Here is a 115,343-nt window from a genome sequence, read left to right as displayed (position 1 = left end):
GCGCTTGCCTAACCACTGTTCGGCAAATGCACGAATTTCTTCTTTGGTTTTTACCAGTTTCACGCCACCCGCTTTACCACGGCCCCCGGCATGAACCTGACACTTGACGACCCACGGACCGCCGCCGATTTTTGATGCTGCTTCTTCTGCTTCACGGGGTGTGGAGCAGGCGTAGCCTGCCGGTGCAGGTAATCCATACCGCGTGAAAAGTTGTTTTGCCTGATACTCGTGTAAATTCATGATGTTCTATCCATTATTTTGTCTGATGAGAGCGGACTCTCTTATTGTTGTTGCCTGGATAGCACCGGTTTCCCGGCGCAGGGACACAGATTCACTAATGCGAGTTCAGCCGGGCGGGTTTTAGCGCGATGCCGCCCGGATGAGTTAAAGCTCAAAAATAAAGAACACTACACGTCAAGCAGCAAACGGGTCGGGTCTTCTAACATTTCTTTAATCGTCACGAGGAACCCGACTGATTCACGCCCGTCAACCAGGCGATGATCATAAGAAAGAGCCAGATACATCATCGGCAGGATAACTACCTGACCATCGACGGCCATCGGGCGATCTTTAATTGCATGCATACCCAGAATCGCACTCTGCGGCGGGTTGATGATCGGCGTTGACATCAGTGAACCAAACACACCACCATTGGTGATGGTAAAGTTACCGCCGGTCAGATCTTCCACTGTCAGCTTGCCGTTCTGACCTTTAACAGCCAGTTCTTTGATGCGTTTTTCAATCTCAGCCATGCTCAGCGCATCAGCATCACGCAATACCGGTGTAACCAGCCCGCGCGGTGTGGAGACGGCAATACTGATATCGAAATAGTTGTGATACACAACATCAGTGCCATCAATAGACGCGTTCACTTCCGGATAACGTTTCAGCGCTTCAACCACGGCTTTCACATAGAACGACATAAAGCCCAGGCGCACACCATGGCGTTTTTCAAACGATTCGCCATACTGTTTGCGCAGATCCATCACCGGCTTCATGTTGAGTTCGTTAAAGGTAGTCAGCATCGCAGTACTGTTTTTCGCTTCCAGCAGACGCTCCGCCACACGCTTACGCAGACGCGTCATCGGTACGCGTTTTTCACTGCGGTGTGACAATGCCGCCTGAGAAACAGACTCAACAGCCGCGCTATCAACGCCTTTCGGCTGTTGTGCCAGATGTTTTTCCACATCTTCGCGGGTCAGACGACCGCCGACACCACTGCCGGCAATATCTGCGGCATTCATGCCATGCTCTGCAATCAGACGGCGGACAGCCGGACTTAATGCATCATTTGATTCTTCATCCAGCCCGGCATTCTGGCGCTGCGCCGGTGTGGACTGTACTTTTTCTTTTATTTCAGCCGGTAAGCCGGTGCTGTCGCCCAGACGGATACGCCCCAGCAACTGTTTAGACAGCACTGTCGCACCCTCTTCTTCCAGCACTGCTTCCAGAATACCGGCGTCAGAGGCAGGCACTTCCAGCACCACTTTGTCTGTTTCTATTTCCACCAGCACTTCATCACGTTCAACACGGTCACCCGGTTTTTTGTGCCACGTCGCAACCGTGGCATCGGCGACAGACTCGGGGAGCTCGGGAACCAGAATTTCTATGCTACTCATTTCTTATCCTTAGTTGATTCAACGTTCAGTGCATCATTCACCAGCTCTTGTTGTTGTTGCTGGTGAACAGACGTATAGCCCACAGCCGGAGATGCCGAGGCCGGACGACCCGCGTAGCGCAGTGCTGCACCTGCCGGGACCGCCTCACGGAAATTATGCTGGCAGCAGTACCAGGCGCCCTGATTCAGCGGCTCTTCCTGGCACCAGATGAAATCCTTCACATGCGCAAACGGCGCGAGAATCTCATGAATATCGTCATGCGGGAACGGATAGAGCTGCTCGATACGGATCAGGGCAACATCTGTCTGATTATTTTTGCGGCGCTGCTCTAATAAATCGTAATACACTTTACCGGAGCACAGCACCACACGCTTAACATCCGCAGGATTGAGCTTATCGACTTCATTAATAACCGCTTCGAAACGACCTTCGGCTAACTCTTCCAGGGAAGAAACTGCCAGCGGATGACGTAACAGTGATTTCGGTGACATAACAATCAGCGGACGGCGCATACCGCGCAATGCCTGACGGCGGAGCATGTGATAAACCTGCGCCGGTGTTGACGGAATGCACACCTGCATATTCTGCTCGGCACAAAGTTGCAGATAGCGTTCCAGGCGGGCACTGGAGTGCTCCGGTCCCTGACCTTCGTAGCCGTGCGGCAGTAACATCACCAGCCCGCACATTCTGCCCCACTTCTGTTCGCCGGAGCTGATGAACTGGTCAATAACCACCTGCGCCACGTTGGCAAAGTCACCGAACTGGGCTTCCCAGATAGTCAGACCGCGCGGATCTGTTGTTGCATAACCATATTCAAAGGCCAGAACCGCTTCTTCAGACAGAACCGAGTCCCAGACATTAAAGCGCCCCTGAGCATTATGAACATTCATTAACGGCACATAACAAGAGCCGTTGGCCTGATTATGGATAACAGCATGACGATGGAAGAATGTTCCGCGCCCGGCATCTTCACCGGACAGACGGACAGGAACGCCTTCATCTGCCAGTGTGGCATACGCCAGGGTTTCAGCGCCGCCCCAGTCAAATAATTTTTTACCTTCCGCCATGTCTGCGCGGTCAGTATAAATTTTCTCAACACGCGGGTGCATCTGCACTTCTTCCGGCACGGCACTGATACGGCGGGCCAGATCCTGCAAACGTTTCAGTTCGACTTTATTGGCGTAATCGTCATTCCAGTCATGATTAAGGTACGGCTCCCACGTCAGAGACGCTTTGCCGATTTCCCGCCACTCTTCCACCACACAGTCTCCGCGATCCATAGCATCACGGTACATATTGACCATTTCAGTCACATCACCGGCGGTCACAATGCCTTCTTCAATCAGTCTGTCGCCATAGATTTTACGCGGCGTCGGGTGCTGTTTGATTTTCTGGTACATCATCGGCTGGGTTGCACTCGGCTCATCCGCTTCGTTGTGCCCGTGACGGCGGTAACAGACCAGGTCAATCATGACATCGCGGTTAAAGGTGTTACGGAAATCCAGCGCCAGGCGGGTAACAAATGCCACTGATTCCGGGTCATCCGCGTTCACATGGAAAATCGGCGACTGCACCATTTTCATTACATCAGTACAGTATTCGGTGGAACGGGTATCTTTCGGGTTCGAGGTAGTGAAACCAATCTGGTTATTGATAACAATACGAACTGTCCCGCCGACTTCATAGCCCCGTGCCTGTGACATATTCAGGGTTTCCTGAACAACCCCCTGACCAGACACCGCAGAGTCACCGTGAATGGTGATCGGCAATACCATCCTGCTCAGACTTTGCGGCAGGCGATCACGGCGGGCACGGACAGAACCGATAACCACCGGGCTGACAATTTCAAGGTGAGACGGGTTAAATGCCAGCGCCAGATGAACCTGCGCGCCTTCTGTGGCGAAATCAGAGGAGAAACCCTGATGATATTTCACGTCACCGGTGCCCAGATGGTCCTTGTGCTTTCCGGCAAATTCATCAAACAGGTCTGCCGGTTTTTTACCGAACAGGTTAATCAACACGTTCAGGCGACCACGGTGCGCCATTCCCAGAACGACTTCACGGGTATCCTGTTTACCGGCATGACGGATAAGATCTTTAAGCATCGGAATGAGGGAATCGCCTCCTTCCAGAGAGAAACGTTTTGCCCCCGGGAATTTAGCCCCGAGATAACGCTCCATCCCTTCGGCGGCAGTCAAATCTGCCAGGAAACGCCGTTTTTCATCCGCACTGAACTGTTTGCTGACAACCACGGATTCCAGGCGCTGCTGGAGCCAGCGTTTCTCTTCGGTATTCGTGATATGCATGTATTCGACGCCGACAGCGCCGCAATAAATACGTTTTAATTCGTCGTACAGCTCACTCAGCTTCATGGTTTCACGACCAACAGCGAATGAACCGATATTAAAGGTTTCGTCAAAATCAGCTTTGGTCAGATTGTGGAATGCAGGGTCCAGATCCGGAACAGGCTCCTGTTTCCACAGACCGAGCGGATCAAGATCCGCATTCTGATGACCACGGAAACGGAATGCGTTAATAAGCTGGAGAACTTTAACTTGCTTGGAATCCATCGCCGGATCGCTGACGGAGGTATGATAGCGGGTTGAATCTTTCGCCAGACGACGGAAATAGTCGCGGGTTTGCGAATGAGGTTGTTCTGTAACATCCGCTTTCGGCAGTGAATCGAAAATTACCCGCCAACTTTCATCGACGGAGGACGGATCTTTCAGATAGTCTTCATAGATATCTTCTATGTAAGCCTGGTTTTCTCCAGCCAGAAAGCTGGAATCCAGCCAGTCCTTCAGTACGCCGTTCTGCATTGTGATCCCTTTAAGCTTAGAGCTTTATCCCCTTTATCTTCCGGGCTGCAATGTACCGGCTGCGCTGCATGTCCGGAAAACATACCAAAATATGTTCTGCGGATTGTCTCGTCTGCCGCCTGCCTGCACCCTGAATGACGTTGGGTATAGTTTTCGCCGTGATAACTAATACCGCGATATAGTGCGGTGCGTAATGGATTCCCGGGTCGTGCTTGTGCATCTTCTGTTCTGAGTATCCCTGAGGAACCTTTAGCAACGGCTGACCGTTGCTGAAAATCCCTGTGATGTCTATTACCATACTTACATTTGAATCAAAAAACTCACATCTTAATCACAATTAGCTACATTTTTTCCCGCATCTAACACTTACTGCGATAGATTATACCTATTGTTACACGCTGGTAAAAGATGCCTGCCGGCAGGCATCTTATTATTATCAACCAGTTATACCCTTATTCATTCAAACTACAGGTTCGTTGGCGACATTCAGCCAGCCTGCATCCTGAATGACGTTGGATATAGACAAAACAAAATTATGCACTGCGTTTAAGTAACATTGATTTAATATGCCCGATTGCTTTTGTCGGATTCAGCCCTTTCGGACAAACACTGACGCAGTTCATGATGCCGTGACAGCGGAAAACACTGAAAGCATCACTGATATCATCGAGACGTGATTCTGTCTCAGTATCACGGCTGTCGATCAGAAAACGGTACGCGGCTAATAAACCGGCAGGACCGACAAATTTATCCGGATTCCACCAGAACGACGGGCAGGATGTTGAGCAGCAGGCACACAGAATGCATTCATACAGACCATCCAGCTTTTCACGCTGCACCGGTGACTGTAAGTGCTCACGCGCAGGCGGATTTTTGCTGTCATTAATCAGATACGGGCGAATTTTTTCATATTGTGCATAAAACTGCCCCATATCCACCACAAGGTCACGCACAACCGGCAGACCCGGCAGCGGGCGGATCACCACCTTTTTACCGCCTTTCATCAGTACCGACAGCGGCGTGATACAGGCCAGACCGTTTTTGCCGTTCATGTTGATCCCGTCAGAACCACACACACCTTCACGGCAGGAACGGCGGAATGACAAAGTCGGATCCTGTTCTTTCAGCTGGATTAACGCATCCAGCACCATCATGTCGCGACCTTCTTCCACATCCAACTGATAACTCTGCATGTGAGGTGCGTTATCAACATCCGGGTTATAGCGATAAACTGAAAATTCAACATTCATAGTATTCTCTCCGCAATTGCCTTATCACCACACATCAGTAGGTCCGAATTTTCGGCGGGAACGGATCACGCAACTTAGGTTGCATATTCACCGCACGGCGTGTCATGGTTTCGGATTGCGGCAGATACAGGGAATGACACAGCCAGTTCGCATCATCGCGATCCGGATAGTCAAAACGGCTGTGCGCACCACGGCTTTCAGTACGGAAATTCGCTGCGACTGCTGTGGAATAGGCGGTTTCCATCAGGTTATCCAGCTCCAGGCACTCAATACGCTGGGTATTGAATTCAGAGGACGTATCATCCAGACGCGCATATTGCAGACGCTCTTTGATGGTTTTCAGCTCTTCCAGCCCTTTCGCCATAGCATCCCCTTCACGGAATACCGAGAAATTATTCTGCATACAAGCTTGCAGTGCTTTGCGGATCTCAACCGGATCTTCACCTGCGCGGGTATTGTTCCAGCGGTTCATGCGGGTCAGCGCTTCTTCCACGTCTGATTGCGCAGCATCACGCATCGCGCCCTGCTCCAGAATCGATTCTTTCAGATGCAGACCGGCAGAACGACCAAACACCACGAGGTCAAGCAGTGAGTTTCCGCCGAGGCGGTTCGCACCGTGAACCGAAACACAGGCAATTTCACCGACAGCAAACAGACCCGGAACCAGTACATCCTCACCCTGTTCATTGACTGTCAGTACCTGACCGGTAACCCTGGTCGGGATACCGCCCATCATATAATGACAGGTAGGAATGACCGGGATCGGCTCTTTCACCGGATCAACATGCGCAAATGTCCGTGACAGCTCCAGAATACCCGGCAGGCGGGATTCCAGGACGTCTTTACCCAGATGGTCGAGTTTCAGTTTGGCGTGCGGACCCCACGGACCATCACAACCGCGACCTTCACGAATTTCGATCATAATGGAACGGGCTACCACATCACGCCCGGCAAGGTCTTTGGCATTCGGCGCATAGCGCTCCATAAAGCGTTCACCGTCTTTATTGAGCAGATACCCGCCCTCACCACGGCACCCTTCTGTGACCAGCACCCCGGCACCGGCAATCCCGGTCGGGTGGAACTGCCACATTTCCATATCCTGCAACGGCACTCCGGCGCGGACTGCCATGCCGACACCATCACCGGTATTGATATGGGCGTTGGTGGTGGACTGATAAATACGCCCTGCACCGCCGGTCGCCAGAATCGTCGCTTTCGCTTTGAAATAAACAACTTCGCCGGTTTCGATACAAATAGCGGTCGTGCCCATAATGGCGCCATCCTGGTTTTTCACCAGATCAAGGGCGTACCATTCGGAAAAAATAGTGGTGTTATTTTTCAGGTTCTGCTGATAAAGCGTGTGCAGCAGTGCATGACCGGTACGGTCAGCGGCAGCAGCGGTACGCGCCGCCTGTTCACCGCCGAAATCACGTGATTGTCCGCCGAACGGACGCTGATAAATCGTGCCGTCATCCAGACGGGAGAACGGCAGACCCATGTGCTCAAGTTCCAGAACCGCTTCCGGTCCGGTTTTACACATATATTCGATAGCGTCCTGGTCACCGATATAATCCGACCCTTTTACTGTGTCATACATATGCCATTCCCAGTTATCGGGATGGGTATTTCCCAGCGCAACGGTGATACCGCCCTGGGCTGATACCGTATGAGAACGGGTCGGGAAGACTTTGGATAACAAGGCACAAGACAGGCCGGACTGCGAAATCTGGAGGGCTGCGCGCATGCCTGCGCCGCCTGCGCCGATAACAACGGCATCAAACTCTCTGACAGGTAAGCTCATTTATACACCCCACACAATGATTGAACCGTAAATGACATAGGATAATAGTGCAATAATAACAATGAATTGCAGTATTAATCGCAGGCTCACGCACTTAACGTAATCCGTCAGTACCTGCCATAACCCGACCCACGCGTGGGCAAGAATGGCAATCAGTGTCAGGGTAGTGAAAACCTGAGTGAATGAAGAGGCAAAGAAGCCACGCCAGACGTCATAAGTAATATCTGAGGTAAACGCGACAAAACCGATGATGTAGAATACATAAAGCGTAATCACAATGGCGCTGGCACGCAGAATTAACCAATCCTGAATACCGCTGCGACCCAGTGTGGTTGCGCTGTTTTTTGAATTTGTCACCATACCAGAACCCCCGCCAACACAGCTAAAATCACAGCCAGAACCATGGAAATCTTCGCAGATGAAATACCGGCAGCCAGTGTTTCATCAACAAAACCAAAATCCATTAACATGTGACGAATGCCCCCACAGATGTGGTAAGCCAGTGCGGTGAGAATGCCCCAGAGGATAAACTTCGCGAAAAAACCACTCATAAGGTCAGCGGCTTCCCGGAACCCTTCCGGTGATGACAGCGACAGCCCTAACAGCCACAGCAGAATCGCTACAGCAATGAAAGTGATGACGCCGGAGGCACGGTGTAAGATTGAAGCGATTGCAGTAATCGGAAAATGGATCGTCTGCAAGTCTAAATTGACAGGTCGTTGTTTTTTCACAATTTTGCCCACACAGCTTTTTATTATTTTTCCTTCCTCCGGACCGGGGCGGAAATCAGACAGCGCAGGGAAAGTACGAAAAACACTTAAGTAAAATACACATCCGTAATGTTTTACAAAAGTAATCATTCAGTTACGCTGGGTGCTCCTGCTTCGGGGTATTCCGGAGACCTTGGGGCAGTATATTGGCTTCACAATATGATTACAATTCCCATACAAAATGTTTGGTCAGATTTAGCCAGAACAGTGAATAAGATCACGGTTCACACAATAAAAACGTCCATTCTTATTACTTGTGACATTTTGACAACAATCGACTTACATCTTGTGGTTAAATGTGAATATTAAAACGACGGTTACCGGCAAGAAAGACTTCCCGTAAGTGCAAACTTATGCAAAAGTGTTATCTGCAAAAATAACCCGGCATCTTGTCACACAACATTATTTTTATCGCAGCACAATACTTAATTAACAATCTGATAACTAACAGTACGCCGTGCCGGATAACGTAACACCAGGTACGGTATCCTCAGGACAGAGGCTGCTGTAATTATCGAAATGATTGTATGCCCAACGCCATTCAGGATGCAGGCTGAGCGTAGTCAATGAACCTGCAGGTTGAATGAATAAGGGTATAAAACAAATAATAAATGCGCTAAGGAGACCTACATGTCTAATATAAAGGCGGAGCTGACAATTAACGGTATCAAGGTAACTGATCTCGATGTCCTGACTCCTACCCTCGGTCAGTCTGTGATCGACGTCAGGGCGCTGGGCAACCAGGGTTACTATACCTTTGATCCCGGCTTCACCTCCACCGCGTCGTGTGAATCAAAAATTACATATATCGATGGTGATGAAGGTATCCTGTTACACCGCGGCTTCCCGATTGAAGAGCTGGCGATGAAATCTGATTACCTGGAAGTGTGCTATATCCTGCTGTATGGCGAAGCACCTGACCAGAAAGAGTATGACGTATTTAAAGAGACGGTAAAACGTCACACCATGATCCACGAGCAAATAACCCGCTTATTCAACGGGTTCCGCCGTGACTCTCACCCGATGGCCGTTCTGTGTGGTGTTACCGGGGCGCTGGCGGCGTTCTATCATGACTCTCTGGATGTAAACAACCCGCGTCACCGCGAAATTGCCGCTTACCGTCTGCTCTCCAAAATGCCGACTGTTGCTGCAATGTGCTATAAATATTCAACCGGACAGCCGTTTGTTTATCCTAAGAATAATCTCTCCTACGCCGGTAATTTCCTGCGCATGATGTTTGCCACACCTTGTGAAGAGTATGTGGTCAATCCTGTGCTGGAACGCGCAATGGACAGAATTCTTATTCTGCATGCGGATCATGAACAAAATGCATCCACTTCAACAGTACGGACTGCCGGTTCTTCCGGTGCCAACCCGTTTGCCTGTATCGCTGCCGGTATCGCATCCCTCTGGGGACCTGCACACGGCGGGGCAAACGAAGCCTGCCTGCGTATGCTGGAAGAGATCCAGACAGTGGAGCACATTCCTGCCTTTATTGAGCGTGCGAAAGATAAAAATGACTCTTTCCGCCTGATGGGCTTTGGTCACCGCGTGTATAAAAATCATGACCCGCGTGCCAAAGTGATGCGTGAAACCTGCCATGAAGTCCTCAATGAGCTGGGGCTGAATGACAGCCTGCTGGAAGTGGCGATGGAGCTTGAGCGTATCGCACTGAATGACCCGTACTTTATTGAGAAAAAACTCTACCCTAATGTGGATTTCTATTCAGGTATCATTCTGAAAGCACTGGGTATTCCGTCAAATATGTTTACGGTGATTTTTGCTATCGGACGCACCATCGGCTGGATAGCCCACTGGAGCGAGATGCACGACGACGGTATCAAGATCGCCCGTCCGCGTCAGCTCTATACCGGCTACACTGAGCGTCCGTTTGAGACTAAAGTTAACAACCGTTAATAATAGTAACAAGACAAAAATACCCGGTAATAAAACCCTCTCAGGAGGGTTTTTTATTCATAATTATCTTATTTTTATTCATTTTCCCATATAATCCCCGGGCGTTTTCCCTGTCATTCCCCTGAAGAATGACACAAACGCACTGTCACTGGTAAAACCCAGCTCCTGAGCGATATAGCTGTAACGGTACTTTTTAGCCAACAGTTCAACAGATTTAATCAATCTCCACTGCTGACGCCACTGCTGATAACTCAGCCCGGTTTCGCGCCGGAAAATCCGTGTAATGGTTTTGTCACCCGCACCACAGCGACCCGCCAGTTCATTCAGTGGCGGCGGCAATGTGTGTGTATCCAGACCACTCAGCCGCCGATCAGTTGGTAATGGCAGCCTCATCGGCTCCCGTCCGGCAATTGCCAGTTCATCAAGAAACACAGCAAGTAAATGAAGTAAACGCGGCTGCGTCCAGTCACTGTCAAACGGTAGTTGTGCAAACAAGAACAGAATTTCCCGCAACAACGGCGAAATATCCATAATTTCACAGGTCGCCGGTAACTGCGCGCTGAGCTGTGCATCCGGATAGAGGGATCGGTAACCCACTGCTTCAAACATCTGCACCCGGTGCGGCATTGCCGGCGGGATCCACGCAATTCGCGTCGGCGGCAGTACAGACAAGGTATCCGTCAGCGTTATCCTGATAGCGCCCCGCTCCGTAAACAAAAACTGTCCCCGCTGATGCTGATGAAAACCGGAGTCATGCTGTGCCGCCATTTCAGCGGCGATCCCGACAAGCGGTGCTGTATGCAGATCGGCATTAAACGGGTCATGTTGTTTCAGCCACGCCATATTGTCCCTTTTGATAAACAAACTGTCCTTATTATTATAATAAGACATTTATCCTTTTGCTAATCTCTGCGTCGTTCATTTCAGTGACAACAAAAGGAAACCAAAATGACAATACAAAAACCGGCATTAGCCTTGATGGTTGCGCTGATGATGTTCCCGCAGATAGCGGAAACAATTTACAGCCCGGCACTGACGGATATTGCACAGGGCTTCAGCATCAGCGCGGCGCAGGCGGGACAAACATTGTCGCTGTATTTCTTTGCCTTTGCCGCCGGTGTGGTCACCTGGGGACGTTTATGTGATATCGCCGGACGCAGACGTACCATGCTGAGCGGATTAGTGCTCTACGCGGCAGCCTCTGCCGGGGCGGTCTTCACACAGGAGTTCAGTATATTGCTGATACTGCGGATGCTGTCCGCATTCGGGGCGGCGGTCGGTTCTGTCGGCACACAAACCATTATGCGCGATAGTTACCGGGGTGATGAACTGGCAAGCGTATTTTCCGTTATGGGAATTGCGCTGGCCATCAGCCCGGCGCTGGGCATGTTCAGCGGTGCGGTACTCACCGGTTTTGCAGGTTATCAGGGCGTATTTTCCGGGCTGGCGGTACTGGCGGTCATCCTGCTGGTATGGACAGTCGTTGCATTACCGGAAACCCGCCCGGCTCATATTACGCAGATTTCGCTGCCGGAAACGGCTGTCCGGATGTTGAAGGACCGGTTTATTCTGCGCAATGTATTATTAATCGCTTTCCTGAATATCAGTTTGTTCAGCTATTATCAGTTAGCCCCGTTCTGTTTCAGCAAACTGGGGTTCACACAGCAGGAATTCGGCTACAGCGGATTACTCATGGCGGCAGGTGTGGCTGTCGGTTCTGCCACTAACCGGATATTGCTCAAGCGCGGATGGCACAGTCATTCACTGATCCGCCTGGCGTCCGTCATTGGTATTATCAGTGCAGCCGGAGTCTGGTCGCTGCAAAATACTATCCTGTTTGTTCTGCCGGTGACGGGTATTGTTACCGCTTACGGGATTGCTGTCCCGAATATCCTGGCAAATGTATTACAGGATTACCGGGATCGTGCAGGCACCGCCGGTGCATTGCTGGGGCTGATGTATTATCTGCTGATTGGCGCAGGTCTGGCACTTTCCGGGTTCATCCAGCACCTCGGATGGACGCTATTTCTTTGTGCTGCAGGGACACTACTTTTTGCGCCACGCAAGGTTGTTCAGGTAACGCAGGCCGGGTAATACACAACAAAAAGCCGATCATCAGATCGGCTTAATATTACTGGCTTAATATTACTGACTGAATATTGTTGACTGAATAATTACGCCGGATTCGGAATATCCACAAATATCACATCCAGCCCTTTTTCATTTTTCAGCCACTCACCCAGTGCGCGGATACCACCGCGTTCGGTGGCATGATGTCCTGCGGCAAAGAAATGCAGCCCCATTTCACGGGCAATATGAATGGTTTGTTCTGAGACTTCACCGGTCACAAAACCATCCACACCCGCATCGGCCGCCATCTGAATAAAACTCTGACCACCGCCGGTACACCATGCCAGTGTTTTTATCTGTGCTGGGGCATTATCCCCGCAATGCAAAATGTCACGGCCTAACCCCTGCTGTAAGCGCTGTGCCAGCTCTTCTCCGGTCACAGGTACGGAAAATTTACCGCAGGGAACTAATTGATCCAACTGTCCTGTTACCGTTACACCCATCAAATCAGCCAGTTGCGCGTTATTACCAAGCTCAGGGTGTCCGTCCAGCGGCAGATGGTAACCGTATAAATTGATATCATTACACAGCAGTGTTTTGATCCGGCGCTGCTTCATGCCGCGGATAGCAACAGGTTCATTTTTCCAGAAATAGCCGTGATGCACCAGAACAGTATCGGCATTCAGCAAAACCGCTTCATCCAGCAATGCCTGGCATGCCGTCACACCGGTAACAATGCGTTTTACTGTTTTCCGCCCTTCAACCTGTAACCCGTTCGGGGCATAATCCTGATACTCATGTACCGCAAGTTTTTCATTGATAATCTGTTCTAATTCAAGATGATTCATGCTTTTTATCCTATTCTGGCGAATAGGTTTACCATACCTGTCAAAGAAAATAATAGCAATTTACAGATAAAAAAAACGCCCCGCGATAATATCGCCGGGCGCCTCTTTACTGCCGCCGGTTAACCTGCCGGTATCAGTGCTGTTGTCCGCTGTTCAGAGTCATTTCTGAACGGGCCAGCCAGACAGGCTTATTGCTCGTCTTGGACCACACACGATACAGATAACTCCAGAAGCGGGCGCGATCCCGGTAAAACAACATAAACGGGAACGCCAGGATACCTAAAGTGACTACACCGGTACGGCGCAAGAGAACCTTATGCAACGGATATGTTTGATATGTTGACATTGAGTCCCCCCTTTTTACGGATTATCGCGAAATGCGCTAATCCTGAATGTGATCAACTGTATGACCTGCTGTTATAATAACCTGTTTGCTGAAACTTTACCACTCATCTGACCACTTGCAAGGGGGGTGATACGCACAAAATGCCCCTTTTTTGTAATCGTGTTGCGTAATTGTTATTTATTTATCATTTTATCAGCATTTCATTCTAAAAAAAATCAAGCCCTGCTTACCAGCCCATGAATTACAGACGAAATAATTGATAATGAATTATTAATAATACGAATCATTTATACCTAACGTCATTCAGGATGCAGGATGCAGGAATGTGGCAAGGGTATATAGCCACCAGTTCTCTGCCAAATTATATTGTTTTGCAGACATAAAAAAAACGCGGAGGGGTATTCCCGGCTCCGCGTTTTTCAACGTGAACAGCAATCAGTCAGCTATCACCTGATTTACTATCTCAATCGCTTCTTTTTCAATCTGAGCCAGATGTTCCGGTCCGCGAAAACTTTCACAATAGATTTTATAGGCATCTTCTGTGCCGGACGGACGGGCGGCAAACCAGCCCTGCTCACTCATAACCTTCAGACCACCGATAGACGCGCCATTGCCGGGTGCGGTTGTCAGACGGGCGGTGATCGGGTCCCCGGCAAGGGTATCTGCTTTTACCATCTCAGGTGACAATTTTGATAAACGTGACTTTTCATCATAACTGGCAGCGGCCTGAATACGGCTGTAACACGGTGAACCAAATTTTTCTGCCAGCTCATCATAATGCTGCTGCGGGTTTTTACCGGTCACAGCGGTCAGCTCTGCGGCTAACAGACAAAGAATAATACCGTCTTTATCTGTTGACCATGGCGTGCCGTCAAAGCGCAGGAAAGACGCACCGGCGCTTTCTTCACCGCCAAATCCCAGCGTGCCGTTATATAAACCGTCAACAAACCATTTGAACCCGACCGGAACTTCGATCAGCCCGCGCTGCAAATCCGCGACAACGCGGTCTATCATGGCGCTGGACACCAGGGTTTTCCCGACATTAACTGAGGCAGGCCAGTCCGGACGGTGCTGAAACAGGTAATTGATAGCGACTGCCAGATAATGATTCGGATTCATCAGCCCCTTGGGCGTAACAATACCGTGGCGGTCATAATCCGGGTCATTGGCGAACGCCAGTGAAAATCTGTCCCGCATACTGAGCAGCCCGTCCATCGCCCACCTGGATGAACAATCCATGCGGATCACCCCGTCATGATCCAGCGGCATAAAACGGAAAGTCTGATCAACCTGATCATTAACCAGCTCAATATCAAGATCATAAAAATCACGGATGCGCTTCCAGTACTCAATACCGGCGCCACCCAGCGGGTCAACACCAATTTTAAGCTTCGCGTTACGGATAGCATCCATGTTGACCACATCACTGAGAGAGCAGACATACGGGTCAATCAGATTAACAGCACTGACCAGCGGACTGCACAGCGCATCACTGACCGGCATTTGTTTTATCTGATCAAAATGCCCTGCCAGCAGATAATTAGCGCGTTTTTCAATCACTGAGGTGAGATCAGTATCAGCAGGACCACCGGTTGGCGGATTATATTTGATACCACCGTCTTCAGGCGGGTTGTGCGACGGGGTGATAACAATACCGTCGGCTTTATCCGCATGTGTACGGTTGTAAGTCAGGATCGCATGAGAGACAGCCGGGGTCGGAGTAAAACCATTGTTTTCCTGAATGATTACGCGGACACCATTTGCAGCCAGTACGGATAATACTGTCAGGAAAGCCGGTTCAGATAAGGCGTGAGTGTCTTTGCCCACATAACACGGACCACAAACACCCTGCTGCTGACGAATTTCGGCAATAGCCTGTGTCACCGCCAGGATGTGCGCTTCATTAAAGCTGCAGCGTCCGGCACTGCCACGGTGCCCCGAAGTACCAAACTTCACCTGCTGGGCAGTGATTGCCGCATCAGGTGTAAGGGTATAATACTGAGATGTAAGCTGCGCCACATTGATTAAATCAGATTGTTGCGCAGGCTGACCAGCCCGCGGATGCGTGTGAGCCACTGTGTCATTTCTCCCTGATTATGCCGTTACCGGCCGGTACTCATGCTTTTTACAAAAACAGACAGGCAAAATACCCCTTACAGGGTATTGCAGACTTTCTCTACCGTATTTACCGGGAAACCCATTCCCTGCATAATCTGCTCGATCATACTCTGTTTTCGTTGTGTATTTGTGTTGGTGATAACCCAGAAAGGGGTACCCGGAATATGCCGGGGTTTGCTGGTTTTACCACTGGCCAGCAGTGTGTGTTCATCACCGGCAAAGTAAACGCGGGTGCGGCCATGCAGTTCATCCGTGCTTTTCTGAAAACTCAGCGGATCAATACTGTACAGCGCGGAGAGCACCAGCATAAAGCGATCGATTGTTTTCTTTTTTTCCGCGTAGCTGTCAGATAACAGCAATTCACGCACCGCACGGACAGGGTCCAAAGGGGCCGTTTTCACCGGACGGGATGCGGCAGCCGGCGTCTTATTGTCTGTGCCGCTGACTGGTGCGCTGCTGACATCCGGTGCCTGCGGCCCTAAATTCAGCATACGGCGTAAAATCACCGATGCACTTTCACCAATGTGCTGTGTATGGCCTGCAATATAACGATAAAGCTCTTCATCTACGTCGATTGTTTTCATTTCTACCCGGTTCTTTTATTCGTTAACGCGAAACGCTTCATTATAAGATAGAAAACGGCAAAACAAAACAAGTAAAATTTCAATAACTTAAACTAAAAACATCCGGTTATGTTCCTCATCCTCATTTAAAAAATAAATCAGTAAGTTATCGTTTTCAGACGCTGTTTTTCCTACAGATACATCTTCGCAACATCTTGGTTTCCCCGCGCAGTCATGTCATCATAGCGGATATGTTTTGCTCTGCGGATCGGCTGTTATTATGAAATTACCTGCATTACTGCACTATGAAGTATTCACGCCTGAAATATCACAATCTGCCACTCCTGTTATTCTTATCCACGGGTTATTCGGTGATCTGCATAATCTGGGCGTGCTCGGGCGCGGGTTGCGCACCACACACACCGTCGTGCAGATTGATGTCCGTAACCACGGCGATTCGCCGCGTGCGAACACGATGAGTTATGCCGAAATGGCGCAGGATGTGCTTGATCTCATCACCGCACTGGCATTTGAAAAAGTCATTGTTATCGGACATTCCATGGGCGGAAAAATAGCGATGGCGCTGGCGGCACTGGCACCGGAAACGGTGAAAGCCCTTGTGGTGATTGATATAGCGCCGGTAGCTTACGGCGTGCGCCGTCATGATGAAATCATCGCTGCACTCGAAGATGTGACCGACGCGGGTGTCACAACGCGTCAGGCTGCCACATCTGTAATGGAACAGCGCATCAGAGAAGACGGGGTGATCCCGTTTCTGCTCAAATCCTTCCACCAGGGAGAATGGAAATTCAACCTGCCGGTCATAAAAGCACAGTATGAATCTATAATCGGATGGGAGCCGCTGCCCGCACTGAACGTTCCGCTGCTGCTTATCCCGGGCGGAAAATCATCCTATGTGAAACCTGAGTACCGCGAAGCTATTATGCAGCAGTTTCCGCAGGCAACCGCGCATGTGATCGCCGGATGCGGACATTGGGTTCACGCCGAAAAACCGGATGCTGTCCTGCGTGCTATCGGTCGGTTTCTGGAAAAAATCTGACAGCAAAAACAAAAATTCAGTGGCGGAAACTCACCAACAGATTTTCCGCGTCATTTTCCTGCCACCAGGAAACCAGCAGCTTTACATGGTATTTCACTTCATGGCCCGGTAAATCAAAACAGAGATCCAGTAAAAAACAGCCGGATAAGATAAAGACCGTATACTGCAACGGCCAGCTGATAATTCCCAAAAGCCGTAATACCCGGTTCTGAAGCACGGCTCTCCTGCGTTGAATACTCTGTGATTCGTGCTGTCCGGTGATGCGTTCCATGCGCGTTTCCCTGCGGTTCGCCTGTTGAAAATACATACTAAGCAAAGACCGACGACAAAAACACTCCGTTATCCTGAGCAATAAGCTCCTTTTTTCCTAATATATTCATCGGGATAATCACCACGGCAGACTCATTGATTCCATTATTCATGTCTGCGCGATAGTTTATCCCTGCAAGCCCCTTATGGCGGGATGTTAAGCAATCTGCCTGAAATCACAGAGAACAATGTGCTAAGCGGTAGCGATATACAGGACGCCGGTGTATCATTGCGCGTTTATCATCGTTATCCGCCTTTTCGTAGTAAAATTATGGCCAAAGAACAAACAGATCGTACCACCCCGGATTTGTTCGCAGATGAGCGCCGGCCCGGGCGACCGAAAACAAACCCGCTCTCCCGCGATGAGCAGTTGCGTATTAACAAACGCAATCAGTTACGGCGTGATAAGGTCAACGGATTGCGCCGCGTTGAACTCAAACTGAGTGCTGATATCGTGGATGCCTTAAATGAGCGGGCGTATGAGGAAAATGTAACCCGGGGTGAGCTGATTGAACAAATTCTGCTCGAACACCTTCAGAGTTTAAATCTGTGTACTAAGTTGTGAGACGACACACGGTTGTGAGACGACACACCACACAAATTTGACAGACTTCAAATACTGTTTTAGTCAGAATGGTATTTACAAAGATGAAATAGTTATAATTTCTGCTTGTTGTCGCTGCGGCGTCCTTTTGCAGGCACAGAGATTTTCGATTAAGAGGCTAGTTATGGCAATCACAGGTATATTTTTCGGTAGTGACACCGGGAACACAGAAAATATCGCTAAAATGATCCAGAAATCACTCGGTGATGGTGTTGCCGACGTCCGCGATGTTGCCAAGTGCAGCAAAGAGGACATCGAAGGCTATGATTTCTTACTGCTCGGTATCCCGACATGGTATTACGGTGAAGCACAGTGTGACTGGGATGATTTTTTTCCGACACTGGAAGAAATTGATTTTGAAGGAAAAATAGTGGGTATTTTCGGCTGTGGTGACCAGGAGGATTATGCTGAATACTTCTGTGACGCTATGGGGACTATCCGCGACATCATTGAACCGCGCGGTGCCGTGATTGTTGGTCACTGGCCGACTGAAGGCTATCATTTTGAAGAGTCGAAAGGTCTGGCAGATGACACGCATTTTATCGGATTGGCTATTGATGAAGATCGCCAGCCTGAACTGACCAACGAACGCGTTGCAAAGTGGGTTGAACAAATCCGTGAAGAGATGAGCCTCAACGAGATCCTCGCAATTTAAGTATTTCCCTTAAATTGCGAATGATAATCCGGCTTATTTATGTAATGATATTACAATCCGATCCGGTATCGGTCAGGCGAATCGCACCTGACACTACACGATAGCCGGACATTGTGTTCAGCCGTTGAGCGCATTCACTGTGCATACGCTCACCTGCGACAATATAGGACTAAATCCGCATGACAGATAACAATAAAGCATTGAAAAATGCAGGACTGAAAGTCACACTTCCCCGCCTGAAAATTCTGGAAGTGTTGCAGGATCCGACGTGCCACCACGTCAGTGCGGAAGATCTCTATAAAAAACTGATTGATATCGGTGAAGAGATTGGACTGGCAACAGTTTACCGCGTACTCAATCAGTTTGATGATGCAGGTATTGTCACCCGCCACAATTTTGAAGGCGGAAAGTCTGTTTTCGAACTGACGCAGCAACATCACCATGACCATCTGATCTGCCTGGATTGCGGAAAAGTCATTGAGTTCAGTGATGAATCAATTGAGTCACGTCAGAAAGATATCGCGCAGCGCCACGGTATCAAACTCACCAACCACAGCCTGTACCTGTATGGTCACTGTGCAGATGGTGACTGCCGTTCAGATGATGGTATACATAACGAGAAATAATTTTTCGTTTTATACCCTTATTCATTCAAACTGCAGGTTCGTTGGCTGCATCCTGAATGACGTTGGGTATACAATATGTATTTCAGACATAAATAAGCCGTTCAGATGAACGGCTTTTTCTATAGTTGAATAATTACAATACGTTACCGGTATTATTTATTCTCAATTTTCGCCCAGGTATCACGCAAACCGACTGTGCGGTTAAACACAGGGCGGTCTTCTGATGATAACTTAACATCTGCACAGAAATACCCTTCGCGCTCAAACTGATACGGCTTCGCGCTGTCAGCGCCTTTCAGTGACGGTTCAACAAAACCCTGACGAATAACTAATGATTCCGGATTCAGAACAGACAGGAAATCATCCTGCGCGCCCGGATTCGCCACACTGAACAGACGATCATACAAACGAATCTCAGCCGGTACAGCATGTTTCACACTGACCCAGTGGATAACACCGCGTACTTTGCGCCCGTCAGCCGGGTCTTTATTCAGTGTTTCCGGATCGTAAGTACAGAAAATCGTGGTGATATTGCCTTCGCTGTCTTTTTCCACGCGCTCTGCTTTGATAATAAACGCATTACGCAGACGGACTTCTTTATTCAGCACCAGGCGTTTGTACTGTTTGTTTGCTTCTTCACGAAAATCAGCACGATCGATCCAGATTTCACGGCTGAACGGCACTTCACGCGTGCCCATATCCGGGTTATTCGGATGATTAGGCATGGTTAACACAACATCACCTTCCGCCATGTTTTCAATCACCAGTTTCACCGGATCAATCACTGCCATCGCGCGTGGTGCGCTGTCATTCAGGTCATCACGGATACAGGATTCCAGTGCGGCCATTTCGACATTGTTATCCTGCTTGGTGACACCGATACGGCGGCAGAATTCACGGATAGACGCGGCGGTATAACCACGGCGGCGCAGACCGGAAATAGTCAGCATGCGCGGGTCATCCCACCCATCAACAAATTTCTCTGTCACCAGCTGGTTCAGTTTACGTTTTGACATCACCGTGTATTCGAGATTCAGACGGGAAAACTCGTACTGACGCGGATGACAGGCAATCGTAATGTTATCCAGCACCCAGTCATACAGACGGCGGTTGTCCTGGAATTCCAGCGTACAAAGTGAATGCGTGATCCCTTCCAGTGCATCAGAAATACAATGGGTGAAATCATACATCGGGTAAATACACCATTTATCACCGGTCTGGTGATGTGTGGCAAATTTAATACGGTAAATAACCGGGTCGCGCATCACGATAAAGGAGGATGCCATATCAATTTTGGCACGCAGACACGCTTTCCCTTCTTCAAAGCCGCCATCACGCATTTTTTCAAACAGCGCAAGGTTCTCTTCCGGAGTACGGTCACGGTAAGGGCTGTTTTTACCCGGCTCTTTCAGTGAGCCACGGTATTCGCGGATTTGCTCTGCACTTAATTCACAAACGAATGCCAGACCTTTATTAATTAACTCAACGGCATAACCATACAGCGAGTCAAAATAATCAGAGGAATAACAAACTTTTCCGCTCCACTGAAAACCGAGCCATTTGACATCATTTTCAATAGAATTGACGTATTCGACGTCTTCTTTTGCCGGGTTGGTGTCATCAAAACGCAGATTGCATTGCCCCTGATAATCTTTCGCAATGCCGAAATTCAGGCAGATAGATTTTGCGTGACCAATATGCAGGTAACCATTCGGCTCAGGCGGGAAACGCGTGTGAACCGTAGTGTGTTTTCCGGTAGCCAGGTCTTCGTCAATAATCTGGCGGATAAAATTTGTCGGGCGGGCATCAGCCTCGTTCATTGTTATAATTCCTCAATGCAATATGCGCAGTAATAACTTGTTATCATCTAATATGCCGCGCTCATATACAACCACTTGATCACGTAAATATCAGCAGAACGGACACCATCGTGCAAAAAACGAATAAAAAAACGGGAAGCCGAAGCCTCCCGTTATTATCATAACTGCAATCACTTATTTCATGACATGATACAGCACAGATTCATTCGCTTTAACCACACCTTTCGCCACTATCTCTACCTTATCGTAATCATCGATATTACTGATGATTACCGGGCTTATCATAGATTTGGCATGTTCATTCAGATACACCAGATCCAGTTTCAGCACCGGGTCGCCGACTGCAACCTGTGCGCCTTCTTCAACCAGGCGGGTAAAGCCGTTACCTTTCAGCATCACCGTATCAACACCGATGTGGACAATAATTTCGGCACCCTCATCTGTTTCCAGACAAAATGCATGGTTAGTATCGAAAATTTTCACTACCGTACCGGCAGCCGGTGCCAGAACAAGCTCACTTTCCGGTTTGATCGCCAGACCATCGCCGACCACACGCCCTGAAAATGCTTCATCCGGTACATCGGATAAGTCCACCACTTCACCATCAAATGGTGCCACCAGGCTCAGAACAATTTTTCCGTTCCCTTTTGCAGACGCTTTACTTTCTGCCTGTGCAGCAGCAGTGACCTGAGCCGCAGGAACCGGACCGTCTTTGAGCACATCACGCATCGCACTGGCGATAAGTTCTGCGCGTGTGCCGACAATTACCTGCACACTCTCTTTATTCAGACGGATAACCCCTGACGCACCAATCTGCTTCGCATACGTATCACTCACCAGCGCAGAGTCTTTTACATTCAGGCGCAGACGGGTGATACAGGCGTCAATGCCGGTCAGGTTATCTGAACCGCCGATTGCCGCAATGTACTGACGCGCTTCGCTGTGAATGGATTTTTTCTCGTCTTTGGCAGTCTTGGATGTACTGACATTCTCACTGTAACCATCAATGGTATCGTTTGTGGCCATCGCCGCTTCACGCCCCGGGGTTAACAGATTGAATTTTTTGATAACAAAACGGAAGACAACATAATAAAGCGCGAAGAAAACCAGCCCCTGCGCAATCAGCATGTACCAGTTGGTTGCCAGCGGATTGCGTGAAGAGAGCGCCATATCCACCAGCCCGGCGCTGAAGCCGAAACCGGAAATCCACTGCATTGATGCCGCAATGAACAGCGAAATACCTGTCAGGAATGCGTGGATGACATACAGCACCGGTGCCACAAACATAAAGGAGAATTCAATCGGCTCGGTAATACCTGTAAAGAATGCCGCAAATGCCCCCGCCAGCATGATACCGGCAACTTTTGCTTTATTCTCCGGTTTGGCGCAGTGATAAATCGCCAGCGCAGCGCCCGGAATACCAAACATCATGATCGGGAAGAACCCTGCCTGATAACGCCCGGTTATCCCTGCAATCGCGCTACCAGAATCAATCGATTGCTGACCGCCCAGGAAGTTCGGGATATCGTTAATATCTGCCACGTTGAACCAGAATACTGAGTTCAGCGCGTGATGCAGACCAACAGGAATTAACAGACGGTTAAAGAAGCCGTAAATCCCCGCGCCCCATGCGCCCAGGTCTTTAATGCTCTTACCGAATGATACCAGCGCATCATAAATAAGCGGCCAGACATACATCAGAATCGCAGAGACGAGGATCATCACGAAAGAGGCCAGAATCGGCACCAGGCGACGTCCGCTGAAGAAGGAAAGCGCCATCGGCAGCTCAACACTGCTGTAACGGTTATACAGTTCAGCAGAAATAACACCGACCAGGATACCGACAAACTGATTATTGATTTTACCGAATGCTGCAGGCACCTGTTCAACCGGGATCCCCTGAATCATACCGACTGTTGCGGTAGAACACAGCGTTGTCACCACCATAAAGCTGACAAAACCGGTCAGTGCAGCCGCACCGTCTTTGTCTTTTGACATACCATAAGCGATACCGATAGCGAACAGCATCGACATATTATCGATGATAGCCGCACCGGACTTGATCAGGAAAGCGGCGACAACATTATCCGCACCCCAGCCTGTCGGATCGATCCAGTACCCGACCCCCATCAGAATTGCCGCAGCCGGCAGTGTCGCAACCGGCACCATCAGTGCACGGCCAATCCGCTGCAAATAGCTTAATATACCCACTCACTCCCCCTTGCTGCCCTCACGGACAGCTTTTTGTTTTACAGCATTATTATCGCGGCCAATTATGATTAGTCCGCATTTATTTTATTACAGCTTATTTTACTGCTAACTATACGTACCAGTCTAAAAAGTTTATTTTGCATCGCAAATTAAATAGCTATGTTTTGTGATTTCAGTCACCAATATTCGTTATCGTATGGCTAAAATGCTGGCGATCACTCAAATCTTATTTTAAGATAAAAAATATCTTTTTATCCGGCAGTCTCAGTCCCCGTGACTAATAAATCACGGATATTCATGCTATAGATAAAGCAGGAATTATCTTCCTGAGACAACAGATACCTGAATCCGATGAATCGGTCTACCCAACGTCATTCAAGATGAAGCCAACGAACCTGCAGTTTGAATGAATAAGGGTATAAATCTAATAAGGCAGAACTGATATGCGTTTAATCCCTCTTGCCCGCGCGCAGGATGTCGGTCAGTGGTCAGCACAATATATTGCTGACAAAATTAATGCGTTTAAACCTACCGCTGAGCGCCCGTTTGTTCTGGGTCTGCCGACAGGTGGCACGCCACTCGCGACTTATAAGGCACTGATTGTACTGCACCAAACCGGTGTTGTCAGTTTCCGGCACGTCGTGACATTTAATATGGATGAATACATTGGTCTGCCGGAAGCACATCCGCAGAGCTATCACTCATTTATGCATGAAAATTTCTTTAATCATATTGATATCCAAGCAGAAAACATCAACCTGCTCAATGGTAACGCACCGGATACCGACGCCGAATGTGCCCGCTATGAAGATAAAATAAAAGCATACGGCGGCGTGCAGCTCTTTATGGGCGGCGTGGGTAATGACGGACATATTGCGTTTAATGAACCGGGCTCTTCACTCGCCTCACGCACCCGTGTCAAAACACTGACACCGGAAACCCGTATCGCGAACTCCCGTTTCTTTGATAATGATATCAATAAAGTACCGAAATACGCACTCACCGTGGGTGTCGGCACACTGATGGATGCAAAAGAACTGCTGATCCTCGCCACCGGGCACAATAAAGCCATGGCGGTGCAGCAGGCGGTGGAGGGCTCCGTCAATCACATGTGGACTATCACCTGCGTGCAGATCCACCCGAAAGCCATCGTAGTGTGCGATGAGCCGGCCACGCTGGAACTCAAAGTGAAAACGCTGAAATATTTCTGCCATCTTGAGTCTGACATTATTACGCAATTTTCTGAATAACTGATGCTGACTGCCCTTCGCGGGCAGTTTTCACGGAGGTCTTATGTACGCGTTAACCAATGCTGTTATTTACACCGGTCATGATCGTCTGGAAAACCACGCGGTTATTATCGACGGAGAGTTAATCCACCGGGTGTGTCCGGAAAATGAACTACCGGCAGATATTGAGAAAAAAGATCTGGGCGGCGCTATCCTCTCCCCGGGCTTTATCGATTTACAGGTTAACGGCTGCGGCGGCGTACAATTTAATGATAACGAAGCGGATATCAGCGTCCGTACGCTTGAAATTATGCAAAAAGCTAATGAGCGTACCGGCTGTACCAGTTTCCTGCCGACGCTGATAACAAGCCCGGACGCGCTGATGAAACTGAGCATCAGCACCATGCGAGAATACCTTAAAACCTATAAAAATCAGGCACTCGGACTGCATCTCGAAGGGCCTTACATTAATCCGGTGAAAAAAGGCACTCATAACCCGGCCTACATCCGCAAGCCGGATGCCGCCATGATTGATTTTCTGTGTGAAAACGCCGATGTCATCACCAAACTCACCCTGGCACCTGAAATGGCAGACCCTGCGGTTATCCGCAAATTAACAGATGCCGGGATTGTTGTCTCATCCGGGCACTCTAATGCGACCTATGAAGAGGCCCGCGCCGGGTTTGAAAACGGTATTACATTGTCTACTCACCTGTTCAATGCCATGCCGTATATTTCCGGTCGCCAGCCGGGATTGATTGGTGCTATTTATGATACCAGCGAAATATACGCCGGAATTATAGCAGACGGACTGCATGTTTCCTGGCCAAATATCCGCAACAGCAAGGCACTCAAGGGCGACAAGCTGATATTAGTCACTGATGCAACCGCTCCGGCGGGCCTTGATCCGCAAACCAGCGGTCTGGATCATTTTATATTTGCAGGCAAAACGATATATTATCGTGATGGTTTATGTGTTGACGAAAACGGCACATTAAGTGGTTCCTCATTAACCATGATCCGCGCAGTACAAAACTGTGTTCAGCACGTCGGTATCCCGCTGGATGAAACACTGCGCATGGCCACGCTCTATCCGGCACGGGCAATCGGTGTTGAGGACAGACTGGGAAGCATAAAAGCCGGCAATATTGCCAATCTGACCGCCTTTACCGCTGATTTTTCCATCTGCATGACAGTGGTTAACGGGAAAGAGGTCACAATATCGTGAGTAAAATACGTCGATGGGTAACGGAAATCCGCAGATAGGAAATATTGATTTAGTCAAGCAGCTCAACGGGGCGGTGGTGTATCGCCTGATAGACCAGCTCGGCCCCATTTCACGTATTCAGATTGCCGAGCACAGCCTGCTGGCACCGGCAAGTGTCACAAAAATCACCCGTCAGCTCCTGGAGCGCGGCCTGATAAAAGAGGTGGATCAACAAGCATCCACCGGCGGACGCCGCGCGATCTCTATTATTTCAGAGCACCGCGCGTTTCAGACTATCGGTGTGCGTCTCGGGCGCTTTGATGCCACTATTGCGCTTTATGATCTGAGCGGACGGGCAATTGCTGAGCACAATACAGCACTGAACGTTATTTCTCAGGATGATGCCCAGGCGCAGCTCATCACGCTTATCGATACGTTTATTCAGACCCACCAGCGGCGTATCCGCGAACTTATTGCGATTGCGGTTATCATGCCCGGGCTTGTCGATCCTGAACGCGGCATAGTCCGCTATATGCCGCATATTACTGTTGATGAATGGCCTCTGACAGATAATCTGCATCAGCATTTTCAGTTGCCCTGCTATGCAGGTCACGATATCCGCAGCCTGGCACTGGCAGAACACTACTCCGGCGCGACACAGGACTGCGCTGACTCCCTGCTTGTACGCATTCACCGTGGCACCGGCGCGGGGATCATTATCAATCATCAGATCCTGCTGAACCGGCGCGGAAGTTTAGGTGAAATCGGTCATATTCAGATTGATCCGCTGGGCGAGCGCTGCCACTGCGGCAATTTCGGCTGTCTGGAAACAGTGGCATCCAATGCGGCAATCGAAAACCGGGTCCGTCATCAACTGGCACAGGGCTTTAAAAGTGAACTGACACCGGAAACCTGTACCATTGACGCTATCTGCCACGCCGCAAACCGCAACGACCCGCTGGCAACCGAAGTGATTAAACAGGTGGGGAATTCGCTGGGAAAAGCCATTGCCATCATGATTAACCTGTTTAACCCGCAAAAAGTGGTGATTGCCGGGGAAATCACAGCGGCAAGTACGGTTTTACTACCGGCATTGCAAAGCTGCATCAACACCCAGGTGCTGAAAAATTTCCGTGAGGATCTGCCGGTGGTGATTTCACAATTACCGTCTAATTCAGCAATCGGAGCATTTGCCCTGATAAAACGGGCGATGTTATACGGCGAATTGCTTCAGCATATTCTGGAAAATAAACCACCGGAAGCCGGGTGAATACAAGGTGCGTCAGCCACAAAGAAATGCGTCAACTCCGTGATTTTATCCTGTTTTTTGTTCTCTTTATCTGCAAAGTGATTATTATGCAGGCAAACAAACGGATTCTGTCAAAATATCTGCAAAAAGAAGTTGACGCTTTTGCCTGTAATCAGCATAATGCGCCCCGCAACGCCGATGAAGGTTACGCGAAAAAGATGGCTATGTAGCTCAGTTGGTTAGAGCACAACACTCATAATGTTGGGGTCACAGGTTCGAATCCCGTCATAGCCACCATCTTTTTGCGGGAGTGGCGAAATTGGTAGACGCACCAGATTTAGGTTCTGGCGCCGCAAGGTGTGCGAGTTCAAGTCTCGCCTTCCGCACCATTCTCGTGACATTTGTTGTTCGTTGTTGTTTATTGTATTTCAGGTGGGGTATCGCCAAGCGGTAAGGCACTAGGTTTTGATCCTAGCATGCCCAGGTTCGAATCCTGGTACCCCAGCCATTTAATCTGAAAAACGATGTCAGAAGTAAGAAGTACGGGATGGCTATGTAGCTCAGTTGGTTAGAGCACAACACTCATAATGTTGGGGTCACAGGTTCGAATCCCGTCATAGCCACCATCTTTTGGGGTATCGCCAAGCGGTAAGGCACTGGATTCTGATTCCAGCATTCCCAGGTTCGAATCCTGGTACCCCAGCCAAATTCTGAAAGCCCGTCTATGACGGGCTTTTTGCTTTTCTGAATCCTGACATTGTGTTTTGTCTGTTTCTGAATGTACAACGCGCGACAGCAGGCAAAACAAACGAAAAGCATGTGCGCCATGGATGGCGCACCTGAGCGCACAGGGACGTGTTTACAGCGACTTTTCGTTTTTGCCTGCTGTCAGGCGATCCCGGGAGCAAAAGAAAGCCTCCGGTCCTGCCTGCATCCGGTACTCAAACCCCCAGCGCATACTTCAGTGCCAGCTTTTTCAGCGGCGTAGCGCGTTGCGCCACTGTCAGTGCCAGATTACGCAACGGCTGCAATCCCGGCAGCGTATTACTGAACGCCAGATAGAATGCATCCATCCCCGCCTGCATCAGCAGGTTATCCGGACGGCGACGATGCTCATAGCGTTTCAGCACCTCAGTGCTGCTCCAGTCCTCACAACACGCCCGCGCATTAATTAATACATCCAGCAACGCATCCACATCCCGGTATCCGAGGTTCACCCCCTGCCCGGCAAGCGGATTAATGGTATGTGCCGCATCACCAATCAGTGCAACACCATCCTGAACATAATGCGCGGCATGGTGGCGCACCAGCGGAAACGAACCGGCAGCCAGAGGTGTAACCTCCCCCAGACGTGCAGGGAATACCGTGCGGATCTCATCCTGCAACTGTGCCATCGGCAACTTACTGAGCTGGCGGATGCGGGCAGGTGAGTCATACCAGACCAGTGACGCATATGAATCAAACAGTGGCAGAAATGCGCGCGGACCCGACGGGAAAAACTGCTGCCAGGTGAGATCCTGTTGCGCCCTGTGAGTATCGACTGAAATCAGCATACAGGACTGACGGTACTGCCAGCCACAGCTGCCGATACCGGTCAGTGTTCTGACCTGCGAGCGCGCACCATCGGCTCCAATCACCAGGCGGCTGCTGATCTGCTCCCCGCTATCAAACGTCAGCAGCCATTCACCAGCCTGCTTTGTCATTGTCTGTAACTGCGCCGGACACAGGCAGGTGATGCGCTCATGCGCGGTGACTTTCTCCCACAGCGCCAGTTGCAATATCCGGTTTTCCACCATATACCCCAGTTCGGGTAACCCGAGGCTCTCAGCGGTAAAAGTGACTTCAGACCCCGGCGTTTCATAGGTTTCCAGTGCCCGGTACGGCACACAGCGCATTGCGCGGACAGCATCCCACACGCCAAGCGAGGCCAGTAATTCCACTGATGCCCGGCTGACCGCGGAAATTCGTACATCAGGACGCGCCTGTGCGTCGAAAGGTGCGGGAGCCTGCTGCTCGGCAACTGTGACACGAAAACCGGCCTCAGCCAGTCCCAGGGCGCAGGCGGCACCAATCATACCTCCGCCGACGACGGTGACTTCAGAATGTGTTATCGGGTTATCCATGACATACCTACTTTAATACGTTGATTTTTTGTTCAATTGCCGTAAATTCACCGGGAAAGGTGAAGATCCGTGCTACCGGGTCTGGTCACCGGTGTGTCAAATGAATACAATATCGACCATTGGTTCTATCAAAACCTGATTGGATACGCACAATGCTTTTCAGTGTTGCGGGTATTATTTCACTGAAAACAGCGGATTGAGAAAATGTCGACGAGTAAAAAACTGTATATAAAAACCTGGGGCTGTCAGATGAATGAATATGATTCATCCAAAATGGCAGACCTGCTGGAAAGCACCCACGGCTACACTTTAACAGACAACTCTGATGAAGCCGATATTCTCCTGTTAAATACCTGCTCTATCCGGGAAAAAGCACAGGAGAAAGTTTTTCATCAGCTCGGTCGCTGGAAAAACCTGAAAGACAAAAATCCGGACATTATTATTGGTGTCGGCGGGTGTGTTGCGTCACAGGAAGGGGATTTTATCCGCCGCCGCGCCCCTGCGGTTGATATTGTTTTCGGTCCGCAAACCCTGCACCGTCTGCCGGAAATGATCAACAGGCTCAGAGGCGATCGCAGCCCGATTGTTGATATCAGCTTTCCGGAAATCGAAAAATTTGACAATTTGCCGGAGCCGCGCGCTGACGGACCTTCTGCGTTTGTGTCTATCATGGAAGGCTGCAATAAATACTGTACGTTCTGTGTGGTACCTTACACCCGTGGTGAGGAAGTCAGCCGTCCGTGTGATGATATTCTGTTTGAAATCGCACAATTAGCTGCACAAGGCGTGCGCGAGGTTAACCTGCTGGGGCAAAACGTAAATGCCTACCGCGGACCGGCATTCGGCGGCGGAATTTGCAGCTTTGCCGAACTTATCCGCCTGGTTGCGGCTATTGACGGCATCGATCGTGTCCGCTTTACCACCAGCCATCCGATTGAATTTACAGATGATATTATTACTGTGTATGAAGATACACCGGAGCTGGTCAGCTTCCTGCATCTGCCGGTACAAAGCGGATCAGACCGTATTCTGACTATGATGAAACGCGCCCATACCGCGCTGGAATACAAAAGCATCATCCGTAAGGTGCGCAAAGCGCGTCCGGATGTGCTTGTCAGCTCTGATTTTATCGTCGGCTTCCCGGGCGAGACAGAAGATGATTTCCAAAAAACAATGCAACTGATTGATGATATCAAATTTGATATCAGCTACAGCTTTGTTTACTCCGCACGTCCCGGAACACCGGCGGCAGACCTGCCCGACGATGTCAGCGAAGATGAGAAAAAACAACGTCTGTACCTGTTACAGCAGCGTATTACCCAACAGGCGATGATCCACAGCCGTCAGATGCTGGGAACCGTTCAGCGCATCCTGGTGGAAGGTACGTCCCGCAAAAACGTGATGGAGTTATCAGGACGCACTGAAAGCAACCGCGTGGTCAACTTTGAGGGAACCCCTGAGATGATCGGTAAATTTGTGGACGTTGAAATTGACGACGTTTACACCAATTCACTGCGCGGAAAGGTTATCCGGACAGAAGACCAGATGAACCTGCGGGTTCATGAAACACCGGCATCCGTTATCGCCCGCACCCGCAAAGAAGATGAACTGGGTGTGGGCTCATATAAGCCAACCACACATTAATCATGATTACGGGCAATTATTCGTGCCCGTAATAAAAAACAGAGAGATTCAGTGACAGATACCTATACATCACCTTCACAGGTTGCCACTCAGGAAATTTTCCTGGAGCCCGCAGAAAACGCGCGCCTGCAAAGCCTGTGCGGACCGTTTGATGACAACATCAAACTTCTGGAGCGCCGCCTGGGCACCGAAATCAGCCGCCGTGAAAACCGTTTCCGGCTGACCGGCAAGCCACACTGCGTCAAAGCCGCCGCCGCTATTTTGCGTCAGCTCTATGTGGAAACCTCGCCGGTGCGCGGCGTTATCTGTGATATCGACCCGGAACAGGTTCACCTGGCGGTCGCAGAAAGCCGTGTGCTTGAGCAAAATGACGAACATGTTCCGGATTACGGCAAAGCCGTCAATATCAAAACCAAACGCGGTATGGTCAAACCCCGCACGCCGAATCAGGCGCAATATATCGCCCATATTCTGGATCATGATATTACCTTCGGCATCGGGCCTGCCGGGACCGGGAAAACCTACCTGGCTGTTGCCGCCGCCGTAGATGCCCTGGAGCGTCAGGAAGTGCGCCGCATCATGCTGACCCGCCCTGCCGTTGAAGCCGGCGAAAAGCTCGGGTTTCTGCCCGGCGATCTGAGCCAGAAAGTCGATCCCTATCTGCGCCCGCTTTATGACGCGCTGTTTGAGATGCTCGGCTTTGAAAAAGTGGAAAAACTGATTGAACGCAACGTGATTGAAGTTGCTCCGCTGGCTTACATGCGCGGACGCACACTGAACGATGCCTTTATTATTCTCGACGAGAGCCAGAACACCACCATCGAACAAATGAAAATGTTTCTGACCCGCATCGGCTTTAATTCCAAAGCGGTCATTACCGGGGATATTACCCAGATTGACCTGCCTAACGGCAATAAATCCGGGCTGCGCCATGCTATTGAAGTGCTGGCTGATGTCCCGGAACTGAGCTTTAACTTCTTCCACAGTGAAGATGTGGTGCGTCACCCGATTGTGGCAAAAGTGGTTATTGCCTATGAAGCGTGGGAAGCCGCAGATCAGAAACGCAAACAAATACTGAAACAGCAGCGCGAAACTGAACGCGCGCAGGCGCAGCAGGAACAATCTCATGAGTAAACCGGTTCTGGATTTACAAATCGCCTGCGAAAATGCAGACGGAATGCCCGCTGAAGCGATGTTCCAGCGCTGGATTGACGCTGTTCTGCCGATGTTTCAGGCAGAAAGCGAAGTCACTATCCGTCTGGTGGATGAAGCGGAAAGCCATGAACTGAATCTGACGTACCGTGGTATGGATAAACCCACCAATGTGCTCTCTTTTCCGTTTGAAGCACCGCCGGAAATTGAACTGTCGCTGCTGGGTGATCTGATTATCTGCCGTCAGGTGGTTGAACGTGAAGCCGCCGAACAGGAAAAGACTGAAGAAGAGCACTGGGCGCACATGGTCATCCACGGTTGCCTGCATTTACTGGGTTATGACCACATCGAAGACGATGAAGCCGAAGAGATGGAAGGGCTGGAAACGGAAATCTTAAAAAAAATTAGGCTATTCTGACCCTTATATCACAGAAAAAGCATAGTCAGAGGTGCCGTTTATATGCTAAATATGACGGCAACTTTTATTGAACCGGGGAATTAAAAAAAACCGCCATGAGCGACGACCATCCATCGGGTAGCGATACACCGAACCAGAAGAAAGGCTTCTTTTCTCAGTTGCGTCAGCAACTGTTCCACGGCGAACCAAAAAGCCGTGAAGACCTCGTAGAGGTCATCCGTGATTCCGAACAAAACTCACTGATCGATCCCGACACCCGTGACATGCTTGAAGGGGTGATGGATATTTCAGATCAGCGGGTTCGCGATATCATGATCCCGCGTTCACAAATCGTGACTCTCAAACGCAATCAGACACTCGACGAGTGCCTGGATGTGATTATTGACTCCGCCCATTCGCGCTTTCCGGTGATAAGCGAAGACAAAGATCATATCGAAGGGCTGCTGATGGCGAAAGATTTACTGCCGTTTATGCGCAGTGATTCCGAAGAGTTCAGTATTGCTAAAGTGCTGCGCCATGCCGTTGTCGTGCCTGAAAGTAAGCGGGTGGATCGCCTGCTCAAAGAGTTCCGTTCTCAGCGCTATCACATGGCGATTGTGATCGACGAATTCGGCGGGGTTTCCGGGCTTGTCACCATTGAAGATATTCTTGAGTTAATCGTCGGGGAAATTGAGGATGAGTATGATGACGAGGACGATGTGGATATCCGTCAGCTCAGTCTGCATTCCTACTCAGTCCGCGCCCTGACACAGATAGAAGATTTTAACGACGCATTCGGTACACACTTCAGTGATGAAGAGGTGGATACTGTCGGCGGGCTGGTTATGCAGGCATTCGGTCATCTGCCGACACGCGGTGAAACGATAGAAATAGATAACTATATGTTTAAAGTTGCGATGGCGGACAGTCGTAAAATTATCCAGTTACATGTTAAGATTCCGGACGATGCTCCCATCCCGACTTTAGATGAAGATAATCTGACATGATGAAATCGTCTCATGGTTTACGACAGTGGCCGCGTTTGCTGCTGGCGCTTATTTTCGGGGCCGGCGGAACGCTGGCCTTTTCGCCATTTGATATCTGGTTCTTTGCGCTGACAGCGCTGACCGCCCTGTTGCTTTTAACCCTGAACCGGACGGCAAAACAAGCCTGTGCTATCGGCTTTGCATGGGGACTGGGTTTATTCGGCAGCGGTGTTAACTGGGTTTATGTCAGTATCGCCGATTTCGGCGGTATGCCGGAAGCGGTCAATCTGTTCCTGGTCGTGCTGCTGGCTGCCTATCTCTCGCTCTATCCGATGCTGTTTGCCGGATTGCTGGTAAAATGCTTCCCCAATGCCACACTCTGGCGTCTGGTGATTGGCGCACCGGCATTATGGCAACTGACTGAATTTTTACGCGGATGGGTGCTGAGCGGCTTTCCGTGGCTGCAATTTGGTTACGCCCAGATTGACGGACCTATGCGGGCGCTTGCGCCGCTGCTCGGCGTCAATGCGATTACCTTCCTGCTGATGATGATAAGCGGCCTTGCCACACTCACCGTAGTCAAACGCCGGGTGTGGCCGCTTCTCCCTGCGCTGGTGCTGCTGTTTGCCCCGTGGCTGGCGAGAAATTATCAGTGGTATCAGATGAACAATGACCCGACACAGGTCGCGCTGGTACAGGGTAATATCGCACAATCCCTGAAATGGGAATCCGGCATGCTGGATAAAACCCTGGGAATTTATCTCAAAGAGAGCCGCCCGTATTTCCGCCCGGACACTCTGATTATCTGGCCTGAATCCGCTATTCCGGATTTTGCATCCAGTCAGACGGCGTTTCTGGAGCAGCTTAACGGACTGCTGACCCTCAGTGGCGCTCACCTGATAACCGGCGTGGTGGATGCAACCCGCAAAGGAGACAGCGCGGAGTATGATGTTTACAACAGCCTGATTGTGCTGGGAAATAACAGTGAATACCGCTATGGTGATAAAAACCGTTATTACAAACATCATCTGGTGCCGTTCGGGGAATATGTGCCTCTGGAAGATTTACTGCGCCCGCTGGCACCATTATTTAATCTGCCGATGTCCTCCTTCAGCCGGGGCGGTTATACCCAGCCGCCGCTGACCGCCGGAAAAATGACACTGACAGCGGAGATCTGCTACGAAATCATCCTCGGCGAGCAGGTACGCCAAAACATGACAGACAAAACCGGTGTCCTGCTGACTGTCTCCAATGACGCCTGGTTCGGGCGATCTGCCGGGCCGTGGCAGCATTTCCAGATGGCACGTATGCGGGCACTGGAGCTGGGTCGTCCGTTGTTACGGGCAACCAATAACGGTATTACTGCTGTGATCGCTCCGGATGGCTCTGTGACCGCGCAACTGCCGCAGTTCACGCAAGCTACACTGAGTGCAACAATCACCTCCGCGTCCGGCTTCACACCATACTACCGTATGGGCTCATGGCCGGTCTGGGGTGCTACTGCACTGTTCCTTGTGCTCGCCTTAGCCAAACGCCGCCGGACAAATGAACGGCGTCTGAGCTTCCGCTGATGCCTTTCTGATAAAAAAATCCCGCAGATGAGACATCACTGCGGGATTTTTTTATCACTGCTGATTCATTTTATAAAAATCGTCACCGGCAGATTAAAACGGGCGGCAAGCTTGCGCATATGATCCAGAGACAATACCCGGTCACCTTTAAGGATCCGGCTGACAAAAGAACGGGAGCCGATTTCATCAGAAAAATCCGTTGTATTAAGATTATATTGATCCATTAAGGTCCGCAAAACCGCAACTGAACTGTCACTTTCATGAAGTTTATCATTGAAATGGCGGAATTCCGGAGCATTGCCTTCATACTCATCAATTTTAGTACACAGCATATCAAGCAACGAATTGTCAGGATCATGCTCAATCAGATGCTCCACCAGTTTTACCGCATCTTCATAATCTTTTCGTGAATGGCTGCCGCCAAGTAACGGGACAATATTGATTAAGTTATTTGCTGCCTGAATAGCATCAATGATAATCATTCTTTTGTTCTCCGGTAATACGCGACCAACTTGTCGTACTCTGCATGAGCAGAAATGTGCTTAATAAATATTTTTCCACGCTCAAAATCCGCAAAAAATATCATTCTCAGTGAGTTACCGCCAATATCAATTACCCACCATTTTTTTTCTGTACTTCATTCTGTCCAGACACGGAAATACTTTTTTCAGATCGTCCGGCGTGTTATAGACGCCCTGCTTTAATATTTTATAAATATCTGTTAACGCCTGAGCATGATCAGGAAACCGGTTTGACGCAAGGACAAAAGGCTCTCTCGAAATCACGTGCATCATTTATCTCTTATTTTTGTTTCCTGTTTGGCAACAGTATAGCAGCAAGTTTAAATGTTGCCAAACAGGAAACAAAAATCCCGCAGATGAGACATCACTGCGGGATTTTTATTTGATAGCTAAAACTAATTACAGATATTCAGCCCGCCACAGGCGGAGTAGTAAGCCTGGTTTGCTTGTCCAGCCGCTGGTGTAACTCACCATCTCACCCTTATCATAAATCACAAAGGTCGGGGTGACATTCACGCCCCATTGCTGTGATATTTTACCGTCAGGGTCGTTTATCACCGGGAAATTATAGCCTTTTACCGCCATTCCCTTTGCCAGACGGGCATCATCACCCGAGCGGATAGCCACCGATACCACATTGTAACCGGATGCCGATAATTCACTGACAGACGGTGATGTCAGTTTGCAGATCCCGCACCAGGATGCCTGGAAATAGACCAGAAGCGGCTTTTCTGCACTCAGCTGTGCAATTGATACCTGCGTGCCATCTGTCAGTGTCAGCGCGGCAATACTCTGTAAATCCGGGGTGTCCGGCTTGCGCCAGTAATCCATCGCCTGTGACGCAATAAATAAAAGTACCAGCAGCAGGAGAAATTCCTTTCCCCATCTGCGCAGTAATTTCATTATTTGACCTTAGCCAGTTCTTCTTTAATGACGGCATCTAACTGTGCATCATCAACCGCACCAGGCAACATAACATCGCCAATCAGTGTCGCCGGTGTACCCTGCACACCAAGCTGCTCTGCCAGCATCATATTCATGCGCATGGTATTCATGCTGTTTTCTGTGATTTTCACATCACCCACATTGGCGGTTTTCATTGCTTTGTCGATATCATCCTGCGTCAGTGCCGTTTTTTTCTGCATAAAACGGTTATGCAACTGAACAAAGGCTTCCGGTTTGGTTTCCCAGACAGAGAGCGCCGCGCGGCTTGAGTTCAGCGAGCTTTCACCTTTAAACGGCAGCAGTTTAAATACCACTGCAACATCCGGGTTATTTTTAACGGCGGCTTCTAACTGCGGATCAAAACGTTTGCAATACGGGCAGTTATAATCGGTAAAAGAGACAATCGTCAGTTTTGGTGTTTTTGACCCGATGCGCGGTGTGTATTTATCATTAAACAGCGCCGCTGCATTCGCTTTCACCGCATCTTTCACTTGTGCGCTCTGTTTTTCATTCTGTTTTTGCTGTAATGCAGCAATCGCTTCTTCCAGAATTTCAGGGTTTTTAACCAGCGTATCACGAACCAATTCACGCACCTGCGCTTCCTGGCCTGCCGTTAACGCCGCGGCGTTTGCTGTGGCGGTAAAAAAGAGCGAGCCGATAATTAAAGCCGCGAGTGTTTTTTTTCATGGTTCAATTCCTTGTGACTGATTTAATAAGTGTAAGACGGTTTCTCTGTCGAGTAATGGTGACAAGATTTCGCCGCCGGGTAAAGCAGGACCGTAAATCTGATTGAATGGTACAGCCAGATGTCCGCGTTTTTCCAGAAATGCGGTGATCTCAGGAGACGGTTTTGTCCAGTCACCGCGCAGCGCGACAACATCCGGCTTACTCAGCTCATCCTGAACATCTTTACGTAATAGTACATTGTATTTATTGGCTTTACAGGTCACACACCATTGTGCGGTGACATCCACAAAGACCCGTTTACCCTGAGCGCGTGCGGTGGTGACAGCTTCTTCGGTTAATGGCTGCCAGTCAACATTGTCTTTGACCAGACTGTCCTGCGGTGTATCAGTGATATTGATACCCGCCCAGACGCCGCCGGTTACCAGCAGAGCCACCAGCGCCGCCGATCCCCGCTTCAGACCTGCGCGGCGGAATGCCATCAGGACTAACACCAGCAGCACAACCGCCACTATCACCGTTGCCGTCAGTATACCAATATGCGGGATAAGCAGGCTTATCAGCCACAAGGTGGTGATAAACATCATGCCGCCCAGTACCAGGCGCAGCCCGTTCATCCAGCGGCCGGGTTTCGGCAGTACTTTTGCCACACCCGGAAAAGCGGCGATCAGCAGCCACGGCAGGCTCATACCCAGCCCGAGAGCGGTGAAAATCAGCCATAACTGAGAATAGGGTGCGACCAGGGCAAATGCTACCGCTGTACCGAGGAAAGGTGCTGTACAAGGCGTTGCCAACAGTGTGGCAAACACGCCCTCCATAAAATGTCCGCGCATCCCTTTTCCGCCTGCTGTTGCCAGCTTAGTGGATGCGTTACTGCTCAGACTGATGGAAAACACGCCGAACAAGTTAGCACTGAACAACAGTGTTACCAGCACCATAAAACCGAGGAACCACGGATTCTGGAACTGGATCCCCCAGCCGACCGCACTTTGTGTCAGTCGCAGCACTGAAACCAGCCCCGCTAGGATCCAAAAGGACACCATAATACCCGATGAGGACACCAGGAATTGTGTACGGAGAGCCCGACGACCCCGGTTTTCCACATACAATACAGAGCCGAGTTTCATCGCCAGCACCGGTAACACACACGGCATCACATTGAGGATAAGACCGCCGAGCAGGGCAAACAGCAGTAAAAGGGCAAAAGATGTGTCACTGTCCGATGGCGTATTGATACCCGCACCAATTGTCGTCGTCAGTTCCTGTGCCATGCCACCATCAGTCACCACAACGGACAGCGGCTGCCCGTTCAGGTCACCCGGCGTCTCTCCCCAGTCATCCGTTACCTTTACAGATGCCATCAGGCTGTCACCGGATACTTTAAATGAAGGTGCACCAAATATTGTTTCTTTACCTGCATTAAAGAAAAGCTGCGGTGACTGCCAGCCATCCGGGCTGTGCAGTGACATTGTCAGCGTGCCGCCGTTTATCCGGCTGCCTTCAATGGTGATATTGCCGTCCGCCTTTGGTACCTGCTGCATGGCAATATTATACTGCCGGTCAAAATCAGCCGGAGCAGGCTGTGAGGTATCAAGCGAAACAGGATAATCCGTGATGATACAGACATTGCTGCATGTTGATAATGTCAGTGTCCCGTTAAGGTCTGACACAGGCTCCGCCGCGCTCACTTCCAGCGGAAACACCACACTGCCGCCATAGCCCTGGGTGGAAAGCCCTGCAACCTCAAAGCGCTGCGGTGCAGGCCAGAACCACTGAGAACTGATATTTTCCGGCTGCCAGGTCAGTTCCGGGGCAACACCGCCCTCCCCGGGAGACTGCCAGTACGTCTTCCAGCCGGGTTGTAATTCGACCGCCAGCAGCAGACGCAATTTGCCGTCTTTCCACTGATCTGATGTGACTTTCACACGGGCATGATCGTTTTGCGGCATCTCTGTCCAGCCGGTATCAGCCGCATGCACGTTTGTTAACGTGAACAGAAACAGCACAAATGCTGTTAATACAGAACGCATAATTTTTTATCTCCGAATAAGCGAAAAACCAACAAAACAATATGAATTGCCGGACGCTAAATCCTCAGGACACAAAAATGGAGATGTCTGCGCAGCCGCATAAGCGGGGTGTGTTGCCGCCAGGAACGCGAACGATAGCGCACAGGGGCGATATTCGCGGTAATGACGAAGAAAAGAAAGGCAAAAAAGAGGGGTTCTGCTGAGAACGGCGGTACCGTACTCAAAGACTTGGCACTGATATCGCAGGTACTGCCGGACGTGGCTTTTTCTGTCCCGCCGTCACTCATCAGCACCTGTGATATAACATCCGCAGACGGGCTCTGACTGACACGATTTGTGCCAGACATCCGTTGTGTCACACACAACAAGATAAAGAATAATGTGAAAAACAGCAGCAGATAACCCTGCCTGCGTTGCTTCAGCATAGCCCGCTCCCCGATAGTTGCTGCTTATCTTACACAGCCTGCAATTTCAGACAACTTAATAACCACAACTTTACACATTTTACCGCAACCCTCTCTTTTTCGCTCAGCGTTCCGGAAAATAGTTACATCAGCCGAATATCACGTAAAACCACTTATCCGTATAAATAATAAACTGGCATGACAGTCAAACGCACTATTGATGGGATAAAAAAACCCGCCAACAACAGCAGATAAGCCCAAATATAGCAAAAATAACATAATTTAATACGAATGGTTATTTACATTGCAACTTGCATATCTTTATCAGACAGAGTGAGAGGGATATCCCGATTTAAAACAAATTCACTTTCATTAATTAACAGTTGTGTTTTATTTTTAACAACACGATCACATGAGCAGTACACATCGTTATGCCTCTTCCCAAAAAAGGAGTTGTTTATGCGCAAGTTACTTTTGTCGGTACTTATCACCAGTGCCGCACTCGCCAGTGCCGCCGTTTCTGCCGAAGAGTTAACCGGTACACTAAAAAAAAATCAATGATAACGGTGTCATTGTCGTCGGTCACCGGGAATCATCCGTTCCCTTCTCTTATTATGATAATCAGCAAAATGTGGTCGGGTATTCCCAGGATTACTCCAACAATATTGTTGATGCCATTAAGAAAACACTGAACAAACCGGATCTTCAGGTAAAACTGATCCCGATTACCTCACAAAACCGGATTCCGTTATTACAGAACGGTACGTTCGATTTTGAGTGCGGCTCCACCACCAACAACTTGGCCCGCCAGCAACAGGCTGCATTCTCCAACACCATTTTTGTCGTCGGCACCCGCCTGCTGGCCGGTAAAGATTCCGGTATCAAAGATTTTGCTGATCTCGCCGGTAAAAACGTGGTGGTTACCTCCGGTACGACCTCTGAAATGCTGCTGAATAAGCTCAATGATGAGAAACAGATGAAAATGCGCATTATCAGCGCCAAAGATCACGGGGATGCTTTCCGCACCCTGGAGTCCGGCCGTGCGGTTGCGTTTATGATGGATGATGCCCTGCTCGCCGGTGAGCGCGCCAAAGCGAAAAAATCGGATAACTGGGTGATTGTCGGCACACCTCAGTCCGAAGAAGCTTACGGCTGTATGCTGCGTAAAGATGATCCGCAGTTCAAAGCGCTGATCGACAAAACTGTCGCTGATGCACAGACTTCCGGTAAAGCTGAGAAATCCTATACCCGCTGGTTCAATGAGCCGATTCCGCCTAAAAATCTTAACCTGAAATTTGAATTATCCAATGAAATGAAAGGACTGTTCAAAGCACCGAACGATAAAGCCTTTGAATAATACGGCGTCCGCGCCGGATATGACGGGGGTTTGCCCCGTCCGGATTGCAGGACATAACCATACCCAACGTCATTCAGAATGCAGGCTTTCCGCAGTCAACGAACCTGCGTTTTGAATGAATAAGGGTATAAGACCGCTGCGCCCGCATGCCTTACCTGTTGCGGGCGCAGACGATAATACCGCTATCCGCCGGATGTAAATCCGCTGTCACCAAAGATTATTTTTCTTGTACAGGGAGTTCGTTCTTTTAACGGGAGCCGCGCTATGTCAGCTAACTGGGATTGGGGGATTTTTTTTTCAGCCCGCCCCCTTCGGCAATACCACCTACTTCGGCTGGATCCTGTCCGGTCTGAAAGTGACGGTAATGCTGTCAATTTGTGCCTGGATAATCGCCTTTCTGGTGGGGTCACTGTTCGGCATTTTGCGTACCGTACCGAACCGGTTTCTCTCTTCGCTCGGCACTATTTATGTGGAAATTTTCCGTAATGTGCCACTGATCGTTCAGTTTTTTACCTGGTATCTGGTTATTCCGGAGTTCCTGCCACCGGCTGCCCGCGACTGGTTCAAGATGGAGCTCGATCCGAATATCCAGTTCTTTATTTCCTCAATGCTTTGTCTGGGTCTGTTTACCGCTGCCCGCATGACGGAACAGGTGCGCGCCGCTATTCAGTCACTGCCGCGCGGTCAGAAAGCCGCCGGTCTTGCGGTGGGACTGACTCTGCCGCAGACCTACCGCTATGTTCTGCTGCCGAATGCTTACCGCGTGATTATTCCGCCGATGACATCGGAAATGCTGAATCTGGTAAAAAATTCAGCTATCGCCTCCACTATCGGGCTGGTTGATATGGCGGCACAGGCAGGAAAATTGCTCGATTACTCCGCCCGGGCGTATGAATCCTTTACCGCCATCACCCTCGCGTATGTCGGCATTAACGTCATTATTATGGTGGCAATGCATTTACTGGAAAAACGGGTGCGTCTGCCAGGGACAGGAGGTCACTGATGTATGAATTTGACTGGAGTTCCGTGATGCCGGGTATGCCGTTCCTGTTACAGGGGCTGGCTATCACCGCTAAAATAACCATCACCGCCATTGTTATCGGGATCCTCTGGGGAACCGTGCTGGCGATGATGCGTCTTTCTTCTGTAAAAGCAATCAGATGGATGGCCGCTCTCTATGTGAATGCCTTCCGTTCCGTGCCGCTGGTGATGGTGCTGCTGTGGTTTTATCTGATTGTGCCTAACTTAGTCCAAAATGTTCTTGGCATATCACCAAAAACAGATATCCGTCTGATCTCCGCTATGATAGCGTTCTCTTTGTTTGAAGCCGCCTATTATGCTGAAATCATCCGCGCAGGTATCCAGAGTGTTTCACAGGGACAAACCTCCGCTTCGCTGGCACTGGGAATGACCAAAATGCAAACCATGCGGCTGGTTGTTCTGCCCCAGGCATTCCGGGCAATGATCCCGCTGCTGCTGACCCAGGGTATTGTGTTGTTCCAGGATACCTCTCTGGTGTATGTCCTCAGTCTGACGGATTTCTTCCGTACCGCCAGCAATATCGGCGAGCGCGACGGAACACAAATAGAGATGGTGCTGTTTGCCGGTGCTGTGTACTTTATTATCAGTTTTGCGGCGTCAATGCTGGTTAATTATCTCAAGAAAAGGACTGTGTCATGATCTCCCTGAAAAATGTATCCAAATGGTACGGTCAGTTCCGTGTCTTAACCGACTGCTCGACCGATGTCAAAAAAGGGGAAGTGGTTGTCGTGTGCGGTCCATCCGGGTCCGGCAAATCCACACTGATAAAAACGGTTAATGGTCTGGAGCCGGTTCAGGAAGGCGAAATTTTTGTCGACGGCACACAGGTTAATAATAAACGGACGAATCTGGCAAAACTACGTTCAAAGGTCGGGATGGTCTTCCAGCATTTTGAACTGTTCCCCCACCTCTCTATTATTGAAAACCTGACACTGGCTCAGGTTAAAGTACTGAACCGCAACAAAGCTGCCGCAAAAGAGAAAGCACTGAAACTGCTGGAGCGCGTGGGGCTGACCAGCCATGCGGATAAGTTCCCGTCACAGCTCTCCGGCGGACAGCAGCAGCGTGTGGCGATTGCCCGCGCACTCTGTATGGATCCTGTTGCGATGCTGTTTGATGAACCCACATCTGCCCTTGATCCCGAAATGATCAATGAAGTGCTGGATGTTATGGTCGAACTCGCTCATGAAGGAATGACGATGATGGTCGTCACCCACGAAATGGGATTTGCCCGCAAAGTGGCGGATCGCGTGATTTTTATGGATGAAGGCAAGATCGTCGAAGACAGTAAAAAAGAGGATTTCTTTGTCAATCCGAAATCGGAGCGCGCCAAAGAGTTTCTCGCCAAAATTCTGCATTAATGTTCAGAACGGCCGGTTCCATACCGGCCTTTTTTTTTCCTTCACCGCACTTCCCCTGCTTTTTTCACCCCTTAACGAGCTTAACTGTTGTTCCCTCAGGGGCATATCGGCTATGCTAACGAGTCTGATATTAATAAAATCCTATATCCCAAGCTGAACGCGCGGCAGCATTGAATGCAGCACGTCCGGCAGTTACTCACCACAGGAATACCGGTGCCATGCAAGAACAATATCGTCCCGAAGACATAGAGCAACAAGTCCAGAGTCACTGGCAGGAAAAACAAACATTTAAAGTGACTGAAGATAACAGTAAAGAAAAATACTACTGTCTGTCTATGCTACCGTATCCTTCCGGACGACTACACATGGGCCACGTACGTAACTACACCCTGGGTGATGTGATGTCACGTTACCAGCGGATGCTGGGGAAAAACGTGTTACAGCCAATCGGCTGGGATGCGTTTGGTCTTCCGGCTGAAGGTGCGGCGGTAAAAAATAAAACCGCACCTGCTCCGTGGACTTACGCCAATATTGATTACATGAAAAACCAGTTGAAAAAACTGGGTTTTGCTTACGACTGGGATCGCGAAGTCACCACCTGTACGCCGGAATATTACCGCTGGGAACAGTGGTTCTTCACCAAACTGTTTGAAAAAGGGATGGCGTATAAAAAGACGTCTGCTGTCAACTGGTGCCCGCATGACCTGACAGTTCTTGCAAACGAACAGGTTATCGACGGCTGTTGCTGGCGCTGTGATACCCCGGTTGAGCGCAAAGAGATCCCGCAGTGGTTTATTAAAATCACCGCTTACGCGGAAGAACTGCTCAATGACCTCGATAAGCTGGATGAGTGGCCGGAGCAGGTCAAAACTATGCAGCGTAACTGGATTGGCCGCTCAGAAGGGGTGGAAATCACCTTTGATGTGGCTGACAGCGACGAAAAACTGAGTGTCTACACCACCCGTCCGGATACCTTTATGGGCGTGACTTACCTGGCTGTCGCCGCAGGTCATCCTCTGGCACAACAGGCTGCGGTGAATAATCCGGCACTGAAAGATTTCATTGATGAATGCCGTAATACCAAAGTGGCTGAAGCTGAAATGGCCACCATGGAGAAAAAAGGTGTCGCAACAGGTATGTTTGCTATCCATCCGCTGTCCGGCGAAAAAGTACCTGTCTGGGTCGCGAATTTTGTTCTGATGGAATACGGCACCGGTGCGGTCATGGCTGTTCCTGCCCACGACCAGCGCGACTGGGAATTTGCCCGTAAATACGATTTAGCTCTGAAAGCGGTTATCCTGGATGATAACGGCAATGTACCTGATTTAAGTGCTGCTGCTATGACCGGTAAAAATGCCCTGTTTAATTCAGGCGAATTTGATGGTCTGGATAATACCGCCGGGTTCAATGCGGTTGCTGACAAACTGGTTGCCCTGGGTGCCGGTCAGCGCAAAGTAAATTACCGCCTGCGCGACTGGGGGGTTTCCCGCCAGCGTTACTGGGGTGCGCCAATCCCGATGGCAACACTGGAAGACGGAACGGTAGTCCCGGTTCCGGAAGATCAGCTCCCGGTTATTCTGCCGGAAGATGTGGTTATGGATGGTATTACCAGCCCGATTAAAGCGGATCCTGAGTGGGCAAAAACCACCATCAATGGTCAGCCGGCGCTGCGTGAAACCGATACCTTTGATACCTTTATGGAATCCTCCTGGTATTACGCCCGTTACTGCTGCCCGGATTACGACAAAGGTATGCTGGACCCGGCTGCGGCAAACTACTGGCTGCCGGTCGATCAGTATATCGGTGGTATTGAACACGCCATTATGCACCTGATGTATTTCCGCTTCTTCCACAAGCTGATGCGCGATGCAGGTCTGGTTAATTCTGATGAACCGGCTAAACGACTGTTATGTCAGGGAATGGTACTGGCAGATTCATTCTACTATACCGATACCGATGGTCACCGCGTCTGGGTGTCTCCGGAAGATGCCATTCTTGAGCGTGATGATAAAAACCGGGTTATCAAAGCAACAGATAATGAAGGTCGTGAGCTGGTTTACACCGGCATGAGTAAAATGTCGAAATCGAAAAATAACGGCGTTGACCCTCAGATCATGGTCGAAAAATACGGTGCGGATACCGTCCGTCTGTTTATGATGTTTGCCGCACCACCGGAGCTGACACTGGAATGGCAGGAGTCCGGTGTGGAAGGCGCAAACCGCTTTATCCGCCGTGTCTGGCGTCTGGTGTTCGAGCACACGCAGAAAGGTAAAACAGCTACGCTGGATCTGACCACTCTGACTGCAGAGCAGAAAGATCTGCGCCGCGCGCTGCATAAAACCATCGCAAAAGTCAGTGATGATGCAGGCCGCCGTCAGCAGTTCAATACGGTTATCGCCGCGATTATGGAACTGATGAACAAATTGCTGCAGGCACCTCAGGAAACGGAGCAGGATCGCGCCCTGATGCAGGAAGCGCTGGATGCTATTATTCTGATGCTGTCCCCGATTATCCCGCACGCCGGTTTCACCCTGTGGAAAGCGCTGGGACATGAAACGGATGTGGATGATGCGCAGTGGCCGGTTGCCAGCGAAGACGCAATGATTGATGATACCAAACTGATTGTTATTCAGATCAACGGTAAAGTCCGCGGTCGTATCACTGTTGCCGCTGATGCGGTACAGGATGCAGTATTAGCGCAGGCGTCGGAAGAGCAGAATGTCGTGAAATACCTCGAAGGTGTGAGTATTCGCAAAGTCATTTATGTCCCGGGTAAATTACTGAACCTGGTTGTAGGTTAATTTAAGGAGATATCGTGCGACATCGCATTATGACGCTGTTGCTCGGGTTTGCGGTGCTGGTCACCGCAGGCTGCGGCTTCCAGCTGCGTGGTACCACGCAAATTCCGGCTGAATTACAGAAACTGCAAATCAGCACCGGTGATCCGTACGGCGCACAGACCCGTGCTATCCGCCAGCAATTACGGTTAAATAACGTGCAGATTATTGAAAGCGGTGACGCATCAATCCCTGTGCTGAAAATTATCAGCTCTTCTGAAGGCTCAGAAGAAACCGTCTCTGTTTTCCAGGATGGTAAAGCCGCTGAAAAAGAACTGGTCTATTTCCTTAATGCCCAGGTCATTATGCCGAACGGCTCAGTGTATCCGCTGAGTGTCCGCGTAGAACGTTCGTTCTTTGATAACCCGCTGGAAGCACTGGCTAAAGATGCGGAAAAAGACATGGTGCGTGACGAAATGCGCGAGCAGGCCGCCGCCCGTCTTATCCGTAAACTTCTGGTGATTCAGCCATCTGAGCAGCAAAAGCAGCATGAAAATGCGCAAGCGGCTGAGATTGTCACACCCAAAGCATGATAAAAGTTTCACCTGAGCAACTCATAACGCAGCTCCGTACGGGGCTGCGTGAACGTTATCTCCTCTGGGGTAACGAACCCTTATTACTTCAGGAATCCCGGGATGCTATCCGCCATGCGGCGCAGGAGCAGGGATTTGATGAGCACTACAGTTTTTCCCTCGAACAACATACTGACTGGGATGAGATTTTTTCTGTCTGCCGGTCACTCAGTCTGTTTGCCGGAAGGCAAACGCTGACGCTGTATCTGCCGGAAAATGGCGCAAACGCCGCCATGGGCGAACAGCTTCTGAAACTCGCAGGGCTGCTGCATCCTGATCTGCTGCTTATCCTGCGCGGTCATAAACTGACCAAAGCACAGGAAAACAGCGCCTGGTTTAAAGCCATATCGCAAGATGCTGCCTATATTACCTGTATGACACCGGAATTGAGCCGGCTGCCGCAGTGGGTAACCGCCAGGGCAGCACTGCTTGAGCTACAGCCGGATGAACAGGCCGTGCGCCTGCTCTGCTATTGCTATGAGGGAAATCTGCTGGCGCTCTCCCAGGCACTCTCGCGCCTGGCGCTTATTTACCCTGACGGAAAACTGACACTGCCCCGCGTGGAGTCAGCGGTCAATGATGCCGCGCATTTTACGCCATATCACTGGACGGATGCCCTGCTGGCAGGGAAAAGTAAGCGCGCCTGCCATATCCTGCAACAACTGCTGGCGGAAGACAGTGAACCTGTTATTTTGCTGCGCACCGTTCAGCGGGAAGTGATGCAATTACTGACCTTACAGCGGGAAAGCCGCCACCAGCCGCTGCGCACCTTATTTGATAAGCACCGTGTCTGGCAGAACCGCCGGACACTGCTCAGTGACGCACTGGCGCGGCTCTCTGCACAAACCTTGCAGGTCGCGATAACCCTGATCACCCGTATTGAAATCCGCCTTAAACAAGATTATGGTCAGCCTGTCGGGGATAATTTTCTGACACTGACACTGCTTCTGAGTGGTAAAGCACAGACAGGACAACTCCTCTATGATGAACAACGCGGATAACAGCATTCTCGCGCTTTATGGCGGAACATTTGACCCGGTCCATCAGGCGCATATCAATACCGTAAAAGCGATGGCCGCCGTTGCCGGACTGGAGCAGGTTATTTTACTGCCGAATAATGTCCCGCCGCACCGCCCGCAACCAAAGGCTGATGCACGTCAGCGTCTGATGATGGCAACACTGGCGGTACAGGGTGATCCGCTGTTCCGGGTGGACGATCGCGAGCTTCACCGGGATGCACTTTCGTATACTGTCGAAACCCTGCGTCAGTACCGGGCTGAGATTGGCCCGCAACAGTCGCTGGCATTTATCATCGGGCAGGATTCGTTACTCAGCATCGATACCTGGCATGAATGGGATAAAATCTTAACTTTGTGTCATCTGCTGGTGTGCAAACGCCCTGGTTATTCGCTGGATTTTCCGTCGGAAAGGCTGGCTGACTGGTTTGTGGAGCATCTGATTACCACACCGGAAAGCCTGCATCAGTCTCCGTGTGGTTATATTTTTCTGGCTGATACCCCACTGTTTCCTATTTCAGCCACGAATATCCGTGAGCGGCTGAAAAATGGCGAGGATTGCCGTGATCAGCTCGCCCCCGCCGTTCAGAATTATATCCTTACCCGGGGGCTTTACCGCTGACTACATCAGCTTGCCTGTTTTGTTTTCGCAATCACAATTTCGCGGATACACACATCCTGCGGCTGGTTGTATGCAAATTCAATGCAGTCTGCTATTTTTTCCGGTGCCAGTCCTGACTGAATGTCTTTTTTCCAGGTCTGGTAGTTCTGCTTAATTTCTTCATTTGTGGTGTGACTTAATAACGGTGTTTCAACCACACCCGGTGCAATAGTAATTAAACGGACATTAGCTGACGCAACTTCTTCGCGGATATTTTCTGTAATGGCATGAACCGCAAATTTAGTTCCGCAATAAACAGAATGATTCGGGAATGTTTTTCTTCCGGCAATCGAGCTGATATTAATAATCGTGCCCTCTTCCCGTTGTACCATGTCATGCAACACAACATTAATGCCTGTCAGCACACCGGTAATATTAACATCCACCATTTGCTGCCATTCACTGAAATCCTGGTCATACGGATTATCCAGCAACATGACACCCGCACAGTTAATTAATAAATCGGTTTTGCCATATAGCCCTTCCGCTTCAAGAATTGCGGCTTTCATTGCATTAAGATCTGTCACATCAACACGTTTGCACAGACTGTCAGGCAGATTAAAGCCCTCCAGAATCTGTTCACGGCGCGCCAGTAATAATACCGGATGCCCCGCCTGACTCATACGTTTTGCAACAGCTTCACCAATACCGGAACTCGCACCTGTAATAACGACTAATTTTTTCATTGTATTTACCTTGTTTGTATATACCCAACGTCATTCAGGATGCCGCCAACGAACCTGCCGTTTGAATGAATAAGGGTATAAATAAAATTTGCACAATTCTATCCCTTGCATTACATATAACAAGTAGGCAGATTTATTTCACAAAGTTACCTCAAGGTAACTAATAGGCAGCCAAATGAATAAAATTGAAGTAGTCAGTGAAATAGAAGTAACTCTCTCCGTTATCGGCGGAAAATATAAACCATTAATTTTAAACTTATTATCAGATAAAACCGTTCAGCGTTTCGGTGAAATACGGACTTACATCGCCAATATTTCACAAAAAACATTAACCAATCAATTACGCGAATTAGAAGCTGACGGATTGGTTACCCGGGAGATATTTGCCGAAGTACCGCCCCGCGTTGAATATACGATTACAGAAAAAGGCCGCTCACTGATCCCCATTCTGATGCTGATGTGTGACTGGGGATATAACAATATGGGTGACCGCTATACTCTGCTCAGACCTGAGTGTGACTGACCGCACTCATCTGCTGTCACCGGTTGTAACAGCGCCTGATCACACAAATAGCGGACATCATGGAGCTGTGCGTAATGCAGCAGCATCGCTTTTGCTGCCTCCGGCGAATCGGTTCCCTGCCGGTAAGCCAGGATCATGTCTGTCATCTGCTGTTTTTCTTCCGTTGTCAGCAAACGCTTAAAATAGCCCTGCATATGCATCAGTGCATTGGTCATATTAGCGCGGGTCGCCGGCTGTGAAAATGCACTCACTAATGACTGCGTCCAGGTTTCTGCTGTATCGCACAGCGCTGCCGGTGATAAGGTTCCCGCCTGAGCCAGTAAACGTCCTGTTGTTTTATATAACGCGGGAGAATATGCCATCAGTGCATATTTATAGCGGCTCTGGAGGCGGATAAGCGCTGCGGCGCGGACCGGAGGTTGCAGAGTCAGTGCCTCATCGTCCGGCAGTGACCATTTGCCGTCAGGAACGTCCCGGTATGTCATTTTCCATCTCCCTTGCCTGTAAAACATAATAATAGTACAAAACCGGGTGGTTTCTGTTTTTATGTCAGCACCTTTACTCATATTTCTTTAATCTTTACTTCTTTGTATTCCCCCGGTTCGCTGGTATTCTTGCCGTGCCGGTGACAACATCCGGGCGAGCCTCGCAAAATCGTCCCGTGTAACGTAAAATAGTGACTATTCTCCGGCACACAGTAACCCCGTATGCAGTGCATTGTACTGCCGGTAACATTTCCGGGGGGCCGTTTTTGTTATCCATTTATCCAGAATAAGGTGAACCTTTTGCAAGGCACAGAATTACTTGAGTTTATTATCGACAAACTTGAAGACTCCAAAGCACAGGATATTATTACTATTGATGTCCGCGGACAGTCCAGTGTCACAGACTACATGCTCATTTGTACCGGCACATCAAGCCGTCATCTGGCATCCGTGGCTGATAACCTGGTAACTGACTGCCGCCAGGCCGGTCTGATGCCACTCGGCGTGGAAGGTCAGGGTGTATCTGACTGGATCGTCGTCGACCTCGGTGAAGTCATCGTGCATGTTATGCAGGAAGAGAGCCGCCGTATGTACGAATTAGAGAAGCTCTGGAGCTAAGTTTTGAAGTTACAGCTCATTGCCGTCGGTACTAAAATGCCCGATTGGGTCGAAACCGGATTTCAGGATTATCTTCATCGTTTTCCGAAAGATATGCCATTTGAATTAACCGAAGTCCCGGCAGGGAAACGGGGAAAGAATGCCGATATCAAACGGATACTCGAGAGAGAAGGTGAATTAATGCTGGCGGCAGTGGGTAAAGGCAACCGGATTGTCACACTGGATATTCCCGGCGACCGCTGGGATACGCCACAACTGGCGGGACAACTGGAACGCTGGAAACAGGACGGGCGGAACATCAGCCTGCTTATCGGCGGGCCTGAAGGATTAGCGCCTGCCTGCAAAACTGCTGCGGAGCAGAGCTGGTCGCTCTCCCCGCTGACACTTCCTCACCCGCTCGTGCGTGTGCTGGTCGCAGAAAGTTTATACCGTGCATGGAGTATTACCGCTAACCATCCGTATCATAGGGAATAACACCGGTGCCCGGTTTTAACTCGCCCGACGGCGATAAGAAAAAACGCAAACAACGGATGGATTTCCGCGATTATTCTGCGGAATCGGCTCTGTTTATCCGCCGCGCCGTTGTGGTGTTTATCGGTATGATTGTTTTATCTGCCGTTCTGATTGCCAATCTTTATAATTTACAGATAAACCGCCATGAAGATTATCAGACCCGGTCAAATGATAACCGGATAAAACTCGTGCCTATTCCGCCGAGCCGGGGTCTTATCTATGATCGCAAAGGGACATTGCTTGCGCTTAACCGCACTATTTACCAACTGGAAATTGTGCCGGAAAAAGTCACTGACCTGCCGGCAGTACTGAATGAATTACGGGATATTGTCGACCTGACAGACGAGGATATCGCCAACTATGAAAAAGAGCGCAAACGCTCACGCCGCTTTACCTCTATTGCACTGAAAACCCCGCTGAACCAGATTGAGGTTGCACGGTTTTCTGTCAATCAGTACCGCTTTCCCGGACTGGAAATCAAAGGCTATCAGCGCCGCTTTTATCCGTATGGCTCTGCACTGACACATGTGATTGGTTATGTGGCAAAAATTAATGATAAAGATGTCGAACGTCTGGAAAAAGACGGCATTTTGCCTAACTATGCCGCGACTCATGATATCGGCAAGCTGGGAATCGAGCGCTATTATGAATCCGTGTTACACGGAAAAACCGGCTATGAGGAAGTGGAAGTCAACAGCCGCGGGCGCGTGATCCGCCAGTTGCATGAACAGGCACCGCAAGCCGGGAAAGATATCTATCTCACGGTTGATCTTGAGTTACAGATTTATATTGAAAAACTGCTGACCACCAGCCGTGCTGCCGTGGTTGTCAGTGATCCGCGTAACGGTGAAATTCTCGCCCTGGTCTCTAACCCGAGTTACGACCCGAACCTGTTTGTTAACGGAATTTCCGGACCGAATTACCGTGATTTACTCGGCAATCCGGATCGCCCGCTTATCAACCGCACCACTCAGGGGCTTTATCCGCCTGCATCAACCGTTAAACCCTTTATCTCTGTCGCCGCACTCAGCGAGAAAGTGATCACCCGCAATACAACTATCTTTGACCCCGGCTGGTGGCAATTGCCCGGCTCGGAAAAACGTTACCGCGACTGGAAACGCTATGGTCACGGCAATCTGAATGTTGTGAAAGCCATTGTTGAATCCGCGGATACCTTTTTCTATCAGGTGGCGTATGACATGGGTATCGATCGCCTCTCCGCCTGGATGACCCGCTTTGGTTATGGTGAGTATTCCGGTATTGACCTGATAGAAGAGTACAACGGGGTGATGCCGACCCGTGAATGGAAAGAGCGCCGCTATAAAAAACGGTGGTATCAGGGCGATACCATTCCGGTCGGGATTGGTCAGGGTTACTGGACATCCACCCCCATTCAGATGGCAAAAGCACTCAATATCCTGATTAATGACGGCGTGGTTAAAACACCGCATCTGTTACTGGGCACCAAAGAAGGTGACGGAATGCTGCCGTATGAACAAAAAACCAATACTGCCATCGCCGATATCCATTCCGGGTACTGGGAACTGGCAAAATCAGGTATGTACGGTGTTGCTAATGCCCCGAACGGCACAGGGCGGAAATTTTTTGCCGGAACGCCGTATAAAGCCGCAGCGAAATCCGGTACAGCGCAGGTATTCAGTTATGAAACCTACAATGCCAGCAAACTTGCCGAACGACTGCGTGACCATAAGCTGATGATCGCCTACGCACCTTATGATAACCCGACTGTTGCGGTTACTATCATTCTGGAAAACGGCGGAGCCGGTCCTGCAGTGGGAACATTAGTCCGCCAGATTCTGGATCACGTTCTGCTGGGGGATAACAATACTGACTTACCCGATGCGCCGCCTTCCCCGCCCGGCAGTGAAACTGAGTAATGCCCATGACTGAAAATCAACGCAAAGTATCCTTAATGACCCGCATGCACATCGACTTTCCGTTGTTTGTGCTGCTGATGATCCTGCTGGTCTACAGTGCCTTTGTCCTGTGGAGTGCCAGCGGTCTGGATCCGGAAATGATGGAGCGCCGCCTCGGACAGATTTTTACCGGTATTGTCGTCATGCTGATACTGGCACAGATCCCGCCCCGTGTGTATGAAACCTGGGCGCCGCATCTGTATATCGTCTGTGTTGTCCTGCTGGTGTTTGTGGATGTTTTCGGGCAGATAAGTAAAGGCGCACAGCGCTGGCTGGATCTGGGGATTATCCGCTTTCAGCCGTCAGAGATTGCAAAAATAGCGGTTCCGCTGATGGTTGCACGGTTTATGAATCGTGACCAGTGCCCGCCGACACTAAAAAATACCGCTATCGCCCTGCTGCTGGTGATTATACCGACACTGCTGGTTGCCGCACAGCCGGATCTGGGAACCTCGATTCTGGTTGCCGCTTCAGGGATTTTTGTGCTGTTTCTCGCCGGTATGAGCTGGCGGCTGATTGGTGTTGCCGTGCTCCTTCTTGCGGCCTTTATTCCGCTGCTCTGGTTTTTCCTGATGCACGATTACCAGCGCGGACGCGTGATGATGCTGCTGGATCCGGAAACCGATCCGCTCGGTGCCGGCTACCATATCATTCAGTCAAAAATCGCTATCGGCTCCGGCGGGCTCGCCGGGAAAGGCTGGCTGCTGGGGACACAATCCCAGCTGGAATTCCTGCCGGAACGCCACACTGACTTTATTTTTGCCGTACTCGCAGAAGAGTTAGGGCTGATTGGTGTCATATTCCTGCTGGTTATTTATCTTCTGATTATTATGCGCGGGCTTGTTATTGCAGCCCGGGCGCAAAACACCTTTGGCCGGGTTATGGTCGGTGGCCTGATGCTTATCTTTTTTGTGTATGTGTTTGTGAATATCGGAATGGTGAGCGGGATCCTGCCGGTGGTGGGGGTACCGCTGCCAATGATGAGTTACGGTGGTTCTGCCTTAATTGTATTAATGGCGGGGTTTGGTATTGTCATGTCAATTCATACGCACCGCAAGATGTTATCAAAAAGCTTATAATGAGGTTTTTTATGCACTTACGATTAATTTCGGTCACTGTTATGGCCGTATTGCTTGCGGGATGTCCATCAACGCCCCCGCAGATTAAACACACAGCTCCCGCCGGTCCGGCAAAAGAAATTTTAGGCGCAGTGCCGACGTTTGAACCTCTGCACCCCGGAGCCAATGACGATTATGCCCGCAACGGGCAGCAATATCAGATTGTCCGTGATCCGGAAAATTTTACGCAGCAAGGCTACGCGTGGACCTACGGCCAGGCACAAAACGGAAATCCGACGGCCAGCGGTGAACGGGTTAACAGTGCGGAATTAACCGCATCACACCCGACACTGCCGATCCCAAGCTATGCCCGCGTAACCAATATGGCGAATAACCGGATGATGGTCGTGCGCATTAATGATCGCGGACCGTACATGCCCGGCAAGCAAATGGGACTGTCACGCGCGGTTGCTGATCGCCTGAACCTGCTGCCAAACACCCGCATTAAAATTGATCCGATTATTGTTTCACAGGATGGCTCACTGAGCGGTCCCGGGACTGTCGGCACCGTTGTTGCCAAACAGAGCTATGCCCTGCCGGGTCGCCCTGAGCTCGGAAAAACCAGTGCGATGGGAACACCCGTAATGGAAAGTGCTCCGGCACTGCCGGTGAACAGCCGTCCGGTAATGGCGCAGCCACAGCCTGAGTCAGCTCTGATCCCTGCGGGCAATAAATCCGCCGCCGTGCAGGAAACGTCTGAAGTACCTGCAACCACGTCTGATATCCCGTCAATTCCTGTCACAGTGACACAACCGGCAACTACTGCGCCAGCCGTTACGACGGGTTACCGTATCCAGGTGGGTGCTGTGGGTGATGCCGATCGCGCGACACAGTGGCAGAAAGAACTCAGCGACAAACTGGGAGTTCCCGGCATGACAGAAGCTTTCGGTGATGTTTACCGCGTTCAGTTAGGACCGTTCACCAGCCGCGAACGGGCAACCGAGATTCAGGGACGGTTACGTCAGCAACTGAATATGAATTCGTTTATCCTGGCGCCATAATCTGATTTTTATGCGCCCTGTGTTGTAAAACCAAAAGTATATACCCAACGTCATTCAGGATGCAGGCAGGCTTCCCTGCGCCAACGAACCTGCAGTTTGAATGAATAAGGGTATAAAACTTACGTAAAATAACGCGCTATCACAGCACTTTTGCTATGATAGCGTTTCTTTTCCACCGGCATCATCAATATTGTTTTAACACTCATGAAATACGCAACCACTTATTGTTACCGTGCCACCCGTCTGGCTGCTTTTGGTTTTGCACTGGCGCTGAGCGCTGCCGCCTCTGCCGCCGACATCCCGGGTCAGAATACCGTCATACCTGCCGTACCGGAGATTGAAGCAGAATCCTATATTCTGATGGATTACCATTCCGGCAAAATTCTTGCTGAAAAAAATGCCGATGTCCGCCGTGATCCTGCCAGTCTGACTAAAATGATGACCAGCTATGTCATCGGTCAGGCAATGCAGGCCGGAAAATTCACCCCGCAGAGCATGGTGACTGTCGGGAAAAATGCCTGGGCGACCGGCAACCCGGTGTTCCGTGGCTCTTCCCTGATGTTCCTCAAACCCGGTGACAGTGTCAGCGTGGCGGATCTCACCCGTGGGATCAACCTGCAATCCGGTAATGATGCCTGTGTCGCAATGGCAGAATTTGTCTCCGGCGATCAGGATGCATTTGTCAGCCAGATGAACAGCTACGTCGCGCAGCTTGGATTGAAAAACACGCATTTTAAAACAGTTCACGGGCTGGATGCGGAAGGTCAGTACAGTACTGCACGCGATATGGCGCTGATCGGTCAGGCAATGATCAGTGATGTGCCGAATGAATACGCTATCTATAAAGAGCGCTCGTTCACCTATAATAATATTACCCAGCAGAACCGTAATGATCTGCTCGGTGATAAAAGCCTGAATGCGGACGGGATCAAAACCGGACACACCAACGGCGCGGGCTACAACCTGGTCGCCTCTGCAACAGAAGGCGATATGCGCCTGATCTCTGTTGTTATGGGAACCAAATCCGCCTCTGCCCGTAATGCGGAAAGCAAAAAATTACTGACATGGGGATTCCGTTTCTTTGAAACTGTAAAACCAATGCAGAAAGATAACCCGCTGGCCTCTGAAATTGTCTGGTTCGGCGATACCGATAAAGTGCAGTTAGGCGTGGAAAATGATGTGTATCTCACTATTCCGCGTGGACGTCTGAAAGATTTGAAAGCTGCATTTGTCCTGAATAACACGGAATTACATGCACCGCTGGCACAAAACCAGGTTGTCGGTACCATTAATTTCCAGCTGGATAACCAGATTATTGAAAGCCGCCCGCTGGTTGTGGCGCAGGCCGTGCCGGAAGGCAATTTCTTCAGCCGCCTGATAGACTATATCCGCCTGCTGTTTCACCGCTGGTTCGGCTGAGCCTTGAAATCAGATGAATAACCCCCATATTTAGTTCATCTGAGATTTGCTTTATTAAGGAGCACCCATGAAAACCAATTTGAATGAACTGTTAGAGTTCCCCTGCTCATTTACTTACAAAGTGATGGGTGCTGCTGAACCTGAGTTACTGGAAGATGTTCTGGAAGTGATTCAGCGCCATGCGCCGGGTGATTACAGCCCGTCCGTCAAGCCGAGCAGCAAAGGAACATATCATTCTGTTTCTGTCACAATTGACGCAACCCATATCGACCAGATTGAAAGCCTGTACGAAGAACTGGGTGCATTAGAACGCGTAAGAATGGTTCTGTAATAACATTATTGCCTTATCATTCATTATGAAGGCCGCCTGAACAGGCGGTCTTTTTTTTATGCTTCTGAACATTCTATACCCACCGTCATTCAGAATTCAGCCAACGAACCTGCAATTTGAGTGAACAAGGGTATATGCACATCACTGGTGCACTTTTGTCACGCGCGCTATACTGCGGGTTCGGCATACCGGATTGAAGATATGATTTTGCAAAACAACACCATCACATTACATCAGCTGGGTCTGCGCCCCTATTCCCCCGTCTCTGACGCCATGCATCAATTTACTGAACAACGCGACACACAAACCGGCAATGAAATCTGGCTGGTTGAGCACGAACGCGTCTTCACACAAGGTCAGGCGGGTAAAGCAGAGCATGTTCTCGCTCCGGGCGACATCCCTGTGATTCAGTCAGATCGCGGCGGACAGGTGACATACCATGGTCCGGGACAACAGGTTATGTATGTGATGATTGATCTGAAACGCGACAAAATCGGTGTGCGTGAACTGGTGTCAGCGCTGGAAAATACCGTTGTTGAAACACTGAAACAGTGGAACATTGATGCTTACCCGCGCCCGGATGCCCCCGGTGTGTATGTGGGCGGTAATAAAATTTGTTCCCTCGGGCTGCGTATCCGTAACGGGCGCTCCTTTCACGGACTGGCGCTCAATATTAATATGGATCTTGAACCTTTTCACCGGATTAATCCCTGTGGCTACGCCGGTCTGGCAATGACTCAAATGGCTGATTTTGTTCCCGGTATCACATTAGCGGATGTTCAGCCTGAACTGACCGCACAATTTTGCCGACAATTAGGATTCCAACTCGCGACAGAATAGTGTTATAATTTTTTAACATATTTAAAATATTTTTTAAAAGATTGATGATTCCGTTACATTCTGCAGGCACTCATCAATCATTATCCGATGAATCTAACCGGAAACAGCATAAACATGAGCAAACCTATTCAGATGGAGCGCGGCATTAAATATCGTGATGCCGATAAAATGGCGCTTATCCCGGTCAAAAACCTGGTATCAGAAACGACCGAACGGCTGCGTAAGCCCGCGTGGATGAAAATTAAACTTCCGGCAGATACTCATAAAATCAAGGGAATAAAAGATGCAATGCGCCGCAACGGCCTGCATTCAGTGTGCGAAGAAGCATCCTGCCCGAACTTAAGCGAATGTTTTAACCACGGTACTGCCACTTTTATGATCCTCGGCGCTATCTGTACCCGCCGCTGTCCGTTCTGTGATGTTGCCCACGGGCGCCCGAATGCACCGGATGCCAATGAGCCGCAAAAACTGGGGCAGACCATTAAAGATATGGGGCTGCGCTATGTGGTGATAACGTCTGTTGACCGTGACGACCTGCGTGATGGTGGTGCTCAGCACTTTGCTGACTGTATTACGGCTATCCGTGAACACAGCCCGGCAATTAAAATTGAAACCCTGGTGCCGGATTTCCGTGGTCGTATGGATAAAGCACTGGAGATTCTGATCGCCACCCCGCCGGATGTCTTTAACCACAACCTGGAAAACGTACCGCGCGTATACCGTCAGGTGCGTCCGGGTGCGAATTATGACTGGTCACTGCAACTGCTTGAACGCTTTAAAGAAGCGCATCCTGATATCCCGACAAAATCGGGACTGATGGTCGGGTTGGGTGAAACCAATGCAGAAATTCTGGATGTTATGCGCGACCTGCGCCGTCACGGTGTCACCATGCTGACTCTGGGACAATATCTGCAACCGAGCCGTCATCATCTGCCGGTTCAGCGTTATGTCAGCCCGGAAGATTTCGACGAAATGAAAGCTGAGGCACTGGCAATGGGCTTTACCCATGCTGCCTGCGGTCCGTTTGTCCGCTCGTCTTATCATGCTGATTTACAGGCAAAAGGCGAAGAAGTTAAGTAATCCGACCGTTATACTGAGTCTCTACAATACCGCTGTTTGAAAAAACGGCGGTTTTTTTTGTAACGCCAGTGCCAACGCGGGTAACAGGCAAAACGAAAAGACGCTGTAAACACATCCTTGTGCGCTCGGATCGCGCCATCCATGGCGCTTACGCTTTTCCTTTCTCTGCCTGTCACCTGCGTTTTACCTGACCATCGAACTGATCAAATTTATTGCCCCGCTCTTTTTTATCCCCAGTCTATACCCAACGTCATTCAAGATGCCGCCAACGCACCTGCAGTTTGAATGAATAAGGGTATATGTCTTTTGTGCTCTGCCCTGCCATTCACTGTTCCCACCTGCACTGATGCGGATTATGATGTGCGCCATAACACATTATTGATGAGTAAATTATGCAACGTGGTGGTGTTTTACTTCTGACCGCACTCGCTCCCGCTGTCTGGGGCAGTACATATCTGGTGACAACTGAAATGTTACCGGCAGGTTATCCGATGACCGTCGCGATGCTGCGTGCCTTACCTGCAGGATTATTACTGATGCTGTTTATCAGGCAATTACCGAAAGGGATATGGTGGGGTCGGATTTTTGTGCTGGGAGCACTGAATTTTGCCGTATTCTGGTGGCTTCTGTTTGTCTCTGCTTATCGCCTGCCGGGCGGCGTGGCGGCAACCGTCGGCGCTGTTCAGCCACTGATTGTACTTCTGCTTTCCCGGATGGTGCTGGGAAATGTCCTGAAACCGCTGGCGGTGCTCGCCGCATTATCCGGGATAGGCGGGGTCGCGCTGCTGTTACTGACACCACAGGCAAAACCGGACACGTTAGGGATTATTGCAGGGCTTGCCGGAGCATTTTCAATGGCCGCCGGTACTGTTCTGAGCCGCCGCTGGCAGCCGGATGTTTCGCCCCTGACATTTACCACCTGGCAACTGACGGCGGGCGGGCTGCTTTTGCTGCCGGTTTCCCTGTTACTGGAACCGGCTCTCCCGCCGCTGACCATGCTGAATATTACCGGGCTGGTTTATCTGGGATTGATTGGTGCGGCACTGACCTATCTGCTCTGGTTTCGCGGGTTGGCCATTCTTGGACCGAATTCAGTCGCGTCTCTCGGCTTTCTCAGCCCGCTGACAGCCGTATTACTGGGCTGGTTTATACTGGATCAGCAACTCAGCCTGCTGCAATGCACCGGCGTTCTGGTGATTGTCGGCAGTGTCTGGCTCAGTCAGGTGGCTAACCGCCGATAAATTCAGGCATAAAAAAACCCGTTACCATGGTGAGTAACGGGTTTTCGTCACGGTAATGTCGAATTAAAATAACGGCTACGGTATGGCAAATTACAACTTAAATTGAGACAACGTTTGCGGCAGACGGGCCTTTGGCACCATCAACGATTTCAAATTCTACTTTCTGACCTTCAGCCAGTGTCTTGAAACCATCATTGAGGATCGCAGAGAAATGAACGAACACATCTTTGCTGCCATCTTCCGGAGTGATAAAGCCGAAACCTTTCGCTTCGTTAAACCACTTCACGTTACCTTTGCGCTTTGACATTCAAAAAAACCCTTAAACAAGTGATTGTACTCATTAGTACCTGGTCAGTCTTCAGCAGACTGTATTGACCCTTCCGGGGAATCTGTTCAGATATCTGAATTACCCGTCGGATAATGGTATTGTGTGAGATATTCCACTGATACACCAGAGGATTTGTCTTACTTATTTCAACTATATTCAACTATATAGCGGGAATATCCTCATGATCCGGCTACATAATTCCTTCATGGCGCAGCAACCAGTGTTTGATATCCAGCCCGCCGCTGTAACCGCCCATCGAGCCGTCATGAGCAATGACCCGGTGACACGGAATAATCAGGCAGATTGGATTACGCCCGTTAGCCATGCCGACCGCCCGGCAGTAGTTTGCCGATCCCAGTTTTAATGACAGATCTTTATACGACCATGTGATCGCGAACGGGATAGTCGACAATTGTGACCAGACGCGGGTTTGAAACTCCGTTCCGTGCGGATTTAGCTTCACGCTGAAATCCTGCCTTTTACCGGAAAAATACTCATCCAGCTCTGTAATGCACTGAACAATATATGGATTATCCGGCTCCGTCTGTTCTGTGGTGTTATCGCTAAACCCCAGTTCAGTAATACCCTGTTCATCTGCACTGATAATGATATAACGGCGGGGAAATCCGGTTGGTGCCTTAATGTATGTTGTCGCCATAAGTGTGCCCTTTGTTCTGATTTTCTATAGCAGAACCTAATTCTGATAAAGAGACAAACATCATTTACGTTATTCATCTCACAACAGAGAAAATAACTAGGCAAATGATTTCATGCAAGTCAATTCACCGGAGAAAAATCCCCCGGTAAACTGTTACACAAAAAAAAGTATTAATACTCTGAACTATTCGGATGCGGGCGAGCTGAGTGCAGCCCGCTAATTATTTAAGCCAGTCAGCGACCTCGTCATAGGTGCCGTTAAAAAGTATCCGGTCTGTTTTTTTGCTGAGCTGATAGCGGTACATCGGGTCATAATATTCTGCCAGTAACGGGCACAACCAGGAGAAATGCGCGTCGGTAACACCCGTGCGCAATTGTTCTGCCAGCGCGGTGTCCAGCAATGCGGTAAGATCCGCAGCCCGCTGTGTGCCAAGGCGTTTGCGGATAGCTGACAGTCCGTGATGCAGATACTCACTGTATGCCAGCCAGCCCTGCTCTTCACCGTAAGCCGCCGTAAAATCCCGGTACATGCGATCGAAATACTCTTCTTTCAGCCGTTCCAGGCGCCGCTCAAGCGGATCGTCCACCACCACCAGGGATGCCTGCTCCATCTGCGCCCGCAGACAGTCCGGCAGACCATTGACGCCGATTGCCCGGCCTTCATCTTCCAGTACCCAGCGCATCCGCCCGGTTTCTTTTTTTACCATTACGGCTGCGAGATGGTTCTCAAAGGTCGCCTGTGCAAACTGGGCTTCCAGGGTTCGTCCGAATGAGGAACCACGGTGATGTGCCAGTCCTTCCAGATCAATACCGTCTGCCAGTTCCCCCACCAGCGTGGTTTTGCCGTTGCCGGTACAGCCGCCGATTAATATCACCGGGCGCTGTACCAGCTCAGCGGTTACCTGAATCACGGCCTGGCGCAGGGCTTTATAGCCGCCGGTAATCAGCGGGTATTCAATACCCGACTCATGCAGCCACTGCTGCACAATATGAGAACGCTGACCACCGCGCGCACAGCAAAGGTAGCCCTGCGGATTGCGGGTACACAAGTCCTGCCAGTCCGCCAGACGGCGGGCACGGCTTTCACCGCTGACCAGGTGATAACCCAGCGCGAGTGCTTTCTCAGAGCCTTGCTGTTTATAACAGGTGCCGACCGCCGCGCGCTCTTCATCATTCATCAGCGGCAAATTAAGCGCACCGGGCATCGCGCCCTGGTTAAATTCCACCGGCGCACGGACGTCAATCAACGGAACTTCAGTGGCAAGGAGAGTACGGATTGTTTGGGGAGACGGGGCTAATTCCATAATAAAAACTGTGATTTCAACTCAGATGTCGGTGAAAAGATCCGCCGGTGACGACAGATCCTCTTTTTTTTTATTGTACGCCTGACAACAAAGTTTGTCCTGCGGATTTTAGCTCTGCCGCTGTATATACCCAACATCATTCAAGATGCAGGCAGGCGGCAAGTGAAGATAAACGGGGAGCATACATCAGTATGTGACCCGATTAGCTGAGCGTAGCCAACACACCTGCAGTTTGAATGAATAAGGGTATAGCAGACCGGGTGAATGATCATGATGTAACTCAGATACCGACATTCAATAATAATAATCATTCAAATTAAATAAACACTATATATAGTGTGGTTGATATATTTGATATCTACATATAGTATTCGGGATACGATTTACCCACGATATCTGCTCATCGCAGGCAGATGTAATCAAGAGACATTATCATGACAGTGATTATCTACAGCAAACCCGACTGCGTGCAGTGCAACGCAACTTACCAGATGCTCGAGCGCAAAAATATCCCGTTCAGTGTGATTGATATCACGCAGGATGAGCAGGCGTATCAGCATGTCCGCACCCTGGGTTATCAGCAGGTGCCGGTGGTGGTTGCCGGTCAGGATAGCTGGGCGGGATTTCGTCCTGACAAACTCGCCGCACTCGGCTGAGAAACAGACAGGAGGCTTTCAATGACAACGCAGGCGCTGATTTACTTCTCCACCCGCTCAGAAACCTGTCACCGTTTTGTCGGCAAACTGGGGATCCCCGCGACCCGTCTGCCGGAAGACGGCAGCCCGCTTTGCGCCACACAGCCTTATGTGCTGCTGGTGCCGACCTACGGCGGCGGTCATGACAATGGTGCGGTGCCGCGTCCGGTGATCCGCTTTCTTAATCAGCCTGAGAACAGAGCATTACTGCGCGGCGTAATTGCTGCCGGTAATACCAATTTCGGCGCCGCTTACGCCATTGCCGGCGACATTATTGCTGCCAAATGCGACGTCCCTTTTTTATACCGTTTTGAATTACTCGGCACACAACATGATGTCGGGCGTGTCCGCGACGGTCTGCACCGCTTCTGGCAACAGCAGGCTCTGACACCCGCACTCAACTGACTTCTGAGACAGACTATGACGACTGAACATACTGATTACCATGCCCTGAATGCCATGCTGAACCTGTATGACGCACACGGAAACATACAGTTTGATAAAGATGTGACAGCAGCCCATCACTACTTTCGCAGCCATGTTAATCAGAATACCGTGTTTTTCCACAATCTGCGGGAAAAACTCGATTTTCTGGTTAACGAAAACTATTACGAAACACAGGTTCTTGAACAGTATGATTTCGATTTTATCAAGTCCCTGTTCAAACAGGCCTACAGCAAGAAATTCCGCTTTCAGACTTTCCTGGGCGCACTAAAATATTACACCGGATATACCCTGAAAACCTTTGACGGGCAGCGCTATCTGGAGCGCTTTGAAGACCGCGTCTGTATGGTCGCACTGACCCTGGCGCAAGGCGATACTGAGCTGGCAGAGCATCTGCTGGAAGAGATGATCAGCGGACGCTTCCAGCCCGCCACCCCTACTTTTCTCAACTGCGGCAAAAAACAGCGCGGAGAATTTGTCTCCTGCTTCCTGCTGCGGATTGAGGACAATATGGAGTCCATCGGGCGCAGTGTGAATTCGGCGCTGCAACTTTCCAAACGCGGCGGCGGCGTGGCGTTTCTTCTGACGAATCTGCGTGAAACCGGCGCACCGATTAAACTGATTGAAAACCAGTCCAGCGGCGTGGTACCGGTAATGAAGATGCTGGAAGATGCTTTTTCCTATGCCAATCAACTGGGCGCGCGTCAGGGGGCGGGAGCGGTCTATCTTCATGCGCATCACCCTGATATCCTGACATTTTTGGACACCAAGCGGGAAAATGCGGATGAAAAAATCCGTATCAAAACATTATCCCTCGGCGTGGTTATCCCGGATATCACCTTTGAATTAGCCAAAAATAATGAGCCGATGTATCTTTTCTCGCCTTATGATGTGGCGCGGATTTACGGCAAACCCATGTCTGAGCTGAGTATCAGCGAACATTACACTGATATGGTGAATAACAAAGCTATCCGCAAACGTAAAATCAATGCCCGCGAATTTTTCCGCATTCTCGCCGAAATCCAGTTCGAGTCCGGCTATCCCTACATTATGTTTGAGGATAACGTCAACCGCGCAAATCCGATCGCCGGTTACATTAATATGAGCAACCTGTGCTCAGAGATTTTGCAGGTCAACAGCGCCAGTGAATATGAGGATGATCTCAGTTACCGCCATACCGGGCGGGATATCAGCTGTAATCTTGGCTCCCTGAATATTGCAAAAATGATGGATTCCCCGGATTTTGCCCGTTCCGTGGATATTGCCGTGCGCGGGCTGACCGCTGTCTCGGATATGAGCCACATCAGCAGCGTGCCGTCTGTTAACCACGGCAATCAGGGCTCACACGCCATCGGGCTCGGGCAGATGAATCTGCACGGCTATCTGGCACGGGAGCACATTCATTATGGTTCCGAAGAAGGTATTGATTTCACAAATATCTATTTTATGACCATTGCCTATTATGCCCTCAAAGCCTCAAACCGGCTGGCGACAGAACGCAAACAGACTTTCCTTAACTTTACACAATCTACCTATGCAAGCGGTGAATACTTTACCAAATACATCACGCAGAAATGGGAACCGGCAACAGAAAAAGTGCGCACCCTGTTTACAGATGCCGGAATAGCTATCCCCTCACAGGCAGACTGGCAGCAGTTAAAAGAAAACGTGATGCAATACGGGCTGTATAACCAGAACTTACAGGCGGTTGCACCAACGGGATCTATCTCTTACATCAATCACGCAACGTCATCTATTCACCCGATAGTTGCCCGTATTGAGATCCGCAAAGAAGGTAAGCTCGGACGTGTTTATTATCCGGCGGCTTACATGACTAATGATAATCAGGAATATTATCGCGATGCGTACGAAATCGGCCCTGAAAAAATAATTGATACCTACGCCGCCGCCACACAGCACGTCGACCAGGGACTGTCTCTTACCCTCTTTTTCAGTGATGAAGCCTCCACGCGTGATATTAACCGCGCACAAATTTACGCCTGGCGAAAAGGCATAAAAACCCTTTATTACGTACGGCTGCGCCAGTCAGCACTGGAAGGCACTGAAGTTGCCGGCTGTGTCTCTTGTGCCGTATAAACAGAATAAAATCAGGACATTACCATGACAACATTAAGCCGCGTTTCGGCAATAAACTGGAACCGCATAGAGGATGACAAAGACCTGGAAGTGTGGAACCGACTGACCAGCAACTTCTGGCTGCCGGAAAAAATTCCGCTGTCGAATGATATTCCGTCCTGGCAGACACTGACACAGGATGAAAAACAACTGACCATCCGTGTATTCACCGGGTTGACGCTGCTCGATACGATTCAGAATACCGTCGGCGCACCGGCACTGATCCCGGATGCTCAAACCCCGCATGAAGAAGCGGTACTCTCCAATATCGGTTTTATGGAAGCGGTCCATGCCCGCTCTTACAGCTCCGTTTTCTCCACACTCTGCTCTACACAGGAGATTGATGATGCCTACCGCTGGAGTGAAGAAGAGCCCACCCTGCAAAATAAAGCGGATATTATTCTCAGCTATTACCGCGACCCGCATCCGCTGAAAAAGAAAGTCGCCAGCGTCTTTCTCGAATCCTTCTTATTCTATTCCGGATTCTATTTGCCGATGTACTGGTCGAGCCGCGCCAAGCTGACAAATACCGCCGATTTGATCCGGTTGATTATCCGCGATGAGGCTGTACATGGTTATTATATCGGGTATAAATTTCAGCGGGCATTGCTCAATTATGAAGAAAAAACCCGGCAGGAAATAAAAGAATTCACCTTCAGCCTGTTATTTGATTTATATGAAAATGAAATCAATTACACCCGGAAATTATATGACGTTGTCGGATGGTCTGAAGATGTGATTAAATTTCTGCATTATAATGCCAATAAATCCCTGATGAATTTGGGTTATGAAGCCTTATTTCCGGACAGTGTAACCGATGTCAGTCCGGCTATATTATCGGCATTATCCCCGGATGCGAATGAGAACCATGATTTCTTCTCCGGCTCGGGGTCATCTTATGTCATAGGAAAGGCCATTAATACAGAAGATGAGGACTGGAATTTTTAAACCAATCACTTTTATTAATCTGTGGCCCTTTTGCAGCACGCTTTACCAATGCACTGATATTTAAGGTTATTTATATCAGTGCTTTTTCAGTTCAAAAAACAACCTGAATAACCAATTTTTAATATCCTTATTATCATAAATTACGGTATTTTTACCGAGTAATTTTAAAACTTAACTGCAATATCCTCATATCACCAGATAGTAATCTATAGATATTATTAAATAATACTTAACCTGGTTGATTTTTTTTGCCTGTTTTTTTTTCTTCTCTTTCATATCCTGATAAAGCCCGGTTATTATCCCGGATTATTGTTTTCTTCCCGCTTACAGTACATCCGGTAAATAAGGGTTAAAACAAAGGGCTGGCTAACTTTCACTGCTATTTGTACCATCACACCAACCACATTATTAATATGTTAACAAAAAAGACAAATAACTAAGTTTACACCTCTTTCAGATACAAATATCCGGGGCTATTTTGATTAATTCTCATAATCAAGGGGTTGTCAGCATTATCTCGTGTGTTAGGGTAAATAACGTTTTTTTTTCAGGGAGGAGAGCCTATTTACGAATCTGACATCCACATTAATTCTGAATGGATATAATGCATGGCGATAAAACTCGAAGTTAAAAATCTTTATAAAATATTTGGTGAGCATCCTAAGCTTGCCTTTGAATTATTAAATCAGGGTCTGAGTAAAGATCAGATATTTGAAAAAACCGGTGCCACTATCGGGGTACAGGATGCAAATCTGGCCATTGAAGAAGGCGAAATATTCGTCATTATGGGACTGAGCGGTTCAGGGAAATCTACCTTAGTTCGTCTTCTCAATCGCCTGATTGAACCGACACGCGGCCAGGTGCTGATAGACGGCGAAGATATCGCGGTTATCTCAGACCAGGCACTACGCGAAGTCCGGCGTAAAAAAATCAGTATGGTATTTCAGTCCTTTGCACTGATGCCGCACATGTCAGTTATCGAAAATACCGCATTCGGCCTTGAACTTGCCGGAATGGATAAAGCCGAACGCCACACGCGGGCACTCGATTCCCTGAAACAGGTCAACCTGGAACAATGGGCGAATTCATACCCGGATGAGCTTTCCGGCGGAATGCGTCAGCGTATCGGCCTTGCCCGCGCGCTGGCGAATGACCCGGATATTCTGCTGATGGATGAAGCCTTCTCCGCACTCGACCCGCTGATCCGCACAGAAATGCAGGATGAGCTGCTGAGCCTCCAGGGCGATAAACAGCGCACCATTGTCTTTATCTCCCATGATCTCGATGAAGCCATGCGTATCGGCGACCGTATCGCGATTATGCAGGGCGGGATTGTCGTGCAGATCGGTACACCGGATGAAATTCTGAATAATCCGGCGAATGATTATGTCCGTACCTTCTTCCGTGGTGTTGATATCAGTCACGTATTCAGTGCCAAAGATATCGCCCGCCGCCGTGCTGATGCCCTGCTGCATGTGGCTCCCGGTTTCGGACCGCGCTCTGCGCTGAAAGTACTGAATGATGATGATCGTGAATACGGTTATCTGATTGAGCGCGGACAGAAATTTGCAGGCATAGTCTCTGTCGCCTCACTTGAAGCCGCGCTGAAAGAGAAAAAAAACCATTACGGATGCCATCCTGAGTGAACCTCAGGCAGTCAGTGCTGACACACCGCTCAATGAGCTGCTGACCGTGGTCGGACAATCTTCGTGTGCGGTGCCGGTTACCGGTGAAAACAACCGCTATATCGGCGTCATCTCTAAAGGGATGTTGCTTCAGGCTTTAGATAAGGAGACGCCGAATGAACCCGAATAATCAGACAGACACAGAGCAGGACCCGTGGGCGGCAACCTCTGAACAGGATACCGCAGGCAGTACTGATCCGTGGGCTGATACCGGTAGCGGTGCAGACGCTGATCCGTGGGGAGGAACCACAGACAGCGGCACAAACTGGCTTGATGCCGGCGCTGCCGGTGACGCAGCGGGTCCCGCATTTGACTGGACACATCCGTTTGATCACTCCCTGATCCCGTTCGATAGCTGGGTAACCGATATCATCAACTGGGTTGTACTGCACTTCCGCCCGGTATTTCAGGGGATCCGTGTTCCGATTGATTTTGTTCTCAGCAGCTTTGAGCAGGGTCTGACCGCAATACCGGCACCTGTCGCTATTGTGATTTTTGCCCTGATTGCCTGGCAGATGAGCGGCAAAGGCTTAGGTATTACCAGCCTGATATCACTGACATTTATTGGTGCGATCGGTGCATGGACTGAGGCAATGGTAACACTGTCACTGGTGCTGACCGCCCTGATGTTCTGTATTCTTATCGGACTGCCGACAGGTATTGCACTGGCGCGCCATGAACGCGCGGCAAAAATAATCCGTCCGCTGCTTGATGCCATGCAGACCACACCGGCATTCGTTTATCTGGTGCCGATTGTCATGCTGTTTGGTATCGGTAACGTGCCGGGCGTTGTGGTCACCATTATCTTTGCACTGCCACCGGTTATCCGCCTGACCATTCTGGGGATAAAACAGGTGCCCGCGGATCTGATTGAAGCGGCTGAATCATTTGGTGCCAATCCGCGCCAGATGCTATTCAAAGTGCAGTTACCGCTGGCGATGCCGACCATCATGGCGGGAATTAACCAGACACTGATGCTGGCGCTGTCGATGGTAGTTATCGCCTCGATGATAGCCGTCGGTGGTCTGGGACAAATGGTTCTGCGCGGTATTGGTCGTCTGGATATGGGACTCGCCTCTGTCGGCGGTGCGGGGATTGTTATCCTTGCCATCATTCTTGACCGCCTGACCCAGTCGCTCGGGAAAGACTCCCGAGCCAAAGCCGGACGCCGCTGGTATCACACCGGACCTACCGGTCTTATCACCCGCCCGTTCCGCCGCACACCGTAATACACCATCCCCGGGAGCCCGGCTCCCGGCGAATTATCACCCTGCGGCACATCACCCCGGTCTGCGGCAGGCACAACAAGAGGGAAAACGATGCGTAAGACAGCAATTATGGCAATCGCCTTATCGGCACTCATTGGTACTCAGGCGCTTGCGGATACAGCCCTGCCCGGCAAAGGGATCAAAGTGCTGCCTGTACAAAGCACCATCACTGAAGAGACATTTCAGACCCTTATCGTCAATAAAGCCCTGGAAGAGCTCGGCTATGATGTACAGCCGATTCAGGAAGTGGATTACAACGTCGCTTATGCGTCTATCGCCAACGGTGATGCCACATTTATGGCAGTAAGCTGGGTGCCTCTGCATAATTCACAGTACAAAGCCGCCGGTGGCGACGACAAATTTTACCGTAAAGGGGATTATGTCGTGAATGCCGCTCAGGGGTATCTTATTGATAAGAAAACCGCTGAGAAATATAACATTACCAATATTGAGCAGTTAAAAGACCCTGAAATCGCCAAACTGTTTGATACCAACGGCAACGGCAAAGCTGACCTGACCGGCTGTAATCCGGGCTGGGGCTGCGAGGCCGCCATTAACAATCATCTGAAAGCATACAAACTGAATAATACGGTTGAACATAATCAGGGTAACTATGCCGCAATGATGGCTGACACCATCACGCGTTATAAAGAAGGAAAACCTATCCTGTATTACACCTGGACCCCGTACTGGATAAGTGACGAACTTAAACCGGGTCGCGATGTGGTCTGGTTACAGGTGCCGTTTTCCTCTATGCCGGATGGTGAAAAAATCGAGACAAAATTACCAAACGGTAAAAACTACGGTTTCCCGCCAAGCACCATGCATATTACAGCAAACAAAGCCTGGGCTGAGAAAAACCCGGCAGCGGCTGAGCTGTTTGCCATCATGAAACTGCCGGTGGCGGCGATCAATGCCCAGAACCTGCGTATGCATGACGGACAAAACTCACAGGCTGATATTGAGCGCCATGCAAATGCCTGGATTAAAGCGAATCAGTCCACATTTGACGGATGGATTAGCCGGGCGCGTCAGGCGGCTGAAAAATAATCAATTTTTAGTTTTTATACCTCACAGCCATGCTTGCATGGCTGTTTTTTTGCTCAATGAAATGTGATTTAACTCACAAAATGAATACCCCTTCCCCCCCCGGTTTCTATATAGTAGCGCCCCGTAATACCCTTATTCATTCAAACTCCAGGTGCGTTGGCCGCACTCCGATTGCCGCCTTCCTGCATCTTGAATGACGTTGGGTATATGCCTTTATCACTGTAATCCGTACATCTGAAAATCCGGACATAATGAAAAAAAAAGACACCTGATGCCGTCCTGACCCCGGGACTTATCTGCCTGATGGCAATTGCCACCGGTTTATTAGTGGCAAGCAATTACTATTCACAGCCGCTGCTCGATACTATCGCCACGCAATTCGGCGTCACTGCCGGTATGGCGGGCTTTATTGTCACCGCAGCACAGCTCAGTTATGCCGCCGGTCTGATGTTTATTGTTCCGCTCGGCGACAAATTTGAGCGTCGTAACCTTATCGTCACCATGACGCTGCTTTCGGCAATCGGGCTGCTTATCTCGGCAATGTCACAGACACTCTGGCAATTATTGCTGGGAACCGCACTCGCCGGCATGTTCTCTGTTGTGGCACAAGTGCTTATCCCTCTTGCAGCGACACTGGCAAAACCGCAGCACCGTGGTAAAGCCGTCGGGATTATTATGAGCGGGCTGCTGCTCGGGATACTGCTGGCACGGACAGTTGCCGGTGTTCTGGCAGAATTCGGCGGCTGGCGGACAATTTATTGGGTCGCATCCGGGCTGCTCGTCCTGCTCGCACTGATCCTCTGGTTCCGTCTGCCGCAATACAAACAGGTGTCTAATCTGAAATACAGACAACTGCTGGTGTCCATTGTTGTGCTGTTTGTCCGCACACCGGTATTACGGGTTCGTGCAGCGCTCGGGGCAATTGCCTTTGCGTCATTTGGTCTGCTCTGGACCTCTATGGCATTTCTGCTGTCTTCAGACCCGTTTAATTACTCAGAAAGTACTATTGGTCTGTTCGGTCTGGCGGGTGCGGCGGGCGCACTGATGGCAGGACAGGCAGGACGCTTTGTGGATAAAGGCAAAGGTCGTCAGACCACCAGCGCGGGTCTGTTGCTGCTTCTGCTCTCGTGGGTTCCGATTGCCTTTGCCGGGTATTCGGTCGCGGCATTTATTGCCGGTGTGGTTATTCTTGATCTCGCCGTACAGGCGATTCACGTCACCAACCAGAGTACCCTCTACAGAATGATGCCGGAGGCACGCAGCCGCCTGACCGCCGGTTATATGACCTGCTATTTTTTAGGCGGCGCACTCGGTTCACTGCTGTCAGGCTATGCTTACAGCCACTACGGCTGGATAGGTGTCTGTTACAGCGGCGGTGCGCTCAGTGTGACAGGACTGGTTATCTGGCTCGCCGGAAAAAAGCATGATGTCCCTCAGATAACAGACACGTCGTGCAGGCAACACGCACCTGACAACGCTTCCCTCTGAAAAAAACACCTTCGGGTGTTTTTTTCACTCAAAAACTGAACGAATCTCGAATAATAATCTACCGTCTGTAGATTATCCCTTCATAAAAAGTTACAAATAACACAGTTAATCAAAGAAAATAATTTTCGACCACGTAAAATAGATACCACAGCGATAATCACTACCATAACGGCAATGTGACCCATTACATCTTATTCAATGCAATAGGTCGCTAATAAAAATTGACGCCATTTATGTCGCGGAAATTACGCATAATTGAGATCAATCACTCTGTAGCAACAATGTAAGTGATTTGCTAAAAAATACGTGTTTTTTACAAATAACATTCACAAAATTTATGAATCAGTTATCATTATCAAACGAAACATCGTGATATTAACCTGCTATAATTGTTAAATTAATCTTTTAGCTGACCATTCAGCCGGGTGATAGCTAAGTTATCGTACCAACAGAAACTAATAAGGTATCTCAATAATGGAAAGTTCATTTACACCGACAGAAGAGTTGCTCAACAGCCGTATATCACAGCAAAAAAGCCTGGGTGCAGACTTACCGTATCAGGAAATTTTACTGACCCGGCTCTCAATGCACGTTCAGAGCAAATTATTAGAAAAGCGTAACAGTATGCTGAAATCTCAGGGCATAAACGAAACGTTATTTATGGCACTGATGATCCTTGATACTAAAGAATCACACAGTATTCAGCCATCTGAACTGAGTGCCGCACTCGGCTCTTCCCGCACAAATGCAACCCGTATTGCGGATGAACTGGAGAAAAATGGCTGGATTGAGCGCAAAGAGAGCCACAATGACCGCCGTTGCCTGCATCTGCATCTGACGGATAAAGGAACGGATTTTCTGCACAGTCTGCTGCCGCCTCAGCATGATGCACTGCGCCATATCTGGTCTGCTCTGGAAGAAGGTGAACAGAAAAGCCTGGAAAAACTGATGCGCAAACTGCTTATCCAGCTGGATAAGAACGATAACTAAATAACCTTTTATTGTTTAAGGTTAATGAATACGAGCTTTTCTCAACACGAAGGCGCAAAAAATCCTTTCCTGTTGGCCCGGATCATTTATTCTTCACAGGCTGACATTTCCTGACATCAATTGATGTACTGCCATCAGGGCTTGCGGTTGTCGTATACAACAGTTACGACAACCGCAAGCCTGTTCCTGTTACCGGCTAAATTGCCGGATCAGTTACCTGAAATGCCATAAAAAACACCTTAAAATAAGAAATATATCCGGAGAAAACTGATGAGTGTCAGTGAGGAAACTCAGGCTACAAAACCCCAGGTCCGTAACAAAAAACGACAACGCCGTAATACCCTGATGTTACTGACGTTACTCTTCATCCTGCTTGGTGCGGCGTATACCGCATATTGGTTTACCGTACTCCGTCACCACGAATCTACGGATAATGCGTATATCACCGGTAATCAGGTGATTGTTATGTCACAGGTTTCCGGCAGTGTCACCACCGTGAGTGCTGATAATACAGACTATGTTACCGCAGGCTCGCTGCTGGTTCAGCTCGATAAGCGGGATGCAGAACTGGCACTGGATAAAGCACAGATTAGCCTGGCAAACAGTGTCCGCCAGACCCGCCAGCAGATGGTTAACAGCCGCCAGTTGCAGGCCGGGATTGAAGTGCGTCGCTCAGAACTCTCCCGTTTACAAAACGATCTGAAGCGCCGTGAAGTCCTCGGGGCGCAGAATGTGATCGGCAAAGAAGAGCTGCAACATGCCCGTGAAGCCGTCGTCAGCGCCAAAGCGCAGCTGGATGTCGCCACTGAACTGTTTAATGCTAACAAAGCATTTATTCTGGATACACCGCTGAATGAACAACCGGCTGTAAAACAGGCTGCCACAGAAGTACGCAATGCCTGGCTGGCACTGGCGCGAACCGATATCCGCAGCCCGGTCGATGGCTATGTTTCCCGGCGCAGTGTGCAGGTCGGTGCGCAAATCAGCCCGTCCACCCCGCTGATGGCCGTCGTCCCGGCAAAAGGAATGTGGATTGATGCCAATTTCAAAGAAACACAACTCAGCGCCATGCGTATCGGACAACCCGTTAAGGTAATAACCGACTTCTACGGTGATGACATTGTCTTTCACGGCACAGTCACCGGACTGGACATGGGAACCGGCAGCGCCTTTTCACTGCTCCCCGCACAAAATGCCAGCGGTAACTGGATAAAAGTGGTTCAGCGCCTGCCTGTCCGTATTTCACTGGACCCGGCAGAACTGGAGCAATACCCGCTGCGTATCGGACTTTCCGGTGAGGTGACTGTCGACACACAAAATACGCAAGGCCCGGTGCTGTCACAAAATGTACGTACAACACCGGCATATCATACCAATGCACTGAGCATTGATATGCAGCCTGCGGATCAGATAATCGCTGACATTATTAAACACAATGCCGGTCAGTAAGGAGTCAGGGCTATGCAAGCGCCACTGAGCGGAGCAAGACTGGCCTGGATGACGATTGCCCTGTCGCTGGCAACCTTTATGCAGGTACTCGACTCCACCATTGCCAATGTGGCAATCCCGACCATTTCAGGTAACCTGGGTTCATCAAACTCGCAGGGCATCTGGGTGATTACCTCCTTTGGTGTCGCAAACGCCATTTCTATCCCGATCACCGGCTGGCTGGCAAAACGGTTCGGGGAAGTGCGGCTGTTTATGTGGTCTACCGCCCTGTTCGCCATTTCGTCCTGGTTGTGCGGGATCTCCGACAGCTTAGGCATGCTGATTTTTTTCCGGGTTATCCAGGGGCTGGTTGCCGGTCCCCTGATTCCGTTATCGCAAAGCCTGCTGCTGAATAACTATCCCCCCGCAAAACGCGCAATGGCGCTTGCGCTCTGGTCGATGACGATTGTGGTCGCCCCTATCTGCGGGCCTATTCTCGGCGGTTATATCAGTGATAACTATCACTGGGGCTGGATTTTCTTTATCAACGTACCCTTTGGTATTGTGATAATGATGCTGACAGCAAAAACCCTGAAAGGCCGCGAAACAAAAACAGAAATCCGTCCGATAGATACGGTCGGGCTGGTTTTACTGGTTCTTGGTATCGGCTGCCTGCAAATTATGCTCGACCAGGGCAAAGAGCTGGATTGGTTTAACTCCACAGAGATAATAGTCCTTACGGTTATTGCCGTTATCGCCATCATCTTCCTGATTGTCTGGGAACTGACCGATGACCACCCGGTCGTGGATTTGTCACTGTTTAAGAGCCGGAACTTTACCATCGGCTGTCTCAGCCTGAGCCTTGCCTATATGCTCTATTTCGGGACAATTGTTCTGTTACCGCAACTGTTACAGGGGGTATTCGGTTATACCGCGACCCAGGCCGGGCTGGCTTCCGCACCAATCGGGATACTGCCACTGCTGATAACGCCGATTATCGGCAAATATGCCCATAAAATTGATTACCGGATCATTGTGACATTCAGCTTCATTATGTATACCGTCTGCTACTACTGGCGGGCATATACATTTGAACCGGGAATGGACTTTGCCACCGCCGCCTGGCCACAGTTTTTCCAGGGGCTGGCAATTGCCTGTTTCTTTATGCCGCTGACCACCATTACACTCTCCGGTCTGCCGCCGGAGAAAATGGCATCGGCATCCAGTCTGTCAAACTTCCTGAGAACACTGGCCGGGGCTATCGGAACCTCAATTACCACCACCATGTGGACTCAGCGGGAATCCATGCATCACGCCAATTTTGCGGAACACATCAACCCGTTTAACCCCGACTCGCAACAGATGTACCACACTCTGGGTGAAATGGGGATGACGCAACAGCAGTCGTCTGCGTATATCGCAAAAATCATCACCGATCAGGCGCTGATAATATCGGCTAATGAGATCTTTTGGTTATCCGCAGGGGTATTCCTGGTACTGACACTGCTGGTCTGGTTCGCCAGACCGCCTTTTACCGCGGGTGGCGGTGGCGGTGGTGCGCATTAGCAAGTATATATACCCAGCGTCATTCAAGGTGCAGGCAGGCGGCAAGCTCCGGCTGCCGGGGAGCATACATCAGTATGTGACCCGGCGGGCTGAGCGCCGCCAACGAACCTGCAGTTTGAATGAATAAGGGTATAAATAAGGCACTTCGGTGCCTTTTTACATTCAGGCGGGAAATAAAATTAAACAATAAATTCAGAATGTAATTAATTAAATAAAAAGGAAACAAGATTTTATTAACACATTATTTACTTGCACCTAAAACGTTCATCCTGCTATTCTTTTTTCACGGACAGAAAACAGATATAAACAAGGATGTTTATGACAATGCCAACAGAAAACAAAAATACACCATCAGATTCAGAAAATAAATTAATCACATTATTTTCAACATTAAAAAAACAAAAAAAACAGAAACCAACAAAACTGGTGATTTTATATTAACTCGTCAGGATAATAGTTATTACATTATTAATAGCAGCACTAACATTCATTATCCTGCTTTAAACGGCGTTATCTGTTTCTATATCAGTCATCATCACCATGGTGTGATGATCCGCATGGCACAGACTCAGGCCGATAGTCAATACATCACAGAAACAGACCTGAGCCTGCGCACTCAGTTATCACGGATGGAATCTGAAAATGATATCCTGCTGGCGGGTGCTGCACATTTTTGTCATGGACGAATGACCCATTGGTATTTATCCGACAAATATAGTTCACAGAATGAGTTCCATATGTCCATATTAAAATCACCATCCATTAACCGTTTATTACCACTGCATTTAATTCGTTAAGGAGAACGTCATGATGTAGATGTATTAATAACTGCCTGCCATACCTATTTTATTTTTATTGCAAATTTGCACCATGCTTCGGCATGGTTTTTTTGTTTTTTATAAATAAACAAACGATTTATTATATAGTGTAATAATGAAATAAATGTAAAGTACGCCATTAAAATTTTAAGGAATAGGCAGCAAGGGTGTCCATATCTGAATTGCTAGATAAACTAATAAACCGAGTTAATATTCCTAAATGGGATATTCATAATTATCTGCCGGGAGGACATGCTAAGCTGCGTGATAATGCATTAACAGATTATCATCTGACTAAAATCGACGATCACTACTATTTTCGTCATAACAAAACACGTGATATTTACCTGTGCGTTACAGGTGAAGTATATTTTTATATTCATAATAAAAAACCGGAAATGGTGAATTGTATACTGCCGTCGTTACCAACCAATAACCTGCAACATTACATTCCGGAAAAGGTATTTGAACGATTAATTGATCGTCAACACCGGATTTTGATGGCAGGAAAAATCACGCTGGATGACGGGCGAATCAGAAAATGGCGTCCTCTTGATATTTATTCTGAAAATTCATATACGTATCATAAGGCGCTGGATTCAGGTGCGGTTAAAAATCTGCTTACCGTGCATTTAATCAATTAAAAAACCCGGTCATAATGACCGGGCTGATAGTCCGTAATATACCCTTATTCATTCAAACCGCAGGTTCGTTGGCGGTACTCAGCCAGCCGGGTCACATTTATGTATGCTCCCCGGCAATCGGAGCTTGCCGCCTTCCTGCATCCTGAATGACGTTGGGTATATAACATTAACCGACTTTATTTTGCTGCCACCAGCGCGCCAGAATAATACCGGTCGCAACAGAAACGTTCAGGCTTTCCACATTACCTGTACCGCCGACGGACAGACGCATATCACCGCCTTCCCAGACGGAATCGCTCAGGCCATCACTCTCTTCGCCCAGAACCAGTACCATTTTTGCAGGCAGGTCGGCTTTCGCCAGATCAGTGCTGCCTTTATGGCTGGAGGTGGTAATGATGGCGTAACCCTGCTTGCGGAAAGTATCCAGTGTGCCGGTTAAACCATCAGCATCAATCCCGACCAGATGCTCCGCACCGCCTTCCGCAGTACGGACAGCCGCACCAGACTCCAGCAATGACGAGTCCTGTAAAATCACACCGTTAACACCGAAATGCGCACAACTGCGCATGATCCCGCCGAGGTTATGCGGATTAGCAACATTTTCCAGTGCCAGCACGCAATCCTTTTCACCGGCGGTTTGCAGATAACTTTCTGCACTCACACCGCTGCGTTTTTTAATCAGGAAGCAAACGCCGCCGTGATGTTCTGTACCGGATGCTTTCGCCAGTTCGTCTTCTTCAACCACATGATAGGCTTTGCGGTTTGCCGCCATCCATATCAGTGCATCGCGAAAACGCGGCGTAACAGATTGCTCAAACCAGGCGCGGACAATGCGCTCAGGGCGGCTGCGGAACATAGCCTGACAGGCATTTTCACCGTAGATCCGGGTTTCTTCCTGACGCTGGCGACGCAGCTGAGCCGGGTCTATCTGGCTTTTACCACTGATACCACCGTGATCCGGAACCAGTCCCTCTTCACCCTCTTTAGGCTGACGGGAAACCGTTTTCCATGGTGAGCGTTCATCTTCAGAATAGGCACTCTGCCCTCTGCGATCACCACGATCATTGCGGTCGCCGCGATCATTACGGTCATTGCGATCATTACGCTGACCCCGGTTATTACGATCGCCACGGTCAGGTCCTCTGCCGCCACGTCCGTCAGATTTTTTCTGACTATCCGGTTTGTCCTCACTGCGGACATACATCACTTTAACTTTGCCGTTTTTACCACTATAAGAATCGTTCATGTCTCTCTCCCACGCCATTCCGGGGGCGAAGATTACCCGATGTCAGCCGGACTTACCAGTTATCATAACCGGCCGCCCCCGCCGGAGGCGCTGAACTCAGGCACCTCCGCGAAAAATCATGCTATTGTGCAGCGATAACAGTACAATGCATACTGTTTTTTGTGAAGACCAGCCGATAAAGATGAAGACCAATTCAGTTCACCAGTTACGTCAGCGCCGCCTGATGCAATCCACCCGCCCGTTCCGCGCACGGGGATGTCGTGTAACACGTTGTAATGACTGCCTGTTACCGGAAAAAAATTGTTTGTGTGACACCATAAAAACACAGCCGGCACGCAGTCAGTTCTGTCTGCTGATGTATGATACCGAGCCGCTCAAACCCAGCAATACCGGAAAACTTATTGCCGATATATTGCCCGATACTCAGGCCTTCATGTGGTCACGAACCGATCCTGATGAGGCGCTGCTGACACTTCTGCGTGACCCGTCCCGTCAGCCGTACCTGATTTTCCCGCAGGCGTATGCCACACCACCGCGCCGGGTATTCACAGATGTGCCGGAAAATACCAAACCGCCGCTGTTTATTCTGCTTGATGGCACCTGGCCCGAAGCGCGTAAAATGTTCCGCAAAAGCCCGTATCTTAATGATATTCCGCTGTTGTCGATCAATGACATTGCGCAAAAAGATTATCTGCTGCGGGTCGCGGCGCGGGAAGATCAGCACTGTACTGCCGAAGTGGCGGCTGCTGCATTAATCATGGCGGGCGATAGCGCTGCCGGAAAACAGCTGCTGGATCACTTTATCTACTTCCGCTATCAGTATTTGAAGGGCAAGTCACATCTTCCGGTGGCACAAATTGCAGCACAGGAACAACTTTTAGGCTAAATTAAAGCTCACGGGAACCTGACTGAGGGAAATACCATGAGCCAGCGCGGCCTTGAAGCATTACTCCGGCCTAAATCGATTGCCGTTATCGGCGCGTCTGAAAAACCACACAGAGCCGGTTCCCGGATGATGAGTAATCTGCTGAAAGGCGGTTTTGCCGGTCCGGTCATGCCGGTGACGCCATCCCGCAGTTCTGTTCAGGGGGTGCTCGCGTATGCCTGCGTGGCTGATTTGCCTCTGGTGCCTGATCTGGCCATTATCTGTACCCATCCCAAACGCAATATTGCCCTGCTCCGCGATTTAGGTGAGCGGGGTTGTCGTACCGTGATCATTCTTTCTGCCCCCTCCTCTCAGACAGAGGAACTGAAACAGACCTGCCGGGATTATAATATCCGCCTGTTAGGGCCGAACAGCCTGGGTGTCCTCGCGCCCTGGCAGGGGCTGAATGCCAGTTTTTCCCCCGTTCCGGTGCTCAAAGGAAAACTCGCCTTTATTTCACAATCTGCCGCTGTCTCAAACACTATTCTGGACTGGGCACAGCAGCGGGCAATCGGCTTTTCTTACTTTATTGCACTCGGGAGCAGCGCGGATATCGATATCGACGATATCCTTGATTTTCTGGCCCGTGACAGCAAAACCAGTGCGATCCTGCTTTATCTTGAACATATTCATGATGCACGCCGCTTTATGTCTGCCGCCCGCAGTGCATCGCGCAATAAACCGATACTGGTGGTAAAAAGTGGCAGGACACAACGCGCGCAATTGCTGGCAGGCGAAACACCGAGCCTCGATATTGCTTATGATGCCGCTATCCAGCGGGCGGGTCTGCTGCGGGTGCAGGATACCCACGAAATGTTTTCAGCCGTGGAAACACTCACCTTTATGAAACCGCTGCGCGGTGAACGCCTGGCAATGATAAGTAACGGCGCGGCACCCGCCGCCATGGCACTTGATGAGCTATTCCGCCGCCAGGGTAAAATTGCCGGGCTCAGTGATGAAACCCGCAGCGCGCTGACGGCTGTGCTGCCCGATGATTTCGTGATAAACAACCCGCTGGATCTGCGTGATGACGCCACGGTGGATCGCTACATCACCACACTCAATGCCCTGCTTGACAGCCATGATCATGATGCTCTGCTGATAATCCATTCTCCGGCTGCAACCGCGCCGGGTCAGGAAACGGCGGCGCGGATTATCAGTGCCATCCGTGAGCATCCGCGCAGCCGCTGGCTGACAATCTTCACTAACTGGTGCGGCGAGTTTTCCTCACAAGATGCCCGCCGCCTGTTCAGCGAAGCCGGTATCCCGACCTACCGGACACCGGAAGGTGCCGTGACCGCTTTTATGCACATGGTGGAATTTCGCCGTAACCAGAAACAGTTAACAGAAACCCCTGCGCTCTCAGAGGGGCTGATGACTAACCGGCAACAGATACATCTCTGTATTGATAACGCCCTGCGCCATAACAATACGGTGCTGGATACCTATGAGGTGGAGCCGGTTCTGAAAGCCTGCGGGCTGAATATTCTGCCGACCCGGATTGCCCGTTCACCGGAGGATGCCGTCACTGTTGCTGATACCCTCGGTTATCCTGTCGCGCTAAAGCTGCGTTCACCGGATATTGCTCATAAATCAGAAATTCAGGGCGTGATGCTCTATCTGCGGGATAAACAGGAAGTTGCTGTTTCTGCTGCCGCAATAATTAACCGCGTCAGCCAAAATTTCCCTGATGCACAGATAGGCGGACTGATTGTGCAGTCCATGGCAAACCGCGCCGGCGCGCAGGAATTGCGGATAGCGGTTGTGCAGGATGCGGTATTCGGTCCGGTGATTATGCTGGGTGATGCCAGCCGGGAATGGAGTGATGAATCGCCTGCTGCCGCCGCACTGCCGCCGCTGAATATGGCACTGGCGCGCTATCTGGTTATTCAGGCGATCAAAACCCGTAAACTGGCGGGCGGCAGTACATTGAACCCTCTGGATATCACGGGACTGAGCCGCGTACTGGTCCGGGTTTCTAATCTGATTATTGATTGCCCGCAGATAACGGCACTGGATCTTCATCCGTTATTAGCATCCGGTCCGGAATTTACCATACTGGATGCCACCATGACATTAGCTCCGTTTGCCGGTGATGGTGAACAGCGCCTGGCTATCCGCCCTTATCCGGCCTTACTGGAAGAGAGCCTGCAATTAAAAGACGGTGCCACGGTGCTCGTTCGTCCAATTTTGCCGGAAGATGAACCTCTGCTGAAAGCCTTTATTAACCGGGTGACCAAAGAAGACCTTTATTATCGTTATTTCAGTGAAATCAGTGAGTTCACACATGATGACCTCGCAAAAATGACGCAGATCGATTATGACCGGGAGATGGCATTTGTCGCGATTAATACCACCGGCGATATTATTGGTGTCGCCCGTGCAATGTCTGACCCGGATAACCGGGAAGCGGAATTTGCTGTTCTGGTGCGCTCTGACCTGAAAGGGAATACCCTGGGGTACCAGTTGATGCGTAAACTGCTCAGCTACACAAAATCACGCGGGATCCAACGGCTGACCGCCATCACCATGCCGGAAAACCGGAATATGATCCAACTGGCAAAAAAACTGGGATTTAATGTGGAAACACAGTTTGAAGACGGGATAGTTAACCTGACGCTGCACCTGACGTCCGAAAATACCTGATTCTATACCCTTATTCATTCAAACTGCAGGTGTGTTGGCCGCACTCAGCCAGCCGGGTCACATAGTTTATCTATGCTCCCCGTCTATCTTCCCTTGCCGCCTTCCTGCATCTTGAATGACGTTGGGTATATATACTGCAGCCCTAATGAATAAGGGTATAAAACCGGACAACGTGATATGCGGCACAGACTTGGTTATCACTTAGGCGGAAAGTGAATTGCTGCGCACAATCAGACAAACTGATGTTATAATCCTCTGATCTTTTCATCTTTTCATTACCGGCACGGCGCAGAGTATTTCGTAACCGCCGCCTATAACTAAAGAGATTACCCGCACTGTGATGTTGTCAAAATTCAAATCCGCGAAACACCAACAGCAGCTTGCACTACTGCCGAAGTTGCCACAGTCAGTGACTGATGTTGAGACGCTGTTTCACACGAGCGACTTCAGAGGGCGTCTGTTAAAAGAAATCGCCGGTGCAAAGAAATCCATCTATATCCCTGCGTTATATGTCGAACATGATGATGCGGGCCGGGATTTTCTTGATGCACTTTATGCCGCCAAACAGGCGAATCCTGACTTAGATATTAAGGTATTTGTTGACTGGCACCGCGCACAGCGCGGACGCATCGGTGCGGCTGCAAATGCCACTAATGCAGACTGGTATCACTCACTGGCAAAAACGCACCCTGACCTCACTGTCCCGATTTTCGGTGTTCCGGTCAATACCCGCGAAGCCCTGGGTGTACTGCATCTGAAAGGCTTTATTATTGATGACACCGTCATCTACAGCGGTGCCAGCATCAATGACGTTTATCTGTACCGTCATGATAAATACCGCTATGACCGCTATCACTTCCTGCGCAACCCGGCGCTGGCTGCCACCATGAAGCAGTTTATAGATGAAACACTGCTTTCTGACGCTGCGGTACAAAAACTGGATACCGAAACCCGTGTGCGGACGCCGGAAATTAAAAATCAGATCCGTGAATTCCGCCTGGGATTGCGCAATGCCGCATACCGGCTTACCGCACCTGCTGCCGGTGCTGAACAACTGGCTGTTACACCACTGATTGGTCTGGGCAAGAAAAATATGCTCAATAACACCATTGAGCATCTGATGTGTGCAACACAGGAAAAACTGGTTATCTGCACACCTTATTTTAATCTGCCGTCAACGCTGGTACGTATTATCAGCCGCCTGCTGCGCGACGGGAAACAGGTCGAAATTATTATCGGTGATAAAACGGCAAACGATTTCTATATCCCGCCGGAAGAACCATTTAAAATTATCGGCGGGCTGCCTTACCTGTATGAAATAAATCTTCGCCGCTTTATGCAACGGTTACAACGGTTTATTGACAGTCAGCAGTTAACTGTCCGCCTGTGGAAAGACAGCGACAATACTTATCACCTGAAAGGAATATGGGTGGATAATAACTGGCAACTGATAACCGGAAACAATCTGAACCCGAGAGCCTGGGGATTGGATCTGGAAAATGCAATTTTGATTCATGATCCTAAACAGGAACTGCAATCTCAGCGTCAGGAAGAGTTAACCAATATCCGCACGAACACCATGGTTATCAACAGCTTCCGTGATCTGGACATTATCAGTGACTATCCGGTTAAGATCAAAAAACTGTTACGGCGCCTGCGCCGCATCCGGTTGGATCGCCTGATCAGCCGAATTTTATAATGTTTTCCAATCCCGGCACTGTCCGGGATTTTTTTGCGGATTTAACAGGGAGTTAATCATGCCGCTTAAACATACTGTCCATATACTCCTCACGGCCGCACTGTTACTCTCAGGCGGTTGCACCATGCATCTTGCAAATGACAGCTGGACCGGACGGGACAAAGCGCAGCACTTTGCCTTTTCCACCGCTGCCGCCATTGCCGGTAATGCTTATGGTGACCATCAGAATTGGTCACACCGCCACAGCGCACAGTTCGGTATCGGGTTCTCTGTGGCATTGGGTGCCGCGAAAGAATTTTATGACAGCCGCCCTGCCGGCACCGGCTGGAGTGTAAAAGATTTTGCGTATGATGTTGCCGGAGCGGTTGCCGGTTACAGTTTGTACCAATCGCTGAAATAAAAATCTGATGCCCGGGGATAGTTACTTAGCCGGGATACCTGAACCATTGCAAGAACACTATATTTTCATATCAACTTATCTTGTTACATATTAATACCTAATTAAATATAAAAAATAAAAAAATAAAAAAATACGCGCCTGTATCAGTCTTAAATATTCAATGGCAACAAATCTCGTCATTAATATAAACCAAATTAATCATAAGTATTTTAAATATCAATAATAATGAAAATATCGCTTTCATTTTAAGTTAAAAATAAAACATCCCCCTTTAATCACCATTAACTAAATGAAAATAAGATGTCTAGTTACAAACACTTAAATCAAAAATAAAAAAAGGACACTTTTCATACCATTACCTGTGCGCAATAGGAACTTACTTATTTAGAGAGTAGTAAATAATTCATAATGACCTGATAATAATAAACATTATATTTTCTTTTTTCTCTTTTTAATTCTATTCCGGATATAGGTAAAATATGAAATTCAAATTATCACAAATTACCGTATTGGTAGTGAGTGCCCTTTCTGTATCTGCTGCTGTAGCGGCAACAAACATTGATGTTGTTGGTAATAAAGTTAGTGGCGGAACAGGATCTGTTCAGACTGAATTTACGGGTTCAAATCAGAAAAACAATACGGTTAAATATACCGGTTCTATCAAAAACAGCCCAAGTACTACTACTTTTGTCGGAAAAGAATCCGAAACCGAAAGTGGAAAATATTTCACATACGAAAAAGATCACTTAAATAATGATATCGCTATAGGTGTTCATTATGATTATGAATACTTCTACTCTTCTGTCGAAGTAAAAGACTTAGCAATTACTGATTCAAGCGTCCGTATCAATGGTAAGACTGATAATTTAACTGTTAGCGGTGACTCTGTTGTCGTTATCACCGGAAGTGATGCTTACGATAAATATCGCGGTGCAGACTACGAGAATCCGTCAAATCCTCAATCATCATTACCGCTGACCCGCCATAACTATACAAATGATCGGAAAGACGACGTCACAATCAGCACTGCAAACGGAACGTATAATGATGCATCCAAACAGTATCTGGACGGTTCTCATATCGGTGATGTAAAAACAAATAATCCGAATGGTGCAACACTGACAATCAAAGGAACTGATATTCAGGATGATCGTTTAGTAAACACGGATGAGAATTTAGTAACAACGGATGATCGCGGCGAATACCTGGTTTCAACCAATGATACGTTTAACGACAAAGCCAAACAAATCGTCGGAGAAAAATCACTTTCCCAGAGTGCCTCATTCAACGGCAGCAGTGAGCAAATACTTAATGGTGCAAAAGATCGCAAAGCCATCTCTCTTGATGCGACATTTACCGGCGACGAAGCAACAACGCAGAGTGCGAAACAAACCGTTGGTGACAACGGACTGGCGATCGACACCACATTTGATTATGCAGAGCAATATGTAAACAGCGGCGGTGTTGCCAAAGGTAATACATTCACTAATAAATCCAGCCAATATGTTGCCGGTACAGCGGAAAAAAATACATTAAGCGGTGGTTCAAACCAGTATGTCAGCGGTACAGCAACCACCAATAATCTGACTGATTCAAATCAGCACATTGATATCCGTGGTACCGCCAAAGATAACATCATTAAAAATGGCTATCAGGATGTCAAAGGAACTGCGGTTAATAATAACATCACCAATGGCAGCCAATTTGTCAGCGGTACAGCGACAACAAATACCATTAATAACAAAGACGGCAAACATGGCGTTCAGTTAATCAGTGGTACTGCCACGACCAACACACTAACCAACACCGACCAGAAAGTTGAAAAAACCGGCGTTGCCGGTGTCAAAAATGACATCACCAATGGTAATCAATACGTCGAAGGTCTGGCTGAAAATAATACGATTGATAACAGTGCCACTAAACGCGGTGAGCAGATTATCAGTGGTACAGCGAAAAATAACACGCTGACCAATACTGATCAGAAAGTGACAAAAGACGGCGTTGCCGGTGTCAAAAATAACATCACTGATGGTAATCAGTATGTTGATGGTTTCGCAGAAAATAACACTATTAATAATACCGATGCCGCTAAACCGGGTGAGCAAATCATCAGTGGTACAGCAACCACTAATATTCTGACCAATGTTAAGCAAGTCATCAAAAATGGCGGGCTCGCAACAGATAATACCCTGTCCGGTAATTCACATTTAACCGTTGAAAATGGCGGTGAAGCTAAGAATAATACCTTGAATGACAGTGTTGATATGGTTGTTGAGGTTAACGGCAAAGCAACCGGCAAAACGCAGTTTAACGGCAAAAATAACCTGGATCTGTACGCGGCAACAACCAATGGCGCGTATGTGGAAGATCTCGCACTGAGCCAGACCAAAGGCAACAGCTCCGTTGATATCTTTGAAGGTACAAAAGAGCACGATGCTGTGACAGTCGGCACCTTAAACGGTAAAGGTGATGTTGCATTTGTCCATACTAAAAACCCTGCCGGTCACACTCAGATGAACATCAATACTCTGGGTAATAATGATCCGGCGCAGTATGGCAATACCACCTTAGATTTCACCATGAACAGCAATATCCTCAATGGTAATTCTGATTATATCAATATGGATAATGCGTATGGTCAGCATTATGTCACCATCATCGAGCGGGATACCGGTAAAGAAGCGGTTCTGATGCGTCCTCAGTCTGCCGACTTTGCCTATATAAATAACTCAGCCGGTGACAGTAATGCTGTTTTTGGCATGAAAGATGCTGACGGAAAAATTCTGGATCTGATGGATGCGGGGACTTACATTCATAATATTCAGACTCGTCAGGGTAACCACAATGACACCACATGGTCATTCACTGCAACGGATCGTCTGACACCAAGTGCGCGCGCAGTTCTTGCATTATCCGGCGCACCACAACTGATGTTTAATAACGAAGTTGACCATATGCGTGCCCGTCTGCAAATGCTGCGCACCAATGATGCTATTCAGAATGGTCTGTGGATGCAGGGTGTCGGCAGCAATACCAAGGTCGATAAAGATCAGATCCAATACAAACTCAGTCATGCAGGGCTGGAACTGGGTGCGGATTACCAGTTAGCCTTAAACAGTGACAGTAAACTGGTACTGGGCGGCTTTACCGGGTTTGATAAAGGGAATGTAAAAAATGACCGGGCCGGCACCAGTGATTTAGACAGCTATACTTTCGGTGCTTACGCCACTTATATGAATACAAACGGCTGGTATGCTGACGGCTTACTGAAATATAACCATTTCGACAACAAGCTGCATACCACATCTACCAACGGCTATGACGTGAGCAGTGATAATTACTCCACCTCTGTCTGGGGAATGGCGCTGGAAACAGGCTATACCTTCAGCTTCAGTAATAAGGCATTTATCACACCATACGGCCAGTTAGCGTATAACAGCATGGGCAGCAAAAATATCACACTGAGTAATGACATGGAGGCAGAAATCAAAAATCAGCGTTCATTAACCAGTGAGTTCGGGGTTAATGTCGGGAAAGATTTCACCTTCAATAATAATCTGCAATTCTCCCCGTACCTGAAAGCGGCATGGAACCATCAGTATGAAAACGGCAATGAAACAGAATTCAACCGCTTTAATACTATCAATATGGACTTATCCGGCAGCACAGGTAAATTCGGGCTGGGCTTCAATGCACTGTATAACAACGTCAATCTGTATATGGAAGTACAGCACATTGCCGGTGATGCGGTTTATTCACCAATCAATGGTCAGATTGGTGTCCGTTATAATTTCTGATAATCAATGATTATCTCTGAAAGCTGCCTTCGGGCAGCTTTTTTTTGCAGCAGCATCATCTGATTAGCTAAACGTATTTTTCAGTCAGATATAATTAAGATAACCCTGCTGAATAAGGTCATTCACCTTTTTGATCCGGTAGCGGATATTTGAACGAAGCCAACTGTCTGATGACCATTCATTATCAACAGTTTCCTGACCAAACAGACTGGATGCAATCTCACGCTGACTACATCCCTGATTCAGGCTGTCCATCATTCTGAGTAACTGTTGAATATCCTCTGACAAGTTTGAGCCCGCCACGCTGTCGCTCAGAACGTCCCTGATGATATCGGTATTTTGATTTTTTTCTGTTAAGATCAAGAGATATATAGATATATCTGTTCAGAATACTTTCAGGGTCCTCTTCAGATCCGATAAATAACTGAAAATAGTTATAGTCATTAAAAACTTTAATACAGTAAGTACCATTATTTAAAGTAATACCTCTGTGATTTGTTCTTTTACGTTTTAATATTTTACCAACGGATAAATCACCTTCATGACTTAATAATACTCTGAAGGAACGTTTACTCAGTTTCTCTGACCAAAAAACATAGTCAGCAGCCATACAATTCGGATCGACATACTTAATCAATCCCCAGCGTATTTCTGCATTTTTATCAGCAATACTTTGTCTGTCCGGATCATTGTCATAGTTTGGCTCCATCTCATCACAATATTTTTTCCAGTCAGCAATGTAATCAGGATTTCGTCTCAGAAATTCCCAGGCAATATCAGTGCATCCCATAACATTCATAACAACACCTCTGTCAACCTGACTCTATCTTAATATAAAAATAATTATAAAAATTTAAATAACATTTTAAAATCACCTTAACGCTAAATTAAAAATACTAAAAATGAAAAAAACCAATACTTGCAACAGTATTCTACTTTTATGTTAAAAACATGTCTTAATATAGAACATAAAATGCCGGTTAACATACGCGTAACAAATAACCGCATGAAAAATAAAAATAATTATGTAACTTATAAGATAAAAAACAGAGAGCAAAACTATTAAATTAAGAATATTTCCTATAAAACTAAGATTACTCCTTACCAAGGCATATTATTAAATTTGTTAAAAAGCATAAGATTAATCCTCGGATAATATACAAGGTGAGATTTACAGCCTTTAATTTTATCCCTTTTAAAGCAAGTGAAATGAAGGCTAGGATTGCATTAAACAGATCTGTAACCACATTGGTGACGAAATGAAAAACATAAGCGACCAAGATATTTATGGTGTGGAATTTGACCCTCTTTTTAGTGAGGTTGAATCTATTCTTACTCAGTTCGATGAGTCTGCCAATCCCTTATCCGGAGAAGATGAACAACCACAAATTAACTGGATCGCCGTCTCAGAAAAAAACCAATGAGTTATTATATCAATATAAAGACTTACGTGTTTTATTATGGTCACTACGTGCAAATTTGTATATTGACGGGATATCCTCTTTATTCAGCGGGATTCAAAACCTGGCTGAACTGGTAGAAAATCACAGTGACTTACTGTATCCGAAATCAGAAGACGGTGATATTCGCAGTAGTCATGCTGCGGCTCTCGGATGGTTATCTGCTCCGCAATGTATTTCAGAATTAAAACTGACAAAAATCACTGCTGACCATAATTATACGCTTAATGATATTGCATCAATCGACAGCAATGATATACGCGAAAACTATGCTAATTCATTAAGCGCACTTCTGACATCGCTGAATAACAATGAAAAATTAAATATAGCCCATTTTTCAGAACAATTCTCACAGGTCAGTCTGGCGCTTGATAAAATTGAGCAATATGCAAACCACTATACAGATGGCTATATCCTTGATTGTAGTGCCTTAAAGCAGTTTCTGACACGCTGCCTCAGTATCATTACACAACTTATGAGTTTTTCTCAGGTGAGTGACGATACCGGAATACAGGAAACAGAATATCCTGAAAATAATTCAGAACTACCGGTACAGACCGGGCTGAAAGGGCCGGTAAAAGTGACCGATATTACATTACGCTCCCGGCAGGACGTATTAATTATGCTGGATTGTATCCTTGATTATTTTCAGCGCTATGAACCAAGCCATCCTGTTCCTATTTTTATTCAGCGATCAAAACAAATGATTGGTATGGATTTCGCGTCAATCGTTGAAAAACTCCTTCCGGAGTCAATCAGTACCTTACAACAATTTACCGGGAAATAATGTTTCCTATATTGCAATGAGGATTGTGAGATGGCCAAAGATATCAGCTCCCAGAAATTTATCGGCAGAAATAATGCCCCCCGTGTTCAGATTGAATATGACGTTGAAATTTACGGTTCACAAAAAAAAGTAGAGCTTCCGTTTGTAACCGGCGTTATGACTGATTTATCGGGACATCGTTCAGTGCCGCTGCCGGCCGTTGAAGAGCGCCAGTTTCTGACATTTGATCAGGATAACTTTGACTCACGGATGCGGGCTATCCGTCCCCGTCTTGCTTTCTATGTCGAGAACATGCTCAGCGAAGATAAGGATGAGCTTCTGGATATTGAACTGGAGTTCGAATCCATGGAGGACTTTCAGCCCGGTGCGATTGCCGCCAGAGTACCTCAGATGAAAAAATTGCTGGAAGCGCGAACGCATCTGACTGATTTAATTACCTATATGGACGGTAAATCCAGTGCGGAAGATGTTATCCGCCAATTACTGGAACAGCCGGATTTCTTAATCCGTCTGGCCAATGATGCAAAAGGGACTGTTGCTGCCGTCGGGCAGAATATTGCAGACCCGGACGGGGAGAATGACGAGTGAGCAATCAAACAAGCTACAGTGCAAACGTTGCAGAACAAAATACTGCCACAGCACCCGGTGAACAGAGTGAATTAGATCTTCTTTTACAGCGCTCGTTCAGACCGAGTACAACGGAAGCCTCCACGGCGGTCCGCAGTGCAATTCATACCCTTGCTGAATATGCTAACCACGGCAAAGTAAAAGTCAGCCGCGATGTGGTACTGACCATCGAATCTCTGGTGGCGGAAATTGATGAAAAATTATCAGCTCAGATGAACCGGATACTGCATAACGGGGAATTTCAGAAACTGGAATCGTCATGGCGCGGGCTGGGTTATCTTGTCGATAATACTGATGTGAATGAAACACTGAAAATTCGTGTTCTGAATATCAGTAAGGATGAGTTATCAAAAACACTGCGGCGCTACCGGGGAGCAGCCTGGGATCAAAGCCCGATTTTTAAAGCCGTTTATGAGCAGGAATATGGTCAGTTCGGTGGTGAGCCGTTCGGTTGTATCATTGGCGATTATGAATTTGATCACAGCAACCAGAGTGTCTCTTTACTGACAGAGATTTCCAAAATTGCAGCCGCCGCGCATTGCCCGTTTATTTCGTCTGCCGCACCATCTATCATGCAAATGAATAACTGGCAGGAACTGGGTAACCCGCGTGATATCGGTAAAATTTTCACCACCCCGGAATATGCACCATGGCGGCGTTTGCGGGACAGTAATGATTCCCGCTATCTGGTCATGACAATGCCGCGCTTTCTGTCACGTCTTCCTTATGGTGAAAAAACCAATCCCATCGAAGATTTCGCCTTTGAAGAAGTGGTTAATCCATACGATGTCAATGATTTCAACTGGACAAATGCGGCGTATGCCATGGGCGTTAATATTAACCGGGCATTCAGTGAATACGGCTGGTGTTCACGTATCCGCGGCATAGAGTCCGGCGGTTCGGTGGAAGAGCTACCGGCTTACGCCTTCCCGTCTGATGAAGGCGGATACGAGCTTACCTGTCCGACAGAAATTGCCATTTCAGATCGCCGTGAAAATGAATTATCCAATGCAGGGTTCCTGCCTCTGGTCTATCGTAAGCATTCTGATTTTGCTGCCTTTATCGGCTCCTGTACATTGCATAAACCGGTTATTTATGAAGATCCGGATGCAACAGCAAATGCGAAACTATCGGCACGCCTGCCTTATATTTTTGCCACCTGCCGTTTTGCACATTATCTCAAATGTATTGTGCGCGATAAAATTGGTTCTTTCCGCTCTAGGGACGACATGCAAATTTGGCTTAATGACTGGCTGATGAAATATGTGGACGGCGATCCGACAATTTCCACTGAAGCAACAAAAGCAAAACGGCCGTTAGCCGCAGCGGAAGTTCATGTTGAAGATGTTGAAGATGATCCGGGTTTTTATAAAGCGCATTTTTATTTACGCCCGCATTATCAGCTCGAAGGAATGACCGTTTCATTACGTTTAGTTTCTAAATTACCATCAAGTAAAGAAAATAATAAATAACTGATTTTTATGCTGAGCACGAATTAGTATTACCACTATTTTTAATATCAGGAGCCCTATTCTCATGGACGAGAAAGCTATATCTGTGTTTTATATCCGAAATATATGCAAATTATCTTAATATCAATTCAGGAGCTAATAAATGACAGCATTAGTCGATTATTTTTTAAAAATTGAAGGTGTCGAAGGTGAATCTCCGGATCAGCAATATGGTGGCTGGATCCAGCTTCAGGCCTGGCAGTGGTCCGAAGAAAATGCCGGCCGCTGGGGATTTGGCAGTGGTGGTGGTTCCGGTAAAGTTGAAATGAAAGACTTTGAATTCCGCATGATCAGCAATAAAGCATCACCAAAATTATTTCTGATGTGTGCAACCGGGGAACATATTCCTCAGGCGAAACTCGTTTGCCGTAAATCAGGTAACGGACAGCAGGATTTCATGACAGTGACGTTCAGTAACTGCCTGGTATCCGCCTTCAAAACGGTCGGTAATATGCCACTGGATCCAATGACTAAAGTGGATACAGATACCGTTTTGCCAACGGATATTATCAGTCTTAACTTTGCCCGTATTGAAATTGAATACAAAGAACAGAAAAATGATGGTTCTATGGGTGCTGTAATTAAAGCAGGCTATGACCTGAAAGCAAATGCCCGTATTTAATTAACTGTCGGACCGGAAAACCATATCACAATTATTATTTACTCAATGGACTTCAGCGGATTAAATAATGTATTGTGGTGTGGCTTTCCATTCCCGGAAACAATGAAATGAAATCATCAACGCCAATGCTTTTTGATAAATTAAGCCTGAACAGGCGAAGAATACATTTACCTCAGTGGCGGGAAGTTTTATTACGTGATATTGAATTATTATTAAATGATGCAGCACACAGCGCTTCATTAGTATTAGATAAAAATACACATTGTATTACCTCGGTAATCAATTACGGATTACCGACATTAAGTTCAAAAGTACCGGTAAATACTGACCCGATAATACTGGCAAAACGGATACAGCAGATTATTGCCACATTTGAACCCAGGCTCGATCCGCGTTCAATCCGGGTTACCCCGTTCGTTAATAAGAATGAGACATGGACCCTGGCGCTGCTCTTCGATATTTATGCCAAAACCAATTTACCGGATGAAGAGCACACGGTGAATTTACGTATCGCGCTTGATTACTCATACGGAAGTGTCCGGGTTATCTGACCCGTAAACAATAAACAAAGGGACAGGATGTCATTATGTTAAGCGAACGTTTCCTGACATTATATAACGAGGAGTTACGCTTCCTGCGGGAGGACGGCATGTTATTTGCCAAAGCCAATCCCCAGGTTGCACAGTACCTCGGCATGATGCCCGATGGCGTTCTGGATCCTTTTGTCGAACGTTTACTGGAAGGTACGGCTTTCCTCAGTGCGCGCGTGCATGAGCGCCTTAATAATGAGCAACCGGAAGTTGCCATCCAGATGATAAACCGGCTGGCACCGTTCTGGTTTACCCCGCTGCCATCCATTGCCACCATTGCGCTGGAGCCTGATCTGACCTCCCCTCAGTGGCATGCCAATGTCACCTTGCCGCGGGGCAGTAAACTGAGCCTGCATGATCCCTCTCTCGGTCATAAGCACGCCACGTTCACCACAGGAAAAGACCTTAATATTCAGCCGCTTATTATTGACAGCGCCGAATGTGCAACTACGCCGTCCGCCAGGCTGCCGCAATCTGTGCTGCAATGTATGCAGGATGGCAAAGCCCATATTTCACTGAATCTGAATACACAAGGTGTGGTTGCGTTATCAGAACTGAATTTTTCACCGATGGTACTGACTTTTGCCGGTGATATTGTTCACGCCAACCAATTACTGGCCGCAATACAAAACGATACTCTGCGGGTCATTTTATGGAGCAAAAATGATGATAAAACACCGTTTATGCTTGTGCTTGATCCGACACACATCCGTCAGGGCGGATTACAGCCTGAGGATGCCCTGTTACCGGCAGTCACCGGTGAATTGCCGGGCAGCCGTTTGCTTCGCGAATACTTTGCCGCACCTTCCCGTTTTTTCAGCATTGAACTTCATGGTCTGAATCCTTTTTTACAGGCCGGTGATAAATGCACGGAATTTAATCTTATTTTTGTCCTGAATAAAACGCCGGTTAAATTAACCGACAATGTCAGGGCAACTGATTTCCGGCTGTTTGCCACACCGGTGATTAATTTATCACGCCGCCGCTGTAGCCCGGTTCTGATCAACGGAGAGCATACCGAGTACCCGATCATTGTTGATCAGCTCAATCCGGGCTTATATGAAATTCATCACCTGCTGAGTGTGGACGGATTACTGGCCGATAAGGGATATGTGCCATTCTCCCCGCTTCACGGTTATACCAAATTTGATGAACCCCCGGTATCCGCCGGTTACAGCCTGCGCCGTGTACGCCGCATCACCGATGAAAAATATGATAATGCACCGGTGATGCCAAGAGACAGCCTGTTTATCTCACTCTCAGCCGGACCGGTAAATTTCATGCCGGACAGTATTAAATCCCTGAGTATCGACGCGATGGTCTGTGACCGGTATCTCGATCCGTCCCGTTTACAGCAGCCCCGCATCCAGTTAGACAGCGCACTGCCGGTCGGACCGGCAGAAATACTACGGGCGCCGTCCCGTCCGCAGGGTGTGCCGGGCAGCGCAGACGCCTGGAAAGTCCTGCAACTTCTGTCCGTTAATCCGCTGCGCTACGCCCTGCCGGATTTTCCGGATAATACCGTGCTGCTCAAAGAGTGGCTTTCTCTGTTCTGCCCGCAGGATGACAGCCGTCAGCAGCGGCGTATCGAAAGTCTGCGCCAATCTTATGTCACTCACCGTTTTGAATGTAATCCGCTGCCCGGTCCGATCGCATGGAGCCGCGGCGCTGAAATTACCGTTGATTTACGGGGAAATCATCACAGTGACAAAGGCGCCTGGCTGTTCGCCCGGATCCTCCATCATGCGCTGGCAGAATATTGTGAACTGGGGCAAACCCTGCGTATGCAACTCAATATTGACGGTGAACCACTTGCACAATGGGAGCCGACCGGTGGCTGCTGATATGTTTGTTCCTGTCGCCGGGCTCAGTGCCCGTCAGGATTTTTTTGAATTATTACGCCGGATAGCACAGGCCAGCCCCGGATTAGCGGCTGATGGTGTTACAGACGGAGAAAATCCCTGCCGTCTGCGGATAATTCAGACAGCGGATACCAGTTTTGCGCCACGGGAAGTCGCAGATATCCGCCAGTCCGTCAATCCGGTGAGTAAACAGACCGAACTGACCATCTGGTGCCGCCACTTCGGCATGTTTGCGCCTTATGGTCCGCTGCCTATTCATATAACAGAACATGCACGTACTGAACTGCTCGCCCGCCGCAGTCATGCTTTTCAGGATTTTTCATCATTAATAAGCCGCCGGCTGGCGCTGTTTTCTTACCGGGCATGGTCACAGTTGCATGTTGCTGCAGGTCATGACAAAAGCAGCCGCAACGCATTTCAGCAGCGCCTGGATCAGATAGCCGGGATAACGCCGGTACTATCTGTCGGTCAGCATATACACCGGGTCAGGCAGGCATTTCCCGCCTGTTACCTGCCCGGGCGCAGCATACTGACAAATCTTCAGTCTGTTCTTACTCACTATTTTTCTGTTCCTGTCCGCATACAGGCACATCAGGGAATGTGGATTGATGATCCGCATAATACGACGAATCAGCGTATGGGAAGGCTTGGCAAAACCCGTGTCGGTAAACGTTTTTTTGATATTGAACACAGCTTGTCTGTCCGGATAGGCCCGGTCGGTATCAGGGAATATCACTTGTTTCAGCGGGACAGTGAGCGCTTGAAAGCGCTGGTTGCCATCTGTAATGATTTTGTCTCACACCGCCGTGTGCTGGATGTGAAATTACTTATCCGGACATCTGCGGATATGGCAGGTCACATGGGTCACAGCAAACTCGGGCGCAGCGGCTGGTTAAAACCTGACGGCACCATCCGTATCCAGTCTCTTTTCACAACAGCAGCCTGATGCGATTAACACAACACACGACTAAACGTAAGGATGAGTGTTATGCCACTGATTGAAATTGACAATGAAAAGCTGACCGGTACAGATGCATTTCCGCTCAGTTTTACCACGCAAGAGCATCTTTCACAGGACCCGGTCTATCATCTGACATTTCAGGTTGCCGATGCGGATTTGGATGTCGGCTCTCTGCTGGGTGAAAAAGTGACCGTTTCTGTTGAGCTTCCCGATTTGGGCGGCAGCCGTACTTTTTCAACCTATGTTGTTGCCGGGGGAGATGAAGGGCAGCATCAGGATCAATTTGTCTATCAGTTAGAGTTGCGGACCTGGCTATGGTTCTTAATGCAGAACCGCAACTGTCGGATCTTCCAGAACTGCAATGTTCTCGCCATTATCAAAGAAATTTTTTCCCGTTACAGTGTGGCAAATTACCGTATTGAAACAGAGACTGTCTATCCGGAAAAAGAGTATTGCGTACAGTTTGGTGAAAGTGACTTCAATTTTGTCAGCCGCCTGATGGAAGATGCCGGGATCTGGTATTACATCGATCACAGCGAAGGACAGGATGTTATGGTCATCACCGATCGCCAGCAATTCGCACCACTTCGCGACGGTTATGAAACCCTGAGTTTCTTACCGGACAGCGAAGAGCACCGGGCTATCCGTGAAGGTATCCAGCGCATCCGCCGGAACCGGCGGATCCACTCAAGTGAAGTGGTATTGCGTGACTTTGACTTTCTCAAACCCCGCCATTCATTACAAACACAGGCTGAAGAAAAACGCGCACATTTACAGGGCGTTCCGCTGGAATGGTATGACTATGCCGCCGGTTATGATGATGTGCAACAGGGGGAAATTATCGCCCGTCTGCGCCTGGAAGCTATCCGCTGTGAAAACCAGATATTGCAGGGTGAAAGTAATGCAACCGGTCTGAAAATCGGTCATTCGTTTGAACTGAACCAACACCCCGACTCAACCCGCAACCGGGGATTTAAATTACTCGGATGTGATTACACTTTCCTTCAGGACGGACCAGACAGCAGTAGTCGCGGACGCAGTGTGACCTGCCGGTTCCGGGCGCTGAATGATGATGAAATTTACCGCCCCGGATGCCTGACACCCCGCCCGCAATTGCCCGGAATTCAGAGTGCCACCGTTGTTGGTGCGCCGGATTCTGAAGTACATACCGATAAATATGCGCGTATCCGTGTGCATTTTCACTGGGATCGTTACAAAACCACCGAAGAAGACAGCTCCTGCTGGATACGGGTGGTACAGGCATGGGCAGGCAAAGGCTGGGGAGTGCTGGCGATGCCCCGTGTTGGTCAGGAAGTTCTGGTGACCTACATTGATGGCGACCTGGACAGACCAATGGTGACCGGCATTGTGTATAACGGCGAAAACCCGCCGCCGTATCAGTTACCGGAGCATATTAACTATTCAGGTCTGGTATCCCGTTCATTACGTAACGGTATGCCGCAACATGCCAGCCAGATTACCTTTGATGACAAGCGCTATAACGAGCGGGTGATGGTTCATGCCGAGCGGGACATGCAGCGCACGGTTGAGCGTAATTCCGCGTCAACGGTCGGACAGGACAGCTATGAAGTCGTGAAGCGCACGGTGACAGACTGGTTTAAAAATCACGTCTCTTATAAAGACAGCAATTTCTCTTTTACCGGTTTTAATTTTAGTGCCACCGGCGTGAGTGTCAGCCTGACCGGTCAGAGTGTCGGCATGACCGGATCCAGTGTCTCACTGACCGGTACCGGTACCTCATTTACCGGTGTCAGCACCTCATTTACCGGTATCAGCACGTCATTTACCGGGCGATCCACCTCATTTACCGGCAGCAGTGATTCCTCAACCGGCGTCAGTAGTTCACGCACAGGTTCCAGCTCCTCATTTACAGGAACAAGTAATTCAATGACCGGCAGCTCTCATAGCATGACCGGTATGAGCAGCAGCATGACCGGATGCAGCACATCCAAAACCGGAGAAAGCCACAGTTCCACCGGCAGCAGCGTTTCACACACGGGGACCAGTGTCAGTTGTACCGGAAGCAGTACATCGACTACAGGAGTCAGTGTCAGTACAACCGGCAGCAGCACCAGCACCACCGGCAGCAGTGTCAGCACCACCGGCAGTAGTGTCGGTACCACCGGCAGTAGTGTCAGTACCACCGGCAGCAGTGTATCGACAACAGGCAGCAGCGTTTCCGCAACCGGCAGCAGTGTTTCTGCAACCGGCAGTTCTGTCTCCACGACCGGAAGCTCTGTATCCAGCAAGGGTTCTGATATCAGTGTCACCGGATTCTCCTTCAGCTATACCGGCGTAGGGTATTCACAAACCGGTGTCGACCTGAAAACGGTCGGAATGCAGAGTAAAAATTAAAAGGAAGGCATGATGCGTATTATTCGTCCTCAGCAACTTGCTGTACTCAGAAACAGTTATCAGATTGGCAGGGAGTGCCGGTCAGGTATCAGTGTGGTCGCGGGCAGTTATTTATCTGCTCCCGACCATTTTGTGACTGAAGCACAGATTTGGCAGGCATGGAAGTCTGCCCCTCTTTCATTTCGTATGTTAGATACCGCTGAACCGAAACCGCACGCTGAATATATCCTTGCCGGACATGCCGGAACCGGTCAGCCTCTGACGGAACTGGATGTGGCGGTCAAAGTAGGATCACTCAGCCGTGCGTGGCGGATTGAGGGCGAATTGTTTACCCGGGCAGCGATGGATCATCCCCGGGCACCCGGCGGTAAAAGCTGCAAAGAGAACCCGTTGGGTAATGATCGCCGCAGTGGGCAGGAACCGCTTCTGACGGAGGCCCGGGCCGATGGACGGCCTGATCCTTATCAGTTTCTGGCCGCCCCGTCACCGGTTCCGCCGGATTTCTATGTCCGCCGCAAACATCTGGATGCTATTGCGCCGATCATGGCAGATAAGCAGTATCGGGAAAGCTGGTTTCCGGGATTACCGCCGTCCGTTGATCGCCGTTATTTTCAGATGGCTCCGCCGTCACAGTGGTTAGCCGCATCACAATGGCCGCGTGACATTCCCTTTGAATTACACGGATTCAGACCGGATAACAATGTGATTTCCGGGCATTTTCCGTCTGTCCGCGCCAGGGCGTTTATTCAGACAGAAGACGCAGCAGCTCTTGAAGAGATAACCTTAGAGAAAAAAACGTTATGGTTGTTACCGGATGACGACCTGTGCCTGATGATTTTTACCGGCAGCATCCCTGTTCCGCATTTATTTGCCACCCCCGCCGTCACACTGCTGACCGCGCTGGATACTGACGGTGCAGAGCGGGATTCCGGTCATTATCAACAGGTGTATAACCGGCGCAGTCAGAACGATACGGCTAACTTTGAATTTCTCCGTGACAGGGAACTGATGCCGGAGAATATGATGTTCAATGTGATCAGGGACATGGCAGAGCACCCTGATTCTCAGCGTTATAATGCCCGTCCGCTGACAAAGCAGGATGCAGATGAATTTTATCAGGATATCGAAAACGCCATCGCGCTCCATAAACAACATCAGCAACCGTATTTCGCCGCCCCGCAACCGGCAACGGCACAAACACCGGCGGTTCCGGATATAAACATATTGCGCAAACAAATAACCGGAACCTGGCAGGAAAATGAACCGGTTAGCGAACACCGGGATATTAACCATACCTCTTTTGCAAAAGCCGTATTGCAGGGAAAAACCTTTAAATACTGTAATTTCAGTCAGTGTGATTTCAGTGAGGCACAACTGCTGCAATGCGGCTTTGAGCACTGCAAATTTACCTCCTGCCTGTTTACTGATGCCGCCATAACCGATACACAACTTACCGGCGGCTGCTTTCAGCTTACCGACCTGAGCCGGAGCTGCTTTACCGGCACACTCTGGGAAAAAGTGACACTGGATGACTGTGTACTGAATAAAACTGTGCTGGCGAAATGCCGCTGGTCACAATGTCTGGTCAATGATACTCAGATTAACCATGCCGGTTTTACAGAGTGTGAGATTGATGGCGTCATGCTCTCTGCCGTCAGCCTTGCACATACTGTTTTCCGGCACAGCACACTGACATCCTGTATTGCCGATAAAAATGAAGCATCACATATACAGTTTACCGGCAGCACACTGACGAAGAGTTCGGTCACCGGCGGAAACTGGACAGAGAGTCAGTTTACCGGCAGCTCACTGGACAGTATCACCTCAGGTCAGGATGCGGATTTTTCCGGCAGCAGCTTCACGGATTGCCGTCTGAATAAGACCGGATTCAGTAATGCCGGATTACGCAACTGCCGCTTTACCCATTGTGAACTGACCGAAACCTGCGCCGACGGCAGTGACCTGACCGGTGCTGTTTTTACCGCCTGCGATATGGCAGGACTGCGTTTAAAAGATGCCATCGTTATTCACGCCTCTTTTATCAAAAGCAGCCTGCAACAGGCCATGTTGTATAACGCCGATCTCCGCGATACCACATTTAAGCAGTGCAACTTTGCCGGAGCAAACCTTGCCATGACCTACGCCAATTCCGGCACTCACTTCGATTTATGTTTGATGGACGGCGTCCATCTGCTGCCCCGCCGCTTCCGGCTGACGGCCTGACAGGAGTTCATGATGAACAAAACAGAAAAACACATCAGGTCATTACAGCCCGTAAAATCAATTGCCGGTAAGACGATCAGTAACCTGCAACTGAACAATGAAGCGCTTTCACAACTGCATTTTACTGACTGTCATTTCAGTTACCTGACATTAGACCGGATGCAGGCGCAGCAACTGCACTTTCACCGCTGTACATTTTCAGCTATTTCACTGAACCGGAGTCTGCTCAATACCTGCACATTCCATGAGTGTGAAATTGACACCATTATGCTGAAAGAGAGCGGTCTGCTGAATGTCTCATTTCAACAGACAAACCTGCGGTTACTGATGACAGAAAATTGTCAGGCAGAGCGCTGCCTGGTATCCGCCTGCACCATCAGTGACAGTGTATGGAAAAACGTCAATCTCAGTTACTGGTCAGCAAATGACTGCGAAATTACCGGCTGGTTTATGCAGGAGGGGCAGTTACAGGACAGTAACTGGTTCGGATGCACCATCGCGCAGTTTCATTGTACCGCTGCGGCAATCACCCGTCTGGTTGCAGGTAACAGTACACTCACAGACGGTCATTTTACCGGTAATACCTGTGACATCATGGTCTGGCAGGAATGCCGGCTGAACCGGACTGATCTGCGGGAAATTAATTTATCCTCTGCCGGATTTGCCAAATCCCGTCTGGAGCAGTGCCGTCTGGACGGCAGCAATCTGAATTACGCCCAATTTAATCAGGGGACTCTTCATGATTGTTCACTGACCGGTGCACAACTGACCTGCGCCCAATTTACGGATACCGGATTACATCAGTGCGATTTAAGTAACGCCATCCTGACATCCGCTAATTTTGTCCGCGCCTCACTCAATAACTGCATGCTGGATGATACCGGTCTGACACGGACGGATATGCGTTTCTGTCAGTTGAAAAATACACCTCTGCACACGGCACTTGTGCAAAAAACCCGTCTGCATGGTGCTGAAACCGGATTGATTAATCCGGGACAAAACACAGATGAACCCCTGCTGACCGCTATCGATTTATGGTATGCCCGCCACCAGCCGGGCATAAAAGACACTGCCGGGTTTTCCCGGTCAACACCAGGAGCCAGCCGCTATGTTTGAGACAACACATCATACTGATGCACCGGCCGTATCTGATATCCGCCATTTTCCGGAACCGGATATGCCCGCCATTACAGCCACCCGGATACTCACCGGCAACGCAGGCGTGCTCAGTTTGCAATCACATCCTTATCTCAGTGTCAGCATTGCCGCCGGATGCCTTATCGCACCGGAAGACGGCGATCTGGTCTGCGCCATGATACAGAGCGGACAGGCCTATGTACTGTCGGTTCTGGAACGTAAATCGGCCGGCACACCTCTGACGATCAGCACACAAAACAGTCCGCTGCACATCATTGCGCCGTCGCTGTCACTGGAAGGAAAGGAGTGCGTCACCATCAAAACCACCCGTTTTTCACTGATATCACACACATCAAAATGGGTAGCTCAGACACTCCGCCAGATAGCAGGCTCACTGTTTGTCAGTGCGGAGAATGCCCACAAAAAAGTGGAAAACCTTGATATCACACAAGCCGGTCACATTGCCATGCATGCTGAAAAAAGTATGGTTCTGGATAATGAAATCGGCGCTATCACATCACGTGCCGTCCTCAGGATCGATGGCGGCCAGGTTCATATGGGGTAATAACATGACAGCTGCAAATACCCGCGCAGGCGGAATAGCCTTTGCCGGATGCGAACCGATGATCCCTGTACCGGGTCCGAATACCGCACCGAATGCAACCGGTGTTCCTAATGTATTCAACTACTTCTGCTGTGGCGGCAACGAGCAGAATTTAATGTCTGTTCGTGTATCAACCATCTCTGCCGGAATTGTTATCGGGGCAACCGGGACAAACTCAGCTCAGATGAACCCGGTTCAGGGCTCAGGAAAATATTTTATCCAGGGGAGTCCGGCCACACGGTTAGGTGATATGAGCATGAGCAATAACTGCAATACCGCGGCAACACAAATTGCCCCGAGTCAGACAAAGTACTTTATCAATGCCTGAATTTTGCAGATGGACGCGCCATATTACCGTTGTAACCATCATGCTGGTTTGCAGCGGCTGCGCCCTGATCTGGCCGGAACCGCCGGAACCGCCACCGGCAGACCGGACTGTAAATTTGCGCATTGATGCAGCGCAAAGACTTAATACCGACAAAATGGGGCGCTCTTTCCCCGTCAAAGTCTGTGTTTTTGAAATAAAAAAAGATGACTGGCTGCCGCCCGGGCTTTACCGGAACGCGCCGTGTGAAGAGGTCGCCGCAGATAGTGTTGTAGTCAGTCAGGTGCAACATATTTTGTCGCCGGGTGAATCGCGCCTGTATTCATTTGAGATCCCCCGGGAGGCTGCCCGCTGGCTTATTGTTGCCGCCGAATTTCAGATCCCCGGTCAAAATAAAAATACTGTTCTGATCAATACAGAAGTTAATAAAAATTTAAATGTTGTTGCAGTGGTAAGTGAGCGCAGCCTGACACAAATGAATGCGCCCGTTTCAGGAAAGCCCTGAAAACCACTTTTTAGCGAAAAGCTGAGGACACTGATATGTTACTTAAACAGCGTGTAGCCTGGGTTGAAGGAATGCTGATGGAACCACAGCATTTTCAGCAGCAGGAGCGTTATCTCGAACACTTTACAGATATGCGTATCCGCAGTACAGATGCGCTGGCATGGGGATTCCATCAGATCCATATCGACAGCGGTTTACTCGATCAGGGTAAAATATCGCTGGTGCGCACCAAAGGGATATTTCCTGACGGCACTCCGTTCGATTTGGGTAATAATGATCCGCTGCCCATTCCGTTCGATCCCGGTCCGGATAGCCAGGGGCAGATAGTGTGTCTTTCTGTCCTGATGGACATGCCGGGCAATACCTTTATCGACCTGTCACAGGCAAAAAGTCACAGCCGTTTCAGTGTGCTCAATGCGGATGTCCGTGATCGCAATGCCGGTCTGGCCTCTGAGGGAACGCCGCTGGTGGCCACATTACAGTTAGGCTCTCTCCGGACACATCTGAACCTGAGAAGTGCAATCAGTGATGCGGAATCACTTCTGCCTGTCGCCCGTATTGTTGAGCGCACCCGTGACGGACGACTTATCCTGGATGATAAATTCCTGCCGCCGATGCTGGACTTCCGTGCCTTCGGCTGGCTTAAAAATGCCGTAACAGAGCTGCTCGGTTTAATGGTACAGCGGCTCGAAAGTGTTTACCGCCCGGATGTTCCGCTCACCACCGGCGGTCTGACTGAATTACTGGAACTACTGTTACTGCAAACACTCAGTGAATATCACCTGCGCCTGGCGCATCTGCTCGCGCAGCCGCAGGTTCATCCGGAGAGGCTGTTTTTCACACTTCTCGGTCTGCTCGGGCGGCTGAGTATTATCCCCGGAAAGGAAAATACATCACTCCACCAGCAATTTCATTATTCACACAATGAACCACAAAATGCGTATTTTTCCCTGTTCGCAGCCCTGCGGCGCGCATTGTCACTGGTCATTGAAGCACCGGCTATCGCACTGCCGTTTGTTGAGCGCGGGGATAATATTTATCTGTATCAAAACGATCCGCAGCTGCGCCTGGAAAAACTGATCTTTATCGTCAGCGCAGAACTTCCCGGTGACACAATGCGGACCACCTTCCCGGCTCAGACCAAACTGGCTCCGGTGGAAAAAATCGTCCAGCTTATCGATTTACAATTACCCGGTGTACGAATTACACCCATGCCGTCACCGCCACGGCACATCCCGTATTACCCGAACAGCATCTATTTTGAAGTGGATAATGCCGACCCGATGTACCGGGACATGCTGTCCGGAAGTGCAGCGGCGCTGAGTATTGTGGGGGATTTTCCGGGATTACGTTTTGAGGCATGGGGCTTACGTCAGGGGAGAGTAGGATGAATGAATTCGAACGCCAAATAAGAAATGCAATATCCACGGCCCGTACCGGCGTGAAACGGGCCGAACATTCAATAACCAACCCGTTATGGCAGGCTAAAAGTACCGTCGCGTCATTAGGTGCGATTATACCCGCCGGTATGCGGGGATCAGGAAACAGCCATTTTCCGGATGAGGAGATGCCGGGGATCCCCGCTGCAAATGAAGATCCGCCTGATACCGCTCTCCGCCATACCCGGGAATATGAAAAACATAATCCGATCCCGCCTCTGCGTCCGGCACAGCACCCGGCAGGCAGGCAGGGACGGCGCCCGGCAGAACAAAGCGGTGCCTTGTCCGGTATCTGGCATAACCCCTATATTTCAGCGGGGATGCCACTGCTTTTACAGGTCGAATGGTTCCGTAACGAGCCACAAACTGACTTTGTTTACGCGCGTCTGCAAATTGTGCGCAAACTGGAATTTTTCCGCAATGACCTGCGTAAACAAGGGTTTCCGCCGGAAGAAATTAATCATTTATCTTATCTTATCTGCACCTATACCGACGGGCTGTTCAATGACCTGCTGAAAGAGGAAACCACCGGCCTGAGCCTGCTGGTGGAATTTCATAAAGATGCCTGGGGCGGTGAGAACTGTTTTGAGCATCTGAAAAGCTATATTACCAACCCGTCAGACAACCGGGATATTCTTGAATTCTATTACTTTATTCTCTCGATGGGCTTTGAGGGAAAATACAGAATGCTGGAGCGTGGGCCGGTACTGTTAATGGATCTGCGCAATCATCTCAGCAACCTGCTTTATATGCAGAATACGACAGAGTACCTGTCAGATGTAACGGCTGAAACTGTCCGTCCGCAACGACGCCGGTTTATTACTGCGTTAAGGATATTAATATCCGGTCTGATTATTGCTGTTATTGCTTACGGTATTTCAGCCTGGTATCTCCATGAGCAGGCGCGTCAAATCCGTAACGATATACTCGCCTGGGTACCACCTGAGCCACGCAAAATTAATATCATGGAAACTCTGCCGAACCCGTTAACCCAAATTCTGAGTGAAGGCTGGCTCGAAGTCCGTAAAGATCCGCGCGGCTGGTTGCTTATCTTCACCTCTGACGGCGCCTTTCTGACCGGAAAATCGGAGTTAACAGAAGACTTTCTCAGCAAACGTAATATTGAACGCTTAGGTGCGGCACTGGCGCCGTGGCCCGGTGATTTGGAAGTCATCGGTCATACGGATGGCACACCATTCCGCAAAACATCGGTCAATAATAATCTGAAACTCTCGGAAAACCGCGCGGTCGTTGTGGCAGATATTCTGCGGACAAATACCACAATCAATGAGACACATAACCGGGAAATTACCGCGCTCGGCAGAGGGGAAAATGAGCCTATCGCAGATAACACAACGGATGATGGACGCAAACGTAACCGCCGTGTCGATATTTTATGGAAAATCGGTAAACGTGATGCAGAACAGGCAATGCAGGGCTATCAGGGAAGCGGCGCACCTGCAACGCTGACGGATGTGACCTATCCTTCTGCCGGTGATAATGATAACAGCGATTTGGCTGAATAACCGGCCATCCCGGCCGGATGAAGTAATTGTATACAAGGACGTATTATGATCAGACGATTTCTTATTCTCATCATCGCATTGATTGTCTGCTATGCCATTTGGTGGGTCGGTCCGATAGTGGCTATCGGGACGTTTTACCCGTTGGCGGGTGTATTAGTGCGTCAGATAATTATCGGTATTATTCTGTTCTGGGCACTGTGGCCGTTTATGGCCTTTTTCTTCAGCCGGATATTTCGTTTTCTCCGTACACCGCTGCCAAAACCCAGAAAGAAAATTATACAGCTTGATCGCGTTACCGCCCGCTTTACCGATGCAGTCCGGACACTGCAATTTATCTGTTTAGCCGGTAAAAAAACACGACAGCAGCGGATGAAAATTCATCTCAGCCGCGAATACATCAATGAAAAACCCTGGTTTGTAGTGATGGGTCCTCCCGGATGCGGCAAAACATCCGTTATCTATGACAGCGGCGAGCAGTTTTTACTGTCTGAACAATACGGGCTGGCACGTACCACTGATATCGGACCTACGCAAGATTGTAACTGGTGGCTGACCGAACGGGCGGTCTGGATCGATACGGCCGGAGAATGGGTACAGTTACACGGACAGAGTGATGACGCCGGATTTGCGCGGCAAAAACTGTTCTCACTCATCCGTAAACACCGCCGTTACCCGGGAATTGACGGGATCATTCTGTGTGCGGATGTCAGCACCCTTCTGTACGCGCCGCTGACTGAACGAAAATCACTGGCGGATACATTGCGTATCCGGATTTTGGAAATGGCATCCATATTTCAGTCTGATATACCGGTCTATTTATTGCTCAATAATATTGATCACCTTCCCGGCGGCGAAGCATTTCTGAATATAGTGGATGACAACCTGCTGAACGGGGGTCTGGGTATCAATCTGAAATGTACGGATGATCACCGCAATAATTTCATTGATGATGAAGACGCTTACCACGGATTACAGGTCAGAGTCAGTAACTACATACTCGAAATGCTGCACAATGTGCCCGATGACGGGTTACGCCACCAGTTGCTGCTTTTCATTGAATCTCTCGGTGCATTACGCAAACCGTTATTCTCCTTTCTGGAGCAGATTTTCCCGGCCTCTGTCACAGGGTACACCGGATGTCTGCGCCAGTTATGGCTGGGCAGTACCACATCACTGATGCCCCGCGAAACCTTGTATGACCCGGAGGCTGACGGGCTATTTGATGAGCGCCAGTCCGGTGCTATGTATCTCCCGGCACTCACTCAGGCAATCACTGAACGCGGTGTGTTACATACAGCCCGTTACCGGCCGCTGCGCAGTAAAATTTTTGCCGCAGGCCGCTACAGTCTTGCGGTGGTTAGTTTGCTGGCGTTACTTTTGCTGCTTTCATCACGTTATTTCTGGGAATCCGATTTTATCTCTTACGCGACGGCCCGTTTTGAGGAAACGAAACGCATTGTCCGGGATATCCCGGTGACCAGCCAAATCAACGACGATCTGATTGCTGCGTATGAGCAACTGGGTTACATCAATACCCAGTTTCTGGAGAGTTCTCCGCCCCTTATGACGCCCTATTTTGAACATACGCTGTTAAGTAATGCGATGGCGCAGACATACCGGCGTCACCTGTATAAAAGTTTCTGGCCGGCGGTTGAAAACTATATCGCCAATGAGCTGAAACAGGGCGCACTCAACGGCGATGCCGATGTGTATGACACGCTGAAAGTCTATCTGATGATGGTCTATCCGTCATACAGGGAACCGCAGGCGCTGGAAGACTGGTTTATGATCCGCTGGGATAACTATGCGGTACAGGGCTATACCGAGAGTGACCGCCGGTTGTTCCGTTATCATCTGCATGAATTATTCAGCGATACCTCATCTACCGCACCTGCGGCAAAAATGAACAGTGAGCTGCTCCGTATCGCCCGGGTCAATTCAATGAAAACACCGATACACCTTCGTGTTGTTAACCGCATCAAAGATAAACCGCTACCGGCATCCATCCGCAACATATCACTGGCAGATGCCGCCGGTCCCAGTGTGTCACTAATGCTTCGCCGCAAAAGTACCAATACCGTGACAGATACAGCCGTTCCGGGTTTCTATACCCGTGCCGGTTACAGAGATGTGTTTTTACCGCAGTTGCAGGAAGCCGCAACTGACATGATCCGCGAAGAAAACTGGGTATTACGTGACGGTCAGGAAAAACGCAATGACCCCGGCACACAGGAGGCAATACAGACACTCGCAGCCGAAGCACTGAATGCATATTTATCTGAATATGCAAATCAGTGGGATCGCTTCCTGGGTGATATCCGGGTACGTCCGATCAGTGATCTCGATGATGCCGCACAATTGGCACGACAGTTCTCTGAACCCTCATCCCCGCTGACAAATTTAGTGCAGTTTGCCATCAATGAAACCATGCTGAGCAGAGAAAGCAGGGAAGATGTATCCGGTTGGTTCGCGCAGCAGGAAAACCGCCTCACACAAACCCGGCGCTCACTGCTTGACGGGATCAGTAATGAACGGGCGACCGGAACAACACCGGAAAAAAATCTGGAAGCCCGTTTTGAAGCCCTGCACCGTTTGCGTCAGTCTGCTACCGCGGGCAGTAATGACCCGCTGTTCAGTGTTTCAGACCAGGTTTACAGTAAGCTGGCGACCGTCTCGGCATCTCTGCGGGCCGGGAAAATTTTACCGCAGAACAGTGAAATCAGCAGGCTACGCGATGATATGGCACGCCAGCCGGAACCGGTCCGCAGTGTCATGATGGATTTACTGTCCACCGGTGAACAACAGAGCCTGCAAAAAAGCAAAGAAAACCTGAGCCGCGGGGCCTCCTCTATTGCCTCTGATTCATGCAGAACGACCATCAGTGGCCGCTACCCGTTTAACCGGAATGCCCGTGAAGAGGCCGGAATAGGTGATTTCACGAGGATGTTCGGGCGCGGTGGTGCTATCCAGGTATTTTTTGATGAAAATCTTGCGGCATACGTCAATACCGGCACAGCGCCATGGCAAATTCATGCAGGCAGCCGGGGAGTGGTATCCGCCAGAACAGTGGTGTCATTTGAAAATGCGGCAAGGATCCGTGACGCTTTCTTTAATCCTGCCGGCGAAATGTCCATGTCCATGATAATCCGCCCGGTATCCCTGTCACCTTCAATTTTAGAAGCCGTTCTGGATATTGACGGACAAATTATCCGCTACAGCCACGGCTATCAGGAGCCGGTCAAAATTAACTGGCCGGGGCCCAAAGGCGGCATCTATGTACGATTGACATTTAAAACACAGGACGGACGGGTGGAAACCGTCAGTTTCGACGGACCCTGGGCGCTTTTCCGTATGTATGACGCCGGTAATCCTGTGCAACTAAGCAGTAACAGCCGTCAGCTCACTATCGCTATGAGTGCGGTGAAAGGATTCTTTATTGTCGAACTGAATTCAACAATGAAGGATTATCCGTTGTGGTCACGGGCGTTAAAACAGTTCTCCTGCCCGGGCAATATCTGACAGAGAAAAGGACAACCATTATGTTAGATCCGAAAAACTTACAATCGGTACTGAATTTTAGTACCGAATCAGGAAATGATGCCACATCAGAATTACAAAAACCGTTTATGGAAGGGATTGAAAAAATGAGCATGTCAGGATCAGACGCATCCCGATCCATACTAAAAAATGTTAATCAGTCCTGTAGTCAGATGATGCAGGAAATGAGCAAAATGTTTGACGGGTTACAGGACAATATCGATGCTCATCAAAAAATGCAGCAGGCAGAACGCCCTAAAGATTTTGATACTGCAATGAAAGATTTACGGACATCACTCTCATCCGGCTTCCCGGAAGAAATGAAAGCTATGTTCGATAAGTTACCCAAAATTTAAAACTCACTCAGTCAGAAAACCGGGGAATACCCGGTTTTTTTATGCCAATAACATCATCCGGAAAATATCCGTTTCAGATAGGGATTTACATTTAAATACGCTGTACATGCTACTCTCCTGCTGAAAATATTTTTTTTACATCACTTATATTAAGGATCCGTATGACATACCTTCGTACCGTTATTATCTCCGGTTTCATCGGCTTAGGTTTTACGTTTTCTGCCGCGTCAATTGCCGGCGAAAAAATAACAAACCCGCTGGAACAGTGCTATGAGTCGATTGGTGATGCCCCGAGGACAGAACTTGCCGGTTGCTTAACGGCAAAATTCAATACGGCTGATACTCAGTTGAAAAGTGTGGTGAAGCAGGAAAAAGATAACTTAGCATCACTGAAATCAGCAGGAAGCAAAAAAGCGATTAAGTCACTGAATGCATCACAAACAGCCTTTACCACATTCCGTGATACAGAATGTCAGCGCCGGTATGATGCAGCGCTTGGTGGCAGTGGTGCCGGTGATTTTATGAAAGCGTGTCAGGTTGAACTAACCGAATGGCGTATTCAGCAGCTTCAGGCCGAATAAATCTTACATAGGGTGAACCGGGTACTATTATTCTGTTCATCCTTATTATTTATTGTAACAATTATCTTATACCCTATCCTGAACCATCCCATTCATCTCTGATTTAATCATCTCATTAGAGCATATCCGAAATAAAATAAACACAATCAACCACTATGCAATATTTATTTCCGTTTCATAATTTCTAAACATATTTCAGACAAAATAAACATAATCTTTGTATATCCAGCTAAGTGAATTTACCTTATGGTATATAATTAACTCATTATAAATGTAATCAGAAGTCTCTTTAGTACTTTTTAAATTCTGTCCACCTTTCTTATATAAATTTATGGCCGGCCATAAATATTGGAGAATACCGGTATGAAGAATTTTATTCTAAAACGCAGTTTTCTTTCTGCATCCGTCATTATTGGATTAGGTATATCAACCCAGGCACATTCTGGCATCACCGGTCCATTCGGTCCGTTTAATGAAGTATTCAGCGGAATACCCATTGAGGTAAGTAATACAACCTCAGGTACTGAACTATGGATTGTTAATGATGAACGAGCGGCTGTTGATGAAAATTATGCATTATTTATTACAGATAATGGTGGAATCGACCTTGGTGATAACGGTAACCGGGAAGAAAAAATTCAGTATAATAATATTTTTGCATTCGCATCAAACAACAGTGATACCGCCTCAATTATATTAGGCTCAGGCAGTAGTACAGCCAGCCCTTATTTTAATGCGGATAGTGTCGGTGTTTATTCAAATCAGAATGGTATACAGGTTAATAACGGCAATCTTACACTAAAAAATAGTCATATCTCTGCACTGGAAACCGCAATAGTAATCGATAATTCTGCCGGTGGTCAAAGTAAGGTCGATCTTTCCGATATTACTATCAAATATACCCCCGAGGATTTCGATTATATCTTAAAAGAATATCTTTATACCACTACCCCTGTAGGGGGCACAGAAGGTCGTATTGGTCTGGATATTATCGGAAACAGCAGTGCCGATAAAACAAAACAAACAACGGTGACCGGAAAAAACATAACCATTAATAGTCGCTATCTTGCTTTAGTTATAGGTAAAGGCGCACAAGGTGATTTTAATAATTTAAATATCACCACAACAAAGACGGATCAGCCGACTATCGAAGCATCCGGTGAAAATACAACACTGAAAATTTCAGACAGCACTATTAATTCGTCATCAACAGGTGTTGAAGCCATCGGTACAGGTGATTCCGCTAAACAATCCGCAAAAGTAGTACTTAACCATTCCGTCATTAACCGTAACAGCAGTCGGTTTGGTTTACTGGCACGCAAAGGCGGAATAATAGAAGCAAATGATGTCGATATCAATTTAAAAGGCGGACCCGGCGGCAGTGCCGGATTTAGCTTCGCCGCCGTGGCCGTCCGCGACGAAGGCACGCTTGCTGAACTTAATAACGTCAGAATTAATGACTCTCTTGATAATTCCCCATCCGGGATGATTGGTATTTATGCTGACAGCGGAGCAAAAGTTAATGCAGACAATGTTAAATTAACCAGCAACTCAGCCGGAGGAGAAGGGATCCGGTTACATCAGGAAAAAACGGTCGTTAATTTAAAAAACAGCCAGTTTGATATAACCGGAAATAAAGCCTCTGCGGTTGGTATGCTATCCGGCACACTGAATGTTGAAAACTCTCTCATCAAAGCTACTGATTACATCATCAGTATTGGTAATGTTGAAGATCTTCCCGCAAATAATATCAATATTAAAAACTCGACCCTTGCCACAGATAATATGCTGCTGCGCGGTGGCCCGAATGTGGAAGTAAATTTCACCGCCGATAACAGCCAATTATCCGGGCGGATACAATCACAGGGTGGATTTCCGGGAAGCGGTCATTCAAGTATTACCCTCGCCAATAATACGACCTGGTCATTCGGGGCGCTTTCCACTATGAATGAACTGCATCTCGATAACAGTCTGGTCAGAATGCTGAAACCGGTTAATGACGCATTCAACCGGCTGGAGGTTGATACACTCACCTCAAAAAACGGGGTGATTGAATTGTGGACGGTCTTTGCCGGGGATGATTCAAAATCTGATCAGGTATTAGTCAATGAATCTGCTACTGGTCAGACCGGGCTGCGTTTCCGTAAAGCCGGTGGCGAAGGCGCATTAACAAAAAATGGGATACTGATTGTTGATGCCGCCGACAACAGTGGTTTCGGCGGTCCGAAAGCAACAACCACAACAGACGCTTTCCATATCGATGGTGGCTCAGATGGTTATCGTCAGGGCTACGGTACCATTGTATCGGGTGCATATGAATACACACTGACCCGCGGTGCCGATATAAGTAAAAATGAAAGTAATTGGTATCTGACTTCTCTCAAGAAAAAAGATGAAATTGTACCTCCTATTCTCCCGCCGAAAGTCATACGTCCGCCGGAAATCAGCATGTATTTTGCCAACGCACAGGCAGCACGGGACATGCAACGCCATAAGTGGCAGGACAGAGCTGGCTCCCGTATTAATGCAGATGATACTGATGGTTCACCGGTAGCCTGGGCGCGGATTGTTGCAGATACCAGCTCGTTTAAAGATGAGTTCGGTGACAAACGTAAAACAAATACACAGGTGCTGCATTTAGGCAGTGATGTTTACCGCCACAACTTCAGCAATAACAGCCGCATCACATTAGGTGCAATGGCACTCATCGGCAAGGCGTCCAGTAAAATAACCGTAAGCTCACAGGATGCAAAAGGGAACGTCTCCACACGCAACGGAAACGGTGATGTAAACAGTTATAATATAGGGACTTATGCAACCTGGCAGCAGGATCCGCAAAGTGCGGCCGGTGCGTACGTCGATACATGGTTGCTTCAGGGATGGAGCCGTAACGAAGTCAGCGGCAGCGGTCAGGACAAAGATAAATACAATTCAGGCAATCTCTCATTATCTGTCGAAGCCGGTTACAGCCAACCGATTTATGAAGCAGAGAATGTTCGCTGGACAGTGCAACCGCAAGCTCAGATTATCTGGTCTAAATCCTCAACCAGCGACTATACACGTAAGGCTAATAAGGACAAAGTGGTCTGGGATGATGAGTCACAGTTTACTACCCGTATTGGTGCGCGTCTGGCCGGGGATATCAAAGCTGAATCCGGTGTGATATTCCGTCCATTCACCGAGCTGAATTATTTGCGCTATCCGGACAGTCAGACAATACAGTTTGGCGCTGATCGCGCTAAAGATAAAATGCCGAAATCGGCTGTCGGGATGAGCTTAGGTTTACAGGCAAATATGAATGACAATATTTTAATCCGCGCTGAAGTTCAGGGCGAAAAAGGAAATATGGATTACAGCAACTTAGGTGGCCAGCTCGGGATCACCTATAAATGGTAATATAATGACATAATGATATAATGATATAATGATATAATGATATAATGATATAATGATATAATGATATAATGATATAATGATATAATGATATAATGATATAATGATATAATGATATAATGATATAATGATATAATGATATAATGATATAATGATATGGCACTCCGGTGCCATATTCTTTTATCTTCTCCGGACATTACTAACTGAATACTATACTTATCCATTCAATAAATTATCTGTTTTTATATCTGTCATTACCCCGCAGGTATTTAATTTACCGTCAGCAGCGCAAAATAGAAACCGTTGTTTCATTTATGGATAGTGTCGGGGTTCACTGCATCAGGTAAGGAGGAGGATAACCGGGGGATATCAGGCAGGTAAAAAATGGCGGTGGTGTTGTTTATTCAGTAATTTTATTGCATTCAGGCTGATTGTTGATTGCTTTTTCGCCCAAACGCAAAAAAGCCACCCAAAGGGTGGCTTCTCGGCTTAAATAATAACCTGGCGGTTCCCTACTCTCACATGGGGAGACCCCACACTACCATCGGCGCTACGGCGTTTCACTTCTGAGTTC

Annotated in this window: 96 protein-coding genes, 5 tRNA genes, 1 rRNA gene and 5 pseudogenes (1 of these 107 running past the window's edge); 76 read left to right on the top strand and 31 right to left on the bottom strand. The window is 48.9% G+C overall.

Annotated features, from left to right (window positions below; genetic code table 11):
- The 7 genes from sucC to sdhC all read right to left on the bottom strand — a co-directional run.
- Window positions 1–240, bottom strand: the beginning of a protein-coding gene (sucC, locus tag AYY16_RS18790) for an ADP-forming succinate--CoA ligase subunit beta (protein ID WP_067370290.1). It extends 927 nt beyond the left edge of the window; 240 of the gene's 1,167 nt are visible here — the first part of the coding sequence; its start codon is at window positions 238–240; the stop codon falls past the left edge of the window.
- A 167-nt stretch (window positions 241–407) separates the two neighbouring features.
- On the bottom strand, window positions 408–1,619 hold the full coding sequence (odhB, locus tag AYY16_RS18785) for a 2-oxoglutarate dehydrogenase complex dihydrolipoyllysine-residue succinyltransferase (RefSeq protein ID WP_067370287.1): 1,212 nt from the start codon (window positions 1,617–1,619) through the stop codon (window positions 408–410).
- Window positions 1,616–4,438 carry a 2-oxoglutarate dehydrogenase E1 component gene (gene sucA / locus AYY16_RS18780; RefSeq protein WP_067370284.1) on the bottom strand — a complete coding sequence of 941 codons (2,823 nt, stop codon included), beginning with the start codon at window positions 4,436–4,438 and terminating at the stop codon, window positions 1,616–1,618. Before sucA ends, odhB begins: the two co-directional genes overlap by 4 nt.
- Before the next feature lie 533 nt (window positions 4,439–4,971).
- The gene (locus AYY16_RS18770; RefSeq protein WP_067370276.1) at window positions 4,972–5,688 is read right to left on the bottom strand and encodes a succinate dehydrogenase iron-sulfur subunit; all 717 of its coding nucleotides are present in this window, start codon (window positions 5,686–5,688) and stop codon (window positions 4,972–4,974) included.
- Between the two features lie 34 nt (window positions 5,689–5,722).
- Window positions 5,723–7,489: a succinate dehydrogenase flavoprotein subunit gene (gene sdhA / locus AYY16_RS18765; RefSeq protein WP_067370272.1), complete on the bottom strand. Its 1,767-nt coding sequence runs from the start codon at window positions 7,487–7,489 to the stop codon at window positions 5,723–5,725.
- Complete coding sequence (gene sdhD / locus AYY16_RS18760) at window positions 7,490–7,849, bottom strand: succinate dehydrogenase membrane anchor subunit (RefSeq protein WP_067370269.1); 360 nt, start codon at window positions 7,847–7,849, stop codon at window positions 7,490–7,492. It lies immediately after the preceding gene.
- On the bottom strand, window positions 7,843–8,232 hold the full coding sequence (gene sdhC / locus AYY16_RS18755; RefSeq protein WP_067370369.1) for a succinate dehydrogenase cytochrome b556 subunit: 390 nt from the start codon (window positions 8,230–8,232) through the stop codon (window positions 7,843–7,845). Before sdhC ends, sdhD begins: the two co-directional genes overlap by 7 nt.
- Before the next feature lie 657 nt (window positions 8,233–8,889).
- Between sdhC and AYY16_RS18750 the strand changes: the two genes are divergently transcribed.
- Window positions 8,890–10,176, top strand: coding sequence for a citrate synthase (locus AYY16_RS18750; protein WP_067370265.1), 1,287 nt, complete (start codon window positions 8,890–8,892; stop codon window positions 10,174–10,176).
- A 78-nt stretch (window positions 10,177–10,254) separates the two neighbouring features.
- Here the strand turns inward: AYY16_RS18750 and AYY16_RS18745 are convergent, their stop codons facing one another.
- Entirely contained in the window at window positions 10,255–11,019 is a 765-nt protein-coding gene (locus AYY16_RS18745) for an AraC family transcriptional regulator (RefSeq protein ID WP_067370365.1), read from the bottom strand.
- Window positions 11,020–11,124: 105 nt separating this feature from the next.
- Between AYY16_RS18745 and AYY16_RS18740 the strand changes: the two genes are divergently transcribed.
- A complete protein-coding gene (locus tag AYY16_RS18740) occupies window positions 11,125–12,270 on the top strand; it encodes a multidrug effflux MFS transporter (protein ID WP_067370262.1) in 1,146 nt (381 codons plus the stop codon).
- A gap of 80 nt (window positions 12,271–12,350) precedes the next feature.
- Here the strand turns inward: AYY16_RS18740 and AYY16_RS18735 are convergent, their stop codons facing one another.
- The 4 genes from AYY16_RS18735 to seqA all read right to left on the bottom strand — a co-directional run bounded on the left by AYY16_RS18735 (window position 12,351) and on the right by seqA (window position 16,142).
- Complete coding sequence (locus AYY16_RS18735) at window positions 12,351–13,094, bottom strand: type 2 GTP cyclohydrolase I (RefSeq protein ID WP_067370259.1); 744 nt, start codon at window positions 13,092–13,094, stop codon at window positions 12,351–12,353.
- Window positions 13,095–13,227: 133 nt separating this feature from the next.
- A complete protein-coding gene (locus tag AYY16_RS18730; RefSeq protein WP_067370256.1) occupies window positions 13,228–13,440 on the bottom strand; it encodes a YbfA family protein in 213 nt (70 codons plus the stop codon).
- Between the two features lie 435 nt (window positions 13,441–13,875).
- The gene (pgm, locus tag AYY16_RS18725) at window positions 13,876–15,516 is read right to left on the bottom strand and encodes a phosphoglucomutase (alpha-D-glucose-1,6-bisphosphate-dependent) (protein WP_067370253.1); all 1,641 of its coding nucleotides are present in this window, start codon (window positions 15,514–15,516) and stop codon (window positions 13,876–13,878) included.
- A 77-nt stretch (window positions 15,517–15,593) separates the two neighbouring features.
- Window positions 15,594–16,142: a replication initiation negative regulator SeqA gene (seqA, locus tag AYY16_RS18720; RefSeq protein WP_067370250.1), complete on the bottom strand. Its 549-nt coding sequence runs from the start codon at window positions 16,140–16,142 to the stop codon at window positions 15,594–15,596.
- A gap of 259 nt (window positions 16,143–16,401) precedes the next feature.
- On the opposite strand from seqA, the gene AYY16_RS18715 reads away from it, so the two are divergent.
- The gene (locus tag AYY16_RS18715) at window positions 16,402–17,181 is read left to right on the top strand and encodes an alpha/beta fold hydrolase (RefSeq protein ID WP_067370247.1); all 780 of its coding nucleotides are present in this window, start codon (window positions 16,402–16,404) and stop codon (window positions 17,179–17,181) included.
- A gap of 16 nt (window positions 17,182–17,197) precedes the next feature.
- On the opposite strand, the gene AYY16_RS18710 is transcribed toward AYY16_RS18715, so the two are convergent.
- The gene (locus tag AYY16_RS18710; RefSeq protein WP_067370362.1) at window positions 17,198–17,452 is read right to left on the bottom strand and encodes a hypothetical protein; all 255 of its coding nucleotides are present in this window, start codon (window positions 17,450–17,452) and stop codon (window positions 17,198–17,200) included.
- Between the two features lie 309 nt (window positions 17,453–17,761).
- Here AYY16_RS18710 and ybfE point away from each other — a divergent pair, with 309 nt between their 5' ends.
- The 3 genes from ybfE to fur all read left to right on the top strand — a co-directional run bounded on the left by ybfE (window position 17,762) and on the right by fur (window position 19,375).
- Entirely contained in the window at window positions 17,762–18,055 is a 294-nt protein-coding gene (gene ybfE / locus AYY16_RS18705) for a LexA regulated protein (RefSeq protein ID WP_067370359.1), read from the top strand.
- 163 nt (window positions 18,056–18,218) lie between these two features.
- The gene (gene fldA, locus AYY16_RS18700) at window positions 18,219–18,749 is read left to right on the top strand and encodes a flavodoxin FldA (RefSeq protein WP_067370243.1); all 531 of its coding nucleotides are present in this window, start codon (window positions 18,219–18,221) and stop codon (window positions 18,747–18,749) included.
- 179 nt (window positions 18,750–18,928) lie between these two features.
- Window positions 18,929–19,375, top strand: coding sequence for a ferric iron uptake transcriptional regulator (gene fur / locus AYY16_RS18695; RefSeq protein WP_067370238.1), 447 nt, complete (start codon window positions 18,929–18,931; stop codon window positions 19,373–19,375).
- Between the two features lie 152 nt (window positions 19,376–19,527).
- Here fur and glnS read toward each other — a convergent pair whose 3' ends face one another.
- Both glnS and nagE read right to left on the bottom strand, forming a co-directional pair.
- The gene (glnS, locus tag AYY16_RS18690) at window positions 19,528–21,195 is read right to left on the bottom strand and encodes a glutamine--tRNA ligase (RefSeq protein ID WP_067370235.1); all 1,668 of its coding nucleotides are present in this window, start codon (window positions 21,193–21,195) and stop codon (window positions 19,528–19,530) included.
- A gap of 174 nt (window positions 21,196–21,369) precedes the next feature.
- Entirely contained in the window at window positions 21,370–23,406 is a 2,037-nt protein-coding gene (gene nagE, locus AYY16_RS18685) for an N-acetylglucosamine-specific PTS transporter subunit IIBC (protein ID WP_067370232.1), read from the bottom strand.
- Between the two features lie 443 nt (window positions 23,407–23,849).
- Between nagE and nagB the strand changes: the two genes are divergently transcribed.
- The 9 genes from nagB to AYY16_RS18640 all read left to right on the top strand — a co-directional run bounded on the left by nagB (window position 23,850) and on the right by AYY16_RS18640 (window position 27,797).
- On the top strand, window positions 23,850–24,656 hold the full coding sequence (gene nagB / locus AYY16_RS18680) for a glucosamine-6-phosphate deaminase (protein WP_067370229.1): 807 nt from the start codon (window positions 23,850–23,852) through the stop codon (window positions 24,654–24,656).
- A gap of 43 nt (window positions 24,657–24,699) precedes the next feature.
- The gene (gene nagA / locus AYY16_RS18675; RefSeq protein ID WP_067370226.1) at window positions 24,700–25,863 is read left to right on the top strand and encodes an N-acetylglucosamine-6-phosphate deacetylase; all 1,164 of its coding nucleotides are present in this window, start codon (window positions 24,700–24,702) and stop codon (window positions 25,861–25,863) included.
- A gap of 13 nt (window positions 25,864–25,876) precedes the next feature.
- Window positions 25,877–27,112 carry a DNA-binding transcriptional regulator NagC gene (nagC, locus tag AYY16_RS18670; RefSeq protein WP_067370222.1) on the top strand — a complete coding sequence of 412 codons (1,236 nt, stop codon included), beginning with the start codon at window positions 25,877–25,879 and terminating at the stop codon, window positions 27,110–27,112.
- Window positions 27,109–27,321 carry a hypothetical protein gene (locus tag AYY16_RS18665; RefSeq protein WP_150384553.1) on the top strand — a complete coding sequence of 71 codons (213 nt, stop codon included), beginning with the start codon at window positions 27,109–27,111 and terminating at the stop codon, window positions 27,319–27,321. The genes nagC and AYY16_RS18665 overlap by 4 nt, the downstream gene beginning before the upstream one ends.
- Window positions 27,312–27,388: transfer RNA gene (locus tag AYY16_RS18660), tRNA-Met, on the top strand. Before AYY16_RS18665 ends, AYY16_RS18660 begins: the two co-directional genes overlap by 10 nt.
- Window positions 27,389–27,395: 7 nt before the next feature.
- Window positions 27,396–27,480: transfer RNA gene (locus AYY16_RS18655), tRNA-Leu, on the top strand.
- 44 nt (window positions 27,481–27,524) lie between these two features.
- A tRNA-Gln gene (locus AYY16_RS18650) sits at window positions 27,525–27,599 on the top strand.
- 41 nt (window positions 27,600–27,640) lie between these two features.
- Window positions 27,641–27,717 (top strand) — tRNA-Met (locus AYY16_RS18645).
- Between the two features lie 5 nt (window positions 27,718–27,722).
- Window positions 27,723–27,797: transfer RNA gene (locus AYY16_RS18640), tRNA-Gln, on the top strand.
- Window positions 27,798–28,032: 235 nt separating this feature from the next.
- Here the strand turns inward: AYY16_RS18640 and ubiF are convergent.
- Entirely contained in the window at window positions 28,033–29,214 is a 1,182-nt protein-coding gene (gene ubiF / locus AYY16_RS18635) for a 3-demethoxyubiquinol 3-hydroxylase (protein WP_067370214.1), read from the bottom strand.
- Window positions 29,215–29,418: 204 nt separating this feature from the next.
- Between ubiF and miaB the strand changes: the two genes are divergently transcribed.
- The 5 genes and pseudogenes from miaB (at window position 29,419) to lnt (ending at window position 34,964) form a co-directional block, all read left to right on the top strand.
- Window positions 29,419–30,858: a tRNA (N6-isopentenyl adenosine(37)-C2)-methylthiotransferase MiaB gene (gene miaB, locus AYY16_RS18630; protein WP_067370210.1), complete on the top strand. Its 1,440-nt coding sequence runs from the start codon at window positions 29,419–29,421 to the stop codon at window positions 30,856–30,858.
- A 51-nt stretch (window positions 30,859–30,909) separates the two neighbouring features.
- Window positions 30,910–31,992, top strand: coding sequence for a PhoH family protein (locus AYY16_RS18625; RefSeq protein ID WP_067370206.1), 1,083 nt, complete (start codon window positions 30,910–30,912; stop codon window positions 31,990–31,992).
- A pseudogene (gene ybeY, locus AYY16_RS18620) lies at window positions 31,985–32,453 on the top strand (rRNA maturation RNase YbeY). The gene AYY16_RS18625 and the pseudogene ybeY overlap by 8 nt, the downstream one beginning before the upstream one ends.
- Window positions 32,454–32,523: 70 nt before the next feature.
- A complete protein-coding gene (gene corC, locus AYY16_RS18615; protein WP_067370203.1) occupies window positions 32,524–33,414 on the top strand; it encodes a CNNM family magnesium/cobalt transport protein CorC in 891 nt (296 codons plus the stop codon).
- Window positions 33,411–34,964: an apolipoprotein N-acyltransferase gene (gene lnt / locus AYY16_RS18610; RefSeq protein ID WP_067370196.1), complete on the top strand. Its 1,554-nt coding sequence runs from the start codon at window positions 33,411–33,413 to the stop codon at window positions 34,962–34,964. Before corC ends, lnt begins: the two co-directional genes overlap by 4 nt.
- Window positions 34,965–35,029: 65 nt before the next feature.
- Here the strand turns inward: lnt and AYY16_RS18605 are convergent, their stop codons facing one another.
- The 6 genes and pseudogenes from AYY16_RS18605 to AYY16_RS18580 form a co-directional block, all read right to left on the bottom strand.
- On the bottom strand, window positions 35,030–35,446 hold the full coding sequence (locus tag AYY16_RS18605) for a helix-turn-helix domain-containing protein (protein ID WP_067370192.1): 417 nt from the start codon (window positions 35,444–35,446) through the stop codon (window positions 35,030–35,032).
- Window positions 35,443–35,755 (bottom strand): annotated as a pseudogene (locus AYY16_RS20665) (type II toxin-antitoxin system HigB family toxin). The gene AYY16_RS18605 and the pseudogene AYY16_RS20665 overlap by 4 nt, the downstream one beginning before the upstream one ends.
- Window positions 35,756–35,884: 129 nt before the next feature.
- The gene (locus AYY16_RS18595; protein WP_067370185.1) at window positions 35,885–36,388 is read right to left on the bottom strand and encodes a protein disulfide oxidoreductase; all 504 of its coding nucleotides are present in this window, start codon (window positions 36,386–36,388) and stop codon (window positions 35,885–35,887) included.
- Window positions 36,388–37,092: a DsbA family protein gene (locus AYY16_RS18590; RefSeq protein ID WP_067370184.1), complete on the bottom strand. Its 705-nt coding sequence runs from the start codon at window positions 37,090–37,092 to the stop codon at window positions 36,388–36,390. The genes AYY16_RS18595 and AYY16_RS18590 overlap by 1 nt, the downstream gene beginning before the upstream one ends.
- A 21-nt stretch (window positions 37,093–37,113) precedes the next feature.
- Window positions 37,114–39,144 carry a protein-disulfide reductase DsbD family protein gene (locus AYY16_RS18585; RefSeq protein ID WP_067370182.1) on the bottom strand — a complete coding sequence of 677 codons (2,031 nt, stop codon included), beginning with the start codon at window positions 39,142–39,144 and terminating at the stop codon, window positions 37,114–37,116.
- A gap of 56 nt (window positions 39,145–39,200) precedes the next feature.
- Window positions 39,201–39,569, bottom strand: a complete 369-nt coding sequence (locus AYY16_RS18580) for a copper-binding protein (RefSeq protein WP_067370180.1) — start codon at window positions 39,567–39,569, stop codon at window positions 39,201–39,203.
- 438 nt (window positions 39,570–40,007) lie between these two features.
- Between AYY16_RS18580 and AYY16_RS18575 the strand changes: the two are divergent.
- From AYY16_RS18575 to nadD, 8 genes and pseudogenes are all read left to right on the top strand, one after another.
- Window positions 40,008–40,905, top strand: a pseudogene (locus tag AYY16_RS18575) (glutamate/aspartate ABC transporter substrate-binding protein).
- A gap of 264 nt (window positions 40,906–41,169) precedes the next feature.
- A pseudogene (locus tag AYY16_RS18570) lies at window positions 41,170–41,908 on the top strand (amino acid ABC transporter permease).
- Complete coding sequence (gltK, locus tag AYY16_RS18565) at window positions 41,908–42,585, top strand: glutamate/aspartate ABC transporter permease GltK (RefSeq protein WP_067370175.1); 678 nt, start codon at window positions 41,908–41,910, stop codon at window positions 42,583–42,585. The pseudogene AYY16_RS18570 and the gene gltK overlap by 1 nt, the downstream one beginning before the upstream one ends.
- Window positions 42,582–43,307, top strand: a complete 726-nt coding sequence (locus AYY16_RS18560; protein WP_067370172.1) for an amino acid ABC transporter ATP-binding protein — start codon at window positions 42,582–42,584, stop codon at window positions 43,305–43,307. Before gltK ends, AYY16_RS18560 begins: the two co-directional genes overlap by 4 nt.
- 218 nt (window positions 43,308–43,525) lie before the next feature.
- Entirely contained in the window at window positions 43,526–46,108 is a 2,583-nt protein-coding gene (gene leuS / locus AYY16_RS18555) for a leucine--tRNA ligase (RefSeq protein WP_067370169.1), read from the top strand.
- A 14-nt stretch (window positions 46,109–46,122) separates the two neighbouring features.
- A complete protein-coding gene (gene lptE, locus AYY16_RS18550) occupies window positions 46,123–46,677 on the top strand; it encodes an LPS assembly lipoprotein LptE (protein WP_190973056.1) in 555 nt (184 codons plus the stop codon).
- Window positions 46,674–47,717, top strand: coding sequence for a DNA polymerase III subunit delta (gene holA / locus AYY16_RS18545; RefSeq protein WP_067370163.1), 1,044 nt, complete (start codon window positions 46,674–46,676; stop codon window positions 47,715–47,717). The genes lptE and holA overlap by 4 nt, the downstream gene beginning before the upstream one ends.
- Window positions 47,698–48,354, top strand: coding sequence for a nicotinate-nucleotide adenylyltransferase (gene nadD, locus AYY16_RS18540; RefSeq protein WP_067370161.1), 657 nt, complete (start codon window positions 47,698–47,700; stop codon window positions 48,352–48,354). The genes holA and nadD overlap by 20 nt, the downstream gene beginning before the upstream one ends.
- Before the next feature lie 5 nt (window positions 48,355–48,359).
- Here the strand turns inward: nadD and AYY16_RS18535 are convergent, their stop codons facing one another.
- A complete protein-coding gene (locus AYY16_RS18535) occupies window positions 48,360–49,079 on the bottom strand; it encodes an SDR family oxidoreductase (protein ID WP_067370157.1) in 720 nt (239 codons plus the stop codon).
- A gap of 175 nt (window positions 49,080–49,254) precedes the next feature.
- Here AYY16_RS18535 and AYY16_RS18530 point away from each other — a divergent pair, with 175 nt between their 5' ends.
- A complete protein-coding gene (locus AYY16_RS18530; protein ID WP_067370154.1) occupies window positions 49,255–49,602 on the top strand; it encodes a winged helix-turn-helix transcriptional regulator in 348 nt (115 codons plus the stop codon).
- Here the strand turns inward: AYY16_RS18530 and AYY16_RS18525 are convergent.
- Window positions 49,572–50,087, bottom strand: coding sequence for a DUF1722 domain-containing protein (locus AYY16_RS18525; protein ID WP_067370356.1), 516 nt, complete (start codon window positions 50,085–50,087; stop codon window positions 49,572–49,574). The genes AYY16_RS18530 and AYY16_RS18525 overlap by 31 nt on opposite strands.
- A gap of 291 nt (window positions 50,088–50,378) precedes the next feature.
- Between AYY16_RS18525 and rsfS the strand changes: the two genes are divergently transcribed.
- The 10 genes from rsfS to AYY16_RS18475 all read left to right on the top strand — a co-directional run bounded on the left by rsfS (window position 50,379) and on the right by AYY16_RS18475 (window position 60,185).
- The gene (rsfS, locus tag AYY16_RS18520; protein WP_082970817.1) at window positions 50,379–50,705 is read left to right on the top strand and encodes a ribosome silencing factor; all 327 of its coding nucleotides are present in this window, start codon (window positions 50,379–50,381) and stop codon (window positions 50,703–50,705) included.
- 3 nt (window positions 50,706–50,708) lie between these two features.
- Window positions 50,709–51,179, top strand: a complete 471-nt coding sequence (gene rlmH / locus AYY16_RS18515; RefSeq protein ID WP_067370152.1) for a 23S rRNA (pseudouridine(1915)-N(3))-methyltransferase RlmH — start codon at window positions 50,709–50,711, stop codon at window positions 51,177–51,179.
- A 56-nt stretch (window positions 51,180–51,235) separates the two neighbouring features.
- A complete protein-coding gene (gene mrdA / locus AYY16_RS18510) occupies window positions 51,236–53,116 on the top strand; it encodes a peptidoglycan DD-transpeptidase MrdA (RefSeq protein ID WP_067370149.1) in 1,881 nt (626 codons plus the stop codon).
- Window positions 53,117–53,121: 5 nt separating this feature from the next.
- A complete protein-coding gene (gene mrdB / locus AYY16_RS18505) occupies window positions 53,122–54,234 on the top strand; it encodes a peptidoglycan glycosyltransferase MrdB (protein WP_067370348.1) in 1,113 nt (370 codons plus the stop codon).
- Between the two features lie 11 nt (window positions 54,235–54,245).
- Entirely contained in the window at window positions 54,246–55,274 is a 1,029-nt protein-coding gene (gene rlpA, locus AYY16_RS18500; protein WP_067370143.1) for an endolytic peptidoglycan transglycosylase RlpA, read from the top strand.
- A 204-nt stretch (window positions 55,275–55,478) separates the two neighbouring features.
- On the top strand, window positions 55,479–56,693 hold the full coding sequence (gene dacA / locus AYY16_RS18495) for a D-alanyl-D-alanine carboxypeptidase DacA (RefSeq protein ID WP_067370141.1): 1,215 nt from the start codon (window positions 55,479–55,481) through the stop codon (window positions 56,691–56,693).
- Window positions 56,694–56,760: 67 nt separating this feature from the next.
- Complete coding sequence (gene ybeD / locus AYY16_RS18490; RefSeq protein WP_067370139.1) at window positions 56,761–57,024, top strand: DUF493 family protein YbeD; 264 nt, start codon at window positions 56,761–56,763, stop codon at window positions 57,022–57,024.
- 201 nt (window positions 57,025–57,225) lie between these two features.
- Window positions 57,226–57,864 (top strand): lipoyl(octanoyl) transferase LipB, encoded by a 639-nt coding sequence (gene lipB / locus AYY16_RS18485; protein ID WP_067370136.1) that lies wholly within the window; start codon window positions 57,226–57,228, stop codon window positions 57,862–57,864.
- Between the two features lie 114 nt (window positions 57,865–57,978).
- The gene (gene lipA / locus AYY16_RS18480) at window positions 57,979–58,944 is read left to right on the top strand and encodes a lipoyl synthase (RefSeq protein ID WP_067370132.1); all 966 of its coding nucleotides are present in this window, start codon (window positions 57,979–57,981) and stop codon (window positions 58,942–58,944) included.
- Between the two features lie 392 nt (window positions 58,945–59,336).
- The gene (locus AYY16_RS18475; RefSeq protein ID WP_067370128.1) at window positions 59,337–60,185 is read left to right on the top strand and encodes an EamA family transporter; all 849 of its coding nucleotides are present in this window, start codon (window positions 59,337–59,339) and stop codon (window positions 60,183–60,185) included.
- Between the two features lie 97 nt (window positions 60,186–60,282).
- Here AYY16_RS18475 and cspE read toward each other — a convergent pair whose 3' ends face one another.
- The 3 genes from cspE to mnmH form a co-directional block, all read right to left on the bottom strand.
- Window positions 60,283–60,492, bottom strand: a complete 210-nt coding sequence (gene cspE, locus AYY16_RS18470; protein ID WP_004235583.1) for a transcription antiterminator/RNA stability regulator CspE — start codon at window positions 60,490–60,492, stop codon at window positions 60,283–60,285.
- Window positions 60,493–60,703: 211 nt separating this feature from the next.
- A complete protein-coding gene (locus AYY16_RS18465) occupies window positions 60,704–61,171 on the bottom strand; it encodes a methylated-DNA--[protein]-cysteine S-methyltransferase (RefSeq protein ID WP_067370124.1) in 468 nt (155 codons plus the stop codon).
- 220 nt (window positions 61,172–61,391) lie between these two features.
- On the bottom strand, window positions 61,392–62,474 hold the full coding sequence (gene mnmH, locus AYY16_RS18460; RefSeq protein ID WP_067370116.1) for a tRNA 2-selenouridine(34) synthase MnmH: 1,083 nt from the start codon (window positions 62,472–62,474) through the stop codon (window positions 61,392–61,394).
- 434 nt (window positions 62,475–62,908) lie between these two features.
- Here mnmH and nrdH point away from each other — a divergent pair, with 434 nt between their 5' ends.
- The 13 genes and pseudogenes from nrdH to AYY16_RS18395 all read left to right on the top strand — a co-directional run bounded on the left by nrdH (window position 62,909) and on the right by AYY16_RS18395 (window position 77,634).
- On the top strand, window positions 62,909–63,130 hold the full coding sequence (gene nrdH, locus AYY16_RS18455) for a glutaredoxin-like protein NrdH (RefSeq protein ID WP_067370111.1): 222 nt from the start codon (window positions 62,909–62,911) through the stop codon (window positions 63,128–63,130).
- Window positions 63,131–63,151: 21 nt separating this feature from the next.
- On the top strand, window positions 63,152–63,574 hold the full coding sequence (gene nrdI / locus AYY16_RS18450) for a class Ib ribonucleoside-diphosphate reductase assembly flavoprotein NrdI (RefSeq protein ID WP_067370105.1): 423 nt from the start codon (window positions 63,152–63,154) through the stop codon (window positions 63,572–63,574).
- A gap of 15 nt (window positions 63,575–63,589) precedes the next feature.
- Window positions 63,590–65,710, top strand: coding sequence for a class 1b ribonucleoside-diphosphate reductase subunit alpha (nrdE, locus tag AYY16_RS18445; RefSeq protein ID WP_082970813.1), 2,121 nt, complete (start codon window positions 63,590–63,592; stop codon window positions 65,708–65,710).
- 24 nt (window positions 65,711–65,734) lie between these two features.
- The gene (gene nrdF / locus AYY16_RS18440; RefSeq protein ID WP_067370103.1) at window positions 65,735–66,697 is read left to right on the top strand and encodes a class 1b ribonucleoside-diphosphate reductase subunit beta; all 963 of its coding nucleotides are present in this window, start codon (window positions 65,735–65,737) and stop codon (window positions 66,695–66,697) included.
- Between the two features lie 608 nt (window positions 66,698–67,305).
- Window positions 67,306–68,512, top strand: a pseudogene (gene proV / locus AYY16_RS18435) (glycine betaine/L-proline ABC transporter ATP-binding protein ProV).
- The gene (proW, locus tag AYY16_RS18430; protein WP_067370101.1) at window positions 68,499–69,611 is read left to right on the top strand and encodes a glycine betaine/L-proline ABC transporter permease ProW; all 1,113 of its coding nucleotides are present in this window, start codon (window positions 68,499–68,501) and stop codon (window positions 69,609–69,611) included. Before proV ends, proW begins: the two are co-directional and overlap by 14 nt.
- A 90-nt stretch (window positions 69,612–69,701) precedes the next feature.
- Window positions 69,702–70,700, top strand: a complete 999-nt coding sequence (gene proX, locus AYY16_RS18425; RefSeq protein WP_067370099.1) for a glycine betaine/L-proline ABC transporter substrate-binding protein ProX — start codon at window positions 69,702–69,704, stop codon at window positions 70,698–70,700.
- Between the two features lie 303 nt (window positions 70,701–71,003).
- Window positions 71,004–72,188, top strand: coding sequence for an MFS transporter (locus AYY16_RS18420; protein ID WP_067370094.1), 1,185 nt, complete (start codon window positions 71,004–71,006; stop codon window positions 72,186–72,188).
- A gap of 474 nt (window positions 72,189–72,662) precedes the next feature.
- A complete protein-coding gene (gene mprA, locus AYY16_RS18415) occupies window positions 72,663–73,178 on the top strand; it encodes a transcriptional repressor MprA (RefSeq protein ID WP_067370091.1) in 516 nt (171 codons plus the stop codon).
- 270 nt (window positions 73,179–73,448) lie between these two features.
- Window positions 73,449–74,627, top strand: coding sequence for a multidrug efflux MFS transporter periplasmic adaptor subunit EmrA (gene emrA, locus AYY16_RS18410; RefSeq protein WP_067370086.1), 1,179 nt, complete (start codon window positions 73,449–73,451; stop codon window positions 74,625–74,627).
- 12 nt (window positions 74,628–74,639) lie between these two features.
- On the top strand, window positions 74,640–76,172 hold the full coding sequence (gene emrB, locus AYY16_RS18405; RefSeq protein WP_067370083.1) for a multidrug efflux MFS transporter permease subunit EmrB: 1,533 nt from the start codon (window positions 74,640–74,642) through the stop codon (window positions 76,170–76,172).
- A 557-nt stretch (window positions 76,173–76,729) separates the two neighbouring features.
- Window positions 76,730–76,969 carry a hypothetical protein gene (locus AYY16_RS18400; RefSeq protein ID WP_156665032.1) on the top strand — a complete coding sequence of 80 codons (240 nt, stop codon included), beginning with the start codon at window positions 76,730–76,732 and terminating at the stop codon, window positions 76,967–76,969.
- A gap of 188 nt (window positions 76,970–77,157) precedes the next feature.
- Window positions 77,158–77,634 carry a hypothetical protein gene (locus AYY16_RS18395; protein WP_067370075.1) on the top strand — a complete coding sequence of 159 codons (477 nt, stop codon included), beginning with the start codon at window positions 77,158–77,160 and terminating at the stop codon, window positions 77,632–77,634.
- Window positions 77,635–77,800: 166 nt separating this feature from the next.
- On the opposite strand, the gene AYY16_RS18390 is transcribed toward AYY16_RS18395, so the two are convergent.
- Complete coding sequence (locus AYY16_RS18390) at window positions 77,801–78,880, bottom strand: tRNA/rRNA methyltransferase (RefSeq protein WP_067370073.1); 1,080 nt, start codon at window positions 78,878–78,880, stop codon at window positions 77,801–77,803.
- 181 nt (window positions 78,881–79,061) lie between these two features.
- On the opposite strand from AYY16_RS18390, the gene AYY16_RS18385 reads away from it, so the two are divergent.
- The 5 genes from AYY16_RS18385 (at window position 79,062) to AYY16_RS18365 (ending at window position 88,347) form a co-directional block, all read left to right on the top strand.
- Window positions 79,062–79,766: a tRNA-uridine aminocarboxypropyltransferase gene (locus AYY16_RS18385; protein ID WP_067370072.1), complete on the top strand. Its 705-nt coding sequence runs from the start codon at window positions 79,062–79,064 to the stop codon at window positions 79,764–79,766.
- Between the two features lie 36 nt (window positions 79,767–79,802).
- Complete coding sequence (locus tag AYY16_RS18380; protein WP_067370071.1) at window positions 79,803–82,451, top strand: bifunctional acetate--CoA ligase family protein/GNAT family N-acetyltransferase; 2,649 nt, start codon at window positions 79,803–79,805, stop codon at window positions 82,449–82,451.
- 340 nt (window positions 82,452–82,791) lie between these two features.
- A complete protein-coding gene (gene pssA, locus AYY16_RS18375; RefSeq protein ID WP_067370070.1) occupies window positions 82,792–84,150 on the top strand; it encodes a CDP-diacylglycerol--serine O-phosphatidyltransferase in 1,359 nt (452 codons plus the stop codon).
- A 58-nt stretch (window positions 84,151–84,208) separates the two neighbouring features.
- The gene (locus AYY16_RS18370; RefSeq protein ID WP_067370066.1) at window positions 84,209–84,550 is read left to right on the top strand and encodes a YfiM family lipoprotein; all 342 of its coding nucleotides are present in this window, start codon (window positions 84,209–84,211) and stop codon (window positions 84,548–84,550) included.
- Window positions 84,551–85,029: 479 nt separating this feature from the next.
- Window positions 85,030–88,347 carry an autotransporter outer membrane beta-barrel domain-containing protein gene (locus AYY16_RS18365; protein ID WP_067370064.1) on the top strand — a complete coding sequence of 1,106 codons (3,318 nt, stop codon included), beginning with the start codon at window positions 85,030–85,032 and terminating at the stop codon, window positions 88,345–88,347.
- A gap of 84 nt (window positions 88,348–88,431) precedes the next feature.
- On the opposite strand, the gene AYY16_RS20030 is transcribed toward AYY16_RS18365, so the two are convergent.
- Window positions 88,432–88,605, bottom strand: coding sequence for a DNA -binding domain-containing protein (locus AYY16_RS20030; RefSeq protein ID WP_082970812.1), 174 nt, complete (start codon window positions 88,603–88,605; stop codon window positions 88,432–88,434).
- On the bottom strand, window positions 88,577–89,146 hold the full coding sequence (locus AYY16_RS18360) for a transcriptional regulator domain-containing protein (protein WP_082970811.1): 570 nt from the start codon (window positions 89,144–89,146) through the stop codon (window positions 88,577–88,579). The genes AYY16_RS20030 and AYY16_RS18360 overlap by 29 nt, the downstream gene beginning before the upstream one ends.
- 575 nt (window positions 89,147–89,721) lie before the next feature.
- Between AYY16_RS18360 and AYY16_RS18355 the strand changes: the two genes are divergently transcribed.
- From AYY16_RS18355 to AYY16_RS18265, 19 genes are all read left to right on the top strand, one after another.
- Window positions 89,722–90,594, top strand: a complete 873-nt coding sequence (locus tag AYY16_RS18355; RefSeq protein ID WP_162271076.1) for a type VI secretion system protein TssA — start codon at window positions 89,722–89,724, stop codon at window positions 90,592–90,594.
- 30 nt (window positions 90,595–90,624) lie between these two features.
- Window positions 90,625–91,182, top strand: a complete 558-nt coding sequence (gene tssB, locus AYY16_RS18350) for a type VI secretion system contractile sheath small subunit (protein WP_067370062.1) — start codon at window positions 90,625–90,627, stop codon at window positions 91,180–91,182.
- Entirely contained in the window at window positions 91,179–92,693 is a 1,515-nt protein-coding gene (tssC, locus tag AYY16_RS18345; RefSeq protein ID WP_067370060.1) for a type VI secretion system contractile sheath large subunit, read from the top strand. Before tssB ends, tssC begins: the two co-directional genes overlap by 4 nt.
- A 142-nt stretch (window positions 92,694–92,835) precedes the next feature.
- Window positions 92,836–93,354, top strand: a complete 519-nt coding sequence (locus tag AYY16_RS18340; RefSeq protein ID WP_067370058.1) for an Hcp family type VI secretion system effector — start codon at window positions 92,836–92,838, stop codon at window positions 93,352–93,354.
- 107 nt (window positions 93,355–93,461) lie between these two features.
- Window positions 93,462–93,905, top strand: a complete 444-nt coding sequence (gene tssE, locus AYY16_RS18335) for a type VI secretion system baseplate subunit TssE (protein ID WP_067370055.1) — start codon at window positions 93,462–93,464, stop codon at window positions 93,903–93,905.
- A 35-nt stretch (window positions 93,906–93,940) separates the two neighbouring features.
- Window positions 93,941–95,788 (top strand): type VI secretion system baseplate subunit TssF, encoded by a 1,848-nt coding sequence (gene tssF / locus AYY16_RS18330; RefSeq protein WP_067370054.1) that lies wholly within the window; start codon window positions 93,941–93,943, stop codon window positions 95,786–95,788.
- A complete protein-coding gene (gene tssG, locus AYY16_RS18325; RefSeq protein ID WP_223861109.1) occupies window positions 95,778–96,752 on the top strand; it encodes a type VI secretion system baseplate subunit TssG in 975 nt (324 codons plus the stop codon). Before tssF ends, tssG begins: the two co-directional genes overlap by 11 nt.
- Window positions 96,753–96,794: 42 nt before the next feature.
- Window positions 96,795–99,143, top strand: coding sequence for a type VI secretion system tip protein VgrG (gene vgrG / locus AYY16_RS18320; RefSeq protein ID WP_067370047.1), 2,349 nt, complete (start codon window positions 96,795–96,797; stop codon window positions 99,141–99,143).
- Window positions 99,144–99,152: 9 nt separating this feature from the next.
- Window positions 99,153–101,366 carry a DUF2169 family type VI secretion system accessory protein gene (locus AYY16_RS18315; protein WP_150384543.1) on the top strand — a complete coding sequence of 738 codons (2,214 nt, stop codon included), beginning with the start codon at window positions 99,153–99,155 and terminating at the stop codon, window positions 101,364–101,366.
- A gap of 9 nt (window positions 101,367–101,375) precedes the next feature.
- Window positions 101,376–102,482 (top strand): pentapeptide repeat-containing protein, encoded by a 1,107-nt coding sequence (locus AYY16_RS18310; protein ID WP_082970808.1) that lies wholly within the window; start codon window positions 101,376–101,378, stop codon window positions 102,480–102,482.
- Complete coding sequence (locus tag AYY16_RS18305) at window positions 102,475–103,068, top strand: DUF3540 domain-containing protein (RefSeq protein ID WP_082970807.1); 594 nt, start codon at window positions 102,475–102,477, stop codon at window positions 103,066–103,068. Before AYY16_RS18310 ends, AYY16_RS18305 begins: the two co-directional genes overlap by 8 nt.
- A gap of 4 nt (window positions 103,069–103,072) precedes the next feature.
- A complete protein-coding gene (locus AYY16_RS18300; protein WP_067370038.1) occupies window positions 103,073–103,435 on the top strand; it encodes a PAAR-like domain-containing protein in 363 nt (120 codons plus the stop codon).
- Entirely contained in the window at window positions 103,428–103,937 is a 510-nt protein-coding gene (gene tssJ, locus AYY16_RS18295; RefSeq protein WP_082970806.1) for a type VI secretion system lipoprotein TssJ, read from the top strand. Before AYY16_RS18300 ends, tssJ begins: the two co-directional genes overlap by 8 nt.
- A gap of 35 nt (window positions 103,938–103,972) precedes the next feature.
- Window positions 103,973–105,328: a type VI secretion system baseplate subunit TssK gene (gene tssK, locus AYY16_RS18290; RefSeq protein WP_067370031.1), complete on the top strand. Its 1,356-nt coding sequence runs from the start codon at window positions 103,973–103,975 to the stop codon at window positions 105,326–105,328.
- Window positions 105,325–106,902, top strand: coding sequence for a type IVB secretion system protein IcmH/DotU (gene icmH, locus AYY16_RS18285; RefSeq protein WP_067370028.1), 1,578 nt, complete (start codon window positions 105,325–105,327; stop codon window positions 106,900–106,902). Before tssK ends, icmH begins: the two co-directional genes overlap by 4 nt.
- Window positions 106,903–106,947: 45 nt before the next feature.
- Complete coding sequence (tssM, locus tag AYY16_RS18280; protein WP_067370025.1) at window positions 106,948–110,421, top strand: type VI secretion system membrane subunit TssM; 3,474 nt, start codon at window positions 106,948–106,950, stop codon at window positions 110,419–110,421.
- 20 nt (window positions 110,422–110,441) lie between these two features.
- Complete coding sequence (locus tag AYY16_RS18275) at window positions 110,442–110,795, top strand: DUF6277 family protein (protein ID WP_067370022.1); 354 nt, start codon at window positions 110,442–110,444, stop codon at window positions 110,793–110,795.
- A gap of 161 nt (window positions 110,796–110,956) precedes the next feature.
- On the top strand, window positions 110,957–111,376 hold the full coding sequence (gene umoC / locus AYY16_RS18270) for a lysozyme inhibitor LprI family protein (protein ID WP_067370019.1): 420 nt from the start codon (window positions 110,957–110,959) through the stop codon (window positions 111,374–111,376).
- A gap of 363 nt (window positions 111,377–111,739) precedes the next feature.
- Window positions 111,740–114,772: an autotransporter family protein gene (locus AYY16_RS18265; RefSeq protein WP_150384542.1), complete on the top strand. Its 3,033-nt coding sequence runs from the start codon at window positions 111,740–111,742 to the stop codon at window positions 114,770–114,772.
- Window positions 114,773–115,268: 496 nt separating this feature from the next.
- Here AYY16_RS18265 and rrf read toward each other — a convergent pair.
- Window positions 115,269–115,343 (bottom strand): 5S ribosomal RNA (gene rrf / locus AYY16_RS21845); the annotation flags it as partial.

Origin of the sequence: Morganella psychrotolerans (assembly GCF_001676155.1) — a bacterium.
GTDB lineage: Bacteria > Pseudomonadota > Gammaproteobacteria > Enterobacterales > Enterobacteriaceae > Morganella > Morganella psychrotolerans.
The sequence above is the reverse complement of the archived record's forward strand: the minus strand, read 5'-3'. Positions and strand labels throughout refer to the sequence as shown.

Excerpts from the sequence above, each read along its gene's own strand:
- odhB (WP_067370287.1), bottom strand. The coding sequence starts at position 1,619 with ATGAGTAGCATAGAAATTCTGGTTCCCGAGCTCCCCGAGTCTGTCGCC.
- sucA (WP_067370284.1), bottom strand. The coding sequence starts at position 4,438 with ATGCAGAACGGCGTACTGAAGGACTGGCTGGATTCCAGCTTTCTGGCT.
- AYY16_RS18770 (WP_067370276.1), bottom strand. The coding sequence starts at position 5,688 with ATGAATGTTGAATTTTCAGTTTATCGCTATAACCCGGATGTTGATAAC.
- sdhA (WP_067370272.1), bottom strand. The coding sequence starts at position 7,489 with ATGAGCTTACCTGTCAGAGAGTTTGATGCCGTTGTTATCGGCGCAGGC.
- sdhD (WP_067370269.1), bottom strand. The coding sequence starts at position 7,849 with ATGGTGACAAATTCAAAAAACAGCGCAACCACACTGGGTCGCAGCGGT.
- AYY16_RS18750 (WP_067370265.1), top strand. The coding sequence starts at position 8,890 with ATGTCTAATATAAAGGCGGAGCTGACAATTAACGGTATCAAGGTAACT.
- AYY16_RS18745 (WP_067370365.1), bottom strand. The coding sequence starts at position 11,019 with ATGGCGTGGCTGAAACAACATGACCCGTTTAATGCCGATCTGCATACA.
- AYY16_RS18740 (WP_067370262.1), top strand. The coding sequence starts at position 11,125 with ATGACAATACAAAAACCGGCATTAGCCTTGATGGTTGCGCTGATGATG.
- AYY16_RS18735 (WP_067370259.1), bottom strand. The coding sequence starts at position 13,094 with ATGAATCATCTTGAATTAGAACAGATTATCAATGAAAAACTTGCGGTA.
- AYY16_RS18730 (WP_067370256.1), bottom strand. The coding sequence starts at position 13,440 with ATGTCAACATATCAAACATATCCGTTGCATAAGGTTCTCTTGCGCCGT.
- seqA (WP_067370250.1), bottom strand. The coding sequence starts at position 16,142 with ATGAAAACAATCGACGTAGATGAAGAGCTTTATCGTTATATTGCAGGC.
- AYY16_RS18715 (WP_067370247.1), top strand. The coding sequence starts at position 16,402 with ATGAAATTACCTGCATTACTGCACTATGAAGTATTCACGCCTGAAATA.
- AYY16_RS18710 (WP_067370362.1), bottom strand. The coding sequence starts at position 17,452 with ATGGAACGCATCACCGGACAGCACGAATCACAGAGTATTCAACGCAGG.
- ybfE (WP_067370359.1), top strand. The coding sequence starts at position 17,762 with ATGGCCAAAGAACAAACAGATCGTACCACCCCGGATTTGTTCGCAGAT.
- fldA (WP_067370243.1), top strand. The coding sequence starts at position 18,219 with ATGGCAATCACAGGTATATTTTTCGGTAGTGACACCGGGAACACAGAA.
- fur (WP_067370238.1), top strand. The coding sequence starts at position 18,929 with ATGACAGATAACAATAAAGCATTGAAAAATGCAGGACTGAAAGTCACA.
- glnS (WP_067370235.1), bottom strand. The coding sequence starts at position 21,195 with ATGAACGAGGCTGATGCCCGCCCGACAAATTTTATCCGCCAGATTATT.
- nagB (WP_067370229.1), top strand. The coding sequence starts at position 23,850 with ATGCGTTTAATCCCTCTTGCCCGCGCGCAGGATGTCGGTCAGTGGTCA.
- nagA (WP_067370226.1), top strand. The coding sequence starts at position 24,700 with ATGTACGCGTTAACCAATGCTGTTATTTACACCGGTCATGATCGTCTG.
- nagC (WP_067370222.1), top strand. The coding sequence starts at position 25,877 with ATGGGTAACGGAAATCCGCAGATAGGAAATATTGATTTAGTCAAGCAG.
- ubiF (WP_067370214.1), bottom strand. The coding sequence starts at position 29,214 with ATGGATAACCCGATAACACATTCTGAAGTCACCGTCGTCGGCGGAGGT.
- miaB (WP_067370210.1), top strand. The coding sequence starts at position 29,419 with ATGTCGACGAGTAAAAAACTGTATATAAAAACCTGGGGCTGTCAGATG.
- corC (WP_067370203.1), top strand. The coding sequence starts at position 32,524 with ATGAGCGACGACCATCCATCGGGTAGCGATACACCGAACCAGAAGAAA.
- lnt (WP_067370196.1), top strand. The coding sequence starts at position 33,411 with ATGATGAAATCGTCTCATGGTTTACGACAGTGGCCGCGTTTGCTGCTG.
- AYY16_RS18605 (WP_067370192.1), bottom strand. The coding sequence starts at position 35,446 with ATGATTATCATTGATGCTATTCAGGCAGCAAATAACTTAATCAATATT.
- AYY16_RS18595 (WP_067370185.1), bottom strand. The coding sequence starts at position 36,388 with ATGAAATTACTGCGCAGATGGGGAAAGGAATTTCTCCTGCTGCTGGTA.
- AYY16_RS18585 (WP_067370182.1), bottom strand. The coding sequence starts at position 39,144 with ATGCGTTCTGTATTAACAGCATTTGTGCTGTTTCTGTTCACGTTAACA.
- AYY16_RS18580 (WP_067370180.1), bottom strand. The coding sequence starts at position 39,569 with ATGCTGAAGCAACGCAGGCAGGGTTATCTGCTGCTGTTTTTCACATTA.
- gltK (WP_067370175.1), top strand. The coding sequence starts at position 41,908 with ATGTATGAATTTGACTGGAGTTCCGTGATGCCGGGTATGCCGTTCCTG.
- AYY16_RS18560 (WP_067370172.1), top strand. The coding sequence starts at position 42,582 with ATGATCTCCCTGAAAAATGTATCCAAATGGTACGGTCAGTTCCGTGTC.
- leuS (WP_067370169.1), top strand. The coding sequence starts at position 43,526 with ATGCAAGAACAATATCGTCCCGAAGACATAGAGCAACAAGTCCAGAGT.
- holA (WP_067370163.1), top strand. The coding sequence starts at position 46,674 with ATGATAAAAGTTTCACCTGAGCAACTCATAACGCAGCTCCGTACGGGG.
- nadD (WP_067370161.1), top strand. The coding sequence starts at position 47,698 with ATGATGAACAACGCGGATAACAGCATTCTCGCGCTTTATGGCGGAACA.
- AYY16_RS18535 (WP_067370157.1), bottom strand. The coding sequence starts at position 49,079 with ATGAAAAAATTAGTCGTTATTACAGGTGCGAGTTCCGGTATTGGTGAA.
- AYY16_RS18530 (WP_067370154.1), top strand. The coding sequence starts at position 49,255 with ATGAATAAAATTGAAGTAGTCAGTGAAATAGAAGTAACTCTCTCCGTT.
- AYY16_RS18525 (WP_067370356.1), bottom strand. The coding sequence starts at position 50,087 with ATGACATACCGGGACGTTCCTGACGGCAAATGGTCACTGCCGGACGAT.
- mrdA (WP_067370149.1), top strand. The coding sequence starts at position 51,236 with ATGGATTTCCGCGATTATTCTGCGGAATCGGCTCTGTTTATCCGCCGC.
- mrdB (WP_067370348.1), top strand. The coding sequence starts at position 53,122 with ATGACTGAAAATCAACGCAAAGTATCCTTAATGACCCGCATGCACATC.
- rlpA (WP_067370143.1), top strand. The coding sequence starts at position 54,246 with ATGCACTTACGATTAATTTCGGTCACTGTTATGGCCGTATTGCTTGCG.
- dacA (WP_067370141.1), top strand. The coding sequence starts at position 55,479 with ATGAAATACGCAACCACTTATTGTTACCGTGCCACCCGTCTGGCTGCT.
- ybeD (WP_067370139.1), top strand. The coding sequence starts at position 56,761 with ATGAAAACCAATTTGAATGAACTGTTAGAGTTCCCCTGCTCATTTACT.
- lipB (WP_067370136.1), top strand. The coding sequence starts at position 57,226 with ATGATTTTGCAAAACAACACCATCACATTACATCAGCTGGGTCTGCGC.
- lipA (WP_067370132.1), top strand. The coding sequence starts at position 57,979 with ATGAGCAAACCTATTCAGATGGAGCGCGGCATTAAATATCGTGATGCC.
- AYY16_RS18475 (WP_067370128.1), top strand. The coding sequence starts at position 59,337 with ATGCAACGTGGTGGTGTTTTACTTCTGACCGCACTCGCTCCCGCTGTC.
- cspE (WP_004235583.1), bottom strand. The coding sequence starts at position 60,492 with ATGTCAAAGCGCAAAGGTAACGTGAAGTGGTTTAACGAAGCGAAAGGT.
- AYY16_RS18465 (WP_067370124.1), bottom strand. The coding sequence starts at position 61,171 with ATGGCGACAACATACATTAAGGCACCAACCGGATTTCCCCGCCGTTAT.
- mnmH (WP_067370116.1), bottom strand. The coding sequence starts at position 62,474 with ATGGAATTAGCCCCGTCTCCCCAAACAATCCGTACTCTCCTTGCCACT.
- nrdH (WP_067370111.1), top strand. The coding sequence starts at position 62,909 with ATGACAGTGATTATCTACAGCAAACCCGACTGCGTGCAGTGCAACGCA.
- nrdI (WP_067370105.1), top strand. The coding sequence starts at position 63,152 with ATGACAACGCAGGCGCTGATTTACTTCTCCACCCGCTCAGAAACCTGT.
- nrdE (WP_082970813.1), top strand. The coding sequence starts at position 63,590 with ATGACGACTGAACATACTGATTACCATGCCCTGAATGCCATGCTGAAC.
- nrdF (WP_067370103.1), top strand. The coding sequence starts at position 65,735 with ATGACAACATTAAGCCGCGTTTCGGCAATAAACTGGAACCGCATAGAG.
- proW (WP_067370101.1), top strand. The coding sequence starts at position 68,499 with ATGAACCCGAATAATCAGACAGACACAGAGCAGGACCCGTGGGCGGCA.
- proX (WP_067370099.1), top strand. The coding sequence starts at position 69,702 with ATGCGTAAGACAGCAATTATGGCAATCGCCTTATCGGCACTCATTGGT.
- AYY16_RS18420 (WP_067370094.1), top strand. The coding sequence starts at position 71,004 with ATGGCAATTGCCACCGGTTTATTAGTGGCAAGCAATTACTATTCACAG.
- mprA (WP_067370091.1), top strand. The coding sequence starts at position 72,663 with ATGGAAAGTTCATTTACACCGACAGAAGAGTTGCTCAACAGCCGTATA.
- emrA (WP_067370086.1), top strand. The coding sequence starts at position 73,449 with ATGAGTGTCAGTGAGGAAACTCAGGCTACAAAACCCCAGGTCCGTAAC.
- emrB (WP_067370083.1), top strand. The coding sequence starts at position 74,640 with ATGCAAGCGCCACTGAGCGGAGCAAGACTGGCCTGGATGACGATTGCC.
- AYY16_RS18400 (WP_156665032.1), top strand. The coding sequence starts at position 76,730 with ATGGCACAGACTCAGGCCGATAGTCAATACATCACAGAAACAGACCTG.
- AYY16_RS18390 (WP_067370073.1), bottom strand. The coding sequence starts at position 78,880 with ATGAACGATTCTTATAGTGGTAAAAACGGCAAAGTTAAAGTGATGTAT.
- AYY16_RS18385 (WP_067370072.1), top strand. The coding sequence starts at position 79,062 with ATGAAGACCAATTCAGTTCACCAGTTACGTCAGCGCCGCCTGATGCAA.
- AYY16_RS18380 (WP_067370071.1), top strand. The coding sequence starts at position 79,803 with ATGAGCCAGCGCGGCCTTGAAGCATTACTCCGGCCTAAATCGATTGCC.
- pssA (WP_067370070.1), top strand. The coding sequence starts at position 82,792 with ATGTTGTCAAAATTCAAATCCGCGAAACACCAACAGCAGCTTGCACTA.
- AYY16_RS18370 (WP_067370066.1), top strand. The coding sequence starts at position 84,209 with ATGCCGCTTAAACATACTGTCCATATACTCCTCACGGCCGCACTGTTA.
- AYY16_RS18365 (WP_067370064.1), top strand. The coding sequence starts at position 85,030 with ATGAAATTCAAATTATCACAAATTACCGTATTGGTAGTGAGTGCCCTT.
- AYY16_RS20030 (WP_082970812.1), bottom strand. The coding sequence starts at position 88,605 with ATGATGGACAGCCTGAATCAGGGATGTAGTCAGCGTGAGATTGCATCC.
- AYY16_RS18360 (WP_082970811.1), bottom strand. The coding sequence starts at position 89,146 with ATGAATGTTATGGGATGCACTGATATTGCCTGGGAATTTCTGAGACGA.
- AYY16_RS18355 (WP_162271076.1), top strand. The coding sequence starts at position 89,722 with ATGAACAACCACAAATTAACTGGATCGCCGTCTCAGAAAAAAACCAAT.
- tssB (WP_067370062.1), top strand. The coding sequence starts at position 90,625 with ATGGCCAAAGATATCAGCTCCCAGAAATTTATCGGCAGAAATAATGCC.
- AYY16_RS18340 (WP_067370058.1), top strand. The coding sequence starts at position 92,836 with ATGACAGCATTAGTCGATTATTTTTTAAAAATTGAAGGTGTCGAAGGT.
- tssE (WP_067370055.1), top strand. The coding sequence starts at position 93,462 with ATGAAATCATCAACGCCAATGCTTTTTGATAAATTAAGCCTGAACAGG.
- tssF (WP_067370054.1), top strand. The coding sequence starts at position 93,941 with ATGTTAAGCGAACGTTTCCTGACATTATATAACGAGGAGTTACGCTTC.
- vgrG (WP_067370047.1), top strand. The coding sequence starts at position 96,795 with ATGCCACTGATTGAAATTGACAATGAAAAGCTGACCGGTACAGATGCA.
- AYY16_RS18315 (WP_150384543.1), top strand. The coding sequence starts at position 99,153 with ATGATGCGTATTATTCGTCCTCAGCAACTTGCTGTACTCAGAAACAGT.
- AYY16_RS18310 (WP_082970808.1), top strand. The coding sequence starts at position 101,376 with ATGATGAACAAAACAGAAAAACACATCAGGTCATTACAGCCCGTAAAA.
- AYY16_RS18305 (WP_082970807.1), top strand. The coding sequence starts at position 102,475 with ATGTTTGAGACAACACATCATACTGATGCACCGGCCGTATCTGATATC.
- AYY16_RS18300 (WP_067370038.1), top strand. The coding sequence starts at position 103,073 with ATGACAGCTGCAAATACCCGCGCAGGCGGAATAGCCTTTGCCGGATGC.
- tssJ (WP_082970806.1), top strand. The coding sequence starts at position 103,428 with ATGCCTGAATTTTGCAGATGGACGCGCCATATTACCGTTGTAACCATC.
- tssK (WP_067370031.1), top strand. The coding sequence starts at position 103,973 with ATGTTACTTAAACAGCGTGTAGCCTGGGTTGAAGGAATGCTGATGGAA.
- icmH (WP_067370028.1), top strand. The coding sequence starts at position 105,325 with ATGAATGAATTCGAACGCCAAATAAGAAATGCAATATCCACGGCCCGT.
- tssM (WP_067370025.1), top strand. The coding sequence starts at position 106,948 with ATGATCAGACGATTTCTTATTCTCATCATCGCATTGATTGTCTGCTAT.
- AYY16_RS18275 (WP_067370022.1), top strand. The coding sequence starts at position 110,442 with ATGTTAGATCCGAAAAACTTACAATCGGTACTGAATTTTAGTACCGAA.
- umoC (WP_067370019.1), top strand. The coding sequence starts at position 110,957 with ATGACATACCTTCGTACCGTTATTATCTCCGGTTTCATCGGCTTAGGT.
- AYY16_RS18265 (WP_150384542.1), top strand. The coding sequence starts at position 111,740 with ATGAAGAATTTTATTCTAAAACGCAGTTTTCTTTCTGCATCCGTCATT.